The sequence below is a fragment of the Phenylobacterium sp. J367 genome, from assembly GCF_024699985.1.
Taxonomy (GTDB): Bacteria; Pseudomonadota; Alphaproteobacteria; order Caulobacterales; family Caulobacteraceae; genus Phenylobacterium.
The window spans coordinates 4,405,799-4,519,085 of record NZ_JAJONA010000001.1 but is presented as its reverse complement, the minus strand read 5'-3'; the positions used below and the strand labels follow the sequence as shown (position 1 = coordinate 4,519,085).

Genomic DNA, 113,287 nt, shown 5'->3' with positions numbered 1-113,287 from the left:
CAGGCGGCAGGCGGCGGCGTTGACCTCCACATAGCGGCCGTCAACGTCCTCGATGAAGATGGCGTCGCCGGCGGTCTCGAAGAACTCCCGGTAGCGTGCTTCGCTGCGGCGGAGCTCCGCTTCGGCCCGGGCCCGTTCCACCGCCGACCAGGTCCGCTCCGCCACCTCCTCCACGAGGCGGGCCTCGTCGTCGCTCCAATAGCGGGGCGTGCTCTGGTGCACGTAGAGGGCGGCGGTGAGCCGTCCCCCCTTCACCAGGCTGACCACCAGCGAGGCCTTCAGTTCCAGGCCTGCGAACGCCGCCTGGACCTCCGCGCCCGCAAAGGCGGGCTCGGTGGCGGCGTCGTTGACCCGCAGCGTCACGCCGTGGCGCATGGCCTCCAGCACCGGCGGCCCGAAGGCGGCGAGGTCGTGCAGGCCGCTGTGGTGCTCGACCGTGCCGTCCGTCCAGTTGTGCTCGGTCGTGAAGAAGCGCTCGTCCTCGGCGACGTCGCCATAGCCCACACGGTTCGCCCCCAGGTGCTCGCCCAGCGCGCGCTGGGCCGCGGCGATCACCTCGCGGGGCTCGGTCAGCGGACGAAGCACGCCTTCCAGTTCCAGCAGGAAGGCGGCGCGCTGTTTGGCGAGCACGGCCTCCGTCGTCTCGCGGCACAGGCAGAGCGCGCCGGCGATGCGGCCGTCCTCATCTTCCACCGGCGTATAGGAGAAGGTGAACCAGGCCTGGTGCGGCGCACCCTGGCGCAGGAGCGTCACAGGCAGGTCCTCGAAGAAGCTCGCGTCGCCCGCGTAGGCCGACTCGATGACCGGCCCGACCTCATCGTCCACCTCGGGCCACACCTCGAAGAACGGGCGACCCAAGGCGCCTCGCGCCGCGCTCGCCCAGGATCGGCAGGTAGGCCTCGTTGTAGATGAAGGTCTGCTCCGGACCCCAGAGCAGGAAGGCCGGGTGGCGCAGCCTGCGCACGAGCGCCACCAGGCCCGCCAGCGCCCCCGGCCAGTCGGCCCGCGGGCCAAGCGGCGTCCGTTCCCAGTCGAAGCTCTCGAAGGACTCGGCGACGCCAACGTCGCTGGCCGAAGCGGGGAGGGGAGTGGCGTCGACGCGCATCTACAGGAAGCTCACAAGAAGCATGTTCTCTCAGGCCCATAGCCACCGTGCAAGCTTGGCCGTGGAAGTTCCTGCGCACCCGCCCCTTGGCGGCTCCAACAGCCCATGCCACAAGGCTTTTTCGAGGAAACGCATACCGGCGCTTCGAAGCCAGAAAGCTGGCCGCGCCGGCCAATGTCAGGGGAGTTCATGACCGCCGCCGCCGCGCCTGCTGGCGCCAAGTCCAGCATGGCCTACAGCTACTTCGTCGTCTTCATCCTGGCGGTGGTCTACACGCTGAACTTCCTGGACCGGCAGATCGTGGCGATCCTCGCCGAGCCGATCCGCAAGGACCTGAACCTCACCGACACCCAGCTCGGCATGCTGGGCGGCATCGTCTTCGCCGCCTTCTATACGACGTTCGGCCTGCCGGTGGCCTGGCTCGCCGACCGGGCGAGGCGGGTGTGGATCATCTCCGGCGCGTGCGCGCTGTGGAGCCTGTTCACCGTGCTCTGCGGCACGGCGCAGAATTTCGTCCAGCTCGCCCTCTACCGGATGGGGGTCGGCATCGGCGAGGCCGGCGGCTCCCCGCCGTCCTACTCCCTTATCAGCGACTATTTCCCGCCCGAGAAGCGCGGCGTCGGTCTGGCCGTCTATTCCCTGGGGTGCCCGCCGGCTCGATGATCGGCGCCTTCGCCGCCGGCCGGATCGCCGAGGCCTACGACTGGCGGATGGCGTTCTATGTGATGGGCGTGCCGGGCATCGTCATGGCGCTCGTGCTGCTGCTCGTGGTGCGCGAGCCCAAGCGCGGCGGCCTGGACGCCACGGAGGACGGCTCGGAACATCCGCCGGCCCCGCCGATGTTCGAGGCGATCGGCGGCTTCTTCCGCCAGCGCACCCTGATCCTCACGGCCGTCTCCTCGGCCATGTCGGCCTTCGTGGGCTATGCGGCCCTGAACTGGAACGCGCCGTTCCTGATCCGCGTGAAGGGCATGACCCTCGTGGAGATCGCCAACTACTACTCGCTGGTGCTCGGCATCACCGGGATGATCGGGACCTTCGCCGCCGGCTGGCTGGTGGACCGCCTGGGCCGCAAGGATCGCCGCTGGTTCGCCTGGGTGCCGGCCATCGCCTTCGCGCTCACCATCCCGTTCTGGTTCGGCATCGTCTATGCGCCCACCTGGCAGCTCACCCTGGTGTTCATCGCCGTGCCCGCCCTGCTCAACAACATGTACCTCGCCCCCGCGCTGACGGTCGTCCAGAACGCCGTGACGCCGGCCAGGCGGACCATCTCCGGCGCGGTCCTGCTGTTCATCCTCAACCTCGTGGGCCTGGGCGTCGGCCCGGTCTATGTCGGCCGGATCTCCGACTGGGCCAAGCCGCACTACGGCGATCAGTCGCTGGCGATCGGCTTCCTGGCGCTGATCCCGATTGTGGTGATCACCATCGGCTGCCACCTGGCCGCGGCCCACTCCATCGCCCGCGACAAGCGACTTGCCGCAAACCTGTGACGTTGCGGACGCAGCGCGGCGGGGCGCGCCGCGCTATGGTTGGGGCCGGGACGTTTTCGAGTCGGATGCGCGTTGTGAGTGAAATGATTGAGGCCCCCTGGATCCGCAGCTTCGCGCTCGCGCCTCGGCGCATGAGCGCGGGCGGCTGGGTTTGGCTCAGTCCCTATGAGTGGCGCTGGCAACGGCCGGACACCGGCCTGCCGGCGGCCGTGAACCCGCCGCGGGTCTTCACCCGCAAGCCGCCGCGTCGCTGACCCCTTCGCCAGGATCGCCGCCGGAAATCGTTGCGACAGGATATGACACCGGTTACCTAACCCTCACAGGGAGTGAAGCCGATGTTCGACAAGGTCTACCACGCGACCCATCCCGATATGATGGCCGGCGTCGACAACCAGACGCTGCGTGACCGCTACCTGGTCGGCGGACTGTTCCAGCCGGGCCGGATCAGCCTGAACTACTCCCATAACGAGCGCTTCATCATCGGCGGGGCTGCGCCGACCACAGCCGCCCTGACCCTGCCGGCGCAGACCGAGCCGGAGAGCGCCAAGGGCCATCCGCTGCTGGAGCGCCGCGAGCTCGGCGTGGTCAACGTCGGCGGGGCGGGCAGGATCACCGTCGACGGGACCGCCTACGACCTCAAACCCCGCGACGGCCTCTATGTGCCGATGGGCTCGGAGACGGTGACCTTCGAGAGCGGCGACGCCGCCAGTCCCGCGCTCTTCTACCTGGTCTCGCTGCCCTGCCATGTCAGGCTCGAGACCCAGCACATCTCCATCGACAAGGCGAACCCGCTGGAGCGCGGCTCGCCGGAGCTGTCGAACGAGCGGACGATCTACCAGTACATCATCCCGGGCGTCTGCCAGTCGGCCCAGCTCCTGCTGGGCGTGACGTTCCTCAAGCCGGGCAGCGTCTGGAACACCATGCCGCCGCACCTCCACGACCGGCGCAGCGAGGTCTACCTCTACTTCGGCCTCGAGGGCGACAACCGGGTCTTCCACTTCATGGGCGAGCCCGACGCCATGCGCCACGTGGTGATGAGCAACAACGAGGCGGTGATCTCCCCGCCCTGGTCGATCCACATGGGCGCGGGCACGAGCGCCTACGGGTTCATCTGGGCCATGGGCGGCGAGAACCTCGACTACACGGACATGAACGTCCTCGACATCTGCCAACTCAAGTAAGGGGGCGGGCATGGGCGCCGATCTCTTCAGCCTGGCCGGCAAGGTCGCCGTGGTCACCGGGGCCAACACCGGCCTGGGCCAGGCGATCGCCGTGGCGCTGGCGCAGGCGGGCGCCGACGTGGCCTGCGTCGGCCGTTCGGCCATGGACGAGACCGAGGCCGCGGTGACGGCGACGGGCCGGCGGTTCCTCGCCATCTCCGCCGACCTCGGCTCCATCGAGCCGGTCCAGCGGATCGTAGACGAGACCGTCGCGGGCCTGGGCTCGCTGGACATCCTGGTCAACAACGCCGGCATCATCCGCCGCGCCGACGCCCTCGACTTCACGGAAGAGGACTGGGACGCGGTGATCGACGTGAACCTGAAGTCGGCCTTCTTCCTCAGCCAGGCCGCCGCGAAGGTGATGGTCGCCAGGGGCGGCGGGAAGATCATCAACATCGCCTCGATGCTGAGCTTCCAGGGCGGCATCCGGGTGGCGTCCTACACGGCCTCGAAGAGCGGCATCGCCGGCCTGACCAAGCTGATGGCCAACGAATGGGCGGCGAAGGGGATCAACGCCAACGCCATCGCCCCCCGGATATTTCGCCACCAACAACACCGAAGCGCTGCGCGCCGACGAGGCTCGCAACCGGGACATCCTCGCCCGCATCCCGGCCGGCCGGTGGGGCCGGCCCGAGGACCTGGGCGGGGCGGCGGTGTTCCTCGCCTCCGCCGCCGCCGACTACATGCACGGCGCGGTGATCCCCGTGGACGGCGGCTGGCTGGCGCGGTGAGCGACCATCCCTCCCCTTCAGGGGAGGGCGGACGGCGCGAAGCGCCGCCGGGTGGGGGTGTGTGGGCCAAGCGCCGATCCATGCGCCCGAACCCCACTTCCCCACCCTGGCCGCCCTAGGCGGCCTTTCCCTCCCCTGAAGGGGAGGGATGATTTTCAATCCACCTTCGCGGGCGCCATCTTCGGGCTGAGGATGTGCACGACCGCCAGCGCCAGCAGGTAGGCGGACGCCGCCACCACGAAGATCGGCGTGTAGCTGCCGATCTTCTCCAGCACCCAGCCGGCGTACTTCGACATGGCCATACCGCCGATCCCGCCGACCATCCCGCCGATGCCGATCACCGAGCCCACCGCGGCCCTGGGGAAGACGTCGGAGGGCAGGGTGTAGAGGTTGGCCGAGAAGCCCTGGTGGGCGGCCGTGGCGAGCCCGATGATGCCCACCGCCAGCCAGACGTTGTCGGCGTACATGGCGAACGCGATCGGCAGGACGCAGAGCGCGCAGATCAGCATGGTCAGCTTGCGCGCCGCGTTGACGCTCATCCCCCGGTGCATGAACCGCGAGGACAGCCAGCCGCCGCCGACGCTGCCGACGTCCGACAGCAGGTAGATGGCGATCAGCGGCGGGCCGAAGGTCTTCAGGTCGAGGTCGTAGCGCTTGGAGAGGAAGTCTGGCAGCCAGAACAGGTACATCCACCAGATCGGGTCGATCAGGAACTTGCCGAGCGCATAGGCCCAGGTCTCCTTGACGCGGATCAGCTTGGTCCAGGGGACGTGCTGCACCGGGTCCGGCGGATCCTGCTCGATGTAGGCGAGCTCGGCGGCCGACAGCTTCGACTGCTCGCGGGGCCGCTTGTAGACCAGCCACCAGACCGGCAGCCAGACCAGGCTGACCACGCCGGTGATGATGAAGGCCGCCTCCCAGCCCATCGACAGCACGATGCCCGGCACCACGAGCGGGGTGACGATCGCGCCGATGTTGGTGCCGGCGTTGAACACGCCCGTCGCGAAAGCCCGTTCCTTCTTGGGGAACCACTCGGTGACCGCCTTGATGCCGGCCGGGAAGCCGCCGCCCTCGCCGATGCCCAGCACCACGCGCGCGGCGATGAAGCCGCCGGCGCTCTTCGCGAACGCGCAGGCGATGTGGCCGATGGTCCAGACCACGAAGGCGCCGGCGAAGCCGATCCGGGCGCCGACCTTGTCGACGATGCGGCCGAAGAACAGGTAGCTCAGCGCATAGGCCGCCTGGAACCAGAAGACGATGTCCGCATAGGTCGTCTCGCTCCAGCCCAGCTCCTCGGAGAGGGTCGGCTTGAGCAGCCCCAGCATCTGCCGGTCGACGTAGTTGATGACCATGGCCGTGAACAGCAGGGCCACGATGATCCATCGGTAGTTGCCGACCTTGACGGCGATCGGCTGCGCCCCTTGCGCCTCTGCGGTCACTTAGGGTCCTCCCTGGGTGTTTTTTCTTAGCTGGTCACCGCGATGGTAGCGGTACAACGAACCTCGCCCAACGGGCCGAAATCGACCACCGCCTCCTCGCCCGGCCGGATCTCGTGGATGCCGCTGAGCTGGCCGGTGGTGATCAGGCTTCCGGCTTTCAGCGGCCGGCCCCGGCGGGCGGCGTGGGCCAGCATCCAGGCGAGGCAGCCGAGCGGTCCGCCCTCCAGGCTGCCGGCCGAGCCCTGGCCCACCTCCACGCCGTTGATCAGGGTGCGGCAGGCGAGGCTCTCCGGCGAGCGCCGGCGCCAGCCCTCGATCTCCGGCCCCAGCACCAGGCCCGCGTTGTTGCCGAAGTCCGAGACCACCACCCGCGGCCCGAGCACATTGATCGTGGAGAGCGGGGAGCCCGCGAACTCGCAGCCGATCACGAAGGCGTCCACGAACTCGGCGGCCTCATCCGGCGTCCAGTCCAGCTTGTCGGCGGGTGCGTCCTTGGCCACGCGGACCACCACCTCGGCCTCCACGGCCGAGAAGCCGCCCGGGATCGTTCGGAAGCGGCCGGCCTCCCCCTGGGGGCGTCTGCACGTTGGCGCGAAAGATCGGGCCGGCGAGGCGGGTCTCGCCGACCTCGGCCTGCACGTCCACCGGCACCTTGCCGATCTTCCAGCCGGCGACCTCGTCCGGCCACAGGCCGATGGCGGCCTCCTGGATGCGGTAGCCCTCGGCCAGCGACCGGGGCAGGGGACCGGGGAAGCCGGGAACGGCCTCGAAGGCCTGGCGCGCGGCGACGAACCGCCTGGCGATGGAAGGCGCGTCCTCATCGCGCGACGTCGTGGCCGCCGGCTCCGTCAAAATCTCGATCCTCCCGCCGTCCGGCCCGTTTTCCGGGTGATCGGCAGGGGTATAGGAAACCGGTGTCATTTTCAAATCAAGGCCACAAACGCGGGGATTTTGTCACGCCGCGAGCGCGGCGGACGGATCGGTGTCGAGCTGGGCGTAGGCGGTCTCGAGGGCGCGTCGGAACCGAGCGTTGGCGGCCACCGCGGGCGGGAACACGGCGGCGAGCGCCAGCACCGGCGCCACGTCGGCGGCCGGATCGCCGGTCATCCGCCGGCCGAGGTCCAGCAGGGTGTCGGCCATCGGGTCGGTGATCGCTTCGCCCGCCCGGGCGCGGGCCCGGACGAAGTGCATCCAGGCGGCGACGGGGACCGCCAGCCGGCTGACTGGACGGCCTTCGGCCAGCGCCTCGGCCGTGGTCTCCAGGATGCGGAACGGCAGCTTATGCGACCCGTCCCAGGCGATCTGGGCGAGCCGGTGGGCGATCGCCGGGTTGCGAAACCGGATCAGGACGGCGGCGATAGAGGCCGCCGTGTCGAGGCCCGGGGTGGGCGGCAGGCTGGCGGCGATGTCCTCGCGCATCATCCGCGCCACGAAGCCGGCGAGGGCGTCGTCGCCCATGGCCTGGGCGACCGTCTCGTGGCCGAGCCGCAGGCCCACATAGGCCAGGGTGGAGTGGGCCCCGTTCAGCAGCCGCAGCTTGGCCTTCTCGAAGGCCGCCACATCGTGGGTGAGCGTCACGCCCGCGGCCGCGAAGGCGTCGGCGTCGGCGCCGAGCGCGTCCTCCACCACCCATTGCACGAACCGCTCGCGCTGGATCGGCCAGGCGTCCTCCAGGCCGAGCTCCCGGCGGACCTTCTCGCGCAGTTCGTCGTCGGTGGCCGGGGTGATGCTGTCGACCATGGTGGAGGGGAAGCGCACCTCGCCTTCGATCCAGGCGGCGAGGTCCCGGTCGCCCTTGGCCTCCACAAGCTGCAGGACGGCGCGGCGCAGGCGCTTGCCGTTGTCCGAGAGGTTGTCGCAGCTCAACGCCACGAACGGGGCGACGCCGCCCGCCCGCCGGGCCGCCAGCCCCGTCGCCAGCCAGCCCGGGAAGCTCACCGGCGGACCCGCGCCCTCGAGGTCGCGGCGGATGTCCGGATGGCCGAGGTCGAGGTCGCCGGCCGGCGTCAGGCAGTACCCCTTCTCGGTCACCGTCGAGGTGACGAGCCGCACGCCCGGATCGGCGAGGCGCGCCAGCACCGTCTCCGGCGCCCGGGGCGCGGTCAGCACCTCCCTGATCGACCCGATGATCCGAAGCCTCGGCTCGGCCTCGCGTTCGGCCAGGGCGTAGAGCCCGTCCTGCGGCCGCAGCGCCGCCTCCACGTCGGCCGAGCGGACAGCCACGCCGCAGACCGCGAAGTCGCCGCCGGCCTTCAGCATCTCGTCGAAGTACCAGGCCTGGTGGGCGCGATGGAACGCGCCGGGGCCGAAGTGGACCACCCCCAGCTTCGACGCGGCGCGGTCGTAGGCCGGCGTCTCCACGGATGCGGGCACTAGATAAAGGGTTTCGTTCGAGAGGCGTCGCATCAAGCCAACCCAAACCCGCTCACCCCGGCGAAAGCCGGGGCCCAAGCTGAGACGCCGTATGGATCCCGGCTTTCGCCGGGACAAGCGGAGGCAATCAATGCGTCACGCCTAGTAGGTGTGGGCATGGTCGCCCGGCTGGATGTCCATCGTCGCCCGGCCGATCGGCCAGCCGTACTTGCACCCCCGCGCCGGCCGCCAGCCCGCGCACCGCGACGGCGACGTCGCCCCGGGGATCGATCCTAAGCAGGGAGGCTGCTAAGCTCATCGCACCTATGGTAACCGGTGTCATAGACGCGGCAAGCCCGCGCGGCATCGCAGTGACGAGCGTCGAGAGGAACGACCATGGCCCGGCCACTGACCCTTCACGAAGACCGGCTGTTCTCCCCCGAGCCGGCGGCGCGCGCCGTCGCCCGGCGGCTCTACGCCGAGGTGAAGGACCTGCCGATCATCAGCCCGCACGGCCATACCGATCCGTCCTGGTTCGCGCTGAACCAGCCGTTCCCGAACGCCACCGAGTTGCTGCTGGCGCCCGATCACTACCTCTACCGCATGCTCTATTCGCAGGGGATTCCCCTGGAGAGCCTGGGCGTGCCGAGCCGGGCGGGGATGTCGAGCGCCGACCCCCGCAAGGCTTGGCGGACCTTCGCCGAGAACCAGCACCTGTTCCGCGGCACGCCGTCGGCCCTGTGGCTGGCCCACGTGTTCAGCGTGGTGTTCGGCCTCGACGTCGCGCTGTCGGCCGAGACGGCGGACCTCTGCTACGACGCCATCAACGAGAAGCTGGCGACCGACGCCTTCCGCCCGCGCGCCCTCTTCGACCGCTTCCGCATCGAGGCGCTGGCCACCACCGAGGGCCCGCAGGAGAGCCTCCACCACCACGCGGCCATCCGGCAGAGCGGCTGGGGCGGCAAGGTCATCACGGCCTACCGGCCCGACCCGGTGATCGATTGCGAGCATGAGCAGTTCCAGGGCGCGCTCGCCCGCTTCGGCGAGATCACCGGCCAGGATGTGATGAGCTGGCAGGGCTACCTGGAGGCCCACCGCGTCCGCCGGGGGCAGTTCATGGCGGCCGGGGCGACCTCCACCGATCACGGCCACCCGACCGCGCGCACCGCCGACCTCTCCGCCGCCGACGCCGAGGCGCTGTTCCGGACGGTCACCTGCGGCAAGGCGACCTCCGCCGAGGCCGAGCTGTTCCGGGCCCAGATGCTGACCGAGATGGCCCGGATGAGCCTCGACGACGGCCTGGTGATGCAGATCCACCCCGGCTCGTTCCGCAACCACAACCGGCTGATCTTCGACCGCTATGGCCGCGACAAGGGCGCGGACATCCCGATGCAGACCGAGTTCGTCCAGGCTTTGAAGCCGCTGCTGGACCGCTTCGGCAACGAGCGCGACCTGACGGTGATCGTCTTCACGCTCGACGAGACCAGCTATTCCCGGGAGCTGGCGCCGCTGGCCGGTCACTATCCGGTCCTGAAGCTCGGCCCCTCCTGGTGGTTCCACGACAGTCCGGAGGGGATGCGCCGGTTCCGGGAGCAGACCACCGAGACGGCGGGCTTCTACAACACCGTCGGCTTCAACGACGACACGCGGGCCTTCCTGTCGATCCCCGCCCGCCACGACGTGGCGCGGCGCGTCGACTGCAACTTCCTGGCGCGGCTCGTCACCGAGCACCGGATCGAGGAGGACGAGGCCCGCGAGGTGGCCGTCGACCTCGCCTACAACCTGCCGCGCCGGGCCTACAGGCTGGACCAGCCCGCGCCGGCCGAGGGCCCGGCCCAGGCGGTCTGACGGCGCCGCCTGCCGGCGCGGGCGGCCTGTCGTTCAGCATGCTGGCGCACGCGGGGTCCCGGCTATAGTACGAGCGTGACTGGAGGCCCCCTGGCTGGTGACCGAATCGGCGAAACCCGTGCGACCCGCGCTGGTCTGGGATGCGAGCAAGCGCCCCACGATCAATGACATCGCGCGCCTGGCGCAGGTCTCGAAGAAGACCGTCTCGCGGGTGATCAACCAGTCGCCGTTCGTGAAGGCCGACACCCGGGAGCGGGTGAACGAGATCATCGCCGAGCTGGGCTACGCGCCGGACCCGCAGGCGCGGGGGCTGGCCTTCCGCCGCTCGTTCCTGATCGGCCTCGTCTACGACAACCCGAGCCCGCAATACGTCATCGACATGCAGCAGGGCATCCTCGACACCCTGCGCGGCTCCGGCTTCGAGCTGCTGGTCCACCCCTGTGATCGGACGAGCCCGACCTTCCTGGCCGACCTCCGCGGTTTCGTGGAGCGTCAGAAGCTGTTCGGCGTGGTCATGCCGCCCTCGGTCTCCGAGGACGAGCGGGTCGCCAAGCTGCTGACCGAGCTCGACTGCCCCTATGTGCGGATCGCCGGCATTCCGCTCGACGAGCCGGGCTCCAGCCTCGTCACCCACGACCACCACGGGGGCTACCAGGTGGCCCGTCACCTCGTGGAGCTGGGTCACAAGGTGGTGGCGCACATCTCCGGGCCCGACACCTTCCGCTCGGCGCACGAGCGCCGCGCCGGCTTCGTCCGGGGGCTCGCCGAGGGCGGGGTCGAGCTGAGGAACGCCTATTCGGCCCAGGGCGCGTACACCTTCGATTCGGGGTGGCCCGCGCCAGGGAGCTGTTCGAGCTGTCGCCCCGGCCCACGGCGATCTTCACCGGCAACGACGAGATGGCCGCCGGCGTCTATCAGGCGGCCCGCGAGGCCGGGCTCTCCATCCCCGGCGACCTGTCGGTGGTCAGCTACGACGACAGCCCCATGGCGGCGCGCCTCTTCCCGCGCCTGTCGAGCGTGCGCCTGCCGATCCGCGAGATCGGCAAGACGGCGGCCCAGATGCTGCTCCGGAACGGGGAGGGCGAGCCGAGCCCCGCGGCCCCGGAGTTCGAGCCCACCCTGATCGTCCGGGAATCCGCCGCCTCGCCCGGCTGAGCCTTCGCGGGACCGTCATATGGCGTTGCGCTCCGCTCGTTTCGGCCATAACCGCACACTGCAGAAACGACCGCGACAGCCGGCGCATCGAGGGGAGACGCAGACTTGGGGCCTTCTGAGCCGTCCAGAGGGCGCGCCGAGGACGACCCGCTGCTGCGCGCCTTCTTCGAGCGGCGCGAGGCGCTGATCCTGTTCCTGGCGTCGCGGACCCGGTCGATGGCCATGGCCGAGGACCTGGTCCAGGACCTCTACGTGAAGCTCAGCACCACCGAGGTGCGCGGCGAGGTGAAGTCGCCGCAGGCGCTGCTCTACCGCATGGCCGTCAACCTGATGACCGACCAGGTCCGCAGCGTGCAGCGCTCGGCCCGGCGCGACGGCCAGTGGCGCGAGGAGACCCATACCAGCGTGGGCGGCGAGCCCATCGAGCGCGAGCCGGGCGCCGACGAGGCCCTGCTGGCCAAGGAGCGGGTGCGGCTGCTCGCCGCGGCCGTGAAGGAGCTGCCGCCGCAGATGCAGCGCGCCTTCCGCCTGCACAAGCTGGAGGGCAAGAGCCAGGCCGAGACCGCCGAGGCCATGGGCGTCTCGCGCAAGATGGTCGAGCAGCACATCCAGGCGGCCATCCGCAACCTTTCCCAGAAGCTGCGAACATGAGGGCTATGTCGGGTTCGGCACAGAAATTGCGCCCCGACCTAGGGATGGGCCGGAGCGGCGCCGTCTCTCTGTTTGTCCAGGGCCGAGGTGGCCGAAGGGGCAGGCGGTGACATGGTAAGCATTGCAGCGGACAGGGAGCGGTCGACGGCGGAAGCCGGCGCCTGGCTCGCGCGCCTGCAGGGCGCCGACGTGTCCGCCGACGACGGCGTGGCGTTCGAAGCCTGGCTGGCCGAAACCCCCGGCAATTCCGACGCCTACCGTGAAGCCCTGAGCGTCTGGCACGCCTATGACGCCGCCGCTGCCGAGGTGCTGGCCGAGCTGGACGCGCCGCCGGCGCGGACCGTCCGGCCGCAGGCGACCCGGCGCTGGTGGGTGGGGGCGGGGGGCTTCGCCATCGCCGCCGGCCTGGCGGTCGCGATCCTGCCGCCGATGCTCACCCAGACGGCGACCGACGTCTATCAGACCGGCCGTGGCCAGCACCGGAGCGTCAGCCTCGCCGACGGTTCGACGGTGCATCTGAACGCCGAGACCAAGCTCGCGGTGCGCCTCGAGCGCGGCGAGCGCCGGGTGGTGCTCGAGGAGGGCGAGGCGATCTTCCAGGTGGCCCACGACAAGGCCCGCCCGTTCACCGTCGCCGCCGCGGACCATGTGGTGCGCGTGGTCGGCACCCAGTTCGACGTCCGCAGCCGGGACGGCCAGCTCCACGTGACGGTCGCCGAGGGCAAGGTGCAGGTCAGCCCGAGGAAGGCGGCCGGCGCCGCGCCGGTGCTGCTGATCCGGGGCCAGAAGCTCGCTGTCCAGGCCGACGGCGCAACGGAGCTCAGCGCCGTCGACCCGCAGGAGGCGTTCAGCTGGCGCGCCGGCCGGCTCGTCTATCGCGACACGCCGCTGTCGGTGGTCGTGGCCGACCTGAACCGGCAGTTCGAGCAGCAGATCGAGATCGGCGACCCCGAGCTGGGCGCCATTCCGATCACCGGCGTGATCGTCCTCGACGACCCGGGCGCCGTGACGCAGCGTCTTTCCTTGATGCTGCCCGTAAGATCAGTACCTTCCGAGCGGGGTTTGCGCCTTCTGAAGAAGTAGCGCCGAGCGGTAGGGCAGTCGGATTATCTCACGCAGTCGGGAACTTGCCGCCGCGTTGACAAGTGTCGGCGTGGTTATTGGCTTTGCCGCTCCCGCGCAGGCCGCGACGGCCCCTGTCCGCTTCCAGGTGGCGCCGAAGCGCTATTCCGAGGCCCTGCTGGACCTCGCGCTCCAGGCCAACATCACGCTGATCGGCGCCCGCGCCTGCGACGGCGTCTCCACGGGGATCAACGGTTCGTTCCCGCTGGAGGACGCGCTCGACCGCCTGCTCGCCGACGCGCCCTGCACCTGGCGGCTGGTGGCGCCCCGCACCGTCGAGATCGTGCCGCGGCCCAGGGCCCAGGCGGCGGCGCCCCGCCGCCGACCATGCTTTCCGAGCTGGTGGTCACCGCCACCAAGCGGGCGCGCAATCCGCGCGAGCTCGCCGTCGCCGTCTCGGCGGCGTCCGGCGACGCCCTCGAGGACAGCGGCGCCACCGACATCGCCGACGCCGCGCCGCAGCTGGCCGGCGTGCTGGCCACCAACCTCGGCCCCGGGCGCAACAAGCTCCTGCTGCGCGGGCTGTCGGACGGCGCCTTCACCGGCCGGACGCGGTCGACGGTGGTCACCTACCTCGACGACGTGCCGCTCAACTACAATGCCCCCGACCCGGACCTGCGCCTGGTGGACGTGGAGCGGGTGGAGGTGGCGCGCGGACCCCAGGGCGCGCTCTACGGCGCGGGCTCCCTGGCCGGGGTCTATCGCATCGTCTCCCGCCGCCCGGACCTGGATGCGATCCAGGCCGAGGTGCGCGGCACCGTCGCCGACACCAAGGACGGCGATCCCAGCCACGCCATCCAGGGCTACGTCAGCCTCCCGCTCTGGCGCGACACCGCCGGCCTCAGGGTCTCCGGCTACAACGAGGTGCAGGGCGGCCAGCTCGACGACATCAACCTCGGCCGCGACGACGTCGACCGCACCGAGCGCCGCGGCGGCCGGGCGAGCCTGCTGTTCGAGCCGACGGACGCCTTCTCGGTGATGATCGCCGGTGCCGGCCAGCACCTGCGCTCCGACGACACCCACTACACAAACCCCGGCATGGGCCTGAAACGCGCCAACCGGATCGCCGAGCCGCACGTCAACGACATCGCGCTGGGCTCGGCCACCATCAAGGGGTCCTGGCGCGGCTTCGATTTCACCTCGTCGTCGGGCTATGTGCGCCACGCCTACGGCAGCTTCTACGACGCCACCCTGGTGCAGGACACCTACACCGACTTCCGCCAGACCTCGGCCTATTCCGAGCGCACCAAGACCAAGCTGTTCGTCCAGGACATGTTCGTGGTCTACGACGGCCGCAAGTTCGAGTGGCTCTTCGGGGTCTACGGCTCGGCCATGTCGGCGCACTCGCCGACCGAATTCCTGGCGCAGGGCGTGGTCGGCAACCAGCCGGTCGAGGTCATGGTCTATGCCGACGACCGCCGCGACCGGATCCGGGAATACGCGGCCTACGGCGAGCTGACCTACCAGCCGGCGCCCGGCTGGACGCTGGCGCTCGGCGGCCGGGTGTTCACGACGCGCACCCGCACCAGTTCGGACGTGGTCTCCGAACGGTTCGAGCCGCGGAGCCTGGACGCCAAGCAGGATTTCACGGGCGTGTCGCCCAAGGTCTCGCTGCAGTACGAACTGCCGCGCGGCGACCTGATCTACGGCGTGATCTCCGAGGGCCACCGCGCGGGCGGCTTCAATTCCGGGGGCGCGGAGCCGATCCGCCCGGCGGTGCTGGCCGTCTACGACCCCGACCGCCTGCGCCACTTCGAAGTGGGGGCCAAGCTGACCTTCGGCGAAGGCCGGCTCGGGCTGAATTCGGCCGTCTTCTTCGACGACTGGCGCAACATCCAGACCGACCAGTTCCGCTTCGACTCGGTCGGCATCCCCTTCACCACCAACGCCGGCAGCGCGCGGATCCTCGGGCTGGAGGGCGAGCTGGCCTATCGCTGGACCCCGAACCTGCTCATCCAGGCCAATGCGCGGGTGGCCCGGACCCGCACCTACGACCCCAACCTCGACGCCTACCAGGAGCTGGGGGAGGGCCTGCCGGGCGCCCCCGGCGTTCTCCGGCGCGGGGATGATCAGCTACGAGAAGCCCATCGCCGGCGACTGGCTGCTGCGCCTCACCGGCGAGACCGCCTATGTCGGCCGCTCCCGGCTCGAATGGCCCGCCACCAGCAACCAGAAGATGGGCGGCTATGCCCGCACCCGGCTGCTGGCCGAGCTGTCGCACCGGAATTTCGGCGTCCAGGCCTTCGTGACCAATCCGACGAACGCCTATGGCGACACCTTCGCCTTCGGCAACCCGTTCAATCCGAACCAGACGCGCCAGGTCACGCCGCAGCGGCCGCGGACCTTCGGCATGACGTTCTTCGCGACCTACTGAAAATTTTTCTCGCCCCGACCTAGGGGGGCGTCGTGCGGGCGCCGTCTTGGCCTCGATCCCGGCCTACTGGAGAGATCGGTATCCGGACCCCGCCTTGACCACGGGGCCCGAAAAAATCGAAGCGACGCGGCTCGAGCCCAAACGTCGCTGCGCTTCGGACGAGCGCGGTCCCCGGGAGGAGAGCCCGGGGGCCGCGCCTTGCCGTCTGGTGCGGCGCTATGGCCGAGTTGGCCGAATGGCTTGGCAGTGCTACCTTTCACATGTTGATCAACGGCTGGCTCGAGCCGGTTTGACGCCTCAATGCGTCGATGACGGTCAATCCGCGTCGGTTCTCCAGTCGCCGCCGCGGGATACTGCCCCGGTTCGAGGACGTCACACCTCGGCCGGGGCCTCTCGTTTCCCGAAACCTCTATCCAGCCTCCGCAGAGCTTCTGCGCTTGCACGCTCTGACACCGGTGTCAGAATGCGCGCATGAGTGCTCCGCCGACCCGTCGCGCCGCGCTGCTGGCCGGCGTCGCCGCCCTTTCCGCCGCCGGCCGCCCCGCCTTGGCGCAGGCGGCGCCCGACCGCGGGCAGGTGCTGGCCGCCATGCGGCGCGCGACCCGCTTCATGACCGACAAGGTCGCCTACAGGGGCGGCTATGTGTGGAGCTATCTGCCGGATTTCTCGCGCCGCTGGGGCGAGCTGGAGGCCAGGCCGACCATGGTCTGGGTCCAGCCGCCGGGCACGGCGACCATGGGCCACCTCTACCTCGACGCCTTCCACGCCACGGGCGAGGCCCAGTTCTACGAGGCCGCCGAGCAGGTCGCCGGCGCCCTGATCCACGGCCAGCATCCCTCGGGCGGCTGGAACTACCTGATCGACTTCGGCGGCGAGGCCTCGATCCGGGACTGGTACGAGACCTACGGCCGCAACGCCTGGCGGATGGAGGAATTCCACCACGACCTGGGCAACGCGACCTTCGACGACGCCGGGACCTCCGAGGCCATGCAGTTCCTGCTGCGCCTCTACCTCGAGAAGCGCGACGCGAAGTACCGGCCGGCCGTCGACAAGGCGATCCGGTACGTCCTGGAAAGCCAGCACCCGGTCGGCGGCTGGCCGCAGCGCTGGCCGCACGCCGACCACGGCCCGGCGTACACGCGCTTCATCACCTTCAACGACGACGTGGCCGGCGAGAACCTGAAGTTCCTGATCATGGTCTACCAGACGCTCGGCGACCGCCGGGTGCTGGACCCGATCCAGCGGGCCATGACCTGCTTCCTGGTCACGCAGCAGGGCCAGCCGCAGCCGGCCTGGGGCCTGCAGCACACCCTGGACCTCAAGCCCGCCGCCGCCCGCACCTACGAGCCGCTCGCGTTCGCCACCCACACCACGGCGAACAACCTCGACCAGCTCATGAACTTCTACCAGCTCACCGGCGAGCGGAAGTTCCTGGCCCGCGTGGGCGAGGGGCTGGACTGGCTGGACAAGGTGAAGCTGCAGACGCCGCGGCCCGACGGGCGGACGCACCCCACCTTCATCGAGATCGGCACGGACCGGCCGCTCTATGTCCACCGCACGGGCTCGAACGTCGTCAACGGCCGCTACTTCGCCGACTACAGGGACCAGAAGCTGCTCGGCCACTACGGCGCCTACCGCCGGATCAATGTGGCGAAGATGCGCGCCAGGCTCGCGAAGCTGCTGGCCATGAGCCCGGAGAAGGCGGCGAAGGATCTGCCGCTGCTCTCGACGCGGCCGATCACGCTCCCGAGGTTCTTCGCCAACCAGGACATCTCGACGTCGGACCTGAACGCCGTCCGCGCACCGCCGGTCGAGGACAAGGGCGCGGCCGCGGCCCGGATCCTCGCCGAGCTGAACGCCGAGGGCTGGTGGCCGTCGAAGCTCGCCGCGCTCAGCAATCCCTACCGGGGCCCGGGGCCGAAGACGCCGACGCCCGGGGACTATGCCTCGACCCACGTCGGCGACGCCTGGGACACCTCGCCCTATCCGGTGAAGGACGGGCCCGTGGGCATCTCCATCGCCCACTACATCGGCGCCATGAGCACGCTCATCGCCTATCTGGAGCAGACGAAGGCTAGCTGACCGAGCCTAGGCCAGCCGGCTCGGCCCGCGCGCGGGGCGCGGCCAGCAGCGCGGCCCCCGTGGATGCGAGAAGGCGGCGGCGGTCGAGCATCGGAAACGCCGCCATGGCCCCGCCGGCGCCGCGACAGGGCGCCGGACGGGAGCGCGAGGCGTCAGAAGGTGTAGCGGACGCCGAAGTAATACTGCCGGCCGGTGTGGTGATAGACCGAGGTGCTTTCGCGCGCGCCGTCGCCCACCCACTGATGGTTCACCTCGTCGGTCAGGTTGAGCCCTTCGAACGTCAGGGTGACGTTGTCGCGGATCTTTAAGGACGCGGCCGCGTCGACGTTCAGGGTCTCCTGCTTGCCCTCGACGAAGTTGCCGTTTCGGCCCGGGACGTTCTGCAGATAGCCGTCGCGGTAGGCGGCCGACACCCGGGCGCTGAAGCGGGCGTCCTCATAGTAGAGGGTCGCGTTGTAGGCGGTCGGCGACAGGTTGATCAGGTCGTCGGTGACGAAGGCGGTGCAGAGCGCATTGTTGCAGTAGTCGATCTCGGACTTCACCCGGGTGTAGTTCAGCAGGACGCCGAGGTTCTGGAGCGGCCCGGGCAGGAAGGTCAGCGGCTGCTGGTAGCTCAGCTCGAAGCCGGTAAGCGGCCCGCCGTCGGTGTTGAGCGCCTGGGTGAGCTGGAAGACCGTGCTCGGCGAGCAGGCGTTCTGCGGCAGGCAGAAGCCCGGCGCGAAGGCCGACGGATTGAGTTCCGTCAGCTCGCTGTACGGCAGGTCCTGCCGGACGATCTGGATGTAGGTGTCGATGTTCTTGCGGAAGAACGCCGCCGACAGCAGGCCCCCGGCTGGAAGTACCACTCGATGCTGAGGTCGTAGGTATCCGCGCGGAACGGCTCCAGCTCGACATTGCCGATGCTGGCCGTGAAGTTCGGACCGGTCGCGTTCAGCGACGTCGTGGGGACGAGATAGTTGGTGCCGGCCAGGCTGTTGCCGATCTGCGGCCGCGCCATGACCTTCGCCGCGCCGAACCGCACGATCAGCTCGTCGGTCACGGACAGGGCGAGGTTCAGCGAGGGCAGGGTGTCGGTGTAGTCATGGGAGCCCTGCACCAGCGTGCCGCCGCCGGTCGAGGAATAGCCTTCGGCGTAGATGTCGGTCTTCGCCTGACGGATGCCGGCGTTGCCCCGCAGCGCCATGCCGGCGACGTCGAGCCGGAAGTCTGCCTGGGCATAGTAGGCGAGGTCGTCCTCTTCGATCAGGCGGTTGCCGGCCCGCGCATTGCCGTTGGTGATGCTGGCCAGGCGGAAGTCGCCGCCGGGCACGCCGGTGTTGCAGTTGCAGTAGATGTCGAAGGTGGACGCCAGGGCGTCCAGGTCCGGCACGACCCAGGAGGTCGCGTTGCCCGACGGCATGCCGAGCCCGGACCCGAAGCCCGTGAGCACCGTCGAGATGTTGGCGATGGTCACGCCGGCGGGCAGGGCGGGCACCACCGTCTCGTCCGCGCGCCGCGCCTCGAAGGTCCGGGACGCGTAGCTCTTGTAGTTGACCCCGAACTTGAACGTGAATGTCTCGTTGAAATCCCACTCGAAATCGACCTGCGCCGCATCGAACTGCGTGCGGGCGAAGTTCGGCCGAAGCCGGATCTCGGAGCGGGGCAGGGCGGTCAGGGCCGTCCCCAGACTGGCGTCGCGCCATTGCCAGTTGGCCGAGTTGGCCACGTCGAAGCCGTAGCCGATGAGCGGCGTGTTCGGCTCGTCACGGAAGTCCCAGGTGTAGTTCTGGGTGTTCTGCCGATCGAAGGTGACGGTGGTCTGCACCGGGTTCTCGAAGTCGGAGATCGCCCGCCCCATGAAGGCGCGTCCGCGGAAGCTGTCGTTGAACGCGTGCTCGACGGTGAAGGTCGTCTGGGTGAACTCGGTGGACAGCTCGTCGAACCGCTGCTCCGAGCGCACGTCGACGTTGTTGAACAGGCCATAGGCCAGCTCGCCGGCGCTGTTCACCTCGGTCGCCACCGGCACGATCTGCGGCTTGCCGCCGGCGGCGGCGTTGCGGCTGAAGGACAGCGACTCCAGGAAGTTCTCCTGCCGGGTGGCGTCCAGCTTCGAATAGAGGACGTCCAGGCTGACGGTCGTCGCATCGGTGGGGCGGAACTGGACTGCGCCGGTGAAGCCCAGGCGCTCCTGGTCATGGACGAGCCGCCCGTAGCGCGGCAGGCGCGGGTGGAACACGTTGGCCGAATTGACCGCGTTGTAGGCGGCCACGCCGGCCGGCGTGTTGGCCGGCCGCGCCACGCCGGTCGCGCAGGTCGTCGCCCCCGCGCCGTTGCCGCTGGCCGGATTGAGCGGCGTCACGCCCTGCGGGCTGCAGAAGCCGTTGTTGTCGGTTCCGCGCTCCCAGCGGACCGACGAGAAGCCCTCCTCGAACAGGTTGCGCTCGCTGTAGGCCACCGAGGCGAGAACGCCGAGCCGGCCATCCAGGAAGGTGTCGCTGATCAGGAACGCCGCCCGCGGGTCCCAGGTCTCCGAGAGATCGTTGTAGCCGTACTGGGCGGAGGCGGCGGCGGTGAAGCCGTTGTAGTCGAAGGGACGGCTCGTCCGCAGGTCGATGGTGGCGCCCAGCGACCCTTCCTCCGTCTCGGCCGCCGCGGTCTTGCGGACCGTGATGCTGTTGAAGAGCTCGGACGCGAACACGTTGAAGTCGAAGCCGCGGCCGCGGTTGGCTCCGCCGGAGCTGTCGCTCCCGCCGGTCGTGGCCTGCGCCTCCATGCCGTTGATGCGGGTGCGCGTGAAGTCGGAGCCCAGGCCGCGCACGGTGAGCGAGCGGCCTTCGCCGGCGTCACGGTCGATCGACACGCCCGGGATCCGCTGGATCGATTCCGCGAGGTTCAGGTCCGGGAAGTCGGCGATGTCCTCGGCCTTGATCGTGTCGACGATCGAGGTCTCCTCGCGCTTGGCCTCGATGGCGCTGGCGAGCGCCCCCCGGAAGCCCGTGACCACGACCTCTTCGACCTCCCCCGCGGCCCGCCCCTGCGCGGCCTGCGCGGGGTGGGCGCCGCCCAGCGACAGGGCAAGCGCGGCGATGGACGCGCCGCAGACGAGCCTGCGCTGGCGAGATCCGGCGATGAGCTTCATTTCGTTTCCCTCCGTGGCCGGGCTAACCCCGGTCCTGCGCATCCCGCGCTTGGTTCTGCTACCGGTGTCAATTTCTCCCCCGAGGGCCTGACACCGGTGTCACTGGAGCCTAGACAAGCGTTTGCGAAAATCAAGCGCACGGTGAAGGCGTGCCGCCGAACGCTGTTCGCGAGGCGGCCGGCTGCGGCCCGCCGGCCACACTTCGTTGCGCGCTGACGCCGGTTCTGACGCGGCCGTCGAAAGAGGGCGCGCCGAGTTCTTGCGATCCGGGCGGTTGGATGCCCGCGCCGGCGGCCCTAGGTAAGCGCTGTCCCGTCGAGGAGATCGCCATGGCCGAGCCCGTCCGCTTCCAGGTCGTCAATCCCGCCACCGGCCAGCCGGGCCGGACCTACGAGGGGATCTCCGGCGACGAGGCCCTGGCCATCGCCCGCAAGGCCCGGGTGCGGTTCGAGACCTGGCGGCGGACCTCCTTCGCGGAGCGGGCGGAGCACATGCGCGCCGCCGCCGCGGTGCTCCGCCGCCGGGCGGACGAGTTCGCCGAGCTGATGACCGAGGAGATGGGCAAGACACTGGCGGACGGCCGGGCCGAGGTCGAGAAGTGCGCGGTCGGCTGCGACCACTTCGCCGAACACGCCAAGCGCTTCCTCGCCGACCAGCCGGTCGACATGGGCGGGCCGAAGGCCAAGGTCGTTTACCGGCCGCTGGGGACCATCCTGGCCGTCATGCCCTGGAATTTCCCGTTCTGGCAGGCCTTTCGCTTCGCCGCCCCGACCATCATGGCCGGCAACACCGCGGTCCTGAAGCACGCCTCCAACGTGCCGGGCTCGGCGCTCGCCATCGAGGAGGTGTTCCGCGAGGCCGGCTTTCCCGACGACGTGTTCCGCACCGTCCTGGTCCCCAGCCGCGACGTGAAGGCCCTGATCGAGGACCCGGCGATCGCCGCGGTCAGCCTGACCGGCAGCGTGCCGGCCGGCAAGGCCGTCGCCGCCCAGGCGGGCGCGGTCCTCAAGAAGTGCGTCCTCGAGCTGGGCGGCAGCGACGCCTATGTGGTCCTCGACGACGTGGACGTGGCCAAGGCCGCCAAGGTCGCCGCCGCCGCCCGGATGGTGAACGCCGGCCAGAGCTGCATCGCCGGCAAGCGGTTCATTGTCCTGGCCTCGGTCCGGGAGGCCTTCGAGCAGGCGATGGCGGCCGAGATGCAGGGGTACGCGATGGGCGATCCCCGCGCCGAGGGGACGAAGCTTGGGCCCCTGCAGGCGGTGAAGGCGCGCGACGACGTGCACGACCAGGTGGTCCGCGCGGTGGCGGCGGGCGCACGCCTGCTGACCGGCGGCGAGATCCCGGACCGTCCGGGCGCCTGGTATCCGCCGACGGTGCTGACCGACGTCGCGCCGGGCAATCCCGCCTTCGACGAGGAGGTGTTCGGGCCCGTGGCGGCGATCGTCGAGGCGCAGGACGAGGCCGAGGCCATCCGGCTGGCCAACACCTCGGAGTTCGGTCTCGGCTCCGGCGTCCTGACCGGCGACGCGGCCCGCGGGGAGCGGATCGCCAGCGACGGACTGGAAGCCGGGATGAGCTTCGTGAACACCAATGTCCGCTCGGACGCCCGCCTGCCGTTCGGCGGCGTGAAGCACTCCGGCTATGGCCGCGAGCTGGCGGCCTTCGGCATCCACGAGTTCGTCAACATCAAGAGCGTGCTGGTGGCGACCGAGACCCTGGCCCACTCGGGGCCGGAATAGGCTCAGGCCGACGGGCGCGTGACCACATAGCTGGCCACCGCGATCAGCAGTGCCCCGACGCCGCCGGCGAGCAGCAGGCTATGCGTGGCGAAGAGGAGCAGCATCCAGCTCGCGGCCATCATGCCGACGGCCAGCACCTTGGCCCGGCGGGGGATGGCGCGGCGCGCCTCCCAGTCGCGGATGTAGGGCCCGAGCCTGGGGTGCGCCCTGACCTTCTCGGCCCACTCCGGGGAGCCCTTGGCGAAGGCCCACACGGCGGCGATCAGGAAGATGGTGGTCGGCAGGAGCGGCAGGAACACGCCGGCCGTGGCCAACCCCACACAGACGATGCCCAGCGTCCGCCAGGCCAGCACGGCCGCGCGGCCGGGCCGGCTCAGCTCGGGCGGGGTATCGGGCGGATCAACGCTCACGGCCGCATCTGCCCAGATCGTCCGGTCCGCCGCAAGGCGAGGGCTTGCAGCCCGGCGAGCGCGGCGGGAAGCTGCCCGCAACAGAACGCGGGAGGGGACAGATGGGACGTTTGGCGTGGGCGTGCGCCGTTGTGGCGCTGTGGACCGGGGCGGCCGTAGCCCAGGCGTACAAGGTGGAGACCCTGGTTCCGGGCTCGGCCTTCCACGGTGTGCACGGCATCCGGTTCAGCCCGGCGGGCGAACTCTGGGCCGGCAGCGTGGCGGGCCAGAGCCTCTACGCCGTCGATCCCGCCACCGGGAAGGTTCGGCTGGTCGAGGGCCCGCCCAAGGGCATGGCCGACGACATCGCCTTCGGCCCTGGCGGCCAAGTCGTCTGGACGGCGATCTCCGAGGGCGTGGTCTACAGCCGAAAGGGCGAGGGCCCGGTCGAGGCGATCGCGAGCATCCCCAGCATCAACGCCATCGCCTTCAGCCGCGACGGCAAGCGCCTGTTCGCCTCCCAGGTGTTCGGCGGCGACGACCTCTGGGAGCTCGATCCGACAGGTCGGAAGCCGCCGCGGAAGATCCGCGAGAAGATGAACGGCTTCAACAGCTTCTGGCCGGGACCTGACGGCTGGCTCTATGGGCCGGTGTGGTTCAGGGGGCAGGTCGCCAAGGTCCATCCCGACACCGGCGAGATGGTCGTGATCTCCGAGGGGCTGAAGACCCCGGCCTCTGTGAAGTTCGACTCCAAGGACCGGCTCTACGTCATCGATACCGCCACCGGCGAACTGCTGCGGGCCGACCTGAAGACCGGGGCGCGGACGCGGGTCGCGCAGCTTTCCACGTCCCTCGACAACTTCGCCATCGACTCCCGCGACCGGATCTTCGTTTCCAACATGGCCGACAACGGCATCCAGGAGGTCGATCCCGCGACGGGCGCGGTCCGCCAGGTCATCAAGGGCGCGCTGGCCTTTCCGGCCGACCTGGCGGTCCGGGTCGAGAACGGCCGCGAGGTGCTGCACGTGGCCGACGTCTTCGCCTACCGGACGGTGGACGCCGCGACCGGCCAGGTCCGCGACGTGGCCCGCGTCCACGCGCTTGGGACCCACCTGGAGTATCCGACCGGCGCGACCGCCGCCGGCGACGAGGTGATCCTGGCGAGCTCGGCGTCGGGGACCGTGCAGGTCTTCAAGGGCGGCAAGGACCCGGCGATGATCGTGCGCGAGCTCGCGGCGCCGACCGATGCGCTGCGCCTGCCCGACGGCAGCCTGCTGGTCGCCGAGGTCGCGGCCGGCCGGCTCAGCATTATCGACGAGGGCAAGCGCACCCTGACCGAGGGCCTGATGGCGCCGGTCAGCCTGGCGCTCGGCCCGCCCGGCCAGGTCTGGCTGGTGGAGGCGGCGGGCGTGCTCTCCCGCGTCGATCTCGCCACGGGCGCGAAGACGCCGGTCGCCACCGGGCTCCGCCTGCCGAAGGCGGTCGCGGTCGGGCCGGATGGCGGCCTCTATGTCCTGGAGATGGGCGCAAGGCAGGTGGTGCGGGTCGATCCCGCGACCGGCGCCAAGACGGTCCTGGCGACGAACCTGCCGGTGGGCCTGGTCACCCAGCCCATCCCGCTGGCCGGCGGTATCGCGGTGGGTCCGTCCGGGACGATCTATGTCAGCTCGGACGTGGAGAACTCGATCCTGAAGCTCACGCCGCCCTGACCGCCTCGACGATCCGCGCCCGCTGCGCCGCGTCGGGCAGGGGGCCGCGGGCGGCGCCCAGGTTGTCGACGATGTGGCGCGGATTGCGGGTGCCCGGGATGGCGCAGGTCACCGCCGGGTGGGCGATGACGTACTTCAGCAGGATCTGCGCCCAGCTCGTGCAGCCGAGCTCGGCCGCCCAGCCGGGCAGGGGTAGCCGCCGGACGCGGCTGAACACGTCCCCGCCGGCGAAGGGCCGGTTGACGATCACCGCCATGCCCCGCTCCTGCGCCAGCGGCAGGATCCGCTGTTCGGCGCCGCGCTCGGCGACGGAAGCGTTGATCTGGATGAAGTCGAGGGTGTGCCTGCGCATGGCCGCCTCGAGCGCCGGATAGGCGCTCTCGGTGTAGTGGGTAGCGCCCACGTAGCGGACGCGGCCGCTCGCCTTCCAGTCGGCGAGCGTCGCCAGATGGGTGTCGAGGTCGATGAGGTTGTGGACCTGCATCAGGTCCATGACCTGCGTCCGCATCTTCGCGAAGGACGCCTCCATCTGGGCGATCCCGGCCTCGCGGCCGCTGGTCCAGACCTTTGGTGGCCAGGAACAGCTTCGGCCGGACGGCGAGGCCCTCCACGATCTCGCCGACCACGCCCTCGGCCGGGCCGTACATGGGCGAGGAATCGATGACCTTGCCGCCGCTCTGGACGAAGGCGGCGATCCCCTCGCGGGCCTGGTCCCAGTCCGGGCCGCGCCCGATGTCGAACGCCTGCCAGGTGCCGAGGCCGACCACGGGGAGGGTCTCGCCCGAGGACGGGATCTTGCGGGTCAGGATAGGGCCGGGGTCGGGCATGGCCGTCTCCTTGGGCGTCTGGGCTTTCGCGGCGGGCGGCTGGGCCGGCGCGGGATCGGGCGAGCAGCCGCTCGCCACCGCGGCGGCGGCGACCAGCATCTCGCGACGTGTGAACGGCATGAGGGATCTCCGTTTCCGGCCGCCCTCACGTCGCCACGTTTGCCGGGGTATCACAACGCGGTTTCTGCAGGAGGTCCCAGCTTTGCGAGTTCTTCTGGCCGGCGCGCTCGCGCTGACCGTCGCCGCCCCCGTGGCGACGCCCGCCGCCGCCGATCCGGCCACCGACGCGGGCTCGGCCATGCGGGCCTGCCTGGACGCGGTGATCGACAGCGCGCCGGTGGATTCCGTCAAGGCGGGCGCCGTCGAGATCGACCGGCAGAAGGACCCGAATTCCTGCACCGTCCTGGTCTCCGACGGCGAGCCGGCCACCGTGCGCGACGCCGTGCTGAAGGCCGTCGCCGAGCGCCCGGAGCGCTTCAGTCCCGCCAGGACCCGCTGGGACGCCGGCCAGTTCGCGACCCGCGAGACCTGGTGCAACCTGCCCGCCCGGCGGCACCTGAACGTCGTCGTCTCCACCGGCATGCCGGGCCGTCCGCTGAAGCTGATCGCCACGGCCCTCGAGGCCAAGGACCGCGACACGCGCTGCGACCGCGACGAGGGCGTGCAGAAGCCGGTGCTGGCGCCGACGACCCCCTAGGCGTTGCGCGCCATCAGCCCGCCGTCCACCGGGATCACCGCGCCGGTGATGTAGCTGGCGGCCGGCAGGCAGAGGCTGAGCGTCATGTGCGCCACCTCCTCGGGCTCGCCGTAGCGGCGGAGCGCGGTGCGCCGGTTCGCGAACGTCCGGCGGTCCTCCTCCGAGAGCCCCTGGGTCATGCCGGTGAGGATCGGGCCCGGGCAGATGCAGTTGACCGTGATCCCCTCCTTGCCGAGCTCGACGGCCAGCGCGCGGGTGAGGCCGGTGACCGCCGCCTTGGCCGCCGCATAGGGGCTGTCGCGGGCCGTGGCGCCGAGCGCCTCGGTCGAAGCGATATTGACGATCCGCGGGCTTGCCGAAGCGCGCAGGTGGGGCAGGGCGGCCCGGACCAGCCGCTGGTGCGCCGTGATCAGGATCGCGAACGCCCGGTCCCAGACCTGGTCGTAGGCGGGGCTGTCGATGGCCGCGAAGGCCGAGATGCCGGCGTTGTTGATCAGGATGTCCAGGCCGCCGAACCGGGCGACCACCGCCTGGGTGACCGTCTCGATGGCGTCGGGATCGGCGACGTCCAGCGCCCAGGCCTCGGCCGAGCCGCCCTCCGCCTGGATCGCCTCGGCCACCTCCCGGCAGGCGTCGGCGGAGACATCGGTGACGGCGACATTGGCGCCCTCGCGGGCGAACAGCTCGGCGGTGGCGCGGCCCATGCCCGATGCGGCGCCGGTGACGAGGACGGTCAGGCCCTTCACGGAGCGGGACAGCGGCATGGTCAGCGGCCCTCGAACACGGGTTCGCGCTTCTCCAGGAAGCTCGCGACCCCTTCGCGGTGGTCGTGGGTCTGCATCAGCAGGCGGATCTTCTCGATGGCCCAGGCCCCGATCTCGCGCGGGTCGCCGTAGGCGTATTTCGTGAGCCCCGCCTTCAGGTGGCGGACGGCGAGCGGCGGATTGGCGGCGATCTTCCCCGCCAGGGTCCGCGCATGGTCCATCAGCCCGGCGTGCGGCGTCACCTCGGAGACCAGCCCGATGCGCAGCGCCTCGGCCGCGTCGAACACCTCGCCGGTGAACAGCAGCTCGGCGGCCTTGGCGGGCCCGACGATGGCCGGTAGGCGGTAGAAGCCGCCCACGTCGCAGACCAGGCCGCGCTTGACGAACAGTTCGCCGAACCTCGCCCTCTCCGACGCGATGCGGATGTCGGCGAAGAGGGCCAGCTCCATGCCCCAGCCGACCGCCGCGCCGTTGACCGCCGCGATCACCGGCTTGTCGCATTCCAGCGCCGCGATCGCCGCCGGCGTGGCGGTGTAGGTCACCGGCGTCGGCGCCTTCGAGACCGGCTTCGGCCCGGCCATGATCTCGGCCACGTCGTCGCCGGAGCAGAAGGCGGGATCGGCCCCGGTGACGATCACGCAGCGCACCTCCGGGTCGGCGGCGGCCAGGCGGAAGCCCTGCTCCAGCTCGTCATAGGCCCGGTAGCTGAGCGCATTGCGCCGCTCCGGCCGGTTCAGGGTGATCGTCGCCACATGGTCCGCGAGGTCCACGAGCATGGCCTCGAACCCGGCCGCCTTCTCCACGATGGAGACCATCCGTCTCCTCCCTCTTTTCCGGGACGATGCGCGCCGGGCTCCGGAGGGGTCAACGATGCCGTGGGGTCAGGCTTGCCACCTTTGGCGGCTGGGAGAAGCATGGCCCGGGCGCGGTCCGCGAAAGTGGCCTCCGGTTTTGCGATCAGGCCGCGCTCCAAGTGAAGCAGGGAGGAGACGCGATGGCCGAATTCCGCACCGTCGACGCCGGGGAGGCGCGCATCCGCTGCGCGGTCGAGGGGGAGGGCCCCCTGGTCCTGCTCGTCCACGGCTTCCCGGAGAGCTGGTTCTCCTGGCGCCACCAGCTCTCGCCCATCGCCGAGGCGGGCTTCACCGCCTGCGCCATCGACGTCCGCGGTTACGGCGGCTCGGACAAGCCGAAGACCGTCGAGGCCTATGCCATGGAGCATCTGACGGCCGACGTGGCCGGCGTGGCGAAGGCGCTCCAGCCGGATGCGCCGGCGATCCTGGTCGGCCACGACTGGGGCGCGCCGATCGTCTGGAACACGGCGCTGTCCCGGCCCGAGGCGATCTCGGCGGTGGCGGGGCTCGCGGTGCCGTTCACCGGCGTCCCGGCTCGCCCCTTCACCGAGATCTTCACCGAGCATTTCACCAGCAAGAACCGCTTCTTCTACCAGGCCTGGTTCCAGAAGGTCGGGCCGCCGGAGGCGGAGGCGGAGCGCGACGTCCGCGACTTCCTGCGCAAGTTCTACTTCGCCATCTCCGGCGACGCGCCGGACGGCGCCTGGCCGCAGAAGACGGCGGACGCGACCCTGCTCGAGGGCATGATCGACCCCGCCGACTTCCCCGCCTGGCTGACCGAGAACGAGCTCGACTACTACGTGGCCGAGTTCCGCGAGAGCGGCTTCTTCGGTCCGATCAGCCGCTACCGGAACCACGAGCGCGACTTCGAATGGCTGCAGGCCTTCAGGGGCCGCACGCTCGACATGCCGACCCTGCTGATCGGCGGCGACCGCGACCCGGCCTTCAACGGCTTCGGGGCCATCCCCGACCCCGGGGCTCTGATGCGCCAGCACGCCACCGACCTGCGCGAGGTCCACGTCCTGCCGGGCTGCGGCCACTGGACCCAGCAGGAGCGGCCCGAAGAGGTCAACGCGATCCTCATCCCCTGGCTGAAAGGGCTCTGACCATGGCCGACCTGGAACTCCGGCAGGACGGCGACGTGGTCTGGGCGACCCTGAACCGTCCGGACCGGCTGAACGCGCTCTCCCGCAACCTCGTGGAGGAGCTGCGCGCCTTCTTCGTGGACCTCTACTGGCGCCGCGACGTGCGGGTGGTGGTGCTGCAGGGGGCGGGCGACAACTTCTGCGCCGGCCTCGACCTCAAGGAGCGGGCCGAGCCGCAGGGGTCGCGCTCCATCGGCGCCGGGCTGACCGCCCAGCGCCGGATCAGCGAGATCGTCATCGCCATGCGCCGCTGCCCGCAGCCGATCGTGGCCTGCGTGGACGGGCCGGCGGCCGGCGGCGGCTTCGCGCTCGCGCTGGCCTCGGACGTGCGGATCGCCACGCCCCGCACGCGCATGAACGCCGCCTTCATCCGCATCGGGCTGTCGGCCTGCGACATCGGGGTCAGCTACTTCCTGCCGCGCATGGTGGGGAGCTCGGTGGCCGCCGAATACATGCTGACCGGCCGGTTCATCACCGCCGAGCGGGCCCGCGAGCTCGGCCTGGTCAGCCAGATCGTCGCCAAGGAGGAGCTGGAGGACGTCGCCCGCGGCTTCGTGGACGACATGCTGCACGCGACCCCGCTGGGCCTCAGGCTCACCAAGGAAGCGCTCAACCACGCCATCGACGCGGGCGGGCTCGAGGCCGCCATCGCCATGGAGGACCGCAACCAGATCCTGGCCAGCGCCGACGGCGACTTCGGCGAGGGCGTCCGCGCCTTCCTGGAGAAGCGCCGGCCGAACTACACCAGCCGGGAGGGGTAGGTGGCGCTCCGCCTGGCCTCATCCTCGCCCCTCCCCCTTGCGGGGAGGGGTTGGGGTGGGGGTGACACACCTCCATACGCCCCGTTCGCACCCCCCACCCAACCCTCCCCCGCAAGGGGGAGGGCTTCTGGAGTCCTGCGTCATGATCGAACTCTGGCACTGCGCCGACGCGCGCTCCTTCCGGCCGCTCTGGGCGCTGGAGGAACTCGGGCTCGAATACACCCTGCACCAGATGCCGTTCCCGCCCAGGGCCCGGCAGCCGGACTACCTGGAGGTCAATCCGCTCGGCACCATCCCGGCGCTGCAGGACGGCGAGACCTTCATGACCGAGAGCGCGGCCATCGTGCAGTACCTGGTCACCCGCCATGGTCCGAGCGATCTGGCCGTCCCGGTGCAGGACCCCGCCTACGGCGGCTGGCTGAACTGGCTGCATTTCGGGGAGGCGACGCTGACCTTCCCGCAGACCCTGGTGCTCCGCTACACGACCTTCGAGAAGGGCCGCGCGGATGCGGCCGCGGAGGACTACGCCCGCTGGTTCCTGAGCCGGCTACGCCACGTCGACCGGGCGATGGAGGAGGGCGAGTGGCTCTGCGCCGGGCGCTTCACGGCGGCAGACATTTCCGTGGGTTACGCGCTGCTTCTCGCCAGCCACCTGAAGCTGTCCGACCACTTCACCCCGGCCGTGGCGGCCTACTGGCAGCGGCTGAAGGCCCGGCCCGGCTTCCAGGCCGCCAAGCGGGCGCAGAGGATCGAGCTCGCCGAGGTGCTCTCCACATGATCACCCTCTACGACCACCCGCTGTCGCCCTATGCCCAGAAGGTGAAGATCGCGCTGCGCGAGAAGGGCCTGGCGTTCGAGGCGCCGCTGCCGGGCGGCCTGGGGGCCGGCGGCGCGGCCGGCGAATTCGTCGAGACCAACCCGCGCGCCGAGGTCCCGGCCCTGGTGGACGGCGACGTCCGCGTCTTCGATAGCACCATCATCCTGGAATACCTGGACGACGCCTATCCGGAGCCGGCCATGCTCCCGGCGACCGCCGCCGAGCGGGCGCGGGTGCGGATGCTCGAGGAGGTGATGGACACCCACTTCGAGGCGATCAACTGGGGGCTCTCCGAGATCCGCTGGTTCCGCCGGGCGGAGGGGTCGAAGGCCGACGCGCTCACGGCGGCGGCCAGGCGCCAGACCGACGGCTTCTACGCCTGGCTCGAAAGGCAGCTCGGCGACCGGAGCTGGTTCAACGGCGAGAGCTTCGGGTGGGGCGACCTCTCGGTCGTCCCCTACCTCAACGGCTCGACGGGGCACGGCCATCCGCCGCCGGAGGGCTCGAAACTCGCGGCCTGGCTGGCGCGGGCGAATGCACGTCCCTCCGTGGCCGCCGGCGTCGCCGACATCGCGAAGCTCAACGCCGGCGCGGCGATGCCCGACGTGGCGAAGCTCGTGGAGCAGGGGCTCTTCAAGCGGGAGTACCGCGACCACCGCCTCGAATGGATGATCAAGTCCGGCGGCCTGGATGTGGTCGTGCAGGGCCTGGAGCGCGACAACATCCGCTTCGCCCCGGATTTCGGCTAGCCCAAGCGTGTCATTCCGGTTTCGCCTCAGGCGAAGACCGGGACCCAGTAAGCATGGAAAGCGCCGGCAGGGGTGGGGCGCCGCCGCCATGCGCAGCCAGAGCGCCGCGTCTACGGGGGGCCGATCTTCGGCTGCGCCCCAACCAGCATGACAGCGAACAGGGAGCCGCTGCCGCGCCGCCTGGCCTGTTCGCCCTCCAGCCGAGCGCAGACCTGTCAGGCTCCGAACAGCCAGTCGCCGGTCAGCGACGAGAGCTGCACCCCGACCAGGATCACCTGGCCGCCGCCGACAGGCATGCTGATCACCACGTCGGCGCCCACCTGCGCCACCGAGTAGGTCGTGCCGGCCAGCAGGTTCACCCGGTCGCCCTCGGCGCGGCTGAAGTCCAGCACCCGGTCGATGCCGGCGTCGCCGTGGCTGTGGAAGATGTCGGCGCCCAGGCCGCCGGTGAGGGTGTCGTTGCCGCGGTCGCCGGCCAGCCAGTCGTCGCCGGCGTCGCCCTTGACCACGTCGTTGCCCTGGCCGCCGCGCACGATGTCGGCCTCGGCCCCGCCCTCGCAGGTGTCGTCGCCGAGGTTCCCATAGACGATGTCCGCCCCGGCCTCGCCGAAGAGGGCATCGTTGTCCTTGCCGCCGACCACCCAGTCGTCACCGTCGCCGCCCCAGGCGCGGTCGTCGCCCATGTTGCCGTTGATGTCGTCGAAGGCCGCCCCGCCGGTCAGGCTGTCGTTCCCCTCGTCGCCGCGCAGGTAGTCCTGGCCCGCCCCGCCCGAAATCGAGTCGTTGCCCTGGCGGCCTTGCAGGGTATTGGCTGCGGTGTTGCCGACCAGCGTATCGCCCCCCGCGCCGCCGATCGCGTTCTCGATCAGCGTGCTGGGCGCAATGGCGACGTTGTTGCTCCAGGTGTAGGTGTCCGACGCGTTGAACAGGTTCTGCAGCGAGTTCAAATACTGCGCCCCATAAACCCCGGCCCAGTAGGACGCCTGGGCCGCGCCCGACCAGTAGCCGATGCTCGAGAACTCGCCCGGCGTCAGGTCGACGACGGAGCCGCGCGTAAAGTCGGAAAGATCGAAGGTATCGATGCCGCCGGCATCGAAGATCGTCTCCATGATCGCTGCACTCTGCGACCAGCGGTAGGTCGAGTCGCCCGCGGCGGTGCCGGAATCCCAGTCGTACTTGATCTGGATGGCCATCACGTCCAGCAGCATCGGCGTCGTCGGCATCACGCGCGCGCCGACCTGCTGTAGGCCTCCCGTCGTCGGGGTGACAGTCTTCAGGACCGAGTCTTGGAAGGTCTGATACGACATCACCGTGTAGCGCTGGTTGTCGTAGGCGGCGGGCAGCTGGGTCGCGCCCTCGAACGGGTGCTTCAGCCCCAGGGCATGGCCGATCTCGTGCAGCAGGACCACGAACTCGTCGCCGCCGACGTTGAACACCTCGCCGCGCATTCGCTCGTCCAGCCACACGTCGCCGGGCTTCCCGGCCGACACCCCGTAGCCGGGCGCGCCATACGCGAACGCGCCTGAGCTGGCGCCCGCGCCGTAGTTCTGAATGTTCGTGAAGGCGACCCGGATGTCCCCTGGCGTCGCGTCGGACACCTCCGGCAGCCGCACGCCGATCAGGCGGTCCCAGGCGGCGATGGCGGCGCGGAAGGCCTGCGCCTGGCCGGCGTTCAAGACCGCGAAGTTGATGTCGGATTGCTCGCCGTTCGTCGGGTACCCGGACCAGTAACTCACCGCGCCCGGGATGCTGAAGGTGACCTGCGAGGTGAACCACGCCTCGGGGTTCGACAGCGCCCCCATGATCTGTGCGTAGGATGGTGTGGGCATGCTGGCTCTCCCATGACCGCTCACACACGCTGACGTCGAAACTGTCGCTACGCTGTCCCGCTATTTGAGTACCAGGCCCGGCGCGCGTGACGGGCGTCACGCCGCGGAATTTGAGCAGGCCGCATGGGATCGCCTAAGTCCAGCGACCGAAGGTTGCGAGCCCGGCGCAAGCGCCGAAGAGCGTCAGGTGAGAGGTGGCGCCGAGATCCGGGCTAGGCGCCCCCATGGCGCCCGCCAAAGGCGCTCGCTGCCTTCATCGGGAAGCGCTACTCCGTCGTCTTGCCGTCGAAGTGCTCTTCCTTCTCGTCGGCTTCCTGCTTCGTCTTGCGGACCACGCCGTCGCGGTGCTCGGGCGGGCCGTAGATGGTGTAGAGGCGCAGGGGCGCATCGCCCGTGTTGACGATGTTGTGCTTGGCGCCCTGGGGCACGATCACCGCGTCGTCGTCGGAGATGTCGGTGGGCTTGTCGTCGATGAAGACGCGGCCCTTGCCTTCCTCGACGCGGAAGAACTGATCGCGGTCGTCATGGACCTCCGATCCGATCTCCTCGCCCGGCTGGAGCGTCATCAGCACGAGCTGCAGGTTGTGGCCGGTGTAGAGCACCCGGCGGAAGTCGTCGTTCTCGACGGTCAGCCGCTCGATGTTGTCGACGAAGCCTTTCATTCGCGTCCTCTGGTCATGTGGGAGCTTGCAGGTGGTGGCCCCTGCGGCCTGCCGCAACGATGATCCCCGTCAAATCGATCCACTGACGTGGCGGCAGCTTACGTCGCGGCGCGCTTGCGGGGCGCAGGCAAACGCCTAGGTTTCCTTCGAGAAGCCCGGATACACGGGGAGGAAATCCATGAGCGTGGCCGACGACGTCCAGCCGGTGGTGAGCGCCGAGCTCCCGCCCTTCAAGCCGTTGCCGCAGAAGGCGCCGGACGTGACCGTCGAGACGCGCGCCGACGGCAGCTACATCATCCGCTCGAACCACCCGCCCGGCGAGGGCCCGCACTCCATCGCCCACCTGCTGGCCGAGCGCGCCGCCGAGCATCCGGACCGGCCCTACATCCTCCAGCGTGCGCCCGGCCACGGCCCCTGGCAGGGCGTCACCTACGGCGAGGCCAAGCGCGCCGCCGACGGCATCGCCCAGTGGCTCCTGGCCCGTGGCCTCACGGGCGCCGACAGCGTCATGGTGCTCTCGGCCAATTCGGTGGAGCACGCCCTCGTCATGCTGGGCTGCTACACGGCGGGCGTGCCGATCGCCCCGATCAGCCCGGCCTACAGCCTGATCTCCTCGGACCACGCGAAGCTGAAGCACTGCTTCGCCACCGTCCGGCCCAAGGCGGTGTTCGTGCAGAACTCCGACATGTTCGCCCGCGCCATCGAGACACTGAAGGCGGTCGACCCGGACCTGTTCTTCATCAGCGTCGATGGCGGCAATGACACGATCCCGCTTTCCGAACTGACCGCCACCGAGCCCACCGACGCCGTCGAGGCGGCCAAGGCGAAGCTGACCCACGCCACGGTCGCCAAGTACCTCTTCACCTCCGGGTCGACCGGGATGCCCAAGGGCGTCCCACAGACCCACGGCATGTTCGCGGGCGTCATCGCCGGCCAGGAGGGGCTACGCGCAGAGGAGCCCGAGCCGGATCTGGTGCCTCAGGCGCTCGACTGGATGCCCTGGAGCCATATCTCGGCCGGCAACATCGCCTTCAACGGCGCGCTGTGGAGCGGCAGCACCCTGCACCTCGACGAGGGCAAGCCGATCCCGGGGATGTTCGAGACGACGATCAGGAACCTCTACGAGGTCTCGCCGATCGTCTTCGGCTCCGCGCCGGTCGCGTTCGGCATGCTGGCCGAGGCCATGGAGCGCGATCCCGAGCTGCGCCGCAGCTTCTTCAGGAACCTGCGCTACATGGGCTACGGCGGGGCCACGCTCTCCAACGACATCTACGAACGCCTGCAGGCCCTGGCCATCGAGGAGACCGGCCACCGCATCCCGCTCGTCACCATGTATGGCGCGACCGAGACGCAGGGGATCACCGTCGTCCACTGGATCACCGAGCGGGTCGGGCTGATCGGCCTGCCGCTGCCGGGCATCACCCTCAAGCTCGTGCCGAACGGCTCGAAGCTGGAGGTCCGGGTGAAGGGGCCGACGGTCACAAGCGGCTACCACAACGATCCCGAGAAGACCGCCGCCGCCTTCGACGAGGAGGGCTTCTACAAGCTGGGCGACGCCTGCCGCTTCCTCGACGCCGACGACCCGAGCCAGGGCCTGGTGTTCGACGGCCGGGTGACCGAGGACTTCAAGCTGGACTCCGGCACCTGGGTCTCGGTCGGCACGCTCAGGCCGGACCTCGTGGCGGCCTGCTCCCCCTATGTCTTCGACATGGTCATCACCGGCCAGGACAAGCCGTTCGCCGGCGCGCTGATCTGGCCGTCGCCGGCCGGAATGGCGACGCTCGGCGAGGATCCGCTGCCGAAGCTCGTCGCCGCCCTGAAGGAGCGGATCGCGGCGTTCAACGCCACGGCGGGCGGCTCGTCCCGCCGCATCGGCCGCTTCGTCATCATGACCGAGCCCCCGTCCATCGACGCGGGCGAGATCACCGACAAGGGCTATGTGAACCAGCGCGCCACCCTGGAGCGCCGCCACGCCCTGGTGGAGGGCCTCTACGCCAACCCGCCGGGCCCCGGCGTGGTGGTCGTCTAGATGGCCGAACTGATCCTCCACCACTACGACACCTCGCCCTTCTCGGAGAAGGTGCGGGCGATGCTGGGGATCAAGGGCCTGGCCTGGCGCTCGGTGATCCAGCCGGTGATCATGCCGAAGCCCGAGCTGACCCCGCTGACCGGCGGCTACCGGCGCATCCCGGTGCTGCAGGTCGGCGCCGACGTCTACTGCGACAGCCAGGTGATCCTGGAGGAGATCGAGCGCCGCCACCCGGAACCGAGGCTGGCCCAGGGCGCCGACTGGGCGGTCAACCTCTTCGCCGACCGGCTGTGGTTCCAGGCCTGCGTGGCGGTGATCTTCGCCCGGCTGGGCGACCAGGTGCCGAAGGAATTCATCGCCGACCGCGAGAAGCTCTCCGGCCGGCCCTTTGACGTGGCCGCCATGAAGGCCGCCGAGCCCTTCGCCCGGGCCCAGTGGCGGGCCTACGCCGCCTGGGCCGACGAGGCGCTGGCGACGTCGCCCTACCTCGGCGGCGAGCGGCCCTCGCTCGCCGACGCCGTCCTCTGGATGCCGGTCTGGTGGGGCGCGGGCGCGATCCCCGACCTGTTGGCCGGCTTCGACCGGCTCGCCGCCTGGGCCGGCCGCATGCGCGCCTTCGGCCACGGCGAGCGGACCGAGATGTCGCCCGCCGAGGCGCTGGATGTCGCGCGCGCCGCGGCGCCGGAACCCGCCACCGTCCACGACGACCCCTCCGGCCTGAAGGCTGGTGACGCCGTGGTCGTCCAGGCCGACGACTACGGGCGTGACCCGATCGCCGGGCGGCTGGTCGGCCTGACGCCGACCCGGGTCACCCTCGCCCGCGACGGCGAGGGGATCGGCCCGATCCATGTGCATTTCCCCCGCGCGGGCTATGTCCTGTCGCGCGCCTAGGAGGTTTCGATGAACGACCGCGTGAAGGTGGATGTGCAGGACGGCGTCGCCGACGTCCGGATGATCCGCACCGACAAGATGAACGCCCTCGACAACGCCATGTTCGAGGCGCTGGTGCAGACCGGCGAGGCGCTGAAGGCGCGATCCGACGTGCGCGCCGTGGTGCTCTCCGGCGAGGGCCGCGCCTTCTGCGCCGGCCTCGACATGGGCAGCTTCGGCCAGATGGCCTCGGGCGAGCGCCAGGGCGGCAACCGCACGGTCGAGGAACTGACCAAGGGCCGCACGCCGGCCGGCGCCAACCGCGCCCAGCAGTGCTGCTATGTCTGGCGGGAGATCCCGGTGCCGGTGATCGCCGCGGTGCACGGCGTGGCCTTCGGCGGCGGCTTCCAACTCGCTCTGGGCGCCGATATCCGCATCGTCGCGCCCGACACGAAGCTGGCGGTTCTGGAGATCAAATGGGGCCTGGTGCCCGACATGGCCGGCATCGTGCTGATGCGCGGCCTGATCCGCGACGACGTGGCCCGCGAGCTCACCTGGAGCGGCCGGATCTTCTCGGGCGAGGAGGCGGCGCAGATGGGCCTCGCCACCCGCGCCAGCCCCGACCCCCTGGCCGAGGCGCTGTCGCTGGCGCGCGACATCGCGTCCAAGAACCCGCACGCCATCCGGGCCGGCAAGCGCCTGCTCAACCTCGCCCAGTCCGACGCCGGCATTCCCGAGATCTTCCTGGAGGAGACCCGCGAGCAGGTCGCGCTCATCGGCTCGCCGAACCAGGTCGAGGCGGTGATGGCCAACATGCAGAAGCGCGAGCCCAACTTCGCGGACTAAACCTCCTCGCCCGCGCCGGAGGCGTGGGAGAGGGCAGGGTGAGGGCCGGCTGGGACCTCTCCGCCACTCCGGACGAGAGCTCGAGGGCCCTTGGACTCTCATCGGCGGAGCACGCCTGCACGAGCCGCCCCTCACCCTACCTCTCCCCACGCTTCGCGTCGGGAGAGGAGAGCTTGACCATTGGCCGCCCCGGAAAGCACGCTCGCTTGGTGTCGGGGGACGGATCATGAAGCTTTCCAGCCTGGTCGCCGCGTTGTCGGCGATCGCCACCATGGCGTCGGCCGAGACCGTCCATGTGCGCGCCGGCCGGCTGGTCGATCCGGAGGCGGGCCGCGTCCTCGCCGACCAGCTCGTCACCGTGGTCGATGGCCGGGTGACGCGGGTCGCGCCCTATGCGCCGCCGGCCGGCGGCAAAGTCGTGGACTGGTCGGCCTACACGGTGCTGCCCGGCCTGATCGACCTGCATACCCACGTCGCCGACGGCTTCGCGGGCACCGAGGACCCGGCGGAGGCGCTCAAGCACTCGGCCGCCGAGAGCGTGCTGAAGGGCGCGGAGGTCGCGCGCCTGACCCTGCACGCCGGCTTCACCTCCGTGCGCGACGTCGGCGTCTATCGCGGCCTGAACGACGTGGCGCTGCGCAACGCCATCGACGCGGGCTGGGTCGAGGGGCCGCGGATGAAGGTGGCCGGCGGCTACATCACCGTGCCGGGCGGCGGCGGCGCGGTCACCGGCCTGCCGATCGACGTGGCGATCCCGCCGGACTTCCGGCTGGGCGAGGTGCGCAGCCCGGAGGAGGCCCGGGAGAAGGTGCGGTTCCTCTTCCAGCAGGGCGTCGACTTCGTGAAGCTGATCGGCACCGGCGCGGTGCTGGCCATGGGCTCGGAGCCGGGCCAGCTCGAGCTCACCGAGGCCGAGATGAAGGCCGCCTGCGACGAGGCCAAGCTGCGCGGCGGCTACTGCGCGATCCACGCCCACGGCGCCGAGGGGATCAAGGCGGCAATCCGGGCAGGCGCACGGACCATCGAGCACGCCAGCCTGATCGACGACGAGGGCATCGCGCTGGCGAAGCAGCGCGGCGTCTTCCTCGACATGGACATCTACAATGGGGACTGGATCGACCAGGAGGGCCGCAAGGCCGGCTGGCCGGCCGAGTACCTGCGCAAGAACCTGGAGACCACCGAGGCCCAGCGCGAGGGCTTCCGCAAGGCGGTGAAGGCCGGGGCGCGCGTCAGCTACGGCACCGACGCGGGCGTCTATCCGCATGGCCGGAACGCCCGGCAGTTCGCCTACATGGTGCGCTACGGCATGACGCCGATGCAGGCCATCCAGTCGGCGACGACCGTGGCCGCCGAGGTGATGGGGGAGGGCAAGAACGTGGGGGCCCTGAGCCCCGGCCGCTTCGGCGACATGGTCGCGGTGAAGGGCGATCCCCTGGCCGACATTCGGGTGCTCGAGGACGTCGCGGGCGTGATCAAGGGCGGGGTGGTGGTGAAGGCGCCGCCGGCGCCCTGATCCGAGCGCCGGCGGCGGCCTGAGACGCCTACTGGGCGGCGGCCAGCGTCGTGGACGCCGGCGCGGCGGCGAACTGCTGCATCGTCTTGGCGACGGTCAGCTTCACGCAGGCGCGCTGGTGCTCGTAGGGGAAGCTGGCGCCGATGCTTTCGCGGGCGCAGAGCACGCGGGCGGCCCTGGAGACCTCGGCCTGGACCTGCTCGGTGGACTTGCCGGCGGTGGCGACGCGGATGGACTTGGCGGCGGCGGGCGCGGCGACGGCGAAGGCCGCGACGGCGGCCAGGGTGACGATACGGATCATGTTTCGATTCCGGATTGAGGTTGCGACCAACCCCTTTCACGGCGTTCCCCTTCGAGCCTGGCCGGAACTGACGTGGCCTTGGGCTCCATCGGGCTGAAGCACGAATCCCGCTTGGTGATCAACGATCACGTTGCGTCACTTACGATTTTTTCCCGACTGCCTGAACGGAGGGCGCCGCGAGTACGACGCGGAGTCAGCCGCGCCCGATGAACGGCATCTTGGTGGCCATCACCGTCATGAACTGCACATTGGCCGAGAGCGGCAGGCCGGCCATGTAGAGCACCGCGTCGGCCACCGCCTGGACGTCCATCACCGGCTCCGGCGCGATCGACCCGTCGGCCTGGGGCACGCCCTTGGCCATGCGGGCGGTCATCTCGGTGCCGGCGTTGCCGATGTCGATCTGCCCGCAGGCGATGTCGTAGGGCCGTCCGTCCAGCGACGTCGAGCGGGTGAGGCCGGTGATCGCATGCTTGGTGGCGGTGTAGGCGACCGACCGCGGGCGCGGGACATGGGCCGAGATCGAGCCGTTGTTGATGATCCGCCCGCCCATGGGGTCCTGGGCCTTCATCAGCCGGAACGCCGCCTGGGTGCACAGGAAGGCGCCGGTCAGGTTGATGTCGACGACGCGCTTCCAGGCGTCGAGGGAGAGGTCCTCCAGGGGCGCGGGCGGCGCGCCGGTCCCGGCGTTGTTGAAGAGGAGGTCGAGCCGGCCGAAGCGGGCCCGCGTGGCCTCGAACAGGCGGCCGACCCCCTCCGCGTCGGCGACGTCGGTCGGGACCGGCATCGCCCAGTCGGCGGCGTCGCCGGCCAGGGCGGCCGTCTCCTCCAGCGCCTCGGCCCGGCGTCCGGCGAGGCTTACCGACCAGCCGTTCGCCAGGAGCGCGAGCGCCACGGCCCGGCCGATGCCGGAGCCCGCGCCGGTGACGATGGCGACCTTGCCGCTTCCCGAAGACATGGTTCTGAAATAGCGGCGCAACACCCCTTTGGCCAATGGCCCGGCGCAGGCTAATTGCCCGTCAACGATAAGGGGGAAGACCAGTATGGCTGAGTTGCCGCCGCCGCCCACCGACGTGGAAGTGGTCATCGTCCATCCGCCGAGACTGAACCCCCTGGGCGGCGAGGCTGTGTTCAGCGCGGTGCAGATCGGTCCCGAGATCCTGAAGGTCACGCCCAGGCTCGACGACGCCCTGAAGCGCGCGCCCGGCGTTTCACTCTTCCGGCGCACCGGCAGCGTCGCGGCCAACCCGACGACCCAGGGCCTGTCGCTGCGCTCCATCGCCCCGTCGGGCGCCGGCCGGGCGCTGGTCACCCTCGACGGCGCGCCGCAGAACGATCCCTTCGGCGGCTGGGTCATCTGGACGGGCCTGCCGCCCGAGGGCCTGGACGGCGCCTCGATCGTCCGCGGCGCGGGCGCGGGCCCGTACGGCGCCGGCGCGCTCACGGGCGTCGTCGCCCTGCAGGAGCGGGGGCGCCGGGCAGGGCCTCGCCGCCCTCGACGCCTCGGCCGGCGAGGACGAGAGCTACCGTTTCGCGGCCTCAGGCGGCCTGGCCGGCCTGCTGGTCACCGGCAGCGCCGAGAGAAGCGACGGCTACACGCCGGTGCGCGGCCCCCGGGCCGGCGCGGCCGATCAGCCGCTCGATCTGGAGACCCGGTCCATCGCGGTCCGCGGCCAGCACGAGGTGGCGGGCGCTCAGGCCGCTGTCCGGCTCGCCGCCTTCCAGGAGAAGCGCGGCGCGGGCCTGGTGGGCGCGCGGTCGAACGCCACAGGGACCTCGGCCACCGTCACGCTCGCCCGGGCGCCGGAAGCGGGCGTCGGCGGCTGGCGACTGCAGGGCTGGGTGCGCGGGAGCGATCTGGAGAACACCTCGGTCGCCGTGGCCGCCGGCCGCGCCTCGACCACGCCGGCCAACGACCAGTACGCCACGCCGGCCATCGGCTACGGCTTCAACGCCGCGCTCCAGGGGTGGGCGGGCGACATCGCCTGGGAGGCGGGCGCCGACATTCGCCTGACCGATGGCGAGGTGCGCGAGCGGTTCCGCTTCATGAACGGGACCTTCACCCGCAAGCGCCTGGCCGGCGGCAAGACGGTGGTCGGCGGCGGCTATGTCGAGGGCGTCCTCGACCGCGGGCCCTGGCTGGTGACGGGCGGCGTCCGCTTGGACGGTTGGAAGTCCTCCGACGCCGTACGCCGGGAGTGGGACCTGCAGACCGGGGCCGCCACCCTTGACCAGACCACGCCGGATGCATCGGGCACGACGCCGACGGCCCGCTTCGGCCTCCGCTACGAGGTGGCGGACCAGATCTTCGCCCGCGCCGCGGCGTACGGCGGCTTCCGCCCGCCGACGCTGAACGAACTGCACCGGCCGTTCCGGGTCGGCAACGACATCACCGAAGCCAATCCGCGCCTGAAGCCGGAGACGCTGCAGGGCGTTGAAGCGGGCCTCAACGGAGAGGGCGCAGTCCGGTGGGCGGCGACCGTCTTCTACAATCGCATCGAGGACCCGATCGCCAACGTCACCATCGGCATCGGGCCGGGGACCTTCCCGACCGCGGGCTTCGTGCCGGCCGGCGGCGTGCTGCGCCAGCGGCAGAACGCCGGCGAGATCACCGCCTGGGGCTTTGAGGGCGAGGGCTCGGGCGAGCTCGCCGCCGGCTTCGGCTGGCGCGCGGCGCTCTCCTACACCGACGCCGAGGTGGACGGCGGGGCGTCCGCGCCGCAGCTCACCGGCCTCCGGCCGGCGCAGACTCCGAGGCTGACCGTCACCGGCGGCTTCGACTGGCGGCCCATGGACCGGCTGAGCCTGAACGCCGACGCCCGCTACGAGAGCGACCGCTGGGAGGACGACCTCAACACCCGCAAGCTGGGCGCCGGCGTCGTCGTCGACGCCCGAGCCGGCTGGCGCGTGGGCCGCGACAGCGAGGTCTATGTGGCCGCCGACAACCTCTTCGACGCCGAGCTGGAGGTTGGCGAGACCGCCGACGGGGTGGAGAGCTATTCCCAGCCGCGGACCCTCCGGATCGGCTTCGCGATCAGGCGCTGACGCCGAACAGCGCCTCGTGCCGCGCGCAGATACGCGGCCAGAGGCCGGCCGCCTCCGGCAGGTCGAGGCCGAAGCGTTCGGCGAGGACGGCCACATACTCGTCCGCCGAGCCGACCAGGCGCGTTTCCACGCCGCCGGGCCGGACCTCGCGCAGGGACCGGCCGCGCATCTGCAGCAGCAGGCCGCCGGGCCGCCAGCGCTGGACCACGGCGTTCAGCACGAAGTTGCTCTCCGGCGCGCTCTGCAGCCACTGACACCGCTCGACCAGCTTCGCGGGCGGCGCCGGTGTGAGCTGGAAGTCGTAGGTCGGCGCGCCGCCTTGCGCATGGTTGTGGAAGCGCCACCAGCCGTCGCCGAGGTCCTCAAGGCGAAAGTCGAACCCGTCCGCGCTGAGCGGCGCGGCGGCGAGTGGGAAGGGATCCGGGCTGCCGTCGCCGAAGCCCACGTCGGCGATCCACGGGCCCTCCGGCAGGCGGACGAGCAGCACGAGATGGTTGCCCACCTGCACGTCGCCGACCACCTGGCGCATCACCCCGCCGGCCAAGCGTGTCACGTCGAACCCGATGGCGGTGAGCGCCTCGCCGAGGACGCCGTTCATCTCGTAGCACCAGCCGCCGCGGCGACGGCCGACGATCTTCTCGACGGCGGCGGCCGGGTCCGGCGTCACCGGCCGGCCGAGCTGGACGTCCAGGTTCTCGTAGGGGATCGCCAGCAGGTGGGCGCGGTGCAGCGCCTTCAGCGTCGCGAGGTCGGGCCGGGCGTCGCCTGTGAAGCCGATCCGGTCGAAGTAGGCTGCAAGGTCCATGACCAGGTGATAGGGCGAAGCCCGGCCGCCGTCAGCCGGCCTTCGGCGGCGCCTGGCCGGTGATCAGCTCGACGATCTCGGGCCGGATGTTGCCCGCGCCCTTCTCCATCATGTGCTGGACGATCCGCGCGCCGACGGCGTTGCGCACCTCGGTGGTGAACTCGGCCTTGTTCTCGCCGACCCAGCTCATCGAGGCCTCGCGGTTCACGTTGAGCTGCTGGAAATGCGGGAAGACGTAGCGGGCGACGAGCTCGTAGCTGCGCTTCTTGCGCTCCCACGGCGCCCAGTTGTGGTCCATGAACAGGAACGCCCCGAACCCCGAGCTCTCGTCCACGAGCTGCTGCAGGCGCTTCACGCAGTCGTCTGGGGTGCCGATGACCGCGAGGCCCGTGTCGATCATCGCCTGCACGGGATCGTCGCCCTCCGGCACGATCGGCAGGTTGGCGATCTCACGGAAGTAGTAGATCCACTTGTCGAGGCCGAAGCGGACGTCCTCCATCGCCTGCTCACGGGTCTCGGCGATGTGCATGGGGCCGACGAGGCGCCAGGCGTTGCGGTCCATGGTCTGGCCGTGCTCGGCCGCCTGCTCGCCCGCGATCGCCCAGTTGGACGCCAGCGCGTTGAAGCCGGCCGTCGACGTCGCGCCGAGCGACAGCAGGCCCAGGCCGTGCCGGCCGGCGGCCCGCGCGCCGGTGGGTGAGACCTGGCTCGCCACCGCCATCTCCATCGACGGCCGGGAGTAGGGCGTCATCTGAAGGCGGGCGTTCTTGAGTTCGAACCAGTCCGAGGAATGGGTCACCTCCTCGCCGCGCATCAGCCGGACCAGCACGCCCAGGGCCTCGTCCATCCGGTCCCGCTGCTTCTGGACCGGTATGCCCATCATGAAGGCGTCGGAGACGAGGGCGCCAGGACCGACGCCGAACATCACCCGGCCGCGGGTCATGTGGTCGAGCTGGTTCATCCGGTCGGCCAGCATCATCGGGTGGTGGTAGGGTAGGGAGGCCACGCCGGTGCCCAACTTGATGTGCCTGGTTCGCTCGGCGGCGGCGGCGATGAACACCTCGGGGCTGGCGATCAGCTCATAGCCCGCAGAGTGGTGCTCGCCGATCCAGGCCTCGTCATAGTCCAGCGCGTCCAGGTGCTGCACGAGCTCCAGGTCGCGCTGGATCGCCAGCGTCGGGTTCTCGTCCACCGGGTGGAACGGCGCGATGAAGGCGCCGAAGCGCAGGCGGGCCGGCAGCATGACGGTAAGTCCTCCCCCTCGTTCTTGGGTGGGGACGATACCGGCGTTCCGTCAGGTAAGACTAGCGGCGCGCCTTCTGGGCGATCTCCTCCTTCACCTCGTCGCGCGCGGTCTCCAGGAACTTCAGCACGGCGAGCTCGAAGGCGCGGCTGTCGCCGCCACCCTTCAGCGGCAGGGCGCCGCTCTCATAGGCTTCCAGCACCACCGGGTGGATGTAGGCGCTGCGGCAGACGGCCGGCGTATTGCCGAGCACGCCGGCCACCGCCTTCACACAGGTGTTGATGTTGCGCTTGGCCTCGGTGGGCGAGCCGCATTCCGGCAGCATCACCAGGCCCCGCGCCGCGGCCAGGGTGCCAGCCCAGGTACGGAAGTCCTTGGCCGAGAAGTCCTCGCCCAGCACCTCGCGCAGGTAGGCGTTCACATCGGCGGACTCCACGACCCGCTGCTCGCCGTCGTCGTCGATGTACTGGAAGAGCCGCTGGCCGGGCAGGTCCTGGCAGGCCTTCACCACCCGGGCCAGCCGGCGGTCGTTGAAGCCGGTCTGGTGGACCTTGCCGCTCTTGCCGCGGAATTCGAAGACCGCCTTCGACGCGCCGATCCTGGCGTGGCGGTCCCGGAGCGTCGTCAGGCCGAAGCTCTTGTTCTGCTTGGCGTATTCCTCGTTGCCCACGCGGATCAGGGTCTTCTCCATGACCCGAATGACCGCGGCCAGGACCTTCTCGCGGGGGAGGCCGCGCAGGCCGAGGTCCTCGTCCACGCGCTTGCGAAGCCGGGGCAGGGCGCGGCCGAAGGCGATGACGCGGTCGTACTTGTGGGTGTCGCGCACCGCCCGCCAGCCGTCGTGATAGCGGTACTGCTTGCGGCCCTTGGCGTCCCGGCCGGTGGCCTGGATGTGGCCGTTGGCCCTGGGACATATCCAGACGTCGGTCCAGGCCGGCGGAATGGCTAGCTTCCGGATGCGCTCGAGCGTCTTGTCGTCCGTCACGGCCGAGTCGTCGGGCTTGCGATAGTTCCAGCCGCTGGCGGACGCCTTGCGGCGGGTGATGCCCGGATCGGCGTCGGAGACGTAGCGGAGGCCCGCGGCCTCCACGTCCTCGAGCTCGGGCGTGGTGTCTGACATGTCCCTGGCCATCCTGGCCGCGCAACGTGGTATGGCGCAGCCGGGTTCCTCCCGCCCTCCGGAGCACACTTGAACTACCGCCACGCCTTCCACGCCGGGAACTTCGCCGACCTCGTGAAGCACGCCGGCCTGCTGCAGCTCCTCTCGCGCCTGGACGACGAGCCGCGGCCGCTGACCGTGATCGACACCCACGCGGGCCGCGGCCTCTACGATCTCGCCGGCGCCGAGGCGAGGAAGTCCGGCGAGGCCGAGGCGGGCATCGTGCGGCTGATGGCGGCGAAGGACGCGCCGGGCGCCTTCCAGCCGCTGATCGGCGAGCTGGAGCGGCTGAACGGCGGCGGGCCTGCGCGACGCTATCCCGGGTCGCCGTGGCTGATCGCCGATGCGCTGCGGCCTAAGGACAGCTACCTCGCCTGCGAGCTCCGGCCCGACGAGCACGGCGCGCTGAAGAGCCTGCTGAAGGACAGGGCCAACGTCCGCACGCTCTGCGACGACGGCTTCCAGGCGGCGATGGCGGCCGCGCCGCCCTCCGGCCGCGTGCTGGTGCTGATCGATCCACCGTTCGAGCGCGCCGACGACTACGCCCGCATCGTCGAGACCGTGGCGGGGGTCCGGCGGAAGAACCGCGAGGCGGAGGTGATGATCTGGCTGCCGCTCAAGGACCTGGAGACCTTCGACGCTTTCCTGCGCGACCTGGAGGACGCCGTGGCGGCGCCGCTGCTGGTGGCCGAGACCCGCATGCGGCCGCTGACCGACCCGATGAAGATGAACGGCTGCGCCCTGGTCTTCGTGGGCGCGCCGGAGGGGCTGGCGCCCGAGCTTGAGGCGATCTGCGGCTGGACCGCCCGCGCCTTGGGCGACAGCGGGGAGGCGAGGGTCTACACGCTATCGTCATAGCAATTTCGCAACTGCGAGAAGGCGGCCGTGTTATATTGCATCGCACAATTGGATGCAGGAGCACGCCATGTCCGAGAGCGAGATCCGGGAGATTTCCGCCACACCCTTGTCGACCCAGCTGATGGTCGGCGCGGTCTCTCCGCTGTGGGGCTTTTTCGCCGGCGCGGCCGCCGGCGGCGTGGCCTTCTGGTGGGCGACCCGCTGGGCCCAGGCCACCAACCTGGAAGCTCTTTGGGGAAGACGACTGCAGGACGCCGCGCCCGAGCCGATGGCCGAGGAGACCGCGGTCGCCCTGATGGCCCTCGAGCCGGTGCTGGCCATCGCCGAGGCGGTGGAGGAGCCCCTCAAGGAGCTCATCGCCGAGGCCGAAGCCGCCGCCGAGGCGGTGGCCGAGACGGCCGCGGAGACGGTGGCGGAAGCGCTGCCGGAGCCAGAGGCGGTCATCGAGGCGGCGGCTGAGTCGCTGATCGAGGCGACGCCTGAGCCGCTCGTTGAGCCCGAACCGATCCTGGAGTCCATCGTCGAGGCGGCGCCCGAGGCGGCGTCGGAGCCCGCCTCGTTCGCCCCGCCGGAGGCGCCGGCGCCCGAGCCGGTCGTCGAGGCCGCCCCGGTCGAGGCCCCCCAAGGCCCGCCGCAAGCCGGTCACCTCCACCGAGCCGCCGGCCGAACCCGCGGCCGAGTAGCTTGGCGGCGCCGCCCGGCGCGCTCTAGAACCGCCGGGTGAAGCGGCTGATCGACATCGCGGGCGGACTGGCGGGCCTGGTGGTCTTCTCGCCCGTCTTGCTGGCCATCGGCCTTGCGGTGCGCCTGGAGAGCCCGGGCCCGGCCCTGCACTGGTCGAGGCGGGTGGGGCGGGAGAACCGCCTCTTCCCGATGCCCAAGTTCCGCACCATGCGGATGGGGACGCCCGACGTCGCCACCCACCTGCTGAGCGACCCGGACCAGTGGATCACGCCGCTTGGCCGTTTCCTGCGCCGGACCAGTCTCGACGAGCTGCCGCAGTTCTGGAGCGTGCTCATCGGCGACATGAGCCTGGTCGGCCCGCGGCCCGCGCTCTTCAATCAGGACGACCTCGTGGCGCTGCGGACGGCGCACGGGGTCCATCGGCTCCGGCCCGGGGTCACGGGCTGGGCCCAGGTGAACGGGCGCGACGAACTGCCGATCCCGGAGAAGGTTCGCCTCGATCGGGAGTACCTGGAACGCCGCTCGCTCGCATTCGACCTGGCGATCCTCCTTCGGACCCTGAAGGCCGCCGTCTCGGGCCGGGGCGTAAGTCATTAGGCTTTGAGCGGAACTGGACCGTGGGGCTTCGGCGTTTCCGCACCTAGGCCCGAGCCGAGGAGCCAGCCCCGTGTCCAACGAAGCGTTCCAGAATCCGGAACCCGGAAAGCGCCGCGGCGCCCGCCGCGCCGACGCCGGGCAGCGCCGGCCGCTGCAGCGCGCCGGGACCTGGACGCGTGAGCACTGGCAGGCCGCGCGCGCGCGCGTTGCCGCCACGCAGATCAAGAAGCCCAGCCCGAAGACGATGAAGATCGCCGGGGGCGTGCTGGCGGTGATCGCCGTCGCCGTCGCCATCCTCATCGCCATCTGGGACTGGAACTGGTTCCGCGGCCCGGTCGCCCGCTACGCCTCGGCCCGCATGCACCGGGAGGTGCAGATCAACGGCGATCTCGACGTGCACCTGTGGTCCTGGACCCCAAGCGCCACGGTGCGCGGCATCCGCATCGCCAACCCCGACTGGGCGCCGGACAAGCGCGCGATGGCCGAGATCGACCGGATTGTCGTCCAAATCCGCCTGCTTCCGCTGTTCAAGGGCGACGTGGACCTGCCGCTCCTGCAGTTCGACCGGCCGACCGTCAGGCTCTACGCCGACGCCCAGGGCCGCAAGACCTGGGACTTCTCGGACGGCCGCAGGCCGCAGGAGCCGATGCGGCTGCCGCCGATCCGCAACTTCGTCATTAACGACGGCAAGATCGACGTGCGCGAGGTTCAGCGGAAGCTCACCTTCACGGGTACGCTGAATGCCGCCGAACGGCTGGGCGGGGCCAACGCGGGCTTCGCCATGGTCGGCCAGGGCGCTCTCAACCGCCAGCCGTTCAACCTGCGCGTCACCGGCGGGCCGCTGCTGAATATCGACAAGGACGTGCCCTATCCGTTCGACGCCTATGTGCGCGCCGGCCAGACGGTGATCACCGCCCGCGGCGCCGTGCCCGAGCCGTTCGACCTCGGCCAGTTCGCCATGAACGCCTCGGTGCGCGGCCCGGACATGTCGGATCTCTACGGCCTGACCGGCATCGCGCTGCCCAACACGCCGCCCTACAACCTCCGCGGCCGCCTGGTCCGCGACGGCCAGGTGTATCGCGTCACGGGGCTGAACGGGCGGGTCGGGGACAGCGACCTGGCGGGCGTGGTCAGCGTCGACGCAGGCCGCGAGCGGCCCTACCTGAAGGCCGACCTAACCACCCGCAGCCTGGACTTCGACGACCTCGGCGCGCTCTTCGGCGGCGCGCCGGCCACCGGGGCCGGCGAGACGGCCTCCGCCGACCAGGCCGCGGTCGCCCGCGAGCTGAACGCCGAGCAGCGGCTGTTCCCGGATTCCACCCTGGCGGTCGACCGCATCCGCGCCATGGACGCCGACGCCACCTGGAAGATCGCCTCGATCCGCGATGCGCCGGTCCACCTGCGCGCGGCGTCCGTGACCATGAAGCTGGATGACGGACTGCTCCGCGCCGACCCCCTGCGCCTTGACCTGCCGCAGGGCCAGGTCACCGGCCACGTGCAGTTGAACGCCCGCAGGGCGACGCCCGTCACCGACCTCGACCTTCGGCTCGCCAACGCCCGCGTCGAGCAGCTCATCCCGATCGGCGCCAAGGACGGCCCGCTGCCGCTCACCGGCTCCCTGGTCGGCCGCGCGCGCCTCACCGGCGAGGGCAACAGCGTCCACAAGGCCTTCGCCAACGCCGACGGCGAGGTGATGGTCGTGATCCCCAACGGCGACATCCGCGAGGCCTTCGCCGAGCTGCTGGGGGTCAATGTCGTCAAGGGCCTGGGCCTGCTGCTGTCCAAGGACCAGGACAAGGTGCCGGTCCGCTGCGGCGTCGCCCACTTCACCACGACGGACGGCGTCATGCGCGCCAACCGGATCGTCTTCGACACCAAGCCGGTGGTGGTCACCGGCTCGGGGACCGTGAACCTGGCGACCGAGCGGATGGACTTCCGCCTGCAGGGCCAGCCGAAGGAGTTCCGCCTGCTGCGGGTGATGCTGCCGGTCACCGCAAAGGGGCCGATCCGCCAGCCCAGCCTGGGCGTCGAGCCCGGGAAGGCGATCGCCCAGGGCGGCGTCGCCGTGGCGCTGGGCTCGCTGCTTTCGCCCTTGGCCGCCATCCTGCCGTTCGTGGATCCCGGCCTCGCCAAGGACGCGAACTGCCAGGCGCTGCTGACCCAGGCCTCCGCCGAAGGCGCGCCCGTGAAGTCCGCCCGAGCCCGTTGACGCGCGGATGACGCCATCGTCAACTCGGCCGCCGCCGGCTGGGCGTGCGGAACGAGGGAGCAGCGCGATGAGCGGCAGGTTGAGCAGGTTCGTGGTGGTCGGAGCGGCGCTCGGCGTCGGGCTCGCGGTCGCCGGGACGGGCGCGCTGGCGCACAACACCCACGGCGAGACCGCCACGACCCCGGGCGCCAGGGCCGCGCTCGCGCGCCACGACAATTTCGAGAAGGTGGGCGCCACCTTCAAGCGGCTCAACGACGAACTGCGGAAGGGCGACCCGGACAAGGCGGTGCTCACCCAGAGCGCCGGCCAGCTCAAGACCTACGCCAGCCAGCTCCCGACCTGGTTCCCGCGCGGCTCGGGCCAGGAAGCCCGGCCGAAGAGCGAGGCCAAGGCCAACATCTGGAGCGACGCCGCCGGCTTCACCGCCGCCGCCTCCAACCTCCAGGTGCAGACCTCGAAGCTGCAGCAACTGGCCCAGGCCGGCGACGTGGACGCCCTGAAGGCCCAGGTCCGCGCGACCGGCGGCGCCTGCAAGGGCTGCCACGACAAGTACCGCGTCCCCAAGGAGTCCTGAGCCCGTGAGCGAGGTTCCTGAAACCCAGGTCGCGGCGCGGCTGTGGGACGTTCCCGTGCGCCTCGTGCACTGGGCGCTCGTCCTGCTGATCGGCTTTTCCTGGTGGGCCGCCGAGACCGACCGGCTGCAGTGGCACCGGTGGAGCGGCTACGCGATCCTCGGCCTGGTCTTCTTCCGCCTGCTGTGGGGGATCTGGGGATCGCGCACCGCCCGCTTCTCGAGCTTCCTGAAGGGCCCCGGCGCCTCGCTCGCCTATCTGAAGTCGCTGGGTTCCCGCGCGCCCGCCGACGCCCCGGGACACAACCCGGTAGGCGCCTGGAGCGTGGTGGCGATCCTCGCTGTGCTGATCTTCCAGGTGACGACGGGCCTCTTCGCCGTGGACATCGACGCCTTCGAGGCCGGACCGCTCTCCGACCGGGTCAGCTTCGAGACCGGGCGGGCGATCTCCGAGCTGCACGAGGCCAGCTTCACGGTCCTGCAGGTCCTGGTCGCCGTCCACGTCGTGGCGGTCTTCTGGTACCTGATCTGGAAGCGCTCGAACCTGATCGGCGCCATGTTCACCGGTCGCCGGAAGCTGTCCGCCGACCCGGGGGTCACCTTCGCCCCCTGGTGGCGCGTCCTGGCGACCGCCGTCGTGGCCGCAGCGGCGGCATGGGCGCTGTCGAGGGGCCTGAGGTTCTGATCACAAGTTCCTCCCCATCGGGGGGAGGGGGGACCACGAAGTGGTGGAGGGGGGGGCCGCTCAAACGTCTGAGCTGACCCCCTCAGTCAGCTTCGCTGACAGCTCCCCCGAAGGGGAGCAATTTTGGTCAACTCACCCCGCCTCGGCGGCTTCGCGGAGCGACTTCAGCCAGGCGTCCTCGCGGGCCTTCTCGGCGTCGCGCAGGGTCTGTTCGGCATCGCGGACCGCTTGGTCGTGCTTGCGCCACTCCGACACCGCGCCCTCGCGGGCGGCGCGGGCCGATTCCAGGGTAGGATAGCGCGCCAGCACCGCGCGCACGGAGTAGTTCACCGGCGGCCCGACCGTCTCCCGGTCCGGGTAGAAGCCGGTGATCGAGTCGCCGGATTCGCTCTCGATGTGGAAGACGTCCGCCCAGCCGGCATGATGGCGCATCAGGGCCCAGGGCCGTTCCATCCGTTCGCTCACCGAATTCTCCTCGAAGTGATTTCAAAGCTCGGCCGCAGGCTACTCCGCGGCGCCGCTGGCTCCAACGCCGGGGAAGCGATTTTGGCTTCCGTTCCGCAAGGCCAACGTGGCAGCTTCCCGGGATTGCCCAAGTCCATTCTTTCCCGACCATTTCTTTGAAGAGTTTTCCGGTTTGTCCCAGATCGTGATCGGCCGCCAGTTCTGCGGCCCGCCCAACTCCGGCAACGGCGGCTATGTGTGCGGCGTCCTCGCGGCCCCCTATCGAAGGCCCGGCGACGGCGGTCCTGCGCGCCCCGGTGCCGCTCGACATCGGCCTCGACCTGGCGGTCCAGGACGGCGCGGTCGTCATCACCGGCGAGGGCGGCGCCCTGATCGGCCAGGGCCGCGCTTCGGAAGGCGCCGAACTGCCCGAGGCGCCTGCGCCGATCAGCCTGGACGAGGCGCGCGCGGCCGGCGCCCGGCACATCGGGCTTTCGCAGCGGGTCCACCCGATCTGCTTCACGTGCGGGACAGAGCGGGGCGCGGGCGACGGCCTGCGGGTCCTGGCCGGTCCGGTGGAGGACCGCGAGGCCGGCGTCGTCGCCGACGCCTGGACGCCGCACGAGGCCTTCGCCGACGCCGACGGCCTGACCCGCCTGGAGGTCGTCTGGGCGGCGCTGGACTGCCCGGGCTACTTCGCCTGGGTGGAAAAGGAGGGCCGCCACGGGGCTCTGCTCGGCACCATGACCGCCGAGGTCCTGCGCCGGCCGGCGGCGGGCGAGCCGTGCGTGGTCCTGGCCTGGCCGATCGCCCGCGAGGGCCGCAAGGAGACGGCCGGCGTCGCGCTCTACAGCGCGTCTGGCGAGCTGATGGCCCGGGCCCACCAGGTCTGGATCGTCATGGGCCCCCGGCCGCCGATCGCCCAGCCCGCGACGGAAACCGCTTCCGCCTGATTCCTCTTTGGTTTGGGCGCGAGGCGCGGCACCTTCCCGCCAACAAAGGGGGAGGAGCCATGCGCGCGGCGTCGGTGTCGGACTTTCGGGAGCTCGCGCGGCGCAGGCTGCCCCGCATCTTCTTCGAGTACATCGACGGCGGCTCCTACGCCGAGGAGACGTTGCGCCGGAACGTCGCCGACCTGGAGGCCATCGCGCTGCGCCAGCGGGTGATGCGCGACATGACCGAGCTCGACATGGGCGTCGAGGTGTTCGGCCAGAAGCTCTCCATGCCCGTGGGGCTGGCGCCGGTCGGCATGTCGGGCATGTATGCCGCCCGGGGCGAGGTGCAGGCAGCCCGCGCGGCCCAGGCGGCCGGCATCCCATTCTGCCTCTCCACCGTGGGCGTCTGCTCGCTGGAGGAGGTGACCCAGGGCGCCCAGGCGCCCTGGTTCCAGCTCTACATGCTGAAGGACCGCGGCTTCATGCGCGAGCTGCTGGGCCGCGCAAAGGATCTCGGCTCTCCGGTGCTGGTCTTCACCGTCGACCTGCCGGTGCCGGGCGCGCGCTACCGGGATGTCCGTTCCGGCTTCACCGGCGGAACGGCGCTGCAGGCGGCGCTGACCCAGGCCTGGGACGGCGTCACCCATCCGTCCTGGACCTGGGACCTGTTCACCAGGGGCAAGCCGCACACGCTCGGCACGGTGGCCAGCGCCGTCCAGGGCAGCCGACGGGTCACGGACTTCCTCTCGTGGATCTCCCGCAACTTCGACCGCTCGGTCACCTGGAAGGACCTCGACTGGGTCCGTGAGACCTGGGACGGACCCATCGTCGTCAAGGGCGTGCTCGACGCGGAAGACGCCCGCGACGCCGTGAAGGCCGGAGCGCAGGGACTGGTGGTCTCGAACCACGGCGGCCGCCAGCTCGACGGCGTGCGCTCCTCGATCTCGGCCCTCCCGCGGATCGTCGACGCGGTCGGCGACGACCTGGAGGTGCTGATGGACGGCGGGGTCCGCTCGGGCCTCGACGTGCTGAAGGCGCTGTCGCTCGGGGCGAAGGCCGTCCTGCTCGGCCGCGCCTGGGCCTACGCCCTGGGCGCGGGCGGCGAGGCCCAGGTGACCCGGATGCTCAACATCATCCGCTCCGAGCTGGCCGTCGCCATGATCCTCACGGGTTGCCGGTCGGCGCGGGCGGCGGGACGGGAGCTGCTGGACGGGATCGATGTGCCGTCCGTCGCGAACCGAGCCCGGTCTTGAAGAGGCCCATCAGCGGCTTCTCGACAAGGTGGTATGTGATCAGCCCGGCGACGACGCCGGCGATCAGGCCCCCCGCCAGGATCAACGCCGGCGAGGCCAGGCCGGCCATGTCGAGGAGACGGACCACGGCCGAGATCGCCAGCCCGTGGACCAGGTAGAGGGAATAGGAGGCGTCGCCCAGCGCCTGCAGCGGCTTCAGGCGCGGCACGGTCCCGTTGCGCTCGATGGCGACGGCGCCGGCCACGAGGGCGAGCGCCGGCAAGCCCCAGATCAGGAAGCGCGCCCGCTCCACGTCGATGCCTGAGAAGCCCGCGACGGCGAAGCCGATCAGGCCGGCGAAGACGAGCGCCCAGCCTGCGCGGACGCCCGGCAGGCGGTCCTCGGCCCAGGCCTTGCCGAGCCAGATGCCGGCGCCGAACTCCAGGAGCAGCGGGTTGGTATAGGTCGCCCAGACCGGGTTCGTCACGTCGCCCAGCGGCCGGATCGCGACGAGGGCGACCAGGGCGGCGCTGACCAGCCAGGCGCGCAGCCGGACCGGCGCCATCAGCCCGAAGGCGAACAGGACGTAGAAGAACATCTCGTAGTTCAGCGTCCAGCCGGGGATCACCAGCGGGGCGATCAGGCCGGTGTGGTCGCGGTAGGGGACGAAGAACAGCGACTTCACCACCGCTTCGGCCGTCACCTGCATGGCCGGGAAGATCCAGGGCGCGGCCAGGGCCACGCCCACGACGAGCAGCGTCAGGCCCCAGTAGAGCGGCACGATCCGCTGCACCCGGCGGATCAGGAACTGACCGGGCGAGGGCGGCTTCCCGCAGGTCACCACCCACATGATGAAGCCGGAGATCACGAAGAAGACGTCGACCCCCGCGGCGCCCGTGCCGAAGTGGCCGCCGGCCCGCTCGGCCGCGTGGTAGATCAGCACCCCGAAGGCCGCGAAGCCGCGCAGGTACTGGATGGAGCGCACCTCGGCGGGCGGACGCCGAAGCTCGGTCGCAGGCCGCAGTTCGACCACGGAACCCCCTGGGTAAAGACCATCGTGAAGCTTGTGCCTCCAAACGGTCGCTCGCGCGTTTGGCTCCCGACCGATTGCTCAAGCTCAGCAGGGGCCGCCCTTGAAGCTCGCCTATTTCGTCCATGACCTGGCCGATCCCGCCGTCACGCGCCGGGTGCGGATGCTCGTCGCGGGTGGGGCCGAGCCGGTGGTCCTGGGCTTCCGGCGCACGGAGACCGCGCCGGAGACGGTGGCGGGCGTCCCGGCTATCGACCTCGGGCGCACCTATGACGCACGCATGGGCCAGCGGGCCAAGGCGACGGCGCTGGCCGCGCTCGGCGCCGGACGGTTCCGTGACGTGCTCGCGGGCGCCGAGGTGGTCGTCGGCCGCACGCTGGAGGCGCTGGCCGTGGCCGAGGCGGCGCGCACGCTCTGCGGGCTGAAGGCGCGGCTGGTCTATGAGTGCCTCGACATCCACCGCCTGATGCTGGGCGAGGGGACCAAGAGCCGGGCGATGCGGGCCGTCGAGCGCGCCCTGATGCGCCGGGCGGACCTGCTGGTGGTGAGCTCGCCGGCCTTCCTCGATCATTACTTCCGGCCCCGGCAGGGTGTGGGGACGACGCTGCCCCTCGAGACCCTGCTGGTGGAGAACAAGCCTCTGGAGCTGGACGGCGCGCATCCGGCGAAGCGGCCGCCGCCGCCCGCCGGGCCGCCCTGGCGCGTGGGGTGGATGGGGGCGATCCGCTGCCGCAAGAGCCTCGACATCCTGACCGACATCGCCACGCGCCGGCCCGACCTTCTTGAGGTCCGCATCCACGGCCGGCCGGCCTATACCGAGTTCGCCGACTTCGACGCCCAGGTGGCCGCAGCGCCCGGCGTGCAGTTCCTGGGGCCCTATACGGCCCAGGAGCTGCCAGCGATCTATGGCGACGTCCATTTCAGCTGGGCCTTCGACTACATGGAGGAGGGGCTGAACTCCGCCTGGCTCCTGCCCAACCGGCTCTACGAGGCGCCCCGCTACGGCGCCGTGCCCGTGGCCCTCGCGAGCGTCGAGACCGGCCGATACCTCGCCCGGCGCGGCGTCGGCGTCAGACTCGACGATCCCCGCGACCTGGAGGCCTTCCTGGAGCGCCTGACGCCGGCCGCCTACGCCCGCCTGCGCGCCGAGGTCGACGCCGTTCCCGCCGCTGACCTGATGGCCGACGAGGCCGATTGCCGGCGGCTGGTGGAGGCATTTTCGCGACGCGGCGAGATTCCGCTCCAGCCAAGCTTCGATCCGGCGGAACCCTATCGGGCAGAGGCTGTTTAGGGGCCGACACGCGTAAGCCTCGCTTAACCGTGTCGCTGGTCAGAGTGCAGGTTCCTTCTCGATGCTTCATCCCAAGCCCACCCCCGAGCGGCGTCCGGTGTCGGACGAGTCCGGCCGCGACGAGGGTTTCAGCCGCGCCCCCGCCGAGCCGCGTTCCTTCGCGCCGCGGGCCGCCCCGCTCCCGTCGCCCGCCACGCTCGACGGGCTTCTTCCGCAGGCCTGGGACCGCATCGATCCGCGGGCCGTCATCCGGGTTGCGGAGGCGCCGCAGCCGTCGCTGAGCGCCGAGGAACAGGCCGCGCGCCGCGCCCTGATCGTCATCCCCTGCCTGAACGAGGAGAAGGTGATCGCCGGGGTGATCGAGCAGATCCTGGCCGACGACGGCCTCGTCGATCCCCTGGTGCTGGTGGCCGACGGCGGGTCGTCGGACTGCAGCCGCGAGATCGTCGCCGCCATCGCCGCCCGCGACCCGCGCGTCCGCCTGATGCCCAATCCCGGCAAGCTGCAGAGCGCCGGCATGAACCTCGCCGCCGCCGCCATGGCCGGCGACCGGCCGTGGCTGGTGCGGGTCGACGCCCACGCCGACTATCCGCCCAACTACGCCTCCACCCTGATCGCCGAAGCCCGCCGCACGGGCGCGGACTCGGTGGTTGTCTCGATGGACACCCGCGGCGAGGCCCCGTTCCAGCAGGCCGTCGCCGTGGCCCAGAACTCGGTGCTCGGCACCGGCGGCTCGGCCCACCGGCTGGCCACCGAAGGCCACTGGGTCGATCATGGCCACCACGCGCTCTTCAGCGTCGACGCCTACCGGGCGGTCGGCGGCTACGACGAGAGCTTCAGCCACAACGAGGACGCCGAGCTCGACCTGCGGCTCGCCAAGCAGGGCCGGAAGATCTGGCTCACCGACAAGATCCGCATCGGCTACCACCCGCGGTCCACGCCCAAGGCGCTGGCCAAGCAGTACTTCAGCTACGGGAAGGGCCGGGCCCGCACCGTGCTCAAGCACTACACGCCGCTGAAGGTCCGCCAGGCCCTGCCGCTGGCCGTGGCCCCGGCCGTCGCCGGCCTCGCGCTCGCGCCGCTCTGGTGGGTGTTTGCCATCCCGGCGCTCGTGTGGATGGCCGCGGCGCTAGGCTACGGCGCCATGCTCGGCGTGAAGCGGCGCGACGCCACCGCGGCGATGTCCGGCCCGGCCGCGATGATCATGCACCTGGCCTGGTCGGCCGGCTTCTGGGCTCAGCTCTTCACCTGGAGCCGGGAGCGCAAGGACGCGCCGCCGGCCCAGCTTGCCGCACAGGCCGCCTCGTGACGCGGCCACGCGTCTCGGTCGTCACGGCGAACTACAACGGCGCGCGCCACCTCGCCGAGGCCGTCCGCTCGGTGCTCGGCCAGACGCTGGCGGATCTCGAGCTGATCATCGTCGATGACCGCTCCACCGACGACAGCCTGGCGGTGATCGAGGCCGCGGCCGCCGGCGATCCGCGCGTGAGGGTGCTGGTCCAGCCGCAGAACGGCGGGCCGGGCGCCGCGCGCAACCGGGCGCTGGATGCGGTGCGCGGCGAATGGATCGCGATCTTCGATTCCGACGACCTGATGGCCCCCGACCGGCTGGAGCGCCTGGTGGCGCGGGCCGAGGCCGACGGCGCCGACATCGTCGCCGACAATCTGATGGTCTTCCAGGATGGGCGGGACGAGCCCGGGACCCCGTTCCTTTCGGGCCGCGACTGGCAGGCGTCCCGTCCGATCACCCTCGCCGAATATGTGGACTGCGCCCGGATGTACGGCCGCAAGCCCGGCCTCGGCTATCTGAAGCCGCTGTTCCGCAGCCGCCGGCTCAGCGACGTCCGCTATCGCGAGGCGCTGCGGATCGGCGAGGACTACGACCTGGTGGTCCGCCTGCTGGCCGGCGGCGCCCGCATGGCCTTCGAGCCGGCGGCCCTCTACCGATACCGCAAGCACGGCGCCTCGATCAGCCACGTCATGCGCCGCGAGCACCTGCTGCAGATGGTGGCCGCGGACGCGGCGCTGGAAGGCGTGATGATGGGGCAGGCGAAGGATGTCCGCCGCGCCTTCGCCGCGCGCCGCCGTTCGCTGCACGCCGCGCTGGCCTACGACCATGTGGTGGAGCGCCTGAAGGCGCGCGACCTGCTGGGCGGGATCGCGGCGTCCGTCGCCTCGCCGGACGTCTGGCCGCTGCTGACCCTGCCGGTCAAGGCGCGCCTGAAGCGCCTGGCCGCGAAGCTCGCGCCCGCGCAGCAGCCGGCGACGGCCTGAGCCTGATCTCCAGCTCTCATCCCGGTTTCGGCGCAGCCGAAGACCGGGACTCAATGACTCTGGGTTGCCCGCAGAAGGAGCGACGTCGTCGCCGCGTCATTCCGAGCGCGCGCCGGGTGAATGGATCCCGGTCTTTCGCTTCGCGAAAAACCGGGATGACACCAGGAGATTATGGGATCGGCGCGTCGCCCAGGGCCTGGGCCCTGGAAGGCGCGGAGGTCGTCGATCAACCGCCGCCGGGCGAAGATCCACATGGCCGCCCCATAGGCCGCCGCGCCCAGTCCGATCATCAACACGAATTCCACGACCATCGGCGCCTGCGCCAGCGCCGCGCGGGCCGCGAGGACGACGCCGGCCATCGCCGCACAGCCGAGCGCCGCGGGCCGAAGGCCGCGAGCAGGCGCGCGTGCGGCATGGCGAGGTCCTTGGCCAGGGTGTGGAGGTAGATCCCGCAGACCAGGGCCATGGCCGCCGCCACCGCGCCGGAGACGGCCTCGAGGCCGAACCGCACGGTCAGGGCCACCGCGCCGATCACGACGACGCCCAGCAGGATCGAGAGCTTCAGCCGCTGCGCCGTCTTGCCGAGGCCCATGAAGGTCGTGGCCATGATCGAGCAGAGGCAGAAGAAGAAGCCGGCGGCGGCCAGGAAGCGCAGCGGCCCGATGGCGTCGTGCCACTGTTCCCCAAGCACCAGCTTCACGGCCAGGTCGGCGACGAGCGCCAGGCCGACGAACAGCGGCGCCAGGAAGACCGCGCCGAGCCGCAGGGACGTGACGGCCAGGTCCTGCAGGGAGGCCCGCGTGGCGTTGTGCGAGGTCTTGGCGACGGCGGTGAAGATGTAGAGGTAGAACGGCCCGGAGATCAGCATGTCGGGCGCCCGGACGAGCTGGTAGGCCATGGCGTAATACCCGAGGGCGGTGGCCCCGAGGACGCCGCCGATGATCAGGCTGTCGAGGTTGCGCGACACGAAGTCGGCGAGGATCGCCGCGATCGTCTGCCCGCCGAAGGCCAGGAGACTCTTCGCCTCCGCGAACCGGTAGTGCAGGCGGGGCAGGGCCCCCGCGCGGGAGCCGACCCAGGCGAGCTTGCAGAGCCAGAGCACGAGCTGCTGGGCGACGAGCGCCCAGGCGCCCCAGCCGGCCAGGGCCGCAGCCAGGGCGGTGGCGGCGCTCGCGCCGGTGGAGATCAGGTCGCCGGCGGCGAAGATCCCGAACCGGCCCTCGCGGATGATCCGGCCGTTGGCGACCGTGGTCAGGCTGTTGATCAGGAGGATCGGCGACAGCGCCAGGATCAGCATGGGCAGGCGCGGCTGGCTCATCAGCGCGCCCAGGGGCCAGGCCGCCGCCGCGCAGGCCAGGGTCAGCGCCAGGCCGATGCCGGCCGAGAGCCAGAACACCGTCGATTCCTGGTCGCGGGTCACCTCGCGCTGCCGGCCGAGCGCGTAGCCCATTCCGCCGTCCGACAGCACATTGGCCAGCAGGATGAACGGCATGGCCAGCGCCACGAGGCCGTACTCCGCCGGGCCGATCAGCCGGGCCAGGATCGGCAGCATGGCGAACTGCAGGCCGAGCCGGAGCGCGCTCGCGCCGGTCAGCGCCAGGGCCGACCGAGGTGCGGTGAAGCTTGCCGCGCATCTTGGGCTGCGGGCTGTCGGCGGCCGCCGTCATCCGCGGGTGTCGGAGCGGATCAGGCGCAGGTGGTCGGACTGCGGCCGCAGGCGGGGCGTGCCCCAGCCGGCGGGGACCTGCTCGACGGGCCAGACCTGCACGATGCGGTCCCGCCGCGTCAGCCGTGGCGCGGCCACAGGCTTCGGCGCGCCCAGTCTTCCGAAGGCGGCGCCAAGCGCGCCGAACGCCAGCACGGTCGAGAAGTAGAACGGCGCGATGCCGATGGTCTCGATGCCGGTCCGCGAGAGCTGGTAGAGCAGCACGCCCACCCAGAAGACCAGCGCCAGGTTGGGCCTGAGCACGAAGCGGCGGACCAGGGCGAAGACGCCGACGGCCACGGTGACCGCGATCACCACCAGGCCCACGAGGCCGAGGGTCACCAGGATCTCCACGAAGGTGTTGTGGAAGGTGAAGCCGCCGCGGCTGTCGATGCCAAAATACTTCCAGAGGCCCTCGGCGTCGGGATTCCCCTGCAGCCAGAAGGCGTAGTAGCCGCGGCCGAGCAGGGGCTTCTCGTGCATCAGGTCGGCGGCGCGGTACCACAGGTAGGTCCGTCCGGTGAGCGTCGGATCCTTGTCGAACGTCCGGGCGCCCCATTCGATGAGCGCCTGGGAGAGCCAGGTGTAGGACAGGCCGATGGCCACCAGCACCGTCCCGGTCATCACCGTGAGCCAGGCCCGGACCGCCTTGCCGGCCTTGAGCAGCGGCAGCAGCGCCAGCATCCCGCCCACACCCATGGCGAGCCCGATCAGCGCGCCCGCCGAACGCGCCGCCGTCACCGAGTAGAGGCCGAGCGCCAGGCCGACGACGCCGAGGCCCACCCAGGCCCAGGCGCGGTCGCGGAGCGCCATGAAGGTCATGCCGAGGAACACCAGCACGCCCGTCGAGGCGATGTCGGCGGTCAGGTTCTTGCTCTCCGTCAGGCCGGAGAAGGCGCTGCCGCCGGCGCCGACGCCGATCGCCACGGTGCCGCCGGTGACGAGCGCGAAGGCAATGTAGGTCAGGAAGGCGCACGCCATGGCGCGCATCACCGCCTGCTGGCTGCGCGCCGACGAGATCAGCACGCCGGCCACCGCCGTGATGCCGAGCTCGATCGCGAACTTCAGCGTCTCCTTGGGCGCTTCGGACCAGACGGTGGAGAAGACGGCGAGGGCGGGGATCGCGAAGAGCGCCGCGCGGGAGAGGAGCACGCGCTCCAGGCCCCGGCGGCGGACGAACAGGTAGGCCGGGACCGCGGCGGCCACGGCGACTGCGCCCAGCGTGCCCCAGTTGGCGATGAACAGCAGGGCGACGAACAGGCCGAAGGTGAAGAGGGCGTCCAGATCGATCCGCAGGCCGAGCACCGTGACCGAGGGCCCATGGCGCGCGTCGCCTGCCGCGGGCGGCGTCGCCTGCGCGGCCTGGGCCCGGCGCTGTTCGCGCCAGCGGACGGGATGGGGGGCGGGGATGTCGCCGCCGCGGATGCGGCGCGGCCGGTTGTCCGGAGCGAAGGTGTCCCAGGTGGTCATGGCGCGAACCTGTAGGCGCGGATGTAGTCGATCTGCATCCGGGCGGGGAAAGGCGTGGTGGCGTCGGGCTGGCCGGCCCAGTCGCCGCCGAGCGCGATGTTGGCCAGCATGTACATGGGCTTGTGCATGTCGGCCGGCGTGGCCATCCGCTTCACCTCGCGGCCGTCCACGAACCAGATGACCTCGTCGTGGGTCCAGCTCACGGAAAAGGTGTGGAAGTCGTCGGGACTGACACGGACCTCGGTCCCCTCGGCCTTCACATGGTTCGAGTGCAGGGTGACATAGACCTTCGACGGATCGCCGACGCTCTCCATGACGTCGATCTCGGGCGGCCAGCTCAGATCGGCCGGCAGCAGCCAGAAGGCCGGCCACACGCCCTTGCCGCGCGGCAGCTTGGCCCGCATCTCGAAGTAGCCGTAGGTCTGCCGGAAGCTCGGCTGGCTGGTGATCATCCCCGACACGTAGCGGTAGCCGTCGAGGCGCTCGGCCAGCTCCCGCGGCACGGGCCGGGCGGCGATCTCCAGCGTCCCGTTGCGCGCCGTGAACGGGTTCAGGCCCAGCGGCCGGTCGTCGTCCTCACGCCCGCGGCGGCGGCCGTGCATGTCCGGGTCGACGTAGAGCTGCAGCTCCTTGTTGCTCTTCAGCGTGCGGACGTTGAAGTCCTGCGGGTCCACCGGGCCTTCGCGCAGCGTGGTCCGCCAGACGCCCTGGCCCAGGCGATAGGGCCGGAACTCGTCGAACTCGTCGGCGAAGGTCAGGGTCAGCCTCTTGCCGTCCGGCGACCGCTCCAGCGGGCCGGTCGCCGCAACGGCGTCGGAACCGCCGGGAAGGCAGGCCGCGAGCGCCGCCGCGAGGGCGGCCGCGGCCAGGGCCGCGCGCCGCGAAGCTTTCACTCCGTCGAACATGATCGCCACCGCGGCCGGGCTCAGGCCGCGGCGATGTAGTAGTTCTTGAAGTAGCCGTAGTAGTCGCTGCTGTCGCCGTAGCCGTAGCGGGCCTGGCCCTTCACATTGACCTTGGTGAGCAGCGCGCCGGCCACGTTCGCCCCGCATTCCTGGAGGATGTCGACCGCCGACTGGGCGGCGCGCAGCGGGGTCTTGTTCCACTGCACGAGGTAGAGCACCCGGTCCGCCTTCGCCGCCAGGATGCGGGCGTCGGCGACGCCGAGGATCGGCGGGGCGTCCAGGATCACATAGTCGAACTGGTTGGCGAGTTCGCGCAGCACGTCGTCGGTCTCGGGGTTCGAGAACAGGTCGTAGGGCACGCTCTTGCCGGCCGCCGGCAGGATGAAGAGGTTGGTCTTCGCGTCGTGGACCAGGGCCTCGGCCAGCGGTACCTTGTCCTGCACGACCTCGACCAGGCCCACGTCACGGGCGCCGATCAGCTTGGTCACGCCGCGCTGGCGCAGGTCGCAGTCGACGATCACCACCCGGCTGCCGGAGAGCGCGAGGGTGCGCGCCAGGCAGAAGGAGGTCAGGCTCTTGCCTTCGCGCGGCACGGCCGAGGTCACGGCGATCAGCTTGTTGTCCTCGTGCGGCGCGCTGATCATCAGGAAGGCGCGCAGGTTGCGGAAGGCTTCCGCGAAGCCCGAGAAGGGATGGCTGACCAGGTACTCCTGGGGCGCCGCGTCCGGGCCGCGCAGGCCCTTCGGCTTCACCGAGCGGAAGTCGGGCAGGACGCCGGCGAACGGCACGCCCAGCTCGCGTTCCACGTCGAGCCGCGAGCGCAGGTGCTTGTCCCAGAACTCCGCGATCAGCACCGCCGCGCCGGCCGCGATCAGTCCGGCCAGCACCGCCAGGGCCGCGCCGAGCTTCATGTTCGGCGACGAGGGGGCGATCGGCACCGCGGCGCGGGCGTTCACCGTCGCGTCGGCCTGCTGCAGGCTGCCCTCGGCGGCCACTTCCTTGGCGCGGCCAAGGTAGGCCTCGTAGATCGCCTTGGCCGCGTCGGCCTTCTGCTGCAGGCCCACGAGGCCGACCATGGCCTGGTTGTTCTGGGCGATGCCGCCCTGGGCCGCGCCGCGGCTGCCCATCAGCGAGGCCTGCCGGCCGGACGCCGCCTGGGCTTCGGCGCGCAGGCTCGACAGGATGCGGTTGATCTCGATCTGGATCTGGCCGCGGATGTCGTTGAGCTGGGCCTGGGTCCGCTTCACTTCCGGGTACTCGTCGGTGAAGTCGGTCTTCAGCTGGGCGAGCTTCACGGAGAGCTCGGCCTCGCGCTTGCGCATCTCGCGCACCGTCTCGGAGCCGAGCGCCGCGCCGACGTCGGCGCCGCCGTTACCGTTGCGCAGCTGGGTCTGGGCCGCCGCCAGGCGGGCGTACTTCTCGGCCGTCTCGGCGCGAGCGATGGCCAGCTGCTGGTTGAGGGTCGAGACTTCCTGCTCGGCCATGGTCGAGCCCTGCGCCGACATCAGGCCGTGCTCGTTCTTGTACCGCTGGACGTTGGCCTCGGCGATCTCGGCGTCCCGGCGCATCTTCTCGAGGCTGAGGCCGAGTTCGCTGTTGGCGCGGGTGACGCGGGCCAGCTTCTCGTCGAGCTGCAGGCGCTGGTACTCGTCCATGTAGGTGTTGGAGAGCCGGGCGGCCTTCTCGGGCGAGGTCGAGCTGACTCCGACCATCACGACATAGGTCAGGCCGGCGCGGCGGACCCAGGTCTTGTTCATCAGCACATTGGCCGTGCGCTCCACGAGCCGCTGGCTCGGGTTGGCGATCGGCTCGGCCGGCTTCTTCAGGCCGAAGAAGCCGGGCGCCATCTGGCCGTTGAATTCGGGGTCGTTGTAGAGCTGCAGCTTGCGCACCACGCGCTCGGCCACGGCCCGCGAGCGGAGCACCTCGACCTGGGTGTCGACCGCGCTGGTGTCGGCGGGCAGGCCCGAGACCTGCTGTTCGGCGCGGGCGAGGTTGCGGCCCGACGGGTCGATCACCACCGAGCCCACTGCGGTGTAGCTCTTGGGCTGCAGGGCGAAGGCCGCCAGCACAAGGAGGAAGACCAGGGCGGCGACGCCGAGGCCCAGCTTGGCGCGCTGCATGAGGATGCCGAAGAGCTGGCGCAGGTGCATGCGCTCGGCTCCATCGGACGGAAGGGCGCGGCCGGATGGGCCGGCAACTCGTGCGTGATCGGGATCAGATGATTCATCGGCGACCTGCGTTGGCACTGACCATGGGGCGGGCCGCGGGACCCGGGTTCTTTAGCGGAAGCGCGCCGATCTCCACCGCGCGCTTCCTGTGAACTCGGGCTCGTAAGCCCCGCCCAGACTTCGGAAAAACTAGCGTTGCCAATAACCCCGACCCCCTGCGTCGGGTTCCGCACGAAGACGCCTTCCGGCCTGGCGAGCCGGAGGGCGCCTGAAATCACCTCACCAGGGGGCGATCAGCATGCCCAGGAGGCCGAAGCTCCCCTGGAAGTTCTGCATGAAGCTCTTGCCGCCGGAGGTGTCGACGACGACGATGTCGTTGCCGTAGACGAGCGGATCGTCCGCCTTGCCGGCGCGGATGGCGGCCAGGTTGTAGAAGGCCGAATGCCGTTGGCCGCCGACCGTGCGGAAGATCGCCACGCGCTTGACGTTGGCGAGTTTCGGGTCGGGTCCACGGGCCAGCGAGACCGCCTGCATCAGGGTCGTCGGCCCGGCGAGCGGGTAGAGGCCCGGCTGCATGACCGCCCCGTCGACGGTCACCTTCTGGCTCTGGGCTTCCTTGACCGTCACGATGACCTGCGGGTCCTTCATGTAGGTCTTCTTCAGCATGCCGGCGATGTCGTTGGACAGCTCGGCGGGCGTGCGGCCGCCGGCCTGGACCTGGCCGATCAGCGGCAGGATCACCTTGCCGCCGGAATCGACCTGGACCTCGCGCTTCAGCTCGTCGATGCCGAAGACGTTGATCTCCACCTTGTCCTGGGCGCCGATCCGGTAGTCGGCGGCGTCCGGCCGCAGCAGCGCCGCGGAATCCGGGGCGGCAGGGCGTTCGCGGCAAGCGCGGGGGCGGACGCGCCGGCGAGCGTGAGGAACGCCGCGGCGGCGAGCGAGGGCAGACGCCTACGCATGACTGTTGAGCTCCAGAAATCGCGACCAAACGATTTGCGGCGTCGCAATGAGTGCATTGCCGCGCGTCTCAAACCCGCTTGCGCCCAGCCTGTTCCCGACGGCGGAACTTTGTTTTCAGTAGAGCTGCAATTCCTTCAGGCCGGCGAGCCGGGCGACGACGCCGGCGTGCAGCGAGCCCCGGACCAGCCAGCGGCTGCGGCGGGCAGGGGACAGCGCCGACACCGCCGCGCCCGCCAGGCAGACGCCGCCCTTGGCGCCGGCGACGCCGATCTGCGCGAGGCGCGCGGGCCCGCGGGCGCGGCTTTCCAGGCGCGCGCCGTGGGTCTGGCCGGTGCGGAAGCTCCGCTTGAGCAGCCAGCGGAGCGAGGCGCGTCCGTCCGGCACGGGCTCGAAGGCCAGCGCGCCTTCCGCATAGCCGATCGTCCCGCCGGCGTCGGTGAGGCGGTAGAAGAAGTCGTCGTCCTCGCCGCCCTGGCGGCCTCGTGCGAGGTCGAAGCGCAGGTCCAGCCGGCGGACCGTCTCCATGCGGACCATCACATTGCCGGCATAGCCCTTGAGGATGCGGCCCTCGACCCTGACCGGGGCGGTGGAGTGGAAGTCCCCCGCCGCGAGCCAAGCGGGGGCGTCCGGTCCGTAGACGGCCTTCACTGGCCCGAGCACCGCGTCCCAGCCGCCCTGCGCCTGCTCGGCCAGCAGGGCGGCGAGCCAGCCCGGCGTCGCCGTCTCGTCGTCGTCCAGGAAGGCCAGGAACTCGGCCCGGGCGGCGTCGAGGCAGGCGTTGCGGGCCAGCGAGATGTTGCGCGACGGGGCGTGGACGTAGACCAGGTCAACGCCGGCGTCCGCCGCGGCCGCGCGGATCCGGGCCTCCGCCTCGTTCGTCTCGTCGTTGTCGGCGACGATCACCCGCAGGCGGACGCCGGGCGGCAGGACCTGCCGGCCAAGCGAAGCCAGGGTGTCGGCGACGGCCGCGCGCCGGAAGGTGCAGATCCCCACGTCGACGATCATGGCCGGCCTCAGGCGCCGAAGATCCAGCCCGAGGGCAGGCTGGAGAGTTGGACGTTGACGAGGATCATCTGGGCGCTGCCCACCTGGATGACCGTGTCGGCCCCCACCTGGGCGGCGCTGTAGGTCGCGCCGGGCAGAAGTTGGACGCGGTCGCCCTCGGCGGCGCTGAAGTCGGTCACCCGGTCGATCCCCGCCTCGGCGAAGGTGTGGAAGATGTCCGCGCCGGCCCCGCCGGAGAGCGTGTCGTCGCCGCGGTCCCCGGACAGCCAGTCGTTGCCCGCCTGGCCCCAGAGCTGGTCGGAACCCTGGCCGCCGCGGATCAGGTCGGCGCCCGCGCCGCCGTCGCACCAGTCGTTGCCCATGTTGCCGTAGACGATGTCGTCGCCGTCATCGCCGAACAGGCGGTCGTTGTCCTTGCCGCCCACGGTCCAGTCATCGCCGGCGCCGCCCATGACGGTGTCGTCGCCCATGTTGCCGTGGACGTCGTCGAAGTCGTCGCCGCCGAGGATGCGGTCGTTGCCTTCGTCGCCGCGCAGATAGTCCTGGCCCGAGGTGCCGGTGATGGTGTCGTTGCCCATCAGGCCGTTCACCGCCTGCCGGCCGGGGTTCGCCTGCAGGGTGTCGTCGCCGTTGGTGGCGGCGCTGCCGCCGCCGGCCCCGCCGCCGCCCTCGGACGAGGCGCCGTAGATCCGGTAGAGGTGCTGCACGCCCGAGGCGTTGGTGACGATCAGGTCGCCCGAGGCGGTGACGCCGGTCAGGTCGCCGGCGATCTCGCGCACCGGCCCGTACCAGCCGCGGACGTCGCCGCCATAGGCCCATTCGTCATAGCCGCGGGCCATGGTCTTGCCGTCGGCGGTGTCCCAGCTCGCCGCGAAGCCGCCGAAGTCGGTGGCGATGAACCGCACGTCGCCGCTGGCGGGCCCCAGCTCCTGGCGGGTGAAGGTCAGTTTGACGGGATCGAACACCATGGCCCAGGCCGAGCGGCCGGCGCCGTCGGGCATGTAGTAACCGAACACCAGCTTGCCGGTGGTGAGCCAGGTGCCCGTGCCGGTGAACTGGCCGACGGAGCCCGCCATCAGGGTCGTGGCCTGGCCCAGCACGCCGTTCGTGGACACGGCGCCGAACACCGCGCCAGCGTCCTCCCAGATCACGAAGCTCCGGCCGGGCGGGCCGGACGCCGGCTTGGAGCCGTGGATGCTGATCGACGCGGTGCTGACCGGCTGTCCGCTGTCGGCGAAGGTTTCGGTGACGTTGACCTGGCCGCTGGTCGGCCCGCCCTGGCTGCGCAGTGTGCCCACCGGGATCTCAGGCGTCTCGTGCACCACCTGGGTCGAGCCGTCCGCCAGGGCGTAGGCCCGGACGTAGTCGACCTTCATGTGGGTGGGAAACTGGCCCTCGACGGGTTCGCCGCCCCAGCCGCCGACCGCCAGGTTGACGATCAGCGCCATGGGATAGTCCCAGTTGTCCGGCGTCGGGCCATGCAGCACGGCGATGCCGTCATAGTAGAAGGTCACCGTCTCCGGGGTCCACAGCATGCCGTAGGTGTGCATGCCGGCGACTTCGAGCTTCAGCGCGTCGTCGTACTGGGTGTCGTCCCCGCCGAGCGCGCGGCGGTAGTCGATGTCCGGCGTGATCGCCAGGCCCTCGAAGATGTCCGCCTCGATGTTCGGCACGAACGGATTGGTCATCATCCAGAAGGCCGGCCAGGGCGCCGGCCGCCGTCGGCATCTCGGCGCGGATCTCGAAGTAGCCGTGCTTCTGCTCGAAGATGCCGAAGGTGTTCAGCATGCCGGAGGAGTACTCCCGCCCGTAGGCGGCGTAGGACTGCTCGTCCGGGATCGGCCTGGCGGTGATGGTCAGCACGCCGTCCGAGATCGAGAACGGATTGATGTCGAGATCGGCTTCGCCGCGGCCCTGGAACCCGGGCTGAACGTAGGCCTGCACCTCGCCGTTCGAGACCAGGGTGTAGGCCCACTGGTCCTTCAGGTTGCCGCCGAAGTCGGTGCGCCAGATGCCGGTGTCCAGGGAGAAGTCCCGGATCTGCAGCGAATTGAACTCGTCCTGGAAGGTGATGGCCCCCAGCTTGGAGGTGTCGAGCGGCAACAGGAACTGGCGATCCTCGATCGTAGAGAGCTGCTCGTCGCGCAGGATCAGCTTCTCGCCGTTGGCGAAGCTGAAGACCACATCATTGCCCTGCTGGCTCATGATCGATCGGAGCTGGGCGGCGGTGCTGATGCCGTAGTCGTGAAGCTGGAGCTGGCTGTTGCCGTTCCAGTTGTAGATCACGTCGGAACCTTCGCCGGCCCGAACCACGAAGGTGGTCTTCTGCGTCAGCGCGCCCACCATCACGTCGTCGCCGCCGGCGCCCGTAGATCCAGTGGGTGTTGTCGTCGACGACGATCAGGTTCCCGAGGCCGTTGCCGACGGCGTAGTTGTAGTTGCCGTTGACGATGAGGTTCTCGACGTTGTCGGCCAGCCGCATGTCGGTCCAGGCGATCATGGTGTCGACGCCGCCGCCCGCCTGCTCGACGACCCGGTCCTTCGGGTGCGTGATCCAGTGACGGTTGTCGGAGCTGTTGCCGATCAGGACGTCGCCGCCGCCCTCACCGGAAAGTGAGGAGGCGCCGGGCGCCGCGGTGATGGTCTCGTTGCCGGCGGCCGTGCCGGCTACGCGCGCCTGCTCGGGCGCGCTCTCGGGCATCGCCATGCCCCGGGCGTTGAAATAGGTCACTTTGAAGAACTCTCCACGAGCTAGCGGCGTGCAGAACACGGCAGCGGTGGATTGGTTCTCCGGCGACGTCGTCCGAGCCCATCATTTCGCAAGCGCGAAAATGTGACGCTGTGCGACGCAACCGTCGGGCGGCGCTTGGTGTTGAGCGTGCCAGTGGAGTGCTTGAGGGTTCGAGGGATGCAGGAAGAGCGGTCGTTCGCCTATTCGCTCAGCCAGGGTATGGAAGGCTGGAGCTGGAGCATCTACGACGAGGACGGGGTGACGGTCGCCCGCGGCGCGGCCCCAGCCGGGACGCCGCCCAGGCGGCCGTGGAGCTCAACCTGCGCCGGCAGCCTGTCCTGGATGAGGGCGGCCGCGCCGCCGCCTAGCCGATCCGGCAATCGAAGGTGAATCGTCGGTCTGCCCGGCGCGCCATGGCCCATGCCTGGCGCGCCTCGACGCATGTCCGCCGTTTGAATTTGCGGTCCGCCGGCATGGTTGAAATTCCGTTGATAAAATTACGGAACCCTACACCGAGGCTTGGGGTTTCAGCGCCGATCCTGGCGGGGACTGGCTTCGCCGGACAGCTTCCGAAGTATCCGATGTCTGAATTTGCATATGCCGGCGAGGTCCTTGGCGGGACCCGCATCAAGGCGCGCAGGGTCCCCCCTGGACCAGCCGCTCACCGAAGCCATGAACCTGGTCGTGGCTGTCCTTGCACTGATCTTCCTGGCGCCGATCATGATCGCCGTGGCGATCGCGGTCTATGCCCAGGACGGCGGCCCCATCCTGTTCGCCCACCGCCGGCTCGGCCGCGACGGGCGCCACTTCCACTGCCTGAAGTTCCGCAGCATGGCCGTCGACGCCGAGAAGCGGCTGAGGGACCTGCTGGCCAGCGATCCCCAGGCTCGCGCGGAGTGGGAAGCCGACCACAAGCTGCGCAACGATCCCCGGGTCACGAAGCTCGGCGAGTTCCTGCGCAAGACCAGCCTCGACGAACTGCCGCAGCTCTTCAACGTGCTGCGCGGCGAGATGAGCCTCGTGGGGCCGCGCCCCATCGTCGATGGCGAGATCGCCAAGTACGGCCGGCGCTTCCGCCAGTACTGCGCGGTCAAGCCGGGCATCACGGGCCTCTGGCAGGTCTCGGGCCGCAACGACACCACCTACCGCGCCCGGGTCGCCATGGACTGCGTCTACGCCGCCCGCCGCAGCGCGCTCATGGACTTCCGCATTCTCGTCCTGACCGTGCCGGCGGTGCTTGCCCGCAAGGGGTCCTACTGATCATCTGAGCGCATGGATCTGAAGATTGGGGAGCGGCTGGACCCGAGGCGCCGGCCGCTCCTGACGCTGATACGGTGGATCGAGGGGCAGGTTCTCCTCATTCTCCTCGCCGCCGCCGCCGCCCTGTGGGCCTTCCTCGAGATCGCCGACGAGGTGTCGGAGGGCGAGACCGAAGACCTCGACCATCGTCTCCTCCTTTCGCTGCGCAATCCCGCCGATCCGAACGATCCGCTGGGGCCGGGCAACCTGGAGGAGGCCCTGCGCGACGTTACGGCGCTGGGCGGCTTCACGGTGCTGACCCTGGTGACCGTCGCCGGCGCGCTCTTCTTCCTGTTCCACCGCAAGCGCCTGCATGCCGCCGTCCTGGTCGGGACGGTGCTCACCGCGCAGTTCGCCAGCAGCTTCACCAAGGCCCTCTATGACCGGCCGCGCCCGGACCTGGTGAGCCACGGCTCCTACGTCTATTCCGGGAGCTTCCCGAGCGGCCACTCGATGCTCTCGGCGGTGACCTACCTGACGCTCGCCATGCTGATCGCCAGCCTGGAGACCCGCCGGGCGACCAAGATCCTGGTCTATGTGCTGGCGATGCTCCTGTTGATCGCGGTCGGCCTGTCGCGGATCTATCTCGGGGTCCACTGGCCGAGCGACGTGCTCGGCGGCTGGACGCTCGGCGCGGCCTGGAGCCTCGTCGCCTGGATCATGCTGCTGAAGCTCGGCGGCAGGACCGCGCCGCCCACCGACTAGGTCCGGCGCTAGGCCTGCTGCGACAGCGCCTTGGCGACCATCGGCGCCAGCCTGCGGGCGATCACCTGGACCCCGCGGGCGTTGGGATGCAGGCCGTCCGGCTGGATCAGCGCCGGCACCCGCGCCACCCCGGCCAGGATGTTCGGATAGAGCGGCACCCGGTGGGTGCGGGCGAGCGCCGGGAACACCGCGTTGAACTCCCGGGCATAGCCGCCGCCGATCTCCACCGGCGCCTCGATCCCGCAAAGCACGACCGCCTTGTTCCGCTGTTTCAGCCGGGTGAGCAGCCGGTCGAGGTTCGCCTGAACCGTCCTGGGCGGGAGGCCCTGCAACAGGTCGTTGCCGCCCAGCGCCACGACGCAGACCGCCGTATCCGGCTGGACGCTGAAGTTCACCCGCGCCAGCCCGCCCGCCGTCGTGTCGCCGGCCACGCCGGCGTTGCGGACCATGGCCGCGACGCCCCGGGCCTTCAGTTCGGCCTGAAGCTGGGCGGGCAGGGCGGCGGCGGCCGGCAGGCCGTAGCCAGAGCTGATGGAATCGCCCAGCAGCGTCACCACCGGGCCGCGCGCGGCGAACGCGGTGGCGGGGAGGGCGGCGAGGCCGGCGGCGATCAGCCCGCGGCGCGAAACGAAATTGGTGCTGTCCGACATCTGCATCCTATCTAGGGTCGGCCTGCGCCCATCCAAGCCTTCGAGGTATCCTTGAACGACGCCCCGCCGCTCCGCCTCGACGACGTCGTCCTCACGCTGCCGTCCGCGGCCGGACCGGTGGAGATCCTTCGCGGCCTCACCGTGCACGTGGAGGCTGGCGAACGTGTGGCGCTGGTCGGGCCCTCCGGTTCGGGCAAATCGTCGCTGATCGCAGTGGCCGCGGGGCTGGAGCGGCCCACCGCCGGCAAGGTGGAGCTGTTCGGCCGCAACCTGGCCCGGCTCGACGAGGATGGCCGCGCGAAGCTGCGCCGCGGGCGGGTGTCGCTTGTCTTCCAGAGCTTCCACCTGCTGCCCAACATGACGGCCGAGGAGAACGTCGCGGCCCCGCTTGAGATCGCCGGGGTGCGCGAGGCCACGGCGACCGCCCGGACCTGGCTCGATCGGGTGGGCCTCGCCGCGCGGTCCCGGCACTATCCCCACCAGCTCTCCGGGGGCGAGCAGCAGCGGGTGGCGCTGGCCCGCGCGCTGGCGCCCCGGCCGGCGCTCCTCTTCGCCGACGAGCCCACCGGCAACCTCGACGCCGCCAACGCCGCCCATGTGGCCGACCTGATCTTCGACCTGACCGCGGGAGACCGGCGCGGCGCTCGTGCTCGTCACCCACGACGAGAGCCTCGCCGCCCGGGCCGACCGGACGGTGCGGCTCCGCGACGGGCAGGCCGCATGATCCCGCTCTCGCTCCCGCTTCGCCGCCCGCGAATTGCGCGGCGGCGTGCGCGGCTTCCGCATCTTCCTGGCCTGCCTGGCGCTGGGCGTGGCGGCCATCGCCGCGGCCGGCTCCACCGCCGAGGCCTTCCGGCGGGGCCTCTCCGCCGAGGCGCGCGACATCCTGGGCGGCGACCTCGCGGTCTCGGTCCAGAGTCGGGTCTTCACGCCGGCCGAACGCCAGGCCTTCGAGCGCCGCGGGCCGGTCGCCTACGCCGCCGCCCACCGGGCCATGGCCGAGGCGCCGGGCGGCGAACGGCGGCTCGTGGAGCTGCGCGGCGTGGACGCCGCCTATCCGGCCGCGGGCCGGGTGGTGATCGGAGGGGAGGGGACTTCCAGAACGTCATCCGCCGCCGCGGCGACGCCTGGGGCGCGGCGGTGGAGCCGGCCCTCCTCGACCGCCTGGGCCTGAAGCTCGGCGACCGGTTCCTGGCCGGCAACGTGCCGCTGGTCGCCGCCGCCATCCTGGAGGAGGAGCCCGACCGCCTCTCCCGCGGCTTCGCGCTGGGCCCCCGCGTGCTCACCAGCCTGGAGGCCGTCGAGGCCGGGGGCGGGCTGAAGCCCGGCCTGCCGTTCGGCGTCACCGCCCGCATCGTCCTGCCCCCATCCGCCGACCTCGCCGCCGCCGAGGCCTCGCTCGGCCGGGAAAAGCTCGGCGGCGGTCTGCGCATCCGCACCCGCGACGAGGCCGCCCAGGGGCTCAACCGGATGGTCGACCAACTGGAGTACTTCCTGGCCTTCATCGGCCTCGCCTCGCTGGTCGCCGGCGGCCTGGGCGTCTATGGCGCGGTGAACGCCTATCTGGCCGGCCGCAAGCCCGCGATCGCCACCCTGAAGGCGCTGGGCGCCGAGGGCCGGCTGGTCCGCGACACCTATCTGATCCAGGTGGCCGTTCTGGCCTTGCTCGGCGTCGGCATCGGCCTGGGGGTCGGGGCCGCCGCGCCCATCGTCCTTGGCCGGCTCGTGGCGGACGAGCTTCCGGTCCCGGCCCTGTTCGCCGTCTATCCCGGACCGCTCGCGAAGGCCGCCGCCTTCGGCCTGCTCAGCGCCGCGGCCTTCTCGCTGGCCCCGCTCGGCCGCGCGCGCCAGACGCCGCCGGCCAGCCTGTTCCGCAAGGATCTCACCGCCCGCCTGCGGTTCGGACCGGAGTTCGCCGCCGCCCTGCTGGCCGGCGCAGGGTTGGCGGGCCTCGCCGTGGTCACCGCGCCGACGCTCCTGACCGCCACCCTGATGATCGCCGGGGTCGCCGTCGCGTTCGGCCTGCTCTGGGCGCTCGGGGCGGGCGCGGCCATGCTGGCCGGACGCCTGCGGACCGGAGCCCGCGGCCCGTTGCGGATCGGCCTCGCCAACCTGGCCGGTCCGGGCTCGGCTGCGCGCACCGCCACCCCGGCCATCGGGCTTGGGGTCGCCCTGCTGGCCGCCGTGGTGCTGATCCAGTCGAGCCTGTTGCGCCAGGTGTCAGAGATCGCGCCCCGGTCCGCCCCGGCCCTGGTGTTCACCGAGATCCCGCCCGAGCGCGCGGCGGCGTTCGACGCGGCGGTGGCCGGCGCCTTCCGCGCGCCCCTGACGCCGGACAGCTATCTGCGCGCGCCCATGCTGAACGGCCGGATCACGGAGCTGAACGGGCGGCCGGTGGAGCGCGACCGCATCAAGCCGTCGGAGCGCTGGGCCTACGACGCCTCGGTCAGCCTCTCGGCCATCGGGCAGGAGCCGCCCAATGCGGCGATCGTCGAGGGGCGCTGGTGGCCGGCCGACTATTCCGGGCCGCCCCTGGTCGCCATGAGCGACGAGGTCGCCGCCGGCGGCGGGTTGAAGCTCGGCGACACCGTCACGGTCCAGCTCTTCGGCCGCGACATCACCGCGAGGATCGCGGTCCTCCGCAAGGTCGAGCTCGGCGGCTTCGGGGCGACCTTCCCCCTGGTCCTGACACCCAGCGCCATCGAGGGGGCGGAGCCCCGCCACGTGGCCATCGCCAAGGCGACCCGGGACCAGGAGGCGGCGGTCACCCGCGCCCTTGGGGCCGACTTCCCGGAGGTGAACGTCATCTCGGTGCGCGAGCAGCTCGAGGCGGCCACCGAACTCTTCGATCGCTTGGCGCTGGCGATCCGCGGCGCGGCGGGCGTCGCGGCCCTGGCCGGCCTGCTGGTGCTCGCCGGCGCCATCGCCGCCCGGGCCCGCGAGCGCACGCGCGAGGCCGCGACGCTGAAGGTGCTGGGGGCCTCGCGCGGACAGATCCTGCTCGCCTATGTCCTGGAGTATGGCCTCGTCGGCCTGATCGCAGGGCTGGCGGGGGTGGCGCTCGGCTACGCCGCGGCCTGGCCGGTGGTGGTGAAGGTCTTCGAGACCGACTGGAGCGTCGACTGGGGAGGCGTCCTGACGCTGCTGGCCGGCGCGGCCCTGATCACCGGCGCCGGCGGCCTGCTCGCCGCCTTCCAGGCCTTGTCGAAACGGCCCGCGCCGGCTCCGCGCGGAGTAGTTCCTCCCCCATCGGGGGGAGGGGGACCACGAAGTGGCGGAGGGGGTCCGCTCAGGGATCTCGGCTGACCCCCTCAGTCGGCTGCGCCGACAGCTCCCCCGATGGGGAGCGACTTACGTTTCGAACCCCCTCAGGTCGGGTGTCCGGCCGTTCCAGCCCGACACACGCTCGAACGCCGCGGCGACCGCCACCACCGTCGCCTCGTCCTTCGGCCGGCCCAGCACCTGCAGGCCCACCGGCAGGCCCTCGTCGGTGAGCCCGCAAGGCACGCTGATTCCCGGCAGGTCGAGGTAGTTGGCCGCCCGCGTCAGCCGGCTGAGCGGCGAGATCGTCTCGTCCACCTCCTCCATCGGCGGGGCCGGGATCGGGCAGGTGGGGCTCAAGAGGCCGTCGTAGCCGGCGAACCAGGCGTGGAACTCGGCCTGCTGGGCCGCACGGTCGGCATGGGCCGCCTCGAGCTTCGCCTCGGTGATCTCCCGGCCGGCCTCGAACCGGCGGACGATCCAGGGGTCCATCACCTCGCGGTGCGTCTCGATCCGGTCACCCCAGATCCGCCAGCCCTCGCCAGCCATCAGGAGGCCATTGGGCGCGAACGACCGATCCAGCGCGCTGGGCGGCGAGACCATCTCCACGCGAGCGCCCGTCCCGCGCAGCTTGTCGAGGGCTTCCACATAGAGGCGGGCGACTTCCGGATGCAGCTCGCCCAACTGGTCCACGGGGATCGCCGCCAGCTTGCGACCGCCGACGTCTCGGGCCAGGGCCGCTTCGGCGTCGAACGGCCCGCGCACCGCCGCCGCGTCGTCGGGTCCGGAGATCGCGCCCAGCATCCGCGCCGCCGTCGCCACGTCGCGGGCCAGGCAGCCCACGGTGTCCAGGGCGGGTGAGAGCGGATGCACGCCGCGAAGGCTGACGAGGCCGCGCGCTGGTTTCAGTCCCACCACCCCGCAGACCGCCGCGGGAATTCGCACCGAGCCGCCGGTGTCCGAGCCCAGCGCGCCGTCCACCAGCCCCGCCGCCACGGCCACCGCCGAGCCCGAGGACGAGCCGCCCGGCGCCCGGTGGACCTTGGCGTCCCAGGGGGTTCCACGGCGCACCGACCGCCCGGTTGGTGCCCCAGCCGCCATAGGCCAGCTCCACCGTGTGGGTCTTGCCGGCCGCGCTCCAGCCGGCCTGGAGCAGGCGCTCGACGACACGGGCGTGCCGCGGCGGGTTCGGCTCCAGCGGCACGACCGCCCCGCCGCCGGTCGGGACGCCCTCCACGTCGAACAGGTCCTTGATGGCGAAGACCGGACCATCGCTGTCCTCGCCCATCAGGGGCGGATCGAACACCCGCACGAAGGCCTGCAGCCGGCCGTCGTAGCGGCGGATGCGGTCGAGGGCCTCGTCGGGCGTCATGGTGTGCTCCTTGCGCAAACGCGCCGGACTATCGCCGACCGCATGGCGGGAAACCAGATGACGGCCGCATGCCCTTGCGTCATTCCTCCCCTCCAATGACCCAGTCGCTCCCCGATCAGCTGCGCGCCACCGTCCGGTTCCTCGGCAGGATCCTGGGCGACGTCATCCGCGCCGAGGACGGCGAGGCGGTGTTCAGCCAGATCGAGGAGATCCGCCAGGCCTCCGTCGCCTTCCACCGGGACGGGACGCCCGAGGCGGCCAGGCTGATGGCGGAGCGGCTGGGCCGGCTGTCGCTGCCGGACACCGTGCGCTTCGCCCACTCGTTCGCGGTCTTCCTGCAGATCACCAACATCGCCGAGGACCAGATCCAGCGCCGCCGCGGCCGGGCCGGGGACGCGCGTCCCGACACGCTCGCCGGCGCGCTCCGTAGCCTCAAGCCCGAAGGCGTCGGCCCCGAGGCCGTCGCCGAGCTGCTCAGGGGCGCCCTGATCGCCCCGGTCATCACCGCCCACCCCAGCGAGGTGCGCCGCAAGAGCGTGCTGGACCGCCAGAGCGCCATCGCCGGCGAGCTCGACGGCTTCGACCATGCCCGGACCGAGGCCGAGCGGGCCGCGATCGAGCGCGAGCTGCTGCGCGAGGTGTCGATCTTCTGGCGCACCCGCCTGCTCCGGAACGTGCGCATCGCCGTCGCCGACGAGATCGAGAACGCCGTCTCCTACTTCGACCGCAGCTTCCTGTCCGAGCTGCCGAGGCTCTACGCTCACTGGCGCGAGGTGCTGGGCGGCGAGGACCTGCCGAGCTTCCTGCGGGTCGGCTCCTGGGTCGGCGGCGACCGCGACGGCAACCCCTTCGTCACCGCCGAGGTGATGCGCCGGGCGCTGACCCGCCAATCGCGCGCGGCACTCAGGATGTACCTCGACCGCATCCACGCGCTCGGCGCCGAGCTCTCCATGTCGGCCGACTTGGTGGACGTGACCCCGGCGCTCCAGGCGCTGGCCGACGCCGCCCACGACGAGAGCCCGCACCGCGCCGACGAGCCCTATCGCCGGGCGCTGACCGGCATCTACTCGCGCCTCGCGGCGGCCTATCCGATCCTGACCGGCGAGGCGCCCGCCAGGCCGGGCGCCAAGGCGGCCCAGCCCTATGCCGCCCCGCAGGAGTTGAAGGCCGACCTGCAGGTGGTCCTCGATTCCCTGCTGGAGAAGCACGGCCCCGCCTTCGAGGCCGGCCCGCTGCCTGACCTGATCCGCGCCGTGGACGTCTTCGGCTTCCACCTGGCGACCCTCGACATGCGCCAGAACTCCGCCGTCCACGCCCGGGTGGTGGCCGAGCTCCTGAAGACCGCCGGGGTGACGACCGACTACGAAAGCCTGGACGAGGCGAAGCGCTGCGACCTGCTGACCCGGGAGCTGGGTCATGGCCGGCTGCTGGCCTCGCCGTTCGCCGCCTATTCCGGACGAGACCGCGCGGGAGCTGGAGACGCTGCGCACGGCCGCGGAGGTCAAGCGCCTCTACGGCGCCGACGCCATCCGGACCTACATCGTCTCGAACACTCAGTCGGTCTCGGACCTGCTGGAGGTCTATGTCCTGCTGAAGGAAGTGGGGCTCTACCGGCCGGGCGTGCCGCCCACCGCCGAGATCTTCTCCGAGCCCTTGTTCGAGACCATCGAGGACCTGCGCGCCGCCTCGAAGACCATGGCCCGCTACCTCTCGATCCCCCTGATCCGCGAGCTGCTCGCCGGCCCCGGCCTGCAGGAGGTGATGATCGGCTACTCGGACTCCAACAAGGACGGCAGCTACCTGACCTCCACCTGGGAGCTCTACAAAGGCTCGCGGGCGCTGGCCTCGGTGGTGCAGGGGGAGGGACTGCGGCTCCAGCTCTTCCACGGCCGCGGCGGGGCGGTCGGCCGCGGCGGCGGCTCCAGCTTCGAGGCCCTGCTGGCCCAGCCGCAGGGCACGGTGAACGGCCGCATCCGCATCACCGAGCAGGGCGAGGTGGTCGCCAACAAGTACGCCGACCCGGAGATCGCCCGCCAGAGCCTGGAGACGCTGACCGCCGGCGTCGTCCTGGCCTCGCTGCGCCGGCAGGCCGCCGACGAGCTGGCCGCGCCGCACGCCAAGGCGATGGATGCGCTGGCCCGGACCGCCATGGGCGCCTACCGGGCGCTCGTCTACGAGACCCCTGGCTTCGTGGACTACTTCTACGCGGCCACCCCGATCGCCGAGATCGCCGACCTCAACATCGGCAGCCGTCCGACCTCGCGGCAGGCGACGCGCAGCATCCAGGGGCTGCGCGCTATCCCCTGGGTGTTCTCCTGGTCGCAGTCGCGGGCCATGGCGCCGGGCTGGTACGGCTTCGGCTCGGCCGTGGAGAAGGGCGGGGTCTCGATCGCCCAGCTCCGCGAGCTCAACGAGACCTGGCCGTTCTTCCACTCGATGCTCGCCAACATGGAGATGGTGCTGGCGAAGTCCGACCTCGCCATCGCCGGCCGCTACGCCGGCCTCGTCGAGGACCGGGCGCTGGCCGAGTCGGTGTTCGGCGACATCCGCGCGGAGTGGGAGCGGACCCACGCGGCCCTGCTGGAGATCACCGGCCAGACGCAGCTTCTCGAGAAGAACCCGGACCTCGCCGCCGTCATCCGCTCGCGGCTTCCTACATCGACCCGCTCAACCACCTGCAGATCGAGCTGATCGGCCGCCGCCGCCGGGGCGACGAGGATGAGGCGGTCCGCGAGGGCATCCACCTGACCATCAACGGCGTCGCCGCGGGCCTCAGGAACACCGGCTAGATGTCTGAAAACCTGTACGAAATTCTGGCGGCCGGCTTCCCCGCCGACCGGACGAAGCCCTGCTTCCTGTTCGCCGAGGGCGGCGCCGTCAGCTACGGCGAACTGGAAGACCTGGTTGCCCGCACCGCCGCGCGCCTGGTCGCCGAGGGCGTGCGACCCGGCGACCGCGTGGCCCTGCAGGCCGAGAAGAGCTGGGCCGGGGTGGTGATCTACCTCGCCGCCCTGAAGGCCGGCGCCGTCCACCTGCCGCTCAACGCCGCCTACACGGAGGCGGAGGTAGACTACTTCCTGAAGGACGCCGAGCCCGCGGTCTTCATCACCGACGATGTCGCCTATGTCGATGGCGCGAAGGGCTTCGAGCCCCTGGGCGACGCCGTCGCCCGCTCAGCGGACGACCTCGCCTCGATCATCTACACCTCCGGGACCACGGGCCGCTCCAAGGGGGCGATGCTCAGCCACGGGAACCTGGCGGCCAACGCCGTCGCGCTCCACGACGCCTGGGGCTTCACGCCCGAGGACGTCCTGCTGCACGCGCTGCCGATCTTCCACGTGCACGGCCTGTTCGTCGCCCTGCACTGCGCCTTCCTGTCCGGCTGCCCGATGGTCTGGCTGCCGAAGTTCGCCGACGCCGAGGTCCTGAAGGGCCTGCAACAGGCGACGGTGATGATGGGGGTGCCGACCTTCTACACGCGGCTGCTGGCCAATCCGGCGTTCGACCGTCAGGCGGCGCGGAACGTCCGGGTGTTCATTTCCGGCTCAGCGCCCCTGCTGCCGTCGACCTTCGCCGAGTTCGAGGACCGCACCGGCCGGCGGATCCTCGAGCGCTACGGCATGAGCGAGGCGGTGATCATCACCTCCAATCCGCTCGACGGCGACCGGATCGCCGGCTCCGTCGGCTATCCGCTGCCGGGCGTCGAGCTCAGGATCGGCGGCGGGGAGGAGACGGGCGTCATCGAGATCCGGGGCCCCAGCGTGTTCGGCGGCTACTGGCGCATGCCGGAGAAGACCGCCGAGGAGTTCACGGCCGACGGCTTCTTCCGGACCGGCGACGTGGGCCGGCGCGATCCGGACGGTCGGGTGTGGATCTCCGGCCGGGCCAAGGACCTGATCATCTCGGGCGGCTACAACGTCTATCCGAAGGAGGTCGAGCTGGTGCTCGACGAGCTGCCCGGCGTCACCGAGAGCGCGGTGATCGGCGCGCCCCATCCGGACTTCGGCGAGGGCGTGGTGGCCGTGGTGATCGGCGAGGGGAACGAGGCCGCCCTGATCGCCGAGGCGCGGCGCCAGCTCGCCGCCTACAAGGCTCCCAAGCGCGTGCTGTTCGTGGACGAACTGCCGCGCAACGCCATGGGCAAGGTGCAGAAGAACGTCCTGCGCCAGCGCTACGCGGACCTGTTCGCCGCCGGCTGAACCTGCGTCAGGCGTTGGCCGCCGCGCCGCTCCCGTCCGCCGGCTTGAAGCCGGCGATGCCTACCAGCGTGTCCCGCTGCAACAGGATCGCCACGCCGGAGCGCAGCTCGATGAGCTGCTCGCGGCGGAGCTGCTGGAGGGTGCGGTTCACATGGACGATGGACAGACCCAGCACGTCGGCCATGATCTCCTGCGTCAGCGGCAGGGCGAACCGCTGCTGGTCGCCCAGCGCCGAAAGGTGGAGACGGTGTTGCAGCTCCAGCAGGAAGTGGGCGACCCGCTCGTAGGCGGTCTGCCGGCCGAGCCGGACCACATGGTCGAGCAGCAGCGCCTGCTCCAGCGCCTGGGCCTTGCGGAAGGCGCGCGCCAGGCCGGGCGCACGGCCGGCGCGCGACGGCCTCGACCAGGGGCTCCGCGTCGACGGTTTCCAGCGCGGTGAGCGCGACGGTTGTGTCCAGGGCGGGCGGGGCGGGGCGGTCGCCGAGGCCGAACGGTTCGCCGGGCAGGGAAAATCCGAAGATCTGGCGCCGCCCGTCCGGCAGCACGCGCTGGCGGCAGGCTCAACCGGACAGCACGGATCGGGCATGACCGCCCGGCTCACCCTCCACGATCAGTTCCTCGCCGGGGGTATGCCGCTCGCGGCGGTCGCCCAGCAGGCGGACGAGTTCAAGCTCCGCGTCGCTCAGGGCGGACAGCTGTCGCAGGCGGCGGATCACCGTGTCGAGCGGCCGCGGCGCAGCGCCCATCCTGTACCGGTCCATCATCCGGCTCTTCCCCCTGGCTGTGTGAACACGCGTTGAGGGCGCGGATTCCCGTGACTCAAGAACCCCAGCCTATGGCAAAGGTTCCCGCCCCGTCCGGCGGGTGGCCGACAGATGGCGCGCCGTGCGCGGACCGGCTAGACGCTCCTCCGGATATGCATCGGGAGGCCGCCATGGACCTGCAGCTCAAGGGCAAGACCGCCGTCGTCACCGGCGCGTCGCGCGGCATCGGCCGCCGGGTCGCCGACCTGTTCGCCGCCGAGGGCGCAATGTCGCCCTCTGCGCCCGCAACCCCGACCAGGTGGCCGCCGCCGTCCAGGATCTGCAGCAGGCCGGCGTCGAGGCCTGGGGCGAAGCGGTGGACATCGCCGACGGCCCGGCGCTGAAAGGCTTCGTCACGCAGGCCGGCGAACGGCTGGGCGGCATCGACGTGCTGGTCTCCAACGCCTCCGCCCTGGTGAACGGCGCCACCGAAGCCGATTGGCGGGCGATGTTCGAGATCGACATGCTGGGCGCGGTCCGCACCTTCGAGGCGGCCTTCCCGTTCCTGGAGAAGGCGGCGGCCGACAAGGGCGACGCGGCCTTCGTGATCGTCTCCTCGGTCTCGGCGGCGGAGACCTCGGGCGGCTCGGCCTACGGGCCGATGAAGGCGGCGCTGATCCACTATGCGAAGGGGTTGGCCCGCCAGCACGCGGCGAAGAAGGTCCGCGCCAACGTGGTCTCGCCGGGCACCGTGCTCTTCGACGGCGGCGTCTGGGGCGATGTCCGAGACCGGAACCCGGGCTTCTTCGCGCAGATGATCAAGCGCAATCCGACGGGACGCATGGCCACGCCGGAGGAGATCGCCGCCGCCGTGGTCTTCCTGGCGAGCCCCCGCTCGGCCTTCACCACGGGCTCGAACCTGCTCGTGGACGGAGCGATCTCCAGCCGGGTGAACTTCTGAGCGAACAGGCGCAAGAGGGGGCGGGAGCGTAGGGGACAGCGGCATGGCCAGGGACATCGACACCGACGCCTGGGCGGCGCACGAGATGTTCCAGTCCTACGGCGGGATGGAGGGCCTGCCCGACGTCGCCGTGAGGCCGAGGCTGTCGGTCCGCGATTTTGCGCGCCGCGTCTATCCGGGCGTCCTCGTCGCCCTGACCATCGCGCTCGCCGCCTCCTGGCTCTCGCAGCACTACGCTGCGCCGGTGATGCTGTTCGCCCTGCTGTTCGGCATGACCTTCCACTTCCTGCACCAGGAAGGCCGCTGCATTCCGGGGATCGAGTTCACCTCCAAGGCGGTGCTGCGGACCGGCGTCGCCCTGCTGGGGGCGCGGATCACCCTGGAGCAGGTGGCCAGCCTCGGCTGGGTCCCGATCGGCATGGTGGTGGCCGGTGTCGCCTCGACGGTCGTGGTCGGCCTGGGCCTCGCCCGGATGCTTGGTCTCTCCCGGTCGTTCGGCCTGCTGTCCGGCGGATCGGTGGGGATCTGTGGCGCCTCGGCGGCCCTGGCGATCGCGTCCGCCCTGCCCAAGACCCGCGACACCGAGCGCGACACCATCCTGGCGGTCGTGGTGGTCACCACGCTCTCCACCATCGCCATGGTGCTCTACCCGATGCTGGTGACCGCCCTCGGCCTCGACCACCAGCGGGCCGGCCTGTTCCTGGGCGGCACCATCCACGACGTGGCCCAGGTGGTCGGCGCCGGCTTCATGATCTCGCCGCAGACCGGCGACGTGGCGACCTATGTGAAGCTGCTCCGCGTCGCCATGCTGCTCCCGGTCGTCCTGGCGGTCGGCTTGATCATGTCCCGCGGCGGGGCCGGGCAGGCGGGCAAGGCGCCGTTCCCCTGGTTCCTGGCCGGCTTCGCCGCCCTGGTCGCGCTGAACAGCCTGGGCGTGCTGCCGAAACCTGTGACCGACACGGCGAGCGAGGTGTCGCGCTGGTGCCTGGTGGCCGCCATCGCCGCGCTCGGCATGAAGACCTCGTTCAAGGCCCTCATCGACGCCGGCTGGCGGCCGGTGGCGGTCATGGTCGCCGAGACCGTCTGGATCGGCGGCCTCGTCCTCGCGGTGGTGCTGCTGGCGACCTAGGGGCCTAGGCCTCCTGGATGGCCGACAGCTTCCAGGGGCGCCGCGCTCGCGGACGAAGGTCCAGAGCTCGGTGGTCTGGCTGGGCCGGTCGGCGTCGCCCGACAGGACGGCGCCGGTCGACCGGTCGCGCATCACGTCGCGGCTCTCGTAGCGCAGGGCGGCGGTGGCGTACTCGGCGTCGCCCTCACGCCAGGCCTCGGCGACGTCGGCCTCCAGCAGCTTCACGCCCGTGACCTCGTTGCGGCGGCCCTGGGTGGCGTTCTCGCTGAGCTCCTCGGCGAGATAGCTCATCACCTCCGGCGTGGTCAGCTCGCGCAGGCGGCCGTAGTCCTCGCGGGTGAAGGCGTCCTGCACGTCGGCCAGCATCCGCTCGAAGGTCTCGCGATCCTGGCCGGTGACGCCGATGTCCTCGCTCGCCGGCGTGACGGGCGTATAGCCGCCGCCGCCGCCCGCCGTGCCGAACGGCCGGGGCTCCGGCCTCGAAGCGCGAAGTCTGACCGGGGAAGCCGGCGAGGGCGGGTTGCGGCCGGCGACGGCCGAACAGCTTCATCAGCAGGAAGACGCCGAGGCCAATCAGGGCGATCTGCAGCAGGGCTGTGCCGAAGCCCGCCATGCCGCCGAAGCCGTTGCCGAGCAGGGCGCCGATCAGGCCGCCGGCGATGAGACCCCCCAGCAGGCCGCCTCCGAAACCCCCGAAGATCCCGCCGCGGCGCGGCGTGCTGCGCCGGCGCGCCGGCCGTGGCCGGACGGGCCCCCGGTTGTTGCGCGGCCGGCTGGCGCGGCGTCATCGTGCGCTCGACCGGGGCGGTCTGGGTGGGCGAGGTCTGGGTGCGCGGCGGCGGCGTATAGGTGCGCGCGCCGCGGCTGCCGAAGCTCCCGCCGCGGCGGGCGTCAGCCGGCTCGGCCACGAGAAGCGAAGCGGCGAGGACGATGCCGAAGGCGGCGGCGGTCCTGGACCGGGCAATGTTCATCTGAAGAATCTCCCTAACGCCCCAGATGTATGGGGGCTTTGGCCCGGGCGGTAGGCATGGCCGTCCGATTTTGCCGCGATCAGGCGGCGGTGACGTGGTCGAAGAGGCCGGCGTTGTAGTCGCGGATGGCGTCGACGATCTCCTCGCGGGTGTTCATCACGAAGGGACCGTGAGCGACCACCGGCTCGTTGATCGGCTCCGCGTGACCGTAGAGCACGACCGCCTCGTCGTCCGCAGCGATCTCGAGGGTGTCGCCCTCCAGGTCCAGTTCGACGAGGTGCCAGGGGGCCACCGCCTTGCCGTTCACGCTCACATGGCCGCGGACCAGGTAGAGGAAGACATTGCGCCCGGCGAGCGAGCCGAAGCCCACCTTGCCGCCGGGCTTCATGTGGAGCGTGGTCATGAAGACGCCGGTCAGGGACGGGACCGGCCCCGTCTGGCCGCCCCACTTGCCCGAGATCAGGTTGACCGTGACCCGGCCCTGGTCGGCGGTCAGCGCCGGGATCTGGTCGGCCTGCAGGCCGACGTAGCGCGGGCTGGTCATCTTCAGCCGCGAGGGCAGGTTCACCCAGAGCTGCAGGATTTCGAGCGGCCCGCCCGCCTCGAGGAAGGCCGCTGGCGAGACCTCGGCGTGGATCAGGCCCGAGCCGGCGGTCATCCACTGCACGCCGCCCGCCTTGATGACGCTCTCGTGCCCCGCCGAGTCCCGGTGCGCCAGCTCGCCTTCCAGGATGAAGGTCACCGTCTCGAAGCCGCGGTGCGGGTGCGGACCGAAGGGCAGGCCGCGATTGGCCGGCGGATAGACCTGGGGCCCGTGGTGGTTGAGGAACAGGAACGGATCGACCTGCGCAAGCTTCGGGCCCGGCACCGGCCGGCGGGTCTGCAGGTCGCCGATGTCGTCGCGATGGGCCGCGTGCTGGGCGGTCAGGGTCTTGGCTGGCATCGATCCTCCTGGAAGCTCAACGCATATAGCGGGCTTACGGCCCTTGCGAAGCTTCGCGGAAGGCTCAACAAGATCGCGCGATGGACGCTTCCTTCTTCGACCTGCGGGCGACGCACAACCCGCACCGCTGGTTCATGCCCCTCAGCCCGGCCGTCTGCGTGGGGCCGCCCGGCAACCTCTTCATGTTCGGCGGGGTCGGCCTGGCCTCGGCGGTCAGCGCCATGGAGCGCACCACGGGCCGCCCGGTGATCTGGGCGACGGCGCAGTATCTCTCCTACGCCCGCCCGCCCAGCATCGTCGACCTCGACGTCTGGGTGCCCGCCGCCGGCAAGTACAACAGCCAGGCCCGCGTCACCGGCCACGTGGGCGACCAGGAGATCTTCACGGTCAACGCCGCCCTCGGCGCCCGGCCGAGCGACCTGTCCCAGCAGTGGCTGCAGATGCCCGACGCGCCTCCGCCCGAGGACTGCGAGCCCGCCGATCACTGGCGGGGCGGCGGGGAGGGCTGCACAGCCGCATCGAGGTCCGGGTCGCCAAGGGCCGCTACGGCGCCGACCGGGTCGGCAACGCCGAGGCCGACGGCCGCTCGCTCCTCTGGATCCGCCCGCGCGAGCGCTTCCCGATCGATGCGCCGATGCTGGCGATCATGGCCGACTTCGTCCCCTCGGGGATCGGCAATGCGCTGGGCCAGAACGCCGGCGGCAACAGCTTGGACAACACGCTGCGCGTCCGCCGGATCGTGCCCACCGAATGGGTGCTCTGCGACATCCGCATCCACGGCGTCCACGGCGGCTTCGGCCACGGGGCGATGTATCTCTTCGCCCAGGACGGGGAGCTGATGGCGACCGCCAGCCAGAGCCTGATCGTGCGGGTCCGCGAGACCGCGAAGGACCGCTGAATTCCTCCCCACCGGGGGAGGGGGACCGCGAAGCGGTGGAGGGGGTCCGCTGAGGCGTTGGTTCTGACCCCCTCAGTCCCTGCGGGACAGCTCCCCGACGGGGAGCAACTGGGCCTAGACCTTCGCCACCACGCCGGGGCGCTCGTTGTCCCAGATCATCGAGATGATCTTCCACGCGCCGTCGGGGCCCTTGTAGAGCTGGATGGAGTTGATCCCGCGCCGCTCGGGTTCGGCGTCCTCCGGCGCGGTGCGCGCCTCGTAGAGGCTCCAGACGTGGGCCATGTTGCCCATCACGTCGATCCGCCGGTCGATCTCCACCTCGAAGAAGCCGTTGGCGTCGAAGAACGGCGTCACGTTCGCGCGGTACTCGTCCGGCGCCATGATGGTGATGGTGGACCGGCCGTCGTCGCCCGGCGCCGTGCGCATCTGGCGCGAGGCCGGGTGGAACAGCTCCGGCTGGCGCGGCCAGTCGCGCGGGCCGGCGGGGCCCGAGATCATCTCGTACATGCCGTCCACGACGGCGCCGATGGCGTCCCGGTCACTCGCTTGCAAGTCAGTCATGGCGGCGACTTTCGCCGCCGCCGCCCCGTGCGTCTAGTTCCGGCGGGGGATGACCACCTGCATGCTCTCGTAGCCCTTCACGAACGACGAGTAGACGCGCTTGGGCTCGTCCACGACGACGATCTCCGGGAAGCGTTTCATGATCTCTTCCCAGATGACCTTGAGCTGCAGCTCGGCCAGGCGGTTGCCCACGCAGCGGTGGATGCCGAAACCGAAGGAGATGTGCGTGCGGGGCCGCTCGCGGTCGATGATGTAGTCGTTCGGCCGCTCGATGACCTCCTCGTCGCGGTTGCCCGAGACGTACCACATGACGACCTTGTCGCCCTTCCGGATCAGCTTGCCGCCGATCTCGTGGTCGGCGAGCGCGCGGCGGCGCATGTGGGCCAGCGGCGTCTGCCAGCGGATCGTCTCGGACACCATGGAGGTGATCAGGTCCGGGTTGGCGCGCAGCTTGTCGTACTGGTCCGGGTTCTTGTTCAGCGCATAGATCGAGCCGGTGATCGTGTTGCGGGTGGTGTCGTTGCCGCCCACCGTCAGCAGCACGATGTTCCCGAAGTACTCCCGCGGCTCCATGTTCCGGGTCTCGGGGCCGTGGGCCAGCATGGAGATCAGGTCGCCGGTCGGATCGGCGTTCACCCGCTGGTTCCAGAGCTCCGTGAAGTAGGCGTGGTACTCCACGAAGATCTGCATCTTCTGCTCGATGCTCTCGACGAGCCCGCCCGGCATCGGGATGGCGGTGACCACGTCCGACCAGTTGATCAGCCGGCGGCGGTCCTCCTGCGGCATGCCGAACAGGGTGGCGAGCGTCATGCCCGTCAGCTCCTTCGACACCAGGTCCACCCAGTCGAACTCCTCGCCGATCGGCAGGCTGTCGAGGATGCCGGCCGCGCGCTCGCGGATCAGCGGCTCCAGCCGGGCGAGGTTCATCGGCGAGACGGCCGGCGAGACCGTCTTGCGCTGCACGTCGTGCTTCGGCGGGTCCATGGCGATGAACATCGGCAGCGGGCCGTCGCCCTGCGTCTGCTCGGCGATGGTGATGCCGCCCTCGGACGAGAACACCTGGTGGTTCGTGTCCACCGCCATGATGTCGTTGTACTTGGTGATCGACCAGTACGGCCCGTGCTCGCTCTCGGCGGTGTAGTGGACCGGGTCCTCCTTCCGCAGGCGTTCGAACATCGGCCAGTGCGCGTCGGCCTGGAAGAGCGCCGGCTGGGCCGGGTTCAGCTCCTCGAGCGGCAGCGAATAGGCCTCGTCGCGCGCCTGGTTCAGGCTCAGCAGGTTGCCATCGGCCATGATCGTTCCTCCACCGTTACCCTAGGGGTACGCCGAAGGTGACGGGGGCGTCAACTTTCTGGAGGCTGTGGGAAAGGATTTGTGATCGTGCAACCGACGACCGCGATGCGCTCCACGTCCGCATAGGCCGGCTTTTCCAGCTCCTCGCCGAACACGTCCGGATCGAGCTCGCGGTAGGCGAAGGCGCAGCCCGCGGCCCCGGCCGCCTTCGCCAGCTCCTCCCGCAGCCGGTCGCGCCCGCCGGCCAGGATGGCGCTGCCGGTGTAGAGCAGGAAGCGGCCGCCGGGCGCGAGCTTCGGCATCGCCGCCTTCGCCCACTGGAGCGAGACCTCGCCGCCGTGCAGGTCTCCGCCGTCGCGGTAGGTCCGGCCCGCCGGATCGACGATGTAGGGCGGATTGGCGAGGATCAGGTCGCAGGCGTCCGGCGCGCCGTCGAGGTCGGGCGCTTCACGGGTGGCGAGCGGTATGCCGGCGTGGACGGCGTTGATCCGCGCGAGCCTGAGCGCCTGGCGGTTCACGTCGGTGAGCAGCACCTCGCGGGCCCGGCAGACGCGCGCCGCGGTCAGGGCGCCGACACCCGCGCCGCCGCCGATATCGACCATCCGGCCGAGCCGGCAGTCCGGCCCCATCTCGGCGGCCACGAAGTCGGCGAACCGGTAGCTGTCCGGCCCCAGGAACACCGAATCCTCGTCGTCGGTGGGATAGGCCGAATGCAGGAACAGCAGGCCGCGCACCCGGGAGACGCGGACGGCGCTCCGCCAGAGCCCGCCGTCCGCAGGCGCCAGCATCCCGGCGGCCCGCAGGTCCGCGAAGAGATCGCGCGGCAGAACATCCTCGCGGAACGGCAGGCTCCAGCCCAGGACGTCGCGCACCGAGCGCGCCTCGGCCATCGCCGGCCGGGCGAGCACCCGGGCGTGCGAGGCGGGCGTCGGGGTGACGAAGTCGTAGCCGAGGGCGTCCAGCCGCTTCAGCAGCGAGAGCAGGGCCTCGTCGGCGGAGGTCGTGGCGGCGCAGTCGGGCATCGTCGGTATGAAGGCTCGGCTCGGCTGGAGGTTCACGCATCCGAACCGCCACGCTGGCGTTTGGAGCCCGGGATCATCTTTTGAAGGGAACAGGCGTGGCGTCACGGTGGCCCGAGCGGCTCTGGATCGTCCGGCACGGCGAGAGCGCCGGCAACGTGGCCCGGGACCTGGCGGACCAGGCCGGACTGGTGCGCATCGACATCGCCGAGCGCGACGTGGACGTGCCGCTCTCCAAGCTCGGCGAGGAGCAGGCCTGCGCGCTCGGCCGCTGGTTCGCGGAGCTGCCGCCGCACGAGCGGCCGGAGGTGGTGCTGACTTCGCCCTACATCCGCGCGCTCAGGACCGCCGACATCGTCCGCGACTGCGGCGGCTTCTCGCCCGAGGCCCATCGCCCGGTGGCCGACGAGCGGCTGCGCGAGAAGGAGTTCGGGGTGCTCGACCGGCTGACCCGGCGCGGCATCGAGGCCGACTTCCCCGACCAGGCCGAGTTCCGGCGGCTCCTCGGCAAGTTCTATCACCGGCCGCCTGGCGGCGAGAGCTGGTGCGACGTGATCCTGCGGCTGCGCAGCGCCCTCGACACCCTGTCCCTCCATCACGCCGGGAAGCGGGTGCTGATCGTCAGCCACCAGGTGGTGGTGCTTTGCCTGCGCTACCTGCTGGAGTGCCTGACGGAGGACGAGATCCTCGCCATCGACCGGGAGAAGGACGTGGCCAACTGCTCGGTCACCGAATACCGGCTCGACCGCGGCGAGGGCGCCAACGGCGAGCTGAAGCTCTTCCGCTACAACTTCACCGCGCCCCTCGAACAGCAGGCGACGCCGGTCACGCGGGAGCCCGACGCGGCCGTCGCCGCCCGATGAGCGCGCCGGAACGGGTCACGCCTGCACTGCTCGCCGCCTGGGCCCCGCCGCCGGTGCCGGACGACAGCGACAAGGAGGTCCGCGGCCGGGTCCTGGTCCTGGCGGGCGGCGCGCAGGTGGCCGGCGCGACCCTGCTCACCGCCACCGCCGCGCTCCGGGCGGGGGCCGGGAAGCTGCAGATCGGCGCGCCGGCCGGGCTGGCGCGAAGCCTGGCGCTGGCCATGCCCGAGGCCCGGGTGATCGCCGCGCCGGAGACAGCCGACGGCGAGCTGGCGCCGGAGGCCGCCGAGACGCTGGGCGACTGCGTGGCCCGCTGCGACGCGGCCGTGATCGGCCCAGGCATGATCGAGGACGCGCCGGCCGGCGAACTGGCCCTGCGCCTCGTGGAGGCGGGCGGGCCGCCGATGGTGGTCGACGCCGCGGCGCTGAGCGGGCTGATGGCGGATCCTGACCGCGCCGCCGCCCGTCATGGCGAGCTGGTGCTGACGCCCCACGCCGGCGAGATGGCCAGCCTGATCGGTCTTCCGAAGGACGACATCCTGGCCGATCCGCTGGGTTGCGCGCGGCGGGCCGCCACCGCCTGCCGGGCGGTGGTGGTCCTGAAGGGCGCCGCGACGCTGATCGTCAGTCCGGACGGGACCGCCTGGGTCCACGAGGGCGGCCTGGCGGGCCTCGCCACCTCCGGCTCGGGCGACGTGCTGGCGGGCGTGATCGCCGGCCTCATCGCCCGGGGCTGCGCCCCGGTCCAGGCCGCCGTCTGGGGCGTGGCGGCGCACGCCCGGGCCGGGGCCCGGCTTGGCGAGCGGATCGCGCCGCTCGGCTTCCTGGCCCGCGAACTGCTGGACGAACTGGCGCCGGCCATCGCCGAACTCGGCGGCGCATGACAAAGCTGTAAGCACCGCCGGCGGGGATCTGCGTGTAGGAAGCGCCCAAACACGCGGGCGGGAGGCCCGCCCTGGGAGATTCCGTCCGCATGAACCTTCGCAACGCCTGGCTCGCCGCCTGTTCGGCGACCGTCCTCGTCTCCGCCTGCGCGACGCCCGCCGCGCCGCCGGCCCCGCCCGTGGCCGAGGCCCCGCCGCCGCCGGCGCCCGCCCCGGCCCAAGCCGATGTTCGGGACCTTCGGGTTCGACACCGCCGGCATGGACCGCGCCGTGGCCCCGGGCGACGACTTCTTCGACTACGCCAACGGGACCTGGGTGAAGACCACCGAAATCCCCGCCGACCGCTCGAACATGACGAGCTTCGTGGCCATCGCCGAGCGCGCGGCGGCCCGCACCCGAGCGATCATCGAGGACAGCGCCAGGGCGGAGGCCCCCGCCGGCTCCGAGGCCCGCAAGATCGGCGACTACTATGCGAGCTTCATGGACGAGGCGCGCGTCGAGGCGCTGGGCGCCCAGCCGCTGAAGGCCGAGCTCGACGCCATCCAGGCCCTGAAGACCCGCAGCGAGATCTCCCGCGCGCTGGGCGGCACGGTCCGCGCCGACGTCGATGTGCTGAACGCCACCAACTACTACACGCCCAATATCCTGGGCCTCTGGGTCGCCGAGGACCTCGACGACACCACCCAGTACCGCGCCTACCTGCTGCAGGGCGGCCTCGGCATGCCTGACCGCGAGTACTACCTGGGCTCCAGCGCCCGCAACGCGGAGCTTCGCGGAAAGTACCAGGCGCACATCGCCGCCAGCCTGAAGCTCGCCGGCTATCCCAACCCCGAGGCGGCCGCGAAGCGCGTCGTCGATCTGGAGACCCGGATCGCCAGGCTCCACTGGACGGTGGACCAGACCGGCGACGTACAGAAGGGCAACAACCTGTGGTCCCGCGCCGAGCTCGCCCGCAAGGCGCCCGGCCTGGACTGGGACGCCTTCCTGACCGCCGTGGGCCTGCAGAAGGAGCAGAAGCTCGGCATCTGGCAGGACACCGCCATCGTCGGCATCTCAAAGCTGGTGGCGAGCCAGCCGGCCCAGGCCTGGAAGGACTGGCTGGCCTTCCGCACTGTCGAGCGCGCCTCGCCCTTCCTCTCCAGGCCGTTCGTCGACGAGCACTTCGCCTTCAACGGCACGGCGCTTTCCGGCACTCCCCAGCAGCGCGAGCGCTGGAAGCGGGGCGTCGACTTCACCTCGGGCGCGCTCGGCGAGGCCATCGGCAAGCTCTATGTCGAGCGCCACTTCCCGCCGGAGCGGAAGGCCCAGGTGGAGGAGATGGCGAAGAACGTCGTCACCGCCTTCGGCCACCGCATCGACCGCATCGACTGGATGACGCCGGAGACCAAGGCCAAGGCCAGGCAGAAGCTCGCCAACTTCCGGGTCTATGTGGGCTACCCCGACAAGTGGCGCGATTATTCGGGACTCCAGATCGTCCGCGGCGACGCCTACGGCAACGCCATGCGCGCCGAGCTCTTCGAGCGCGACCGCAACCTGGCCAAGCTCGGCCGGCCGGTGGACCGCGAGGAGTGGTTCATGACGCCCCAGACGGTGAACGCCCTCTTCGCCCCGTCGCAGAACTCGATCATCTTCCCGGCGGCGATCCTGGAGCCGACCTTCTTCGACGCCAATGCCGACGCGGCGGTGAACTACGGCGCCATCGGCGGGGTGATCGGCCACGAGGTCAGCCACGGCTTCGACGACCTGGGCGCCCAGTTCGGCGCCGACGGCGCCCTGAAGAACTGGTGGACCGACCAGGACCTCGCCCAGTTCCGTGCCCGGACCAGGCAACTCGCCGACCAGTACAGCGCCTACCAGGTGTTCCCGGACCTCAACCTGCCGGGCGAGCAGATGCTGGGCGAGAACATCGCCGACGTGGCCGGCTTGGCCGCCGCCTACGACGCCTGGAAGCTCTCCCTGGGCGGCCAGGAGGCCCCGGTGCTCGACGGCTTCACGGGCGAGCAGCGCTTCTACCTGGGCTGGGCGCAGAACTACCGGTCGAAGTACCGCGACGCGGCGCTGCGTCGGAACGTGATCACCGGCGTCCATTCGCCCGGCCGCTGGCGGGCGCTCACCGTGCGGAACCAGGACCCCTGGTACCCGGCCTTCGAGGTGAAGCCCGGCCAGAAGCTGTACCTCGCCCCCCGCCGACCGGGTGCGCATCTGGTAGCCCCAAAGCCCTTTATCGTCCCGATCGCCGACCCGGACGATCCGCGCATCGAACCCTACCGGGCGGTGCGGGAGCGAGACCTTGTCGGCCGGTCGGGGCGGTTCATCGCCGAGGGGCGGGTGGTGCTGGAGAAGGCGATCGCCGCCGGCCGCCACCCGCTGACGTCGGTCCTTGTCGCCGAACAGCGCCTGGACGGCCTCGCCGATGTCCTGGCGGGCCTGCCGGAGGCCACGCCCATCTACGCCGCCGGCCAGGCGGTGATGGACGCCATCGTCGGCTTCCCGATCCACCGGGGCATCCTGGCGGCGGGCGAACGCGCCGAGCCCTCGGCGGACGCCCTGCTGGCCGGCCTGCCGGAACGGGCGCTGGTCGTGGCGCTGTCGGCCATCGCCAACCACGACAACATGGGCGGCCTGTTCCGCAACGCCGCGGCCTTCGGGGCCGACGCGGTGCTGATGGACGCCGCCTGCTGCGACCCGCTCTACCGCAAGGCCATCCGCGTCTCGGTGGGCGCGGCGCTCACCGTACCCTTCGCAACCCTGCCGGCCGGGGCCGACCTCCTGGATCTCCTCTCGGCCCACCGGTTCGAGTCGCTCGCCCTCTCGCCGGCCGGCGAGGCCGAGATCGGCGAGGTCGTCCCGGGCCCGCGCACGGCCGCCCTGTTCGGCGCGGAAGGGCCTGGGCTCGCACCGGAAACCCTGGCCCGCGCCCGCACCGTGCGCATCGCCATGGCCGGCGGTTTCGACAGCCTGAACGTCGCCACCACGAGCGGGATCGTGCTCCACCGGCTGGCTGCGGCGGCCTGCCGCACCCCTGCATCTGAAAGGCGACCTTAACGCCTGCCCAGCACCTTGCCGGCGAACGTCGGGATGAGTGGATGTCGCGCGCGAAGACGCCGAACTTCCGGGCCACGCCAGGGTCCGTGCTGCCAGCCGAGACTTCGGCGCCCGTCTTCGACCGGGCGACACGGCTCGCGCGCGCCCTGTTCGGCGACGTCAGCGCCCAGGTCGCCCTGGTGGGCGAAGGCGTGCTCTGGACGACGCCCGGCGCCATCACCAGCGAACGCGATGTGCCGGCCAGCCGCATCGTGCTGGAAGAGGGCAGGGTGCTCTGGGTCGAGGACGGGACGCTGGACCCCCGCTTCAAGGACAACGCGCTCGTCTCCGGGCCGCCGTTCCTGCGGTTCTACGCCGGCGCGCCGATCCGCCTGCCGGGCGGCGAGATCCCCGGCGTCCTCTGTGTCATGGGCGTGCGGCCCCGGCCGTTCGACGCCGACCTCGCCGGCCGCCTGCAGGACCTCGCCGACTTCCTGGCCGTGGAGTGGGGCCGTCTGCGCGCCGACCGCGCCCGCCAGGTCTCGGCCCGTGAGCGCGACGTGGCGCGCCGCGCGCTCGCCGGCGTCATCGACACCGCCCCGCTGCCGCTCGTCATCCTCGACCGCGAGTACCGCATCCTGGGCGCCAGCCCCCGTTGGCGGGCCAACCGCGGCCCCGACGTGGGCGAGGTCCGCGGCCGCGACGTGTTCGAGGTCGCGCCCGAGGCCTTCAGCCCGTTCCGCGCCGCCCTCGCCCGGGCCCTGAACGGCGAGACGATCTCGGTCGACCGCCTGGCGATCACCCGGCGCGACGGCCGCACGGCCTGGGTTCAGGCGATCGTGGCGCCCTGGCTGGAGGGCAACGGCCAGATCGGCGGGGTCATCGTCACCTCGCACGACATCACCAACCTCATGGAGGCCCTGGAGCGCGCCGAGCGCTCGGAGGACCGGCTGAAGCTCGCCCTCGAGATCGCCGACATCCACGTGTGGGAGATGGACTACGTCCGCAAGGAGCTCGAGAAGGCCGGGCGCCGAGGACACCTTCTTCACGACGCCCAAGACCTACGAGGACATGCTGGGCGACGGCATCTGGGACTCGATCCACGAGGAGGATCGCGAGGCGGTGCGGAAAGCCTGGGAGGCGGATCTCGGCGCGGGTGGGTCCTACCGGCCGGAATACCGCATGGCCCGCGACGACGGGAAGGTCGTGTGGGCCCGCAGCGCGGCGCGGCTGATCCACGACGCGGACGGCCGCCCGGTCCGGCTGGTGGGCGCGATCCAGAACATCACCGAGCGCAAGGCGCAGGAGTGCGCCCTCGTCCAGGCCAAGGAGGCGGCCGAGGCGGCCAACAACGCCAAGAGCGCCTTCCTGGCCACCATGTCCCACGAGATCCGCACGCCGCTGAACGGCGTGCTCGGCATGGCCCAGGCCATGGCCAGGGGGAACTGGCCCCGGCACAGCGCGAGCGGCTGGAGGTCATCCGCCAGTCCGGCGAGGCGCTGCTGGCCATCCTCAACGACGTCCTCGATCTCTCGAAGATCGAGGCCGGCAAGCTGGAGCTGGAGCAGGCGGAATTCGACATCGCCGAGCTGGCGAGAGGCGCTCACGCCACCTTCGAGGCGGTGGCCGAGGCCAAGGACCTGCTGTTCGAGCTGAAGATCGAACCGGCCGCCCGCGGGGTCTATCTGGGCGACTCCGTGCGGGTGCGTCAGATCCTCTACAACTTGGTCTCCAACGCGCTGAAGTTCACCGAGCGGGGCGGGGTCACCGTCACCGTCGGCCGCCGGGGCAAGTCCCTGAAGTTGACGGTGCGTGACACCGGTATCGGCATCCCGGAGGACAAGCTCGGCGGCCTCTTCCAGAAGTTCGAACAGGCCGACGCCTCGACCACGCGCCGCTACGGCGGCACGGGCCTGGGCCTCGCCATCTGCCGCGACCTTTCCGAGCTGATGGGCGGCGCGATCACGGCGAAGAGCAAGCCGGGCGAGGGGGCCACCTTCTCCGTCACCCTCCCGCTGCCGAGGGTGTCGGATGCGCCCGACGTCCAGCCGGAACCCTGTCCGGAAGCCGCCCAGGCGGCGATGGAAGAGTGCCCGCTGAAGATCCTCGCCGCCGAGGACAACGCCACCAACCAGCTCGTCCTGAAGACCCTGCTCGCCCAGCTCGGCCTCGAGCCGGTCATCGTCGGCACCGGCCGCGCGGCGCTGGAGGCCTGGGATCGCGAGGCCTGGGACCTGATCCTGATGGACGTCCAGATGCCGGAGATGGACGGTCCGACCGCGGCGCTCGCGATCCGCACCCGCGAGGCGCTTGAAGGTCGTCCGCGTACGCCGATCATCGCACTGACCGCGAACACCATGAGGCACCACATCGCCGAGTACTTCGCCGTGGGCATGGACGACTTCATCGCCAAGCCGATCGAGGCGGGTCGGCTGATCGACGCGCTCAACCGCGTGCTGAATGCGCCCGCACACGAGGACGACACGCAGGTCGCCTGAGCGGCGCGCGCCGGCTAGGCTCCGGGCCATGCCGCAGCACCCGATGACCGAAGACGTCCTCTGGCCGGATCTGCCGATCTGCGATCCGCATCATCACCTGTGGGATTTCCCCGCCGGCCGCTACCTGCTCCCCGAGCTGCTGGCGGACATCGGCCAGGGCCACCGGGTGGAAAGCACCGTCTTCGTGGAGTGCGGCGCCTTCTACTCGGCCGTGGCGCCCGAGCCGTTCCGGTTCGTCGGCGAGACCGAGTTCGTCACCGGCGTCGCCGCCATGGCCGACTCCGGCCGCTATGGGCCCGTCCGCGCCTGCGCCGGCATCGTCGGCCGCGCCGACCTCGCCCAGGGCGCATCCGTGACCGAGGTGCTGGCCGCCCACGTCCGGGCCGGCGGCGGCCGCTTCAAGGGCATCCGCCACGCCGGCGCCTGGGACGCGAGCCCCGATGTGCGGGTGAGCCACACCGAACCGCCGCCGGGACTCTACGCCCTGCCGACCTTCCGCGAGGGCTATGCGAAGCTCGGCGAGCATGGACTCTCGTTCGAGGCCTGGCAGTACCACACCCAGCTCCCCGAGGTGACGGCGCTGGCCCGCGCCTTCCCGGAGATCCCCATCATGCTGGACCACGTGGGCGGCCCGCTCGGCATCGGGCCGTACGCAGGACGCCGCGACGAGGTCTTCGCCGGCTGGGAGCGCGCCCTTCGCGAGCTCGCCACCTGTCCGAACGTCTGGGTGAAGCTGGGCGGCCTCGGCATGGCGGTCTGCGGCTTCGGCTTCCACAAGCGCGACGCGCTTCCGGACTCCGCGGAGCTGGCCGAAGCCTGGCGGCCCTACGTCGAAACCTGCATCGACGCCTTCGGGACGGGCAGGGCGATGTTCGAGAGCAACTTCCCGGTGGACAGCGTGTCCTGCAGCTACGGCGTCCTGTGGAACGCGCTCAAGCGCCTGGCCTCCGGCGCCGGTGAAGCCGAGAAAGCCCAGCTTTTCCGGGACAATGCGGTGAAATTCTACAGCCTGGCTGTCTAGGCCCTGAGCCTCCCGGCGGCGGGTGTGTGGGGCGCCGCCGGGAGGGTGTTCACTGACGGGGGAGCGTCAGGAACGCGGGGAGGGCGCCCGAACTTGAAGGCGGAGACCACCACGTCCATCACCTGGTCGCGGAAGGCCACCTCGCCGGGCTCGCCCTCCGCCGCGCCGGCGGCGAGGAAGAGGGGCGCCAAGTGTTCCTCGCGCGGATGGGCTTCGCGGGCGTGCGGACCCTGGTCCCAGTGAGCGATGGCCTCGTCGCGCCGCGCCGGGTCGGCGATCGCCTCACCCAGCCACGCGTCGAACGCCGCCGACTTCGCCGTATAGGCCGGCGAGAAGCCGCGCATGTTGTGCCAGCTCATCCCCGAGCCGACGATCAGCACGCCTTCGTCGCGAAGGGGGCTGAGCGCGCGCCCGGCCGCCAGGTGGACCTCCGGATCGAGGCTGGCCTGCAGCGAGAGCTGCACGACGGGCACGTCGGCTTCGGGGGTCACCAGCTTCAGGGGCACGAACACCCCATGGTCATACCCGCGCGCCGCGTCCTCGGCGGTGGGGAAGCCGGCGGCGCCCAGCAGCTCGCGCACCCGCTTCGCCAGCGCCGGCGAGCCCGGCGCGTCGAAGGTCAGGCGGTAGGTGTGCTCCGGAAAGCCGTAGTAGTCGAAGAGCATCGGCGGGCGCTCGGCGGTCTGCACCGTGAACGCGTCCGCCTCCCAGTGACCCGAGACCACCAGGATCGCCTTCGGCCGCTCGGGCAGGCTCGCCACAAGGCTCTTCAGCCAGGCGGCCGTCCGGTCCCAGGTGTCGGCCGGGCCGCGGGTCCAGTCCATGAAGAAGCAGGGCCCCGCGCCGTGCGGGATGAAGTAGGTGGGCAGGGTCATGGGGAGGCTCCGGTCTCGGGCGGCGGCCTTAGGCCGCCTTCCGGTCGGCCGCGTGCGGGGCGTTCTTCGCCACGAAGTGCGCGAGCGCCTGGCCGAACGTCTTCAGGAAGTCGGTCGTCGCCTCGTTCACCAGGGCGCCGCTCTCGTCGAACAGCGACAGGGAGTTGCCGATGTAGGCTTCCGGCTGGCCGAGCAGCGGCATGCCGAAGAAGCTGATCATCTGGCGCAGGTGATGGTTGGCGCCGAAGCCGCCGAGCGCGCCCGCGGACGTCGAGACGATCGCCGCCGGCTTGTCGGTGAACACCGCCTTGCCCCAGGGGCGCGAGCCCACGTCGATGGCGTTCTTCAGGAAGCCGGGGACCGAGCGGTTGTACTCGGGCGTCACGAACAGGAAGCCGTCGACGTCGGCCAGCTCCTGACGGAAGCGGGTCCAGGCGGCCGGCGGCGTGTCGGTCTCCAGGTCCGGGTCGTAGTGGGGCAGGTCGCCGATCTCGACGACCTTGAAGGTCAGGCCCTTGGGGGCCTCGTCGGCGATGGCCTGGGCAATCTTGCGGCTGGCGCTGTCCTTGCGGAGCGAGCCGACCAGGACGGCGACGGTATAGGCTTGGGTCATCTTCTCGTCTCTCCAGCGAATTTCGTGAGACACAGATGGGCCCATGCTGGACGGTTGATAATCCGAGCGCTGTGCATAAGTTTGCTTCCGGAAAGGAAACAATCCCGATGGACCGTTTCGACGAGATCGCCGCCTTCGCCGCCGTCGCCGACGCCCGCAGCTTCACGCAAGGGGCCCGCCGGCTCGGGGTCTCCAGCGCCCAGGCCTCGAAGCTCGTCGCCCGGTTGGAGAACCGCCTGGGCGCCCGGCTCCTGAACCGCACGACCCGGGACGTCTCCCTCACCGACACTGGCCGCGCCTATCTGGAGCGGGCCCGCGGCCTCATCGAGGACTTCGAGGCCCTGGAGGGCTCGGTGCGCGACCAGGACGGCTGCCCGCGCGGCACGCTGAAGATATCGGCGCCGGTCTCCTTCGGCGCAAGCCAGCTCGTCCCGGCGCTCCTCGACTTCGCCCGCGCCCACCCGGAGGTCGCGCTTGAGGTCTCGTCCACCGACCGCATGGTCAACCTGGTGGAGGAGGGCTTCGACGTGGCCGTCCGGATCGGCGCGCTGTCGGATTCCTCCCTGGTGGCCCGCAAGCTCGCCGCCGTCCGGATGGTCACCTGCGCCTCGCCGGACTACCTCGCCCGCGCCGGCACGCCCCAGACGCTCGCCGACCTCTCGCGCCACGAGGCGATCATCGACACCAACGCCCGCGACCCCCTGGTCTGGCGCTTCGGCCCGCACAGCGACCGCAAGGACGTCCGCGTCCACGGCCGGCTGACCTTCTCGGGCGCGGACGCCTGCGTGGCCGCCGCCCGCGAGGGGTTCGGCATCACCCGCACGCCGGCCTTCGCCGCCGCCGACGACCTGCGCTCAGGCAAGCTCGTCCCGGTGCTCTGCGCCTTCGAGCCGGAGACGATCCACGTCCACGCGGTCTATCCCCACGCCCGCCACCTGGCGCCCAAGGTCCGGTTCTTCGTGGACTTCCTGGCCAAGCGCTACGCCGGCGAGCCGGAGTGGCACCAGGGATGGGGCGAGAAGCATCCGCTCCCCGACGCCCTGGCCCACGGCTAGTCCCCCTTCGGTCCCAGGTAGCCCTTGCCGTAGACAGCCTCCCGGAAGTCGCGGTGCAGGGTGACGTCGAACGGCATCTTCTGGACGAAGAACACGGCCGCGGCCTTGTTGGCCGGGTCCACGAAGAAGAGGGTGGTGGCCGCCCCGTCCCAGAAGAATTCGCCCACCGCGCCGCGGTTCTCGCCCGGCGTCTTCGGCTGGCCGGTCCGCACCGCGAAGTCGAAACCGAAGCCGACGGCGCCCTTGGTCGGCAGGAAGAACCGGTCCTTCATGCTGGGGTCGAGCTGGTCGGTGGCCATCAGCTTCACGGTCGACGGCTTCAGGATGCGCGCGCCATCGAGTTCGCCGCCGTTCAGCAGCATCCGCGCGAAGCGCATGTAGTCGTCCAGCGAGGAGACCAGGCCCGCGCCGCCCATGGTCATCCGCCGCGCCGGGTCGAAGTTCATCCGTCGGGTCTGGACGTCGGCCTGGCGGGCGATCTTGCCGTCGGTCCCCGCCACGTAGGTGGCGGCGAGCCGTGCGAAGTTCGCTTCCGGCTGCGTCCAGGCGGTGTCCTTCATCTTCAGAGGGGCGAGGATGTGCTCGCGGACATAGGCCTCGTGCGTCTGGCCCGACAGCTTCTCGACCAGCATGGCCTGCACGTCGACCGAGGCGGAGTAGCTCCATTCCTGGCCGGGATCGAACAGCAGCGGGACCTGCGCCAGCTTCACGCCGGCCTCGCTGAGCGTGTTGGTGAGCGCCAGGGGCTCCACCTTGCGGTACTCGACGTCCGCCGGGCCCGGCCGCATGCCGTAGGCCAGTCCCGCCGTGTGCCGCAGCAGGTCGCGCACGGTCATCGGCCGGGCGGGGGCCCGGAGAGCGCCGGCCTTGTCGACCACCTTCACCTGGCCGAACTCCGGCAAGTAGAGGGCCACGGGGTCGTCCAGGCGGAACCTGCCCTGTTCCCAAAGCTGCATCAGGGCGACGCCGGTCACCGGCTTGGTCATCGACCAGATCTGCACCAGGGTGTCCCGGCGCATGGGCTTGTTTGCCTCACGGTCCGCGAAGCCGGAGGTTCCGAAGTACCGCTCCTGGCCATCCTGCCAGACCAGCGCCGAGGCGCCCGCCACGCGGCCGTCGGCGACCATCCTGGCGAGGGCGGCGTCGATGCGCCCCTTGTCGAGCTTCAGCGGCTCGGCGGGCGCCGCGCCGGCGAGCCCCAGCCAAAGCGCGGCGACGAACGCAAGCAGCATCGTGGGCATCGGACCGGTCCCCTCCCGTTAGCGGTCACATCGTTGCGGCCACTGTTGCGCGAAGGGAAGGGTCTGACCAGCCCTCAGGCGGCGCTGGCGCGGCTATGGTCCGTAAGCTGATCGCACATCATGTCGAGGGCGGTTTCCAGCGCCCGCAACCGCACCTCGGCCCGGCCGACCTCGCCGCAACGGACCAGCCGGTGCCGGGTCTCCTCGCCATTGCTGGCGCAGGCGAAGTGGACCAGCCCCGCGGGCTGGCCCGGCGCGCCCTCGGCGAAGCCGGTGATGGAGACGGCCACATCCGCGCGACTGTGGGCCAGGGCGCCCTCCGCCATGGCCCGGGCGCAGGCCTCGGACACCGCGCCATGGTCGGCGAGGATGTGCGAAGGCACGCCCAGCATCTCCTGCTTGGCCTCGTCGGTGTAGGTGACGAAGCCCCGCTCGAAAGCGTGGCTGAGGCCGGGGATGTCGGTGAGCAGGGAGGCCAGCAGGCCGCCGGTGCAGGACTCGGCGGCCGCCAGCTTCAGCTCCTGGTCGCAGGCCGCCTTGAGGACGGACTGCGCCAGGTCGTCCACGCGCTTGGGGACGGCAGGATCGAGGGCTTCGGCCATCGCGCGCCTAGTGGGTGCGCTCCGGGCCGTCCATCTCGCCCATCAGCTCTTCCTTGCGGGCCATCATGCGCTCGCCGATCTCCTTGGTCGGCATGCCGTTCTTCTGCGCCTCGGGGAAGTATTCCTTCTCTTCCTCCTCGACGTGGTGCTCGATCATCTCCTGCAGGACGGTGACCTTGGCCTCGTACATCTCGTCGGACGGGTCCATGCCCTCCAGTTCCATCATCAGGTTCTTGGCGCCCTCGTGCTCGACGATCGCCTCGTTGACGGTCAGCTCCTCGGCGACGAACTCGCGGCTTTCCGGATAGAAGATCTCCTCCTCGATCGTCATGTGCACGCGCAGCTCCATGATGATCTGGCCGACGATGTCCTTCCGCTTGGCCGCCTGCTCGGTCTTCTCGAACTGCTTGAACAGGTCCTCGACCTTGCGGTGGTCGGCCTTCAGCATCGCGACGGCGTCGCGCGCGCGGGTTTCGGCGGCCTTCTTGGCGGCGGCGGAACGGGTCGTCGACTTGGACTTGCCGCTATTATTGGACGTGCCGGTGGTGGCCATGGGGTATCCCTCGGTTGGCTGCTGGTCGTCTCTGAGAACCCTTGGCCGGAACGCCGGTTCCGCTTGCAATCCGGCGGCTTAGCGTTTGGTAAGAGGGCATGAGCGGGGGGACCTTCCGTCACCGTGGCCGGCGCGGGCGCGCTGGGCCTCAGCACAGCCCTGGCGCTGGCCGACGCCGGCTGCGCCGTGACCGTCTTCGACCCGGCGACGCCGCTGGCCAACGCGTCGGGCGTCGCCGCCGGAATGATCGCGCCGGCCTTCGAGGTCGTCCTCGACCCCGAGGCCGCCGCCCACTTCCCGCTGCTCATGGCGGCCCGCGACCTGTGGCCGGCGCTGGAAGCGCGGGCCGGCGTCCGTCTCGACCGCGCCGGTGCGGTGGCGGTGGGCGCCCCGGCCTGGCTCGCGGACGTCGGAGCGGGCCTCACCCGGCTGGGGCTGCACGCCGCCGACCTGCCGCGGAATGTCCTGGACGAGATCGCCCCGGGCCTCGGTTCCGATCTCGAGCGCGGCTTCTGGATGCGCGAGGACTGGCGGCTCGACCCCGCCCAGGCCGTGGCCGCGCTGCGCCGCGCCTGCACCGGCGCGGGCGTCGTCTTCCGCGCCGAGCCCGCGCGGGGTCTCGAAGGCGCCGACCGCCTGGTGATCGCCACCGGCCCTTCGCGATCCCTGGCGGCCCTGGCCCCGGAGCTTGCCGTTCTCACGCCGATCAAGGGCCACATCCTGCGGATCGCCACGGCGGAGCGGCCGGCCATGGTGATGCGCGGGGAAGGCGTCTATGCGCTCGCCGCCGAGGGCGGTCTCACGGTCGGGGCGACCATGGAGGCCGGTGTGGCCGATCCCACGCCCGATCCCGCCGCAGGGCCGCCTCTGCTCGCCGCCGGCGCAAGGCTGTTCCCGACGCTGGCGAGGGCGCCCTTCGAACTTGCCGCCGGCGTCCGCGCCGCCACGCCCGACGGCCTGCCCCTGGTGGGGCCGGGCGCCACGCCGAACGTCATCCTCGCCACCGGCGCGCGGCGCAACGGCTGGCTGCTGGCCCCTTTGGTCGCCCAGGTGGTGACGGCTTGCGTGACGGGGCGGGAAGCTGGCCCCTATGCGGCCCGCCTCGCTCCGGGGCGATTCGTCTAGGGAGGATGGGGCGCATGACCGGCTTCTGGCTCACCGACGAGCAGGAGACGATCCGCGAGAGCGTGCTTCGGCTCTGCGCCCGTTTCGACGCCGACTACTGGCGCCGCACCGACGAGACCGGGGAGTTCCCGGAGACCTTCGTGGCCGCCATGGCCGAGGCCGGCTGGCTCGGCGCCGCCATGCCTCAGGAACTCGGCGGCGCGGGCCTCGGCCTGACCGAGGCGGCCATCGCCATGCAGGCGGTCGCCGAGAGCGGCGCGGGGTTCTCGGGCGCCAGCGCCCTGCACCTGAACATCTTCGGACCCATGCCGGTCGCGAAGTTCGGCAGCGATGAGCAGCGGCGCCGCTTCATTCCCCGGTTGATCTCCGGCGAGGACAAGCTGTGCATCGGCATCACCGAGCCGGACGCCGGCCTCGACACCACCAGCCTGACCACCCGGGCCGAGCGCACCCAGGACGGCTGGCGGATTTCCGGCCGCAAGGTGTGGACGACCTCCGCCCAGCGGGCGAACAAGATCCTGATCGTCGCCCGCACCACGCCCAGGGACCAGGTCGCCAAGTCCACGCAGGGGATCAGCCTCTTCTATTGCGACTTCGACCGATCGAGGATCCAGGCGACGCCGATCCCGAAGATGGGCCGCAAGGCGGTGGAGTCGAACTCCGTCTTCATCGACAACCTGGAGGTCCCCGCCGACGCCCTGGTGGGCGAGGAGGGCAGGGGCTTCTACTACCTCCTGGAGGGCCTGAACCCCGAGCGGGTGCTGTTCGGCGCCGAGGCCGTGGGCCTGGGCCGCGCGGCGCTGAAGCGGGCCGCGGGGTACGCCAAGGAGCGCGTGGTGTTCGGCCGGCCGATCGGCCAGAACCAGGGCGTGGCCCATCCGCTGGCCAAGGCCTGGGCCGAGCTGGAGGCCGCGAACCTCATGGCCTTCAAGGCCGCGGCCCTTTACGACGCCGGCCGCGAGTGCGGTGCAGAGGCCAATGCCGCCAAGTACCTGGGGGGCGAGGCCGGCTTCCACGCGTGCGAGGCCGCCGTCCTCGCCCATGGGGGCATGGGCTATGCGAAGGAGTTCGACGTGGAGCGCTACTTCCGCGAGTCCATGATCGCCCGCCTGGCCCCGATCAGCCGCGAGATGGTGTTCAACTTCATCGCCGAACGCGTCCTCGGGCTGCCCAGAAGCTACTAGATGTCCTTCGGGACGCGGAAGGCGATCGGGATGATCACCCGCGCGCCGTCGATCGCCTGGCCGTCCACGGTCTGCGGGCTCATGCGGAAGTAGCGCGACAGCTTGATGGCGGCCTCGCCGAAGCCGACGTCGGCCGGCGTTTCCGAGACCACCTCGCACGCCCTCAGCGCGCCGCTGGCCGTCACCGCGCAGCCGACCGTCGCCCGGCCGTCGAGCCCGAGCCTCAGGGCCCGCTCCGGATAGAACCGCGCCAGCTCGTCCGCGCCCGGCCGCTTCACCCAGTTCGGCGAGCGGATCACCGGGTCCGCCTTCGGCGGGTCGGCCGGCGGGGACTCGACGCTCGTCGTCGGGCCGACGGGCACGACGATGTCGTCGGGAATCCTGGTCACGAACGGATCGACGTTCGTGGGGCCTGCGGCGGCGCGGCCTCATGGATTCGGATCGGTGGCTTCTCGCGGGGCGGCGGCGGATGCGATTTCGGGGGTGTCGGCGGCTCGATCGTGACCCACGGACCGACGAGCGGCGGAGCCGCCGTTTCGATCTGCGCGGGCGGCGGGGAAAATTTCATGTACGCAACATAGGCCCCCAGCGCGACATGCACCGAGCCGGCGATCAGCAGGGCTGTGGTCAGGCGCCTGGGGCGCTCCGCCCCTCGGAAATCGAAGGTCAGTGGTGCGGACTGGTGGGCGATCACGGCGTGTCCTCCTTCGGTCTTTCAACATTGCAACAATGTTGCAAGTCGGAGAAGAAACCCGAACCGGCCGGCCGTCAAGATGCTCCGTGGGCGGCGTCGGGCCCGCCGGCTGGGCCGTTCGGTCGCAGTATGGTTAGCGCGGCGTTAACCATGTCGGGCCGACCACTGGACCCATGGCGATCGAGGGAATCCGTGGGGTGGTTGAAGGCGCGATCCAGCGCGCCTCCAAGGCCACGGGCGTCGACTTCTCGTTCCTGATGCGCACGGCGAACCGCGAGAGCGGCTTCAACCCCGCGGCCAGGGCGGGCACCTCGTCCGCCGCGGGCCTCTTCCAGTTCGTCGAGCAGACCTGGCTTCAGACCGTTAAGACCCACGGCTCCAAGCACGGCTACGCCCGCTACGCCGAACTGATCTCCAAGGGCGCCGACGGCAGGTTCCATGTGGACGGCAAGGAGGCTCGCCGCGCGGTCATGGACCTGCGCCTCGACCCGCACGCCGCGTCGCTGATGGCCGGCGAGCTCGCTTCGGACCACGCGGCCTACCTGAAGGGCCGGGTGGGGCGGAACCCCACCGCCGGTGAACTCTATGCCGCCCACTTCCTGGGGCCCCAGGGTTCGGCCAAGCTGATCCAGGCGATGGAGAACCGGCCCGACGCCCGCGCCGCCAGCCTGTTTCCGGACGCCGCGCGCGCCAACAAGACGATCTTCTACCGCGACGGCCGCGCCGCCTCGGTGGCCGAGGTCTACGCCAACCTGACGAAGACCGGCGGCCCGGCCGAAGTCCCCGTACAGCTCCGCGAGCGGTTCGAGGCGCCGGTCGAGGCCGAGTTCGTGCAGTATGCCTCGGCCCGGCGCGACGAGCGCGTCCGCCAGCAGGAGGCGCTCGTGGCCCTCATCCTGCGCGGCTCGCAGCCGGCCGACCAGCTCGGCGTCGGCTCCAGGCTCACCGGCTCGATCTTCACCAACGAGATGCTGAAGATCCTCTCCGACGCCCGCGACGAGAGCTGACGGCGGCTCTGCCCGTCATCCTAGGCCTCGTGCCTAGGATCCCTGGCTCCGCTGCAGAGACCCGCCGTTGAGGCTTGGGCGTCGCGGTTCCGATGCCGGCGCATGACGCACGGCCAGAGGGATCCCAGGCAAAGGCCTGGAATGACGTCTAGGCGCTCTCCGCGGCGCCGCTCGCCAGCAGGGCCTCGATCTCCGCCTCGCCGTAGCCGATCTCCGCCAGCACCTCGCGGGTGTGCTGGCCAAGGCCGGGCGCCGCCGGCCGCACGCCGATCTCGATACCGGGGAACACCGCCGGCGCCGCCGGCTGCGGATAGCTGCCTTCGCCTTCCGCCACCTGGACGATCGCGCCGGCCGCCGCCACCTGCGGGTCGGCGACCACCTCGGCCGGGGTCTGCACGGGCGCCCAGACGAGGTCGGCGGCGTTCAGCCGGGCCGCGATCTCGGCCATGGGCAGGGCGGCGAACGCCTTGTCGAACTCGGCGGTGATCTCGACCGCGTTCTCGCGGCGGAGGCGCCCGGTGTTGGCCCTGGGATCGTCGACCAGCTCGGGTCGGCCCGCCACGTTGCAGAAGGCTTCCCAGCCGCCAGAGGCGCCGCGCGGGTTGTGCACGAACCAGTGGCCGTCGGCGCTCTTGAACACATTGGCCAGCGGATTCATCGGCTGGCTGCGCGGCTTCAGCGAGGCGAGCCGGCCGAACTTCATCTGGATCGCCAGGTCGGACGACAGCGCATAGACCCCCGTCGCCAGCAGCGAGGTCTGCACAAGGCGGCCCTTGCCGGTCCGCTCGCGCTCATAGAGCGCCGCGAGGATCGCCGAGACCGTCGCCAGGGAGGTCGTGTGGTCGCCGACGCCGGTCCTGAGCATGAAGGGCTCGGAGCCCTTCGGCGGGATCATGTTGGCGACGCCGGCTCGCGCCCAGAAGGCGGTGACGTCGAAGCCCGGCTTGTGGGCGTCCGGCCCTTCCAGGCCGTAGCCGGTGATCACCGCATAGACGAGCCGCGGGTTGGCCTTCAGCAGCGCCTGGTCGTCGAGGCCCGCGCGCTTCAGGGAGGCGGGCCGCACATTGGTCAGGAAGACGTCGGCCTCGGCGGCCAGTTTCGCCAGGGCCTTGCGGCCCTCGGGCTTGCCGATGTCCAGCACGATCCCGCGCTTGCCGCGGTTGTCGAGGTCGAAGACCGGGTTGCCGGTGAGCTGGCTCTTCACGTCGGCGAGCGTGTGGCGCATGGCGTCGCCCCCTGGGCGTTCCACCTTGATCACGTCGGCGCCCCAGTCGCAGAGGATGCCCGCCGCCCCGGGTCCGGCGATATAGGCGGAGAAATCGACGACCTTCAGCCCCTGCAGCAGCACGCGCACGCTCCCCACATCGTTGGTTGGCGGCAGTCTAGAGCAGCTCGGGGTTTACGCTACGGAGCGGTCGTTCGCGGGCGCCTCGGCGCCGACGACCCCGGTCATGGCCCAGCCCGGGCCCGGACGCGTCACGGACAGGCGTCGCAGGGTCTCGTCCAGCATCCTCTCGCGCGCGGCCGCCTGCACGAACTGGCGGTGCAGCACGCGGTTGGTCACCACGCCCACGGCCGTCGCCACCGCCGCCCAGGCCATCGCCGCCGCCCGCCCGCCGCCGGCCGCCAGCCCGATCAGCGGCGCCGCCATGGCCGCCGGGGCGACGATCAGCAGGGACGGCAGCCAGGGCGCGGCGAAAACCACGCACACCAGGGCGGCGACCGCGCAGGCCAGCATCAGCGGCGTCTGGTAGGGCCCCGCGCCGTAGGAGAAGGCGCAGACGGTGGCGATGGCCGCGGCCCAGAGGAGTCCGGCGGCAAGCTGGACCGCGACGCGTCGCCGCAGCTGCAATGCATCCGAGTGCAACTCACGCGTGAGCACATAGAAGCCGCCCCAGCCGATGGCGAACAGCACGAAGGCGACGCTCATCCATCCCGCGTTGGGCGCCTGGGCTCCCAGCCAGATGAAGACCGGCAGGCCCGATCCGAAGGCGAAAAGCGCAGGCGTGGCGAGGTCCGCCTGGGCGTCCAGGGCCTGCGCGCCGGCGGTCGTCCCGCCGCGCGATGCCGGATCGGCGGTCAGCTGGGTCAACGCTGCACACAACTCGCGATTGGTGCTGCGGAAGCTACACGATCAGGGTTTGTGGCCCGTTACGCCCGGAGGTTAATCAACAGATTCGGCGGCAAGACCTCGTTAAGCATGTCCGTGCCAGGGTCGGAATCGTGGGACTCAGAATGGGTTCCGCGGGGCAAGGGTTGGCAAAAGGCCATGGCGACAACGCGCGCAGCGTTGACGGAAGAGGATATTCGCACGCTGGTGAAGGGCGCGACGCCCGACGAGCGGGCGGCGGCTGCGCACAAGCTGTGCCGCAATATCGACCGTCTTCCACTTACCGACGACGACCGCACGCTGGCCGCCGAGATTCTCCGGATCATGGCGGGCGACGCCGCCGAGCTGGTCCGCCGGTCGCTGGCCGTCACCCTCAAGGATTCCCCGCTCGTCCCGCGTGATATCGCGCTGAAGCTGGCGCGCGACGTGGAGAGCGTGGCGCTGCCCATGCTCAACTTCTCGCCGGTGTTCACCGACGACGACCTCGCCGAGATCGTCCGCGTGGGCGGGCCGGTCCGCCAGCTCGCCATCGCCAAGCGTCCGAAGCTCAGCCGCAAGGTCACCGAGGCGCTCTCGGAGCACGGCGGCGAACGCGCCGTCTCCGCCGCCTGCGCCAACGACAATGCGGACTTCGCCGAGAAATCCCTGCAGCGGGTCATCGACCGCTTCGAGCAGTCGGAGAAGGTTCTGGCCGCCGTCGCCTTCCGCCAGGTCCTGCCGCTCTCGGTGACCGAACGGCTGATCGACATGGTCGGCGAGCAGGTCCGCGACCACCTGGTCAGCCACCACGCGCTTTCGCCGCAGACCGCGCTGGAGATCGCGCTCGGCGCCTCCGAGCGCGCCACGGTCGACCTGGTGGACCAGGCCGGCCGCACGGCCGACGTGAAGGGCTTCGTGGCCCACCTGAACAAGTCCAACCGCCTGACCGCCTCGATCCTGCTGCGCGGGCTGGCCCAGGGCCACATGACCTTCTTCGAGTGGGGCGTGGCCGAACTCGCCGGCGTGCCGCACCACCGGACCTGGCTGATGATCCACGACGCCGGGCCGCTGGGCCTGCGGGCGATCTACGAGCGCGCGGGCCTGCCGGCGCGTCTCTTCCCGGCCTTCCGCGCGGCGGTGGACACCTTCCACTCCATGGAGTTCGACGGCGGCGCCCGCGACCGGGAACGCTTCCAGGAGCGCATGATGCAGCGCTTCCTGACCCAGCCGCAGACCGCCGCCCGCGAGGACGTGGACTACCTGATCGACAAGATGGACCGCCTGACCCGCGCGACGCGGCAGGATCTGGTCCGGGGAAACCGCCTGACGTCGCGTCAGCGTTGCCGCGGCCGCGGCGCGGTTCCAAGCTGCGGTCATGTCAGACGTCGAGATCAAGCCTGCCGCCACCATCCTGCTGCTGCGCGACCGGCCGCAGTTCGAGGTGCTGATGGTCAAGCGGCACCACCAGATCGATTTCGCCTCGGGCGCGCTCGTCTTCCCGGGCGGCAAGAGCCACGCCGGCGACCATGACCCCGCCTGGGCCGACCATGTGGTCGGCTGGGACGCCCACGACGCCGACCAGCGCGCCCTGCGAATCGCGGCGATCCGCGAGGTGTTCGAGGAAGCCGGGATCCTGCTGGCCGCGCGCCGTGACGGGACGCCGATCGGCGGCGAGGCGTGTCCGATGGAGGTGCGCGAGGCGGTGGACGCCGGCCGTACGCCCTTCCTCGACGTGGTCCGCGACCTGGACGCCCGGCTGGAGCTCGACGCCCTGACGGTCTTCGCGCGCTGGATCACCCCGCCGCTGACGCCGAAGCGGTTCGACACCTGGTTCTATGCGGTCAATGCGCCGGAGGATCAGCTCGCGGCCTGCGACGGCCGCGAGACGGTGGACGCCGAATGGATCGCGCCCGCCGAGGCGCTGCGCCTCGCCGACGCCGGCGAGCGCAAGGTGATCTTCCCCACGCGCATGAACCTGCAACTGCTCGCCGAGGCGTCCAGCGCCGGCGACACCGTCGCCCGGGCCCAGGCGCGGACGCTGGTCACGGTCCTGCCGAAGATCGAGAGCCGCGAGAGCGGCCGCGTGCTGACGCTCCCGCCCGACGCAGGCTACGGCGTGGTCGAGGAGCCGCTCGAACGCGTGATGTAGGGCAGGGGCCTTACGCCCCCGTCTCGGCGACGCGGGCTTCCAGTTCCTTGACCAGGACGGCGCCCACCGGATGGGTGTCTTCCTTGATGTCGTCGCGGACGGCGGCCTTGATGGCGTCGATGTGGGCGTCGACGAGATTCATCGGCGCGCCGGTGCGCTTGTCCTTGTCGTCGGTCAGGCGGCAGAGCGAGCCGGCGATGCGCGTGATGATCGGGAAGCCGTAGGTCGCGCCCAGTCCCTTCAGGTCGTGCGCCCGCAGGTAGAGGTTCTGCATGGTCTCGTCGGTCGGGCCCTCGGCGCGCACCTGCTGGCGCGCGGCGTCGAGCTTGGTGATCTCGTCGTTCAGCCACTGGGCGAAGTTGCCCGACAGGCTCTTCAGCGCCGCTTCGGCCTTGGCAATGGCCGCCGGGTCGATCGCGCCAAGGCGACCAAGACCGCCGCCCACCTTGGCCCCGAGCTTGTTCGGGACCTGGATCATCTGGCCGGAATTCTGCTGGCTCACGCGGGTAGCCTCCATCCCAATCGGCGACCACTCTAGGTGGAAGCCGTTAACAAAGGGATGACGTGCAACCCGTTGTAATCTAAGATGAAAACTGCTCCGCGAGCACCCGTTCCTCAAGGCTGCGCTCGGCGTCGAACAGCATGGTCATGGCCACTTCGCGGTCCTCGGAGACGTTCACCTCGGCGACGTCGCGCACCTCGAAATTGTCGGCCACCGCGCTTACCGGGCGCTTGTCTGCCTCCAGCACCTCGAACTTCACCTGCGCCGTGTGGGAGAGGAGGGCGCCGCGCCAGCGCCGCGGCCGGAATGCGCTGATCGGGGTCAGCGCCAGCACCCGGGCGTCCAGCGGGATGATCGGGCCGTGGGCGGAAAGGTTGTAGGCCGTCGAGCCGGCCGGCGTCGCCACCAGCGCCCCGTCGCAGGACAGCTCCGCCAGCCGCACCTTTCGGTCGACGGTGATCCTGAGCTTCGCGGTCTGCCGGGTCTGGCGCAGCAGCGACACCTCGTTGATCGCCAGCGCCTTGTGGGTCTCGCCGTGGATGTCGACGGCGGTCATCCGCAGCGGGTGGATGAGCGCGCGCTCGGCGGCGTTGATCCGCTCCAGCAGGCCGTCCTCGCTGAACTCGTTCATCAGGAAGCCGACCGAGCCGCGGTTCATGCCGTAGATCGGCTTGCCGCTCTCCATGTGCCGGTGGAGCGTCTCCAGCATGAAGCCGTCGCCGCCCAGCGCCACCACCACCTGGGCCTCGGCCTCCGGGGTGTCGCCGTACCGCCGCGCCAGCGCGTCACGGGCCTCCTGGGCCTCCGGCCGGTCGCTGGCGGCGAAGGCCAGGCGGGTCACCATGGGCTTGGGCTCAAACATCGACAGGGAAAAGCGGGCAAGCCGGGCGGCTTGTCAAACGCCTGTTAGCGGGCGCCGACCGCCTGGCGGAAGGCGTGGCCGGCCATGTCCTGGTGGACGGGTCCGAGCACGCCGGCGGCGCGCGCCGTGCCCAGGCCGGCCGGCCTTCCGTCGTTCAGCCGGCGGACCATGTCGAGGATCGTCGGATAGACGCTGCGGTCGATGCCGACGGCCGTGCAGGCGAGCGCCAGCAGCTCCGGACGGTCGGAATCGATGGCGCGCCGCACATGGTCGAGGTCGAAGCCGCCGAGGCGGGCGAGCGCCGTGGCGAACAGCGACAGCCGGCCCTCGCGCAGCGCGCGCACCAGGTAGCCGGGCTTGAGCTGGTCGGCGGCGTGCAGCTTGTCGATCAGCTTGCACTCCATCTCCTCGCGTTCGCCCTCGCGGGCGACGATCACCAGGCCCTCGGCCTCGGCCGGCGCGCCCCCGTGGGCGTCGCGGACCGCGTCGGCGATCGACTGGTCGAGAGCGGCGGTGTCCAACCGGAAGCGCTCGGCGATGGCGCCGCGCAGCGCCTGGCCCACCCAGACGTAGAGTTGCTGGGCGAGGTCGGCCGTCAGTCTGGGGTGGCGGGAGAGCGGGGTGCGCAGCGCCGCCACCTTGCGGGCCGCAGCCACGAGCTGGCGCATGTCCTCGCACGACAGGTCGGCGGTCGGGTTGTTGGCGAGCGCGGTCAGCACCGCGGGCTCGGCCTGGCGCAGGATCGCGGCGACGACCACGCCGCCCAGCTGCGGCCGGCGGGCCACCTCGATCTGGTGCTCGATAGTCGCCTCGACCAGCAGGCGGACGAGGTCGTGGTCCTTCAGGACCGGGCTGCCGGCGATGATCGGCCGGGCGATCTCGATCTCGTCGAGGGCCAGCACATTGATCAGCGCGGGCGGCGCCCAATCGACGCGGGCCAGGCGGTCGGCGAGGCGCCGGCGGATATCCCGCTCCGCCTCGATGACCAGGGTGGTGAAGATTGAGGAGAGCAGGCTCTGCACGGCAGGCTCGCCCACGGCGGCCGGCGCGTCGCCCGCGCCGCACAGGTCCACGATGCCCAGCAACAGCCGTTCCCGGTCGCCCGGCGCACGGCTCTTCGCCAGCTCCAGCAGACTTTCGCTGCCCAGGGCCAGACCCACGCGAACACCCCCAATACCGCGGGCCCATTCTAGGCCCAGGCTGCCGAATCTGCTGTGTCCGGGTGAAAACATGCTTAAAGGGCCA

At 71.0% G+C, this 113,287-nt stretch carries 99 protein-coding genes and 11 pseudogenes (1 of these 110 only partly in view); 57 read left to right on the top strand and 53 right to left on the bottom strand.

Features of this window, described 5'->3' with window-relative positions:
• Both LRS04_RS24040 and LRS04_RS24035 read right to left on the bottom strand, forming a co-directional pair.
• On the bottom strand, positions 1-858 hold the beginning of the coding sequence (locus tag LRS04_RS24040; RefSeq protein WP_257818591.1) for a PAS domain-containing sensor histidine kinase. The gene continues 858 nt to the left of window position 1, outside the view; 858 of the gene's 1,716 nt are visible here — the first part of the coding sequence; its start codon is at positions 856-858; its stop codon lies off the left edge, out of view.
• Positions 815-1,105 carry a hypothetical protein gene (locus LRS04_RS24035; RefSeq protein WP_257818590.1) on the bottom strand — a complete coding sequence of 97 codons (291 nt, stop codon included), beginning with the start codon at positions 1,103-1,105 and terminating at the stop codon, positions 815-817. Before LRS04_RS24035 ends, LRS04_RS24040 begins: the two co-directional genes overlap by 44 nt.
• Positions 1,106-1,210: 105 nt before the next feature.
• Between LRS04_RS24035 and LRS04_RS28515 the strand changes: the two are divergent.
• From LRS04_RS28515 to kduD, 4 genes and pseudogenes are all read left to right on the top strand, one after another.
• Positions 1,211-2,595 (top strand): annotated as a pseudogene (locus LRS04_RS28515) (spinster family MFS transporter).
• 74 nt (positions 2,596-2,669) lie between these two features.
• Positions 2,670-2,849 carry a hypothetical protein gene (locus LRS04_RS24020; RefSeq protein ID WP_257818587.1) on the top strand — a complete coding sequence of 60 codons (180 nt, stop codon included), beginning with the start codon at positions 2,670-2,672 and terminating at the stop codon, positions 2,847-2,849.
• Positions 2,850-2,930: 81 nt separating this feature from the next.
• Positions 2,931-3,776: a 5-dehydro-4-deoxy-D-glucuronate isomerase gene (gene kduI / locus LRS04_RS24015; RefSeq protein ID WP_257818586.1), complete on the top strand. Its 846-nt coding sequence runs from the start codon at positions 2,931-2,933 to the stop codon at positions 3,774-3,776.
• Between the two features lie 10 nt (positions 3,777-3,786).
• Positions 3,787-4,546 (top strand): annotated as a pseudogene (gene kduD, locus LRS04_RS24010) (2-dehydro-3-deoxy-D-gluconate 5-dehydrogenase KduD).
• A gap of 155 nt (positions 4,547-4,701) precedes the next feature.
• Here the strand turns inward: kduD and LRS04_RS24005 are convergent.
• From LRS04_RS24005 to LRS04_RS23990, 4 genes are all read right to left on the bottom strand, one after another.
• Entirely contained in the window at positions 4,702-5,985 is a 1,284-nt protein-coding gene (locus tag LRS04_RS24005) for an MFS transporter (protein WP_257818585.1), read from the bottom strand.
• A 26-nt stretch (positions 5,986-6,011) separates the two neighbouring features.
• The gene (locus tag LRS04_RS24000) at positions 6,012-6,497 is read right to left on the bottom strand and encodes a 2-keto-4-pentenoate hydratase (protein ID WP_257818584.1); all 486 of its coding nucleotides are present in this window, start codon (positions 6,495-6,497) and stop codon (positions 6,012-6,014) included.
• A complete protein-coding gene (locus tag LRS04_RS23995; RefSeq protein WP_257818583.1) occupies positions 6,439-6,837 on the bottom strand; it encodes a hypothetical protein in 399 nt (132 codons plus the stop codon). Before LRS04_RS23995 ends, LRS04_RS24000 begins: the two co-directional genes overlap by 59 nt.
• Positions 6,838-6,939: 102 nt before the next feature.
• On the bottom strand, positions 6,940-8,358 hold the full coding sequence (locus tag LRS04_RS23990; protein WP_257818581.1) for a mannitol dehydrogenase family protein: 1,419 nt from the start codon (positions 8,356-8,358) through the stop codon (positions 6,940-6,942).
• A 375-nt stretch (positions 8,359-8,733) separates the two neighbouring features.
• Here LRS04_RS23990 and uxaC point away from each other — a divergent pair, with 375 nt between their 5' ends.
• From uxaC to LRS04_RS23960, 7 genes and pseudogenes are all read left to right on the top strand, one after another.
• Complete coding sequence (uxaC, locus tag LRS04_RS23985; RefSeq protein ID WP_257818580.1) at positions 8,734-10,185, top strand: glucuronate isomerase; 1,452 nt, start codon at positions 8,734-8,736, stop codon at positions 10,183-10,185.
• A gap of 97 nt (positions 10,186-10,282) precedes the next feature.
• Positions 10,283-10,918, top strand: a pseudogene (locus tag LRS04_RS27280) (LacI family DNA-binding transcriptional regulator); the annotation flags it as partial.
• A gap of 95 nt (positions 10,919-11,013) precedes the next feature.
• A complete protein-coding gene (locus tag LRS04_RS27275) occupies positions 11,014-11,340 on the top strand; it encodes a substrate-binding domain-containing protein (RefSeq protein ID WP_308238220.1) in 327 nt (108 codons plus the stop codon).
• A 105-nt stretch (positions 11,341-11,445) separates the two neighbouring features.
• Positions 11,446-11,991, top strand: a complete 546-nt coding sequence (locus LRS04_RS23975) for an RNA polymerase sigma factor (protein ID WP_257818578.1) — start codon at positions 11,446-11,448, stop codon at positions 11,989-11,991.
• 111 nt (positions 11,992-12,102) lie between these two features.
• Positions 12,103-13,074, top strand: coding sequence for a FecR domain-containing protein (locus LRS04_RS23970; protein WP_257818576.1), 972 nt, complete (start codon positions 12,103-12,105; stop codon positions 13,072-13,074).
• 366 nt (positions 13,075-13,440) lie between these two features.
• Positions 13,441-15,510, top strand: coding sequence for a TonB-dependent receptor (locus LRS04_RS23965; RefSeq protein ID WP_257818575.1), 2,070 nt, complete (start codon positions 13,441-13,443; stop codon positions 15,508-15,510).
• A gap of 448 nt (positions 15,511-15,958) precedes the next feature.
• Positions 15,959-17,569, top strand: coding sequence for a pectate lyase (locus LRS04_RS23960; RefSeq protein ID WP_257818573.1), 1,611 nt, complete (start codon positions 15,959-15,961; stop codon positions 17,567-17,569).
• 152 nt (positions 17,570-17,721) lie between these two features.
• Here LRS04_RS23960 and LRS04_RS23955 read toward each other — a convergent pair whose 3' ends face one another.
• Together LRS04_RS23955 and LRS04_RS23950 are read right to left on the bottom strand one after the other, a co-directional pair.
• Positions 17,722-18,414, bottom strand: a complete 693-nt coding sequence (locus LRS04_RS23955; protein ID WP_257818572.1) for a TonB-dependent receptor domain-containing protein — start codon at positions 18,412-18,414, stop codon at positions 17,722-17,724.
• Positions 18,312-20,687, bottom strand: a complete 2,376-nt coding sequence (locus LRS04_RS23950; RefSeq protein WP_257818570.1) for a TonB-dependent receptor — start codon at positions 20,685-20,687, stop codon at positions 18,312-18,314. Before LRS04_RS23950 ends, LRS04_RS23955 begins: the two co-directional genes overlap by 103 nt.
• A 329-nt stretch (positions 20,688-21,016) precedes the next feature.
• On the opposite strand from LRS04_RS23950, the gene LRS04_RS23945 reads away from it, so the two are divergent.
• Complete coding sequence (locus LRS04_RS23945) at positions 21,017-22,426, top strand: NAD-dependent succinate-semialdehyde dehydrogenase (RefSeq protein WP_257818569.1); 1,410 nt, start codon at positions 21,017-21,019, stop codon at positions 22,424-22,426.
• 2 nt (positions 22,427-22,428) lie between these two features.
• Here LRS04_RS23945 and LRS04_RS23940 read toward each other — a convergent pair whose 3' ends face one another.
• Positions 22,429-22,836, bottom strand: coding sequence for a YbaN family protein (locus tag LRS04_RS23940; RefSeq protein WP_257818568.1), 408 nt, complete (start codon positions 22,834-22,836; stop codon positions 22,429-22,431).
• A 101-nt stretch (positions 22,837-22,937) separates the two neighbouring features.
• On the opposite strand from LRS04_RS23940, the gene LRS04_RS23935 reads away from it, so the two are divergent.
• A complete protein-coding gene (locus tag LRS04_RS23935) occupies positions 22,938-24,524 on the top strand; it encodes an SMP-30/gluconolactonase/LRE family protein (protein ID WP_257818567.1) in 1,587 nt (528 codons plus the stop codon).
• Here LRS04_RS23935 and LRS04_RS23930 read toward each other — a convergent pair.
• The 4 genes and pseudogenes from LRS04_RS23930 to LRS04_RS23915 all read right to left on the bottom strand — a co-directional run bounded on the left by LRS04_RS23930 (position 24,511) and on the right by LRS04_RS23915 (position 27,627).
• Complete coding sequence (locus tag LRS04_RS23930; RefSeq protein WP_257818565.1) at positions 24,511-25,053, bottom strand: aldo/keto reductase; 543 nt, start codon at positions 25,051-25,053, stop codon at positions 24,511-24,513. The genes LRS04_RS23935 and LRS04_RS23930 overlap by 14 nt on opposite strands.
• Before the next feature lie 82 nt (positions 25,054-25,135).
• Positions 25,136-25,351: pseudogene (locus tag LRS04_RS28510) on the bottom strand (aldo/keto reductase); the annotation flags it as partial.
• A gap of 693 nt (positions 25,352-26,044) precedes the next feature.
• On the bottom strand, positions 26,045-26,812 hold the full coding sequence (locus LRS04_RS23920; protein WP_257818563.1) for an SDR family NAD(P)-dependent oxidoreductase: 768 nt from the start codon (positions 26,810-26,812) through the stop codon (positions 26,045-26,047).
• A 2-nt stretch (positions 26,813-26,814) separates the two neighbouring features.
• Entirely contained in the window at positions 26,815-27,627 is an 813-nt protein-coding gene (locus LRS04_RS23915) for an enoyl-CoA hydratase/isomerase family protein (RefSeq protein WP_257818562.1), read from the bottom strand.
• Between the two features lie 179 nt (positions 27,628-27,806).
• Here LRS04_RS23915 and LRS04_RS23910 point away from each other — a divergent pair, with 179 nt between their 5' ends.
• The 4 genes from LRS04_RS23910 (at position 27,807) to LRS04_RS23895 (ending at position 31,138) form a co-directional block, all read left to right on the top strand.
• Positions 27,807-28,772, top strand: a complete 966-nt coding sequence (locus LRS04_RS23910) for an alpha/beta fold hydrolase (RefSeq protein WP_257818561.1) — start codon at positions 27,807-27,809, stop codon at positions 28,770-28,772.
• A 2-nt stretch (positions 28,773-28,774) separates the two neighbouring features.
• Complete coding sequence (locus tag LRS04_RS23905) at positions 28,775-29,572, top strand: enoyl-CoA hydratase/isomerase family protein (RefSeq protein WP_257818559.1); 798 nt, start codon at positions 28,775-28,777, stop codon at positions 29,570-29,572.
• Positions 29,573-29,714: 142 nt separating this feature from the next.
• Entirely contained in the window at positions 29,715-30,350 is a 636-nt protein-coding gene (locus LRS04_RS23900; protein ID WP_257818557.1) for a glutathione S-transferase family protein, read from the top strand.
• On the top strand, positions 30,347-31,138 hold the full coding sequence (locus LRS04_RS23895; protein ID WP_257818556.1) for a glutathione S-transferase family protein: 792 nt from the start codon (positions 30,347-30,349) through the stop codon (positions 31,136-31,138). The genes LRS04_RS23900 and LRS04_RS23895 overlap by 4 nt, the downstream gene beginning before the upstream one ends.
• A 215-nt stretch (positions 31,139-31,353) precedes the next feature.
• Here the strand turns inward: LRS04_RS23895 and LRS04_RS23890 are convergent, their stop codons facing one another.
• Together LRS04_RS23890 and LRS04_RS23885 are read right to left on the bottom strand one after the other, a co-directional pair.
• Entirely contained in the window at positions 31,354-32,967 is a 1,614-nt protein-coding gene (locus tag LRS04_RS23890; protein WP_257818555.1) for a M10 family metallopeptidase, read from the bottom strand.
• A gap of 266 nt (positions 32,968-33,233) precedes the next feature.
• A complete protein-coding gene (locus LRS04_RS23885; protein ID WP_257818553.1) occupies positions 33,234-33,629 on the bottom strand; it encodes a cupin domain-containing protein in 396 nt (131 codons plus the stop codon).
• A 178-nt stretch (positions 33,630-33,807) separates the two neighbouring features.
• Here LRS04_RS23885 and LRS04_RS23880 point away from each other — a divergent pair, with 178 nt between their 5' ends.
• From LRS04_RS23880 to LRS04_RS23865, 4 genes are all read left to right on the top strand, one after another.
• Positions 33,808-35,658: an AMP-binding protein gene (locus LRS04_RS23880; protein WP_257818551.1), complete on the top strand. Its 1,851-nt coding sequence runs from the start codon at positions 33,808-33,810 to the stop codon at positions 35,656-35,658.
• Positions 35,659-36,549 (top strand): glutathione S-transferase family protein, encoded by an 891-nt coding sequence (locus LRS04_RS23875; protein ID WP_257818549.1) that lies wholly within the window; start codon positions 35,659-35,661, stop codon positions 36,547-36,549.
• 9 nt (positions 36,550-36,558) lie between these two features.
• On the top strand, positions 36,559-37,374 hold the full coding sequence (locus tag LRS04_RS23870; RefSeq protein ID WP_257818547.1) for a crotonase/enoyl-CoA hydratase family protein: 816 nt from the start codon (positions 36,559-36,561) through the stop codon (positions 37,372-37,374).
• 226 nt (positions 37,375-37,600) lie between these two features.
• Entirely contained in the window at positions 37,601-38,887 is a 1,287-nt protein-coding gene (locus tag LRS04_RS23865; RefSeq protein ID WP_257818546.1) for an amidohydrolase family protein, read from the top strand.
• A 28-nt stretch (positions 38,888-38,915) separates the two neighbouring features.
• Here the strand turns inward: LRS04_RS23865 and LRS04_RS23860 are convergent, their stop codons facing one another.
• Positions 38,916-39,188 (bottom strand): hypothetical protein, encoded by a 273-nt coding sequence (locus LRS04_RS23860; protein WP_257818544.1) that lies wholly within the window; start codon positions 39,186-39,188, stop codon positions 38,916-38,918.
• A 193-nt stretch (positions 39,189-39,381) separates the two neighbouring features.
• Positions 39,382-40,143, bottom strand: coding sequence for an SDR family oxidoreductase (locus LRS04_RS23855; protein WP_257818543.1), 762 nt, complete (start codon positions 40,141-40,143; stop codon positions 39,382-39,384).
• Positions 40,144-40,228: 85 nt separating this feature from the next.
• Here LRS04_RS23855 and LRS04_RS27270 point away from each other — a divergent pair.
• Both LRS04_RS27270 and LRS04_RS23850 read left to right on the top strand, forming a co-directional pair.
• Positions 40,229-40,576, top strand: a pseudogene (locus LRS04_RS27270) (TonB-dependent receptor); the annotation flags it as partial.
• Positions 40,577-40,787: 211 nt separating this feature from the next.
• Entirely contained in the window at positions 40,788-42,230 is a 1,443-nt protein-coding gene (locus LRS04_RS23850) for a TonB-dependent receptor domain-containing protein (protein ID WP_308238219.1), read from the top strand.
• Here the strand turns inward: LRS04_RS23850 and LRS04_RS23845 are convergent.
• From LRS04_RS23845 to LRS04_RS23835, 3 genes are all read right to left on the bottom strand, one after another.
• Entirely contained in the window at positions 42,220-43,035 is an 816-nt protein-coding gene (locus LRS04_RS23845; protein ID WP_257818541.1) for an arylamine N-acetyltransferase, read from the bottom strand. The genes LRS04_RS23850 and LRS04_RS23845 overlap by 11 nt on opposite strands.
• Positions 43,036-43,066: 31 nt before the next feature.
• Positions 43,067-44,278, bottom strand: a complete 1,212-nt coding sequence (locus tag LRS04_RS23840) for an LLM class flavin-dependent oxidoreductase (RefSeq protein ID WP_257818540.1) — start codon at positions 44,276-44,278, stop codon at positions 43,067-43,069.
• A gap of 61 nt (positions 44,279-44,339) precedes the next feature.
• A complete protein-coding gene (locus LRS04_RS23835) occupies positions 44,340-45,398 on the bottom strand; it encodes a DNA topoisomerase IB (RefSeq protein WP_257818539.1) in 1,059 nt (352 codons plus the stop codon).
• A gap of 69 nt (positions 45,399-45,467) precedes the next feature.
• On the opposite strand from LRS04_RS23835, the gene LRS04_RS23830 reads away from it, so the two are divergent.
• The 6 genes from LRS04_RS23830 (at position 45,468) to LRS04_RS23805 (ending at position 51,041) form a co-directional block, all read left to right on the top strand.
• On the top strand, positions 45,468-46,295 hold the full coding sequence (locus LRS04_RS23830) for a 23S rRNA (adenine(2030)-N(6))-methyltransferase RlmJ (RefSeq protein ID WP_257818537.1): 828 nt from the start codon (positions 45,468-45,470) through the stop codon (positions 46,293-46,295).
• A gap of 67 nt (positions 46,296-46,362) precedes the next feature.
• On the top strand, positions 46,363-47,019 hold the full coding sequence (locus LRS04_RS23825) for a hypothetical protein (protein WP_257818536.1): 657 nt from the start codon (positions 46,363-46,365) through the stop codon (positions 47,017-47,019).
• Positions 47,016-47,576 (top strand): sugar transferase, encoded by a 561-nt coding sequence (locus tag LRS04_RS23820; protein ID WP_257818534.1) that lies wholly within the window; start codon positions 47,016-47,018, stop codon positions 47,574-47,576. Before LRS04_RS23825 ends, LRS04_RS23820 begins: the two co-directional genes overlap by 4 nt.
• Before the next feature lie 70 nt (positions 47,577-47,646).
• Positions 47,647-49,785 carry an AsmA family protein gene (locus LRS04_RS23815; protein WP_257818533.1) on the top strand — a complete coding sequence of 713 codons (2,139 nt, stop codon included), beginning with the start codon at positions 47,647-47,649 and terminating at the stop codon, positions 49,783-49,785.
• A gap of 67 nt (positions 49,786-49,852) precedes the next feature.
• Positions 49,853-50,359, top strand: coding sequence for a cytochrome c (locus LRS04_RS23810; RefSeq protein ID WP_257818532.1), 507 nt, complete (start codon positions 49,853-49,855; stop codon positions 50,357-50,359).
• Positions 50,360-50,363: 4 nt separating this feature from the next.
• Positions 50,364-51,041: a cytochrome b/b6 domain-containing protein gene (locus tag LRS04_RS23805; protein ID WP_257818529.1), complete on the top strand. Its 678-nt coding sequence runs from the start codon at positions 50,364-50,366 to the stop codon at positions 51,039-51,041.
• A 132-nt stretch (positions 51,042-51,173) separates the two neighbouring features.
• On the opposite strand, the gene LRS04_RS23800 is transcribed toward LRS04_RS23805, so the two are convergent.
• Positions 51,174-51,506, bottom strand: coding sequence for a hypothetical protein (locus tag LRS04_RS23800; RefSeq protein WP_257818527.1), 333 nt, complete (start codon positions 51,504-51,506; stop codon positions 51,174-51,176).
• 296 nt (positions 51,507-51,802) lie between these two features.
• Here LRS04_RS23800 and LRS04_RS23795 point away from each other — a divergent pair, with 296 nt between their 5' ends.
• Together LRS04_RS23795 and LRS04_RS23790 are read left to right on the top strand one after the other, a co-directional pair.
• A complete protein-coding gene (locus LRS04_RS23795) occupies positions 51,803-52,438 on the top strand; it encodes a hypothetical protein (RefSeq protein ID WP_257818526.1) in 636 nt (211 codons plus the stop codon).
• Between the two features lie 59 nt (positions 52,439-52,497).
• The gene (locus LRS04_RS23790) at positions 52,498-53,673 is read left to right on the top strand and encodes an L-lactate dehydrogenase (protein WP_257818525.1); all 1,176 of its coding nucleotides are present in this window, start codon (positions 52,498-52,500) and stop codon (positions 53,671-53,673) included.
• Here LRS04_RS23790 and LRS04_RS23785 read toward each other — a convergent pair.
• A complete protein-coding gene (locus LRS04_RS23785; protein WP_257818524.1) occupies positions 53,585-54,685 on the bottom strand; it encodes an acyltransferase in 1,101 nt (366 codons plus the stop codon). The genes LRS04_RS23790 and LRS04_RS23785 overlap by 89 nt on opposite strands.
• A 100-nt stretch (positions 54,686-54,785) precedes the next feature.
• Between LRS04_RS23785 and LRS04_RS23780 the strand changes: the two genes are divergently transcribed.
• The 3 genes from LRS04_RS23780 (at position 54,786) to LRS04_RS23770 (ending at position 58,247) form a co-directional block, all read left to right on the top strand.
• Entirely contained in the window at positions 54,786-55,973 is a 1,188-nt protein-coding gene (locus LRS04_RS23780) for a glycosyltransferase (protein ID WP_257818522.1), read from the top strand.
• Between the two features lie 61 nt (positions 55,974-56,034).
• Entirely contained in the window at positions 56,035-57,282 is a 1,248-nt protein-coding gene (locus tag LRS04_RS23775) for a glycosyltransferase family 2 protein (RefSeq protein ID WP_257818520.1), read from the top strand.
• On the top strand, positions 57,279-58,247 hold the full coding sequence (locus LRS04_RS23770) for a glycosyltransferase family 2 protein (RefSeq protein ID WP_257818518.1): 969 nt from the start codon (positions 57,279-57,281) through the stop codon (positions 58,245-58,247). Before LRS04_RS23775 ends, LRS04_RS23770 begins: the two co-directional genes overlap by 4 nt.
• Before the next feature lie 289 nt (positions 58,248-58,536).
• Here the strand turns inward: LRS04_RS23770 and LRS04_RS23765 are convergent, their stop codons facing one another.
• From LRS04_RS23765 to LRS04_RS23730, 9 genes are all read right to left on the bottom strand, one after another.
• Positions 58,537-59,841, bottom strand: a complete 1,305-nt coding sequence (locus tag LRS04_RS23765) for a lipopolysaccharide biosynthesis protein (protein WP_257819239.1) — start codon at positions 59,839-59,841, stop codon at positions 58,537-58,539.
• 69 nt (positions 59,842-59,910) lie between these two features.
• Entirely contained in the window at positions 59,911-61,422 is a 1,512-nt protein-coding gene (locus LRS04_RS23760; RefSeq protein ID WP_257818516.1) for an O-antigen ligase family protein, read from the bottom strand.
• Positions 61,419-62,327 carry a glycoside hydrolase family 16 protein gene (locus LRS04_RS23755; RefSeq protein WP_257818514.1) on the bottom strand — a complete coding sequence of 303 codons (909 nt, stop codon included), beginning with the start codon at positions 62,325-62,327 and terminating at the stop codon, positions 61,419-61,421. The genes LRS04_RS23760 and LRS04_RS23755 overlap by 4 nt, the downstream gene beginning before the upstream one ends.
• A gap of 20 nt (positions 62,328-62,347) precedes the next feature.
• Positions 62,348-64,480 carry an AAA family ATPase gene (locus LRS04_RS23750; RefSeq protein WP_257818513.1) on the bottom strand — a complete coding sequence of 711 codons (2,133 nt, stop codon included), beginning with the start codon at positions 64,478-64,480 and terminating at the stop codon, positions 62,348-62,350.
• Positions 64,481-64,777: 297 nt separating this feature from the next.
• Positions 64,778-65,350 carry a polysaccharide biosynthesis/export family protein gene (locus tag LRS04_RS23745; protein ID WP_257819238.1) on the bottom strand — a complete coding sequence of 191 codons (573 nt, stop codon included), beginning with the start codon at positions 65,348-65,350 and terminating at the stop codon, positions 64,778-64,780.
• Positions 65,351-65,575: 225 nt separating this feature from the next.
• Entirely contained in the window at positions 65,576-66,466 is an 891-nt protein-coding gene (locus LRS04_RS23740) for a glycosyltransferase family 2 protein (RefSeq protein ID WP_257818511.1), read from the bottom strand.
• Between the two features lie 8 nt (positions 66,467-66,474).
• On the bottom strand, positions 66,475-68,001 hold the full coding sequence (locus tag LRS04_RS23735; RefSeq protein ID WP_374577306.1) for a hypothetical protein: 1,527 nt from the start codon (positions 67,999-68,001) through the stop codon (positions 66,475-66,477).
• Entirely contained in the window at positions 67,964-68,752 is a 789-nt protein-coding gene (locus tag LRS04_RS28505; protein ID WP_374576909.1) for a hypothetical protein, read from the bottom strand. Before LRS04_RS28505 ends, LRS04_RS23735 begins: the two co-directional genes overlap by 38 nt.
• Positions 68,652-69,197 (bottom strand): hypothetical protein, encoded by a 546-nt coding sequence (locus LRS04_RS23730; protein WP_257818509.1) that lies wholly within the window; start codon positions 69,195-69,197, stop codon positions 68,652-68,654. Before LRS04_RS23730 ends, LRS04_RS28505 begins: the two co-directional genes overlap by 101 nt.
• Positions 69,198-69,794: 597 nt before the next feature.
• Between LRS04_RS23730 and LRS04_RS23725 the strand changes: the two genes are divergently transcribed.
• On the top strand, positions 69,795-70,457 hold the full coding sequence (locus LRS04_RS23725; protein ID WP_308238218.1) for a sugar transferase: 663 nt from the start codon (positions 69,795-69,797) through the stop codon (positions 70,455-70,457).
• Positions 70,458-70,469: 12 nt separating this feature from the next.
• A complete protein-coding gene (locus tag LRS04_RS23720) occupies positions 70,470-71,201 on the top strand; it encodes a phosphatase PAP2 family protein (RefSeq protein WP_257818507.1) in 732 nt (243 codons plus the stop codon).
• A gap of 8 nt (positions 71,202-71,209) precedes the next feature.
• On the opposite strand, the gene LRS04_RS23715 is transcribed toward LRS04_RS23720, so the two are convergent.
• Entirely contained in the window at positions 71,210-71,851 is a 642-nt protein-coding gene (locus LRS04_RS23715; protein ID WP_257818506.1) for an arylesterase, read from the bottom strand.
• Between the two features lie 51 nt (positions 71,852-71,902).
• On the opposite strand from LRS04_RS23715, the pseudogene LRS04_RS23710 reads away from it, so the two are divergent.
• Positions 71,903-72,575, top strand: a pseudogene (locus LRS04_RS23710) (ABC transporter ATP-binding protein).
• The gene (locus tag LRS04_RS27265) at positions 72,572-75,157 is read left to right on the top strand and encodes an FtsX-like permease family protein (RefSeq protein ID WP_308238217.1); all 2,586 of its coding nucleotides are present in this window, start codon (positions 72,572-72,574) and stop codon (positions 75,155-75,157) included. Before LRS04_RS23710 ends, LRS04_RS27265 begins: the two are co-directional and overlap by 4 nt.
• Positions 75,158-75,202: 45 nt before the next feature.
• Here the strand turns inward: LRS04_RS27265 and LRS04_RS23695 are convergent, their stop codons facing one another.
• Together LRS04_RS23695 and LRS04_RS28500 are read right to left on the bottom strand one after the other, a co-directional pair.
• Complete coding sequence (locus LRS04_RS23695) at positions 75,203-76,183, bottom strand: amidase (RefSeq protein ID WP_257818504.1); 981 nt, start codon at positions 76,181-76,183, stop codon at positions 75,203-75,205.
• 46 nt (positions 76,184-76,229) lie between these two features.
• Positions 76,230-76,484, bottom strand: a pseudogene (locus LRS04_RS28500) (amidase family protein); the annotation flags it as partial.
• A gap of 68 nt (positions 76,485-76,552) precedes the next feature.
• Here LRS04_RS28500 and LRS04_RS23690 point away from each other — a divergent pair.
• From LRS04_RS23690 to LRS04_RS23675, 3 genes and pseudogenes are all read left to right on the top strand, one after another.
• Positions 76,553-77,878 (top strand): annotated as a pseudogene (locus LRS04_RS23690) (phosphoenolpyruvate carboxylase); the annotation flags it as partial.
• Positions 77,879-77,900: 22 nt separating this feature from the next.
• Positions 77,901-79,273: pseudogene (locus LRS04_RS23685) on the top strand (phosphoenolpyruvate carboxylase).
• Entirely contained in the window at positions 79,274-80,683 is a 1,410-nt protein-coding gene (locus LRS04_RS23675) for an AMP-binding protein (RefSeq protein WP_257818502.1), read from the top strand.
• A gap of 7 nt (positions 80,684-80,690) precedes the next feature.
• Here LRS04_RS23675 and LRS04_RS23670 read toward each other — a convergent pair whose 3' ends face one another.
• Both LRS04_RS23670 and LRS04_RS23665 read right to left on the bottom strand, forming a co-directional pair.
• Positions 80,691-81,269 (bottom strand): Crp/Fnr family transcriptional regulator, encoded by a 579-nt coding sequence (locus LRS04_RS23670; RefSeq protein WP_257818501.1) that lies wholly within the window; start codon positions 81,267-81,269, stop codon positions 80,691-80,693.
• Positions 81,244-81,444, bottom strand: a complete 201-nt coding sequence (locus LRS04_RS23665; RefSeq protein ID WP_257818500.1) for a hypothetical protein — start codon at positions 81,442-81,444, stop codon at positions 81,244-81,246. Before LRS04_RS23665 ends, LRS04_RS23670 begins: the two co-directional genes overlap by 26 nt.
• Before the next feature lie 301 nt (positions 81,445-81,745).
• Here LRS04_RS23665 and LRS04_RS23660 point away from each other — a divergent pair, with 301 nt between their 5' ends.
• Positions 81,746-82,387: an SDR family NAD(P)-dependent oxidoreductase gene (locus tag LRS04_RS23660; protein WP_257818499.1), complete on the top strand. Its 642-nt coding sequence runs from the start codon at positions 81,746-81,748 to the stop codon at positions 82,385-82,387.
• A gap of 43 nt (positions 82,388-82,430) precedes the next feature.
• Positions 82,431-83,516: a YeiH family protein gene (locus LRS04_RS23655; RefSeq protein ID WP_257818498.1), complete on the top strand. Its 1,086-nt coding sequence runs from the start codon at positions 82,431-82,433 to the stop codon at positions 83,514-83,516.
• A 45-nt stretch (positions 83,517-83,561) separates the two neighbouring features.
• Here the strand turns inward: LRS04_RS23655 and LRS04_RS28495 are convergent.
• Together LRS04_RS28495 and LRS04_RS23650 are read right to left on the bottom strand one after the other, a co-directional pair.
• Positions 83,562-83,921, bottom strand: a pseudogene (locus tag LRS04_RS28495) (TIM44-like domain-containing protein); the annotation flags it as partial.
• A gap of 645 nt (positions 83,922-84,566) precedes the next feature.
• A complete protein-coding gene (locus tag LRS04_RS23650) occupies positions 84,567-85,430 on the bottom strand; it encodes a pirin family protein (protein WP_257818497.1) in 864 nt (287 codons plus the stop codon).
• Positions 85,431-85,860: 430 nt separating this feature from the next.
• On the opposite strand from LRS04_RS23650, the gene LRS04_RS23645 reads away from it, so the two are divergent.
• On the top strand, positions 85,861-86,328 hold the full coding sequence (locus tag LRS04_RS23645; protein ID WP_257818496.1) for an acyl-CoA thioesterase domain-containing protein: 468 nt from the start codon (positions 85,861-85,863) through the stop codon (positions 86,326-86,328).
• A gap of 114 nt (positions 86,329-86,442) precedes the next feature.
• Here the strand turns inward: LRS04_RS23645 and LRS04_RS23640 are convergent, their stop codons facing one another.
• From LRS04_RS23640 to LRS04_RS23630, 3 genes are read right to left on the bottom strand one after another with little or no spacing between them, the layout of a single operon-like run.
• Complete coding sequence (locus LRS04_RS23640; RefSeq protein ID WP_257818495.1) at positions 86,443-86,889, bottom strand: hypothetical protein; 447 nt, start codon at positions 86,887-86,889, stop codon at positions 86,443-86,445.
• 33 nt (positions 86,890-86,922) lie between these two features.
• A complete protein-coding gene (locus LRS04_RS23635) occupies positions 86,923-88,182 on the bottom strand; it encodes a cytochrome P450 (protein ID WP_257818494.1) in 1,260 nt (419 codons plus the stop codon).
• A gap of 50 nt (positions 88,183-88,232) precedes the next feature.
• Positions 88,233-89,204, bottom strand: coding sequence for a methyltransferase (locus tag LRS04_RS23630; protein WP_257818493.1), 972 nt, complete (start codon positions 89,202-89,204; stop codon positions 88,233-88,235).
• A 95-nt stretch (positions 89,205-89,299) separates the two neighbouring features.
• Between LRS04_RS23630 and LRS04_RS23625 the strand changes: the two genes are divergently transcribed.
• The 7 genes and pseudogenes from LRS04_RS23625 (at position 89,300) to LRS04_RS23590 (ending at position 97,491) form a co-directional block, all read left to right on the top strand.
• A complete protein-coding gene (locus tag LRS04_RS23625) occupies positions 89,300-90,064 on the top strand; it encodes a histidine phosphatase family protein (RefSeq protein ID WP_257818492.1) in 765 nt (254 codons plus the stop codon).
• Entirely contained in the window at positions 90,061-90,948 is an 888-nt protein-coding gene (locus LRS04_RS23620; RefSeq protein WP_257818491.1) for an NAD(P)H-hydrate dehydratase, read from the top strand. Before LRS04_RS23625 ends, LRS04_RS23620 begins: the two co-directional genes overlap by 4 nt.
• Positions 90,949-91,173: 225 nt before the next feature.
• Positions 91,174-93,993: a M13-type metalloendopeptidase gene (locus LRS04_RS27260; protein ID WP_308238216.1), complete on the top strand. Its 2,820-nt coding sequence runs from the start codon at positions 91,174-91,176 to the stop codon at positions 93,991-93,993.
• A 41-nt stretch (positions 93,994-94,034) separates the two neighbouring features.
• Positions 94,035-94,886 (top strand): annotated as a pseudogene (locus LRS04_RS23605) (PAS domain-containing protein); the annotation flags it as partial.
• A gap of 157 nt (positions 94,887-95,043) precedes the next feature.
• Positions 95,044-95,628, top strand: a complete 585-nt coding sequence (locus tag LRS04_RS27255; protein WP_308238423.1) for a PAS domain-containing protein — start codon at positions 95,044-95,046, stop codon at positions 95,626-95,628.
• Complete coding sequence (locus LRS04_RS23595) at positions 95,595-96,470, top strand: ATP-binding protein (RefSeq protein ID WP_257819233.1); 876 nt, start codon at positions 95,595-95,597, stop codon at positions 96,468-96,470. Before LRS04_RS27255 ends, LRS04_RS23595 begins: the two co-directional genes overlap by 34 nt.
• 43 nt (positions 96,471-96,513) lie before the next feature.
• Positions 96,514-97,491 carry an amidohydrolase gene (locus LRS04_RS23590; protein ID WP_257818490.1) on the top strand — a complete coding sequence of 326 codons (978 nt, stop codon included), beginning with the start codon at positions 96,514-96,516 and terminating at the stop codon, positions 97,489-97,491.
• On the opposite strand, the gene LRS04_RS23585 is transcribed toward LRS04_RS23590, so the two are convergent.
• Both LRS04_RS23585 and LRS04_RS23580 read right to left on the bottom strand, forming a co-directional pair.
• Positions 97,488-98,366 (bottom strand): class III extradiol ring-cleavage dioxygenase, encoded by an 879-nt coding sequence (locus LRS04_RS23585; RefSeq protein WP_257818489.1) that lies wholly within the window; start codon positions 98,364-98,366, stop codon positions 97,488-97,490. The genes LRS04_RS23590 and LRS04_RS23585 overlap by 4 nt on opposite strands.
• 28 nt (positions 98,367-98,394) lie before the next feature.
• Complete coding sequence (locus tag LRS04_RS23580) at positions 98,395-98,979, bottom strand: NADPH-dependent FMN reductase (protein WP_257818488.1); 585 nt, start codon at positions 98,977-98,979, stop codon at positions 98,395-98,397.
• A 107-nt stretch (positions 98,980-99,086) separates the two neighbouring features.
• On the opposite strand from LRS04_RS23580, the gene LRS04_RS23575 reads away from it, so the two are divergent.
• A complete protein-coding gene (locus LRS04_RS23575; protein ID WP_257818487.1) occupies positions 99,087-100,034 on the top strand; it encodes a LysR family transcriptional regulator in 948 nt (315 codons plus the stop codon).
• Here the strand turns inward: LRS04_RS23575 and LRS04_RS23570 are convergent.
• The 3 genes from LRS04_RS23570 to LRS04_RS23560 all read right to left on the bottom strand — a co-directional run bounded on the left by LRS04_RS23570 (position 100,031) and on the right by LRS04_RS23560 (position 102,430).
• Positions 100,031-101,266, bottom strand: a complete 1,236-nt coding sequence (locus LRS04_RS23570) for a serine hydrolase (protein ID WP_257818485.1) — start codon at positions 101,264-101,266, stop codon at positions 100,031-100,033. The two genes, LRS04_RS23575 and LRS04_RS23570, sit on opposite strands and share 4 nt — an antisense overlap.
• 83 nt (positions 101,267-101,349) lie before the next feature.
• Positions 101,350-101,877, bottom strand: coding sequence for a CinA family protein (locus tag LRS04_RS23565; protein WP_257818484.1), 528 nt, complete (start codon positions 101,875-101,877; stop codon positions 101,350-101,352).
• A gap of 7 nt (positions 101,878-101,884) precedes the next feature.
• On the bottom strand, positions 101,885-102,430 hold the full coding sequence (locus LRS04_RS23560; protein WP_257818483.1) for a hemerythrin domain-containing protein: 546 nt from the start codon (positions 102,428-102,430) through the stop codon (positions 101,885-101,887).
• Between the two features lie 123 nt (positions 102,431-102,553).
• On the opposite strand from LRS04_RS23560, the gene LRS04_RS23555 reads away from it, so the two are divergent.
• Positions 102,554-103,555: an FAD-binding oxidoreductase gene (locus LRS04_RS23555; RefSeq protein WP_257818482.1), complete on the top strand. Its 1,002-nt coding sequence runs from the start codon at positions 102,554-102,556 to the stop codon at positions 103,553-103,555.
• A gap of 14 nt (positions 103,556-103,569) precedes the next feature.
• Positions 103,570-104,739 carry an acyl-CoA dehydrogenase family protein gene (locus LRS04_RS23550; RefSeq protein ID WP_257818481.1) on the top strand — a complete coding sequence of 390 codons (1,170 nt, stop codon included), beginning with the start codon at positions 103,570-103,572 and terminating at the stop codon, positions 104,737-104,739.
• On the opposite strand, the gene LRS04_RS23545 is transcribed toward LRS04_RS23550, so the two are convergent.
• Together LRS04_RS23545 and LRS04_RS23540 are read right to left on the bottom strand one after the other, a co-directional pair.
• On the bottom strand, positions 104,736-105,128 hold the full coding sequence (locus tag LRS04_RS23545) for an energy transducer TonB (RefSeq protein WP_257818480.1): 393 nt from the start codon (positions 105,126-105,128) through the stop codon (positions 104,736-104,738). The two genes, LRS04_RS23550 and LRS04_RS23545, sit on opposite strands and share 4 nt — an antisense overlap.
• Complete coding sequence (locus LRS04_RS23540; protein WP_257818479.1) at positions 105,125-105,433, bottom strand: hypothetical protein; 309 nt, start codon at positions 105,431-105,433, stop codon at positions 105,125-105,127. Before LRS04_RS23540 ends, LRS04_RS23545 begins: the two co-directional genes overlap by 4 nt.
• A gap of 173 nt (positions 105,434-105,606) precedes the next feature.
• Between LRS04_RS23540 and LRS04_RS23535 the strand changes: the two genes are divergently transcribed.
• Positions 105,607-106,440: a transglycosylase SLT domain-containing protein gene (locus LRS04_RS23535; RefSeq protein ID WP_257818477.1), complete on the top strand. Its 834-nt coding sequence runs from the start codon at positions 105,607-105,609 to the stop codon at positions 106,438-106,440.
• Between the two features lie 148 nt (positions 106,441-106,588).
• On the opposite strand, the gene LRS04_RS23530 is transcribed toward LRS04_RS23535, so the two are convergent.
• Both LRS04_RS23530 and LRS04_RS23525 read right to left on the bottom strand, forming a co-directional pair.
• The gene (locus LRS04_RS23530) at positions 106,589-107,794 is read right to left on the bottom strand and encodes a CaiB/BaiF CoA-transferase family protein (protein WP_257818476.1); all 1,206 of its coding nucleotides are present in this window, start codon (positions 107,792-107,794) and stop codon (positions 106,589-106,591) included.
• Between the two features lie 45 nt (positions 107,795-107,839).
• Complete coding sequence (locus tag LRS04_RS23525) at positions 107,840-108,532, bottom strand: hypothetical protein (protein WP_257818475.1); 693 nt, start codon at positions 108,530-108,532, stop codon at positions 107,840-107,842.
• 198 nt (positions 108,533-108,730) lie between these two features.
• On the opposite strand from LRS04_RS23525, the gene LRS04_RS23520 reads away from it, so the two are divergent.
• Together LRS04_RS23520 and LRS04_RS23515 are read left to right on the top strand one after the other, a co-directional pair.
• Positions 108,731-110,059 (top strand): DUF2336 domain-containing protein, encoded by a 1,329-nt coding sequence (locus LRS04_RS23520; RefSeq protein WP_374576888.1) that lies wholly within the window; start codon positions 108,731-108,733, stop codon positions 110,057-110,059.
• Positions 109,941-110,678, top strand: a complete 738-nt coding sequence (locus tag LRS04_RS23515; protein WP_374577303.1) for an NUDIX hydrolase — start codon at positions 109,941-109,943, stop codon at positions 110,676-110,678. Before LRS04_RS23520 ends, LRS04_RS23515 begins: the two co-directional genes overlap by 119 nt.
• Positions 110,679-110,688: 10 nt before the next feature.
• Here LRS04_RS23515 and LRS04_RS23510 read toward each other — a convergent pair whose 3' ends face one another.
• From LRS04_RS23510 to LRS04_RS23500, 3 genes are all read right to left on the bottom strand, one after another.
• Positions 110,689-111,195, bottom strand: coding sequence for an Hpt domain-containing protein (locus tag LRS04_RS23510; protein WP_374576886.1), 507 nt, complete (start codon positions 111,193-111,195; stop codon positions 110,689-110,691).
• Positions 111,196-111,259: 64 nt separating this feature from the next.
• On the bottom strand, positions 111,260-112,042 hold the full coding sequence (locus LRS04_RS23505; protein WP_257818472.1) for an NAD kinase: 783 nt from the start codon (positions 112,040-112,042) through the stop codon (positions 111,260-111,262).
• A 44-nt stretch (positions 112,043-112,086) separates the two neighbouring features.
• Positions 112,087-113,202, bottom strand: coding sequence for a DUF2336 domain-containing protein (locus LRS04_RS23500; protein WP_257818471.1), 1,116 nt, complete (start codon positions 113,200-113,202; stop codon positions 112,087-112,089).
• Positions 113,203-113,287: the final 85 nt, after the last annotated feature.

Excerpts from the sequence above, each read along its gene's own strand:
- LRS04_RS24035 (WP_257818590.1), bottom strand. The coding sequence starts at position 1,105 with ATGCGCGTCGACGCCACTCCCCTCCCCGCTTCGGCCAGCGACGTTGGC.
- kduI (WP_257818586.1), top strand. The coding sequence starts at position 2,931 with ATGTTCGACAAGGTCTACCACGCGACCCATCCCGATATGATGGCCGGC.
- uxaC (WP_257818580.1), top strand. The coding sequence starts at position 8,734 with ATGGCCCGGCCACTGACCCTTCACGAAGACCGGCTGTTCTCCCCCGAG.
- LRS04_RS23970 (WP_257818576.1), top strand. The coding sequence starts at position 12,103 with ATGGTAAGCATTGCAGCGGACAGGGAGCGGTCGACGGCGGAAGCCGGC.
- LRS04_RS23965 (WP_257818575.1), top strand. The coding sequence starts at position 13,441 with ATGCTTTCCGAGCTGGTGGTCACCGCCACCAAGCGGGCGCGCAATCCG.
- LRS04_RS23960 (WP_257818573.1), top strand. The coding sequence starts at position 15,959 with ATGAGTGCTCCGCCGACCCGTCGCGCCGCGCTGCTGGCCGGCGTCGCC.
- LRS04_RS23950 (WP_257818570.1), bottom strand. The coding sequence starts at position 20,687 with ATGAAGCTCATCGCCGGATCTCGCCAGCGCAGGCTCGTCTGCGGCGCG.
- LRS04_RS23945 (WP_257818569.1), top strand. The coding sequence starts at position 21,017 with ATGGCCGAGCCCGTCCGCTTCCAGGTCGTCAATCCCGCCACCGGCCAG.
- LRS04_RS23935 (WP_257818567.1), top strand. The coding sequence starts at position 22,938 with ATGGGACGTTTGGCGTGGGCGTGCGCCGTTGTGGCGCTGTGGACCGGG.
- LRS04_RS23930 (WP_257818565.1), bottom strand. The coding sequence starts at position 25,053 with ATGGAGGCGTCCTTCGCGAAGATGCGGACGCAGGTCATGGACCTGATG.
- LRS04_RS23920 (WP_257818563.1), bottom strand. The coding sequence starts at position 26,812 with ATGCCGCTGTCCCGCTCCGTGAAGGGCCTGACCGTCCTCGTCACCGGC.
- LRS04_RS23915 (WP_257818562.1), bottom strand. The coding sequence starts at position 27,627 with ATGGTCTCCATCGTGGAGAAGGCGGCCGGGTTCGAGGCCATGCTCGTG.
- LRS04_RS23910 (WP_257818561.1), top strand. The coding sequence starts at position 27,807 with ATGGCCGAATTCCGCACCGTCGACGCCGGGGAGGCGCGCATCCGCTGC.
- LRS04_RS23905 (WP_257818559.1), top strand. The coding sequence starts at position 28,775 with ATGGCCGACCTGGAACTCCGGCAGGACGGCGACGTGGTCTGGGCGACC.
- LRS04_RS23900 (WP_257818557.1), top strand. The coding sequence starts at position 29,715 with ATGATCGAACTCTGGCACTGCGCCGACGCGCGCTCCTTCCGGCCGCTC.
- LRS04_RS23895 (WP_257818556.1), top strand. The coding sequence starts at position 30,347 with ATGATCACCCTCTACGACCACCCGCTGTCGCCCTATGCCCAGAAGGTG.
- LRS04_RS23890 (WP_257818555.1), bottom strand. The coding sequence starts at position 32,967 with ATGCCCACACCATCCTACGCACAGATCATGGGGGCGCTGTCGAACCCC.
- LRS04_RS23885 (WP_257818553.1), bottom strand. The coding sequence starts at position 33,629 with ATGAAAGGCTTCGTCGACAACATCGAGCGGCTGACCGTCGAGAACGAC.
- LRS04_RS23880 (WP_257818551.1), top strand. The coding sequence starts at position 33,808 with ATGAGCGTGGCCGACGACGTCCAGCCGGTGGTGAGCGCCGAGCTCCCG.
- LRS04_RS23875 (WP_257818549.1), top strand. The coding sequence starts at position 35,659 with ATGGCCGAACTGATCCTCCACCACTACGACACCTCGCCCTTCTCGGAG.
- LRS04_RS23870 (WP_257818547.1), top strand. The coding sequence starts at position 36,559 with ATGAACGACCGCGTGAAGGTGGATGTGCAGGACGGCGTCGCCGACGTC.
- LRS04_RS23865 (WP_257818546.1), top strand. The coding sequence starts at position 37,601 with ATGAAGCTTTCCAGCCTGGTCGCCGCGTTGTCGGCGATCGCCACCATG.
- LRS04_RS23860 (WP_257818544.1), bottom strand. The coding sequence starts at position 39,188 with ATGATCCGTATCGTCACCCTGGCCGCCGTCGCGGCCTTCGCCGTCGCC.
- LRS04_RS23855 (WP_257818543.1), bottom strand. The coding sequence starts at position 40,143 with ATGTCTTCGGGAAGCGGCAAGGTCGCCATCGTCACCGGCGCGGGCTCC.
- LRS04_RS23845 (WP_257818541.1), bottom strand. The coding sequence starts at position 43,035 with ATGGACCTTGCAGCCTACTTCGACCGGATCGGCTTCACAGGCGACGCC.
- LRS04_RS23840 (WP_257818540.1), bottom strand. The coding sequence starts at position 44,278 with ATGCTGCCGGCCCGCCTGCGCTTCGGCGCCTTCATCGCGCCGTTCCAC.
- LRS04_RS23835 (WP_257818539.1), bottom strand. The coding sequence starts at position 45,398 with ATGTCAGACACCACGCCCGAGCTCGAGGACGTGGAGGCCGCGGGCCTC.
- LRS04_RS23825 (WP_257818536.1), top strand. The coding sequence starts at position 46,363 with ATGTCCGAGAGCGAGATCCGGGAGATTTCCGCCACACCCTTGTCGACC.
- LRS04_RS23810 (WP_257818532.1), top strand. The coding sequence starts at position 49,853 with ATGAGCGGCAGGTTGAGCAGGTTCGTGGTGGTCGGAGCGGCGCTCGGC.
- LRS04_RS23790 (WP_257818525.1), top strand. The coding sequence starts at position 52,498 with ATGCGCGCGGCGTCGGTGTCGGACTTTCGGGAGCTCGCGCGGCGCAGG.
- LRS04_RS23775 (WP_257818520.1), top strand. The coding sequence starts at position 56,035 with ATGCTTCATCCCAAGCCCACCCCCGAGCGGCGTCCGGTGTCGGACGAG.
- LRS04_RS23760 (WP_257818516.1), bottom strand. The coding sequence starts at position 61,422 with ATGACCACCTGGGACACCTTCGCTCCGGACAACCGGCCGCGCCGCATC.
- LRS04_RS23755 (WP_257818514.1), bottom strand. The coding sequence starts at position 62,327 with ATGTTCGACGGAGTGAAAGCTTCGCGGCGCGCGGCCCTGGCCGCGGCC.
- LRS04_RS23750 (WP_257818513.1), bottom strand. The coding sequence starts at position 64,480 with ATGCACCTGCGCCAGCTCTTCGGCATCCTCATGCAGCGCGCCAAGCTG.
- LRS04_RS23740 (WP_257818511.1), bottom strand. The coding sequence starts at position 66,466 with ATGATCGTCGACGTGGGGATCTGCACCTTCCGGCGCGCGGCCGTCGCC.
- LRS04_RS23735 (WP_374577306.1), bottom strand. The coding sequence starts at position 68,001 with ATGCTGTGGACCCCGGAGACGGTGACCTTCTACTATGACGGCATCGCC.
- LRS04_RS23725 (WP_308238218.1), top strand. The coding sequence starts at position 69,795 with ATGCCGGCGAGGTCCTTGGCGGGACCCGCATCAAGGCGCGCAGGGTCC.
- LRS04_RS23720 (WP_257818507.1), top strand. The coding sequence starts at position 70,470 with ATGGATCTGAAGATTGGGGAGCGGCTGGACCCGAGGCGCCGGCCGCTC.
- LRS04_RS23715 (WP_257818506.1), bottom strand. The coding sequence starts at position 71,851 with ATGTCGGACAGCACCAATTTCGTTTCGCGCCGCGGGCTGATCGCCGCC.
- LRS04_RS27265 (WP_308238217.1), top strand. The coding sequence starts at position 72,572 with ATGATCCCGCTCTCGCTCCCGCTTCGCCGCCCGCGAATTGCGCGGCGG.
- LRS04_RS23675 (WP_257818502.1), top strand. The coding sequence starts at position 79,274 with ATGTCTGAAAACCTGTACGAAATTCTGGCGGCCGGCTTCCCCGCCGAC.
- LRS04_RS23670 (WP_257818501.1), bottom strand. The coding sequence starts at position 81,269 with ATGCCCGATCCGTGCTGTCCGGTTGAGCCTGCCGCCAGCGCGTGCTGC.
- LRS04_RS23665 (WP_257818500.1), bottom strand. The coding sequence starts at position 81,444 with ATGGACCGGTACAGGATGGGCGCTGCGCCGCGGCCGCTCGACACGGTG.
- LRS04_RS23655 (WP_257818498.1), top strand. The coding sequence starts at position 82,431 with ATGGCCAGGGACATCGACACCGACGCCTGGGCGGCGCACGAGATGTTC.
- LRS04_RS23650 (WP_257818497.1), bottom strand. The coding sequence starts at position 85,430 with ATGCCAGCCAAGACCCTGACCGCCCAGCACGCGGCCCATCGCGACGAC.
- LRS04_RS23640 (WP_257818495.1), bottom strand. The coding sequence starts at position 86,889 with ATGACTGACTTGCAAGCGAGTGACCGGGACGCCATCGGCGCCGTCGTG.
- LRS04_RS23635 (WP_257818494.1), bottom strand. The coding sequence starts at position 88,182 with ATGGCCGATGGCAACCTGCTGAGCCTGAACCAGGCGCGCGACGAGGCC.
- LRS04_RS23630 (WP_257818493.1), bottom strand. The coding sequence starts at position 89,204 with ATGCCCGACTGCGCCGCCACGACCTCCGCCGACGAGGCCCTGCTCTCG.
- LRS04_RS23620 (WP_257818491.1), top strand. The coding sequence starts at position 90,061 with ATGAGCGCGCCGGAACGGGTCACGCCTGCACTGCTCGCCGCCTGGGCC.
- LRS04_RS27260 (WP_308238216.1), top strand. The coding sequence starts at position 91,174 with ATGTTCGGGACCTTCGGGTTCGACACCGCCGGCATGGACCGCGCCGTG.
- LRS04_RS27255 (WP_308238423.1), top strand. The coding sequence starts at position 95,044 with ATGCTGGGCGACGGCATCTGGGACTCGATCCACGAGGAGGATCGCGAG.
- LRS04_RS23590 (WP_257818490.1), top strand. The coding sequence starts at position 96,514 with ATGACCGAAGACGTCCTCTGGCCGGATCTGCCGATCTGCGATCCGCAT.
- LRS04_RS23585 (WP_257818489.1), bottom strand. The coding sequence starts at position 98,366 with ATGACCCTGCCCACCTACTTCATCCCGCACGGCGCGGGGCCCTGCTTC.
- LRS04_RS23580 (WP_257818488.1), bottom strand. The coding sequence starts at position 98,979 with ATGACCCAAGCCTATACCGTCGCCGTCCTGGTCGGCTCGCTCCGCAAG.
- LRS04_RS23575 (WP_257818487.1), top strand. The coding sequence starts at position 99,087 with ATGGACCGTTTCGACGAGATCGCCGCCTTCGCCGCCGTCGCCGACGCC.
- LRS04_RS23570 (WP_257818485.1), bottom strand. The coding sequence starts at position 101,266 with ATGCTGCTTGCGTTCGTCGCCGCGCTTTGGCTGGGGCTCGCCGGCGCG.
- LRS04_RS23565 (WP_257818484.1), bottom strand. The coding sequence starts at position 101,877 with ATGGCCGAAGCCCTCGATCCTGCCGTCCCCAAGCGCGTGGACGACCTG.
- LRS04_RS23560 (WP_257818483.1), bottom strand. The coding sequence starts at position 102,430 with ATGGCCACCACCGGCACGTCCAATAATAGCGGCAAGTCCAAGTCGACG.
- LRS04_RS23550 (WP_257818481.1), top strand. The coding sequence starts at position 103,570 with ATGACCGGCTTCTGGCTCACCGACGAGCAGGAGACGATCCGCGAGAGC.
- LRS04_RS23535 (WP_257818477.1), top strand. The coding sequence starts at position 105,607 with ATGGCGATCGAGGGAATCCGTGGGGTGGTTGAAGGCGCGATCCAGCGC.
- LRS04_RS23510 (WP_374576886.1), bottom strand. The coding sequence starts at position 111,195 with ATGGAGGCTACCCGCGTGAGCCAGCAGAATTCCGGCCAGATGATCCAG.
- LRS04_RS23505 (WP_257818472.1), bottom strand. The coding sequence starts at position 112,042 with ATGTTTGAGCCCAAGCCCATGGTGACCCGCCTGGCCTTCGCCGCCAGC.